The 115,343-nt window shown below is 41.6% G+C and carries 96 protein-coding genes and 1 pseudogene (2 of these 97 cut by a window edge); 43 read left to right on the top strand and 54 right to left on the bottom strand.

Features of this window, described 5'->3' with window-relative positions:
• The 7 genes from GSF13_RS00680 to rluF form a co-directional block, all read left to right on the top strand.
• Nucleotides 1–2,002, top strand: the 3' portion of a protein-coding gene (locus GSF13_RS00680; RefSeq protein ID WP_010605395.1) for a glycogen/starch/alpha-glucan phosphorylase. The gene continues 482 nt to the left of window position 1, outside the view; only the last 2,002 of its 2,484 coding nucleotides appear in the window; its start codon lies off the left edge, out of view; it ends in the stop codon at nt 2,000–2,002.
• A gap of 32 nt (nt 2,003–2,034) precedes the next feature.
• Nucleotides 2,035–3,309 carry a glucose-1-phosphate adenylyltransferase gene (gene glgC, locus GSF13_RS00675; RefSeq protein WP_010372983.1) on the top strand — a complete coding sequence of 425 codons (1,275 nt, stop codon included), beginning with the start codon at nt 2,035–2,037 and terminating at the stop codon, nt 3,307–3,309.
• A gap of 16 nt (nt 3,310–3,325) precedes the next feature.
• A complete protein-coding gene (locus GSF13_RS00670; RefSeq protein WP_211865617.1) occupies nt 3,326–4,861 on the top strand; it encodes a glycogen/starch synthase in 1,536 nt (511 codons plus the stop codon).
• A 258-nt stretch (nt 4,862–5,119) separates the two neighbouring features.
• Nucleotides 5,120–6,337, top strand: a complete 1,218-nt coding sequence (locus GSF13_RS00665) for an HDOD domain-containing protein (RefSeq protein ID WP_010605397.1) — start codon at nt 5,120–5,122, stop codon at nt 6,335–6,337.
• Nucleotides 6,337–7,434 (top strand): DUF418 domain-containing protein, encoded by a 1,098-nt coding sequence (locus GSF13_RS00660; RefSeq protein ID WP_238536714.1) that lies wholly within the window; start codon nt 6,337–6,339, stop codon nt 7,432–7,434. Before GSF13_RS00665 ends, GSF13_RS00660 begins: the two co-directional genes overlap by 1 nt.
• Entirely contained in the window at nt 7,427–8,500 is a 1,074-nt protein-coding gene (locus GSF13_RS00655; RefSeq protein WP_010605399.1) for an ABC transporter substrate-binding protein, read from the top strand. Before GSF13_RS00660 ends, GSF13_RS00655 begins: the two co-directional genes overlap by 8 nt.
• Nucleotides 8,501–8,565: 65 nt before the next feature.
• Nucleotides 8,566–9,543 (top strand): 23S rRNA pseudouridine(2604) synthase RluF, encoded by a 978-nt coding sequence (gene rluF / locus GSF13_RS00650; protein ID WP_174169393.1) that lies wholly within the window; start codon nt 8,566–8,568, stop codon nt 9,541–9,543.
• A 125-nt stretch (nt 9,544–9,668) separates the two neighbouring features.
• On the opposite strand, the gene minE is transcribed toward rluF, so the two are convergent.
• From minE to minC, 3 genes are read right to left on the bottom strand one after another with little or no spacing between them, the layout of a single operon-like run.
• The gene (minE, locus tag GSF13_RS00645; protein WP_010372964.1) at nt 9,669–9,929 is read right to left on the bottom strand and encodes a cell division topological specificity factor MinE; all 261 of its coding nucleotides are present in this window, start codon (nt 9,927–9,929) and stop codon (nt 9,669–9,671) included.
• Nucleotide 9,930: 1 nt separating this feature from the next.
• Nucleotides 9,931–10,740, bottom strand: a complete 810-nt coding sequence (gene minD, locus GSF13_RS00640; protein WP_010372960.1) for a septum site-determining protein MinD — start codon at nt 10,738–10,740, stop codon at nt 9,931–9,933.
• A 5-nt stretch (nt 10,741–10,745) separates the two neighbouring features.
• Nucleotides 10,746–11,450 (bottom strand): septum site-determining protein MinC, encoded by a 705-nt coding sequence (gene minC / locus GSF13_RS00635; protein WP_010372958.1) that lies wholly within the window; start codon nt 11,448–11,450, stop codon nt 10,746–10,748.
• 135 nt (nt 11,451–11,585) lie between these two features.
• Here minC and GSF13_RS00630 point away from each other — a divergent pair, with 135 nt between their 5' ends.
• On the top strand, nt 11,586–11,867 hold the full coding sequence (locus GSF13_RS00630; protein WP_010605401.1) for a YcgL domain-containing protein: 282 nt from the start codon (nt 11,586–11,588) through the stop codon (nt 11,865–11,867).
• Nucleotides 11,864–12,880 (top strand): lytic murein transglycosylase, encoded by a 1,017-nt coding sequence (locus GSF13_RS00625; RefSeq protein ID WP_010605402.1) that lies wholly within the window; start codon nt 11,864–11,866, stop codon nt 12,878–12,880. Before GSF13_RS00630 ends, GSF13_RS00625 begins: the two co-directional genes overlap by 4 nt.
• A gap of 195 nt (nt 12,881–13,075) precedes the next feature.
• Here GSF13_RS00625 and GSF13_RS00620 read toward each other — a convergent pair whose 3' ends face one another.
• Genes GSF13_RS00620 through GSF13_RS00610 form a run of 3 tightly spaced genes read right to left on the bottom strand, consistent with a single transcriptional unit; the run spans nt 13,076 to nt 15,974 of the window.
• A complete protein-coding gene (locus GSF13_RS00620; protein ID WP_010372949.1) occupies nt 13,076–14,074 on the bottom strand; it encodes a cytochrome d ubiquinol oxidase subunit II in 999 nt (332 codons plus the stop codon).
• On the bottom strand, nt 14,067–15,413 hold the full coding sequence (locus GSF13_RS00615) for a cytochrome ubiquinol oxidase subunit I (protein ID WP_039495168.1): 1,347 nt from the start codon (nt 15,411–15,413) through the stop codon (nt 14,067–14,069). Before GSF13_RS00615 ends, GSF13_RS00620 begins: the two co-directional genes overlap by 8 nt.
• Before the next feature lie 15 nt (nt 15,414–15,428).
• Nucleotides 15,429–15,974: a MarR family transcriptional regulator gene (locus GSF13_RS00610; RefSeq protein ID WP_010605404.1), complete on the bottom strand. Its 546-nt coding sequence runs from the start codon at nt 15,972–15,974 to the stop codon at nt 15,429–15,431.
• Between the two features lie 249 nt (nt 15,975–16,223).
• Here GSF13_RS00610 and GSF13_RS00605 point away from each other — a divergent pair, with 249 nt between their 5' ends.
• Nucleotides 16,224–17,408 carry an ectonucleotide pyrophosphatase/phosphodiesterase gene (locus tag GSF13_RS00605; RefSeq protein ID WP_010605405.1) on the top strand — a complete coding sequence of 395 codons (1,185 nt, stop codon included), beginning with the start codon at nt 16,224–16,226 and terminating at the stop codon, nt 17,406–17,408.
• A 66-nt stretch (nt 17,409–17,474) separates the two neighbouring features.
• On the opposite strand, the gene GSF13_RS00600 is transcribed toward GSF13_RS00605, so the two are convergent.
• A complete protein-coding gene (locus GSF13_RS00600) occupies nt 17,475–17,654 on the bottom strand; it encodes a hypothetical protein (protein WP_095727581.1) in 180 nt (59 codons plus the stop codon).
• A 229-nt stretch (nt 17,655–17,883) separates the two neighbouring features.
• On the opposite strand from GSF13_RS00600, the gene GSF13_RS00595 reads away from it, so the two are divergent.
• The 3 genes from GSF13_RS00595 to GSF13_RS00585 all read left to right on the top strand — a co-directional run bounded on the left by GSF13_RS00595 (nt 17,884) and on the right by GSF13_RS00585 (nt 23,691).
• On the top strand, nt 17,884–19,473 hold the full coding sequence (locus GSF13_RS00595) for a sensor domain-containing diguanylate cyclase (RefSeq protein WP_206472001.1): 1,590 nt from the start codon (nt 17,884–17,886) through the stop codon (nt 19,471–19,473).
• Nucleotides 19,474–19,566: 93 nt separating this feature from the next.
• Complete coding sequence (locus GSF13_RS00590) at nt 19,567–20,970, top strand: TIGR00366 family protein (RefSeq protein ID WP_102058047.1); 1,404 nt, start codon at nt 19,567–19,569, stop codon at nt 20,968–20,970.
• A gap of 174 nt (nt 20,971–21,144) precedes the next feature.
• Nucleotides 21,145–23,691, top strand: coding sequence for a GGDEF domain-containing phosphodiesterase (locus tag GSF13_RS00585; protein ID WP_102058048.1), 2,547 nt, complete (start codon nt 21,145–21,147; stop codon nt 23,689–23,691).
• Between the two features lie 55 nt (nt 23,692–23,746).
• Here GSF13_RS00585 and hemH read toward each other — a convergent pair whose 3' ends face one another.
• Entirely contained in the window at nt 23,747–24,766 is a 1,020-nt protein-coding gene (hemH, locus tag GSF13_RS00580) for a ferrochelatase (protein ID WP_211865615.1), read from the bottom strand.
• Nucleotides 24,767–25,002: 236 nt separating this feature from the next.
• On the opposite strand from hemH, the gene GSF13_RS00575 reads away from it, so the two are divergent.
• Nucleotides 25,003–26,556 (top strand): PAS domain-containing methyl-accepting chemotaxis protein, encoded by a 1,554-nt coding sequence (locus GSF13_RS00575; protein WP_174169224.1) that lies wholly within the window; start codon nt 25,003–25,005, stop codon nt 26,554–26,556.
• 100 nt (nt 26,557–26,656) lie between these two features.
• Here the strand turns inward: GSF13_RS00575 and GSF13_RS00570 are convergent, their stop codons facing one another.
• From GSF13_RS00570 to GSF13_RS00520, 11 genes and pseudogenes are all read right to left on the bottom strand, one after another.
• A complete protein-coding gene (locus GSF13_RS00570; RefSeq protein ID WP_211865613.1) occupies nt 26,657–28,123 on the bottom strand; it encodes a S41 family peptidase in 1,467 nt (488 codons plus the stop codon).
• Between the two features lie 85 nt (nt 28,124–28,208).
• Complete coding sequence (locus tag GSF13_RS00565) at nt 28,209–29,468, bottom strand: ATP-binding protein (protein WP_211865612.1); 1,260 nt, start codon at nt 29,466–29,468, stop codon at nt 28,209–28,211.
• A complete protein-coding gene (locus tag GSF13_RS00560) occupies nt 29,465–30,169 on the bottom strand; it encodes a response regulator transcription factor (RefSeq protein ID WP_174169221.1) in 705 nt (234 codons plus the stop codon). The genes GSF13_RS00565 and GSF13_RS00560 overlap by 4 nt, the downstream gene beginning before the upstream one ends.
• A 36-nt stretch (nt 30,170–30,205) precedes the next feature.
• On the bottom strand, nt 30,206–31,414 hold the full coding sequence (locus GSF13_RS00555; protein ID WP_102058052.1) for a site-specific integrase: 1,209 nt from the start codon (nt 31,412–31,414) through the stop codon (nt 30,206–30,208).
• 276 nt (nt 31,415–31,690) lie between these two features.
• Nucleotides 31,691–32,776 (bottom strand): endonuclease NucS domain-containing protein, encoded by a 1,086-nt coding sequence (locus GSF13_RS00550; RefSeq protein ID WP_211865610.1) that lies wholly within the window; start codon nt 32,774–32,776, stop codon nt 31,691–31,693.
• Nucleotides 32,776–36,010 (bottom strand): annotated as a pseudogene (locus tag GSF13_RS00545) (type I restriction endonuclease subunit R). The gene GSF13_RS00550 and the pseudogene GSF13_RS00545 overlap by 1 nt, the downstream one beginning before the upstream one ends.
• 14 nt (nt 36,011–36,024) lie before the next feature.
• Nucleotides 36,025–39,621: an anti-phage defense-associated sirtuin Dsr2 gene (gene dsr2, locus GSF13_RS00540; protein WP_211865605.1), complete on the bottom strand. Its 3,597-nt coding sequence runs from the start codon at nt 39,619–39,621 to the stop codon at nt 36,025–36,027.
• Between the two features lie 5 nt (nt 39,622–39,626).
• Complete coding sequence (locus tag GSF13_RS00535) at nt 39,627–41,027, bottom strand: restriction endonuclease subunit S (protein ID WP_211865603.1); 1,401 nt, start codon at nt 41,025–41,027, stop codon at nt 39,627–39,629.
• On the bottom strand, nt 41,017–42,579 hold the full coding sequence (locus GSF13_RS00530) for a class I SAM-dependent DNA methyltransferase (RefSeq protein WP_211865601.1): 1,563 nt from the start codon (nt 42,577–42,579) through the stop codon (nt 41,017–41,019). Before GSF13_RS00530 ends, GSF13_RS00535 begins: the two co-directional genes overlap by 11 nt.
• 12 nt (nt 42,580–42,591) lie before the next feature.
• Nucleotides 42,592–43,467, bottom strand: coding sequence for a WYL domain-containing protein (locus GSF13_RS00525; RefSeq protein ID WP_211865599.1), 876 nt, complete (start codon nt 43,465–43,467; stop codon nt 42,592–42,594).
• Nucleotides 43,468–43,579: 112 nt separating this feature from the next.
• A complete protein-coding gene (locus GSF13_RS00520; protein ID WP_211865590.1) occupies nt 43,580–43,957 on the bottom strand; it encodes a hypothetical protein in 378 nt (125 codons plus the stop codon).
• A gap of 496 nt (nt 43,958–44,453) precedes the next feature.
• Here GSF13_RS00520 and GSF13_RS00515 point away from each other — a divergent pair, with 496 nt between their 5' ends.
• Nucleotides 44,454–44,669: a hypothetical protein gene (locus GSF13_RS00515; RefSeq protein WP_211865588.1), complete on the top strand. Its 216-nt coding sequence runs from the start codon at nt 44,454–44,456 to the stop codon at nt 44,667–44,669.
• Between the two features lie 376 nt (nt 44,670–45,045).
• On the opposite strand, the gene GSF13_RS00510 is transcribed toward GSF13_RS00515, so the two are convergent.
• The 5 genes from GSF13_RS00510 to GSF13_RS00490 all read right to left on the bottom strand — a co-directional run bounded on the left by GSF13_RS00510 (nt 45,046) and on the right by GSF13_RS00490 (nt 49,493).
• The gene (locus GSF13_RS00510; protein WP_211865586.1) at nt 45,046–45,435 is read right to left on the bottom strand and encodes a hypothetical protein; all 390 of its coding nucleotides are present in this window, start codon (nt 45,433–45,435) and stop codon (nt 45,046–45,048) included.
• A 39-nt stretch (nt 45,436–45,474) separates the two neighbouring features.
• On the bottom strand, nt 45,475–45,672 hold the full coding sequence (locus GSF13_RS00505; protein ID WP_174169216.1) for a helix-turn-helix transcriptional regulator: 198 nt from the start codon (nt 45,670–45,672) through the stop codon (nt 45,475–45,477).
• A 334-nt stretch (nt 45,673–46,006) separates the two neighbouring features.
• Nucleotides 46,007–47,239, bottom strand: a complete 1,233-nt coding sequence (locus GSF13_RS00500) for a DUF642 domain-containing protein (RefSeq protein ID WP_174169215.1) — start codon at nt 47,237–47,239, stop codon at nt 46,007–46,009.
• Between the two features lie 253 nt (nt 47,240–47,492).
• Nucleotides 47,493–48,461, bottom strand: a complete 969-nt coding sequence (locus GSF13_RS00495; RefSeq protein ID WP_349251763.1) for a substrate-binding domain-containing protein — start codon at nt 48,459–48,461, stop codon at nt 47,493–47,495.
• 144 nt (nt 48,462–48,605) lie between these two features.
• Entirely contained in the window at nt 48,606–49,493 is an 888-nt protein-coding gene (locus tag GSF13_RS00490) for a LysR family transcriptional regulator (protein ID WP_010605430.1), read from the bottom strand.
• A 759-nt stretch (nt 49,494–50,252) separates the two neighbouring features.
• Here GSF13_RS00490 and GSF13_RS00485 point away from each other — a divergent pair.
• Together GSF13_RS00485 and GSF13_RS00480 are read left to right on the top strand one after the other, a co-directional pair.
• Nucleotides 50,253–51,476, top strand: coding sequence for an alpha-xenorhabdolysin family binary toxin subunit A (locus tag GSF13_RS00485; RefSeq protein ID WP_010605431.1), 1,224 nt, complete (start codon nt 50,253–50,255; stop codon nt 51,474–51,476).
• A 108-nt stretch (nt 51,477–51,584) separates the two neighbouring features.
• The gene (locus GSF13_RS00480) at nt 51,585–53,933 is read left to right on the top strand and encodes a hypothetical protein (RefSeq protein WP_211865585.1); all 2,349 of its coding nucleotides are present in this window, start codon (nt 51,585–51,587) and stop codon (nt 53,931–53,933) included.
• A 283-nt stretch (nt 53,934–54,216) separates the two neighbouring features.
• Here the strand turns inward: GSF13_RS00480 and GSF13_RS00475 are convergent, their stop codons facing one another.
• On the bottom strand, nt 54,217–55,401 hold the full coding sequence (locus GSF13_RS00475; RefSeq protein ID WP_211865583.1) for an MFS transporter: 1,185 nt from the start codon (nt 55,399–55,401) through the stop codon (nt 54,217–54,219).
• A gap of 114 nt (nt 55,402–55,515) precedes the next feature.
• On the opposite strand from GSF13_RS00475, the gene GSF13_RS00470 reads away from it, so the two are divergent.
• From GSF13_RS00470 to GSF13_RS00455, 4 genes are all read left to right on the top strand, one after another.
• Nucleotides 55,516–56,403, top strand: coding sequence for a LysR substrate-binding domain-containing protein (locus GSF13_RS00470; RefSeq protein WP_211865581.1), 888 nt, complete (start codon nt 55,516–55,518; stop codon nt 56,401–56,403).
• Nucleotides 56,404–56,505: 102 nt separating this feature from the next.
• Nucleotides 56,506–57,615: an alkene reductase gene (locus GSF13_RS00465; protein ID WP_211865573.1), complete on the top strand. Its 1,110-nt coding sequence runs from the start codon at nt 56,506–56,508 to the stop codon at nt 57,613–57,615.
• Nucleotides 57,616–57,836: 221 nt separating this feature from the next.
• Nucleotides 57,837–59,732, top strand: coding sequence for a S9 family peptidase (locus GSF13_RS00460; RefSeq protein WP_211865571.1), 1,896 nt, complete (start codon nt 57,837–57,839; stop codon nt 59,730–59,732).
• A 343-nt stretch (nt 59,733–60,075) separates the two neighbouring features.
• The gene (locus GSF13_RS00455) at nt 60,076–61,020 is read left to right on the top strand and encodes a hypothetical protein (protein ID WP_211865569.1); all 945 of its coding nucleotides are present in this window, start codon (nt 60,076–60,078) and stop codon (nt 61,018–61,020) included.
• A gap of 62 nt (nt 61,021–61,082) precedes the next feature.
• Here the strand turns inward: GSF13_RS00455 and GSF13_RS00450 are convergent, their stop codons facing one another.
• Together GSF13_RS00450 and GSF13_RS00445 are read right to left on the bottom strand one after the other, a co-directional pair.
• Nucleotides 61,083–62,789: an alkaline phosphatase D family protein gene (locus GSF13_RS00450; RefSeq protein WP_211865567.1), complete on the bottom strand. Its 1,707-nt coding sequence runs from the start codon at nt 62,787–62,789 to the stop codon at nt 61,083–61,085.
• Nucleotides 62,790–62,895: 106 nt separating this feature from the next.
• The gene (locus tag GSF13_RS00445) at nt 62,896–63,819 is read right to left on the bottom strand and encodes a sensor domain-containing diguanylate cyclase (RefSeq protein WP_174169210.1); all 924 of its coding nucleotides are present in this window, start codon (nt 63,817–63,819) and stop codon (nt 62,896–62,898) included.
• A gap of 203 nt (nt 63,820–64,022) precedes the next feature.
• Here GSF13_RS00445 and GSF13_RS00440 point away from each other — a divergent pair, with 203 nt between their 5' ends.
• The 3 genes from GSF13_RS00440 to GSF13_RS00430 all read left to right on the top strand — a co-directional run bounded on the left by GSF13_RS00440 (nt 64,023) and on the right by GSF13_RS00430 (nt 68,890).
• Nucleotides 64,023–65,198: an efflux RND transporter periplasmic adaptor subunit gene (locus GSF13_RS00440; RefSeq protein ID WP_010605440.1), complete on the top strand. Its 1,176-nt coding sequence runs from the start codon at nt 64,023–64,025 to the stop codon at nt 65,196–65,198.
• A gap of 2 nt (nt 65,199–65,200) precedes the next feature.
• The gene (locus tag GSF13_RS00435; RefSeq protein ID WP_211865565.1) at nt 65,201–68,374 is read left to right on the top strand and encodes a multidrug efflux RND transporter permease subunit; all 3,174 of its coding nucleotides are present in this window, start codon (nt 65,201–65,203) and stop codon (nt 68,372–68,374) included.
• Between the two features lie 147 nt (nt 68,375–68,521).
• Nucleotides 68,522–68,890, top strand: a complete 369-nt coding sequence (locus GSF13_RS00430; RefSeq protein WP_010605442.1) for an MliC family protein — start codon at nt 68,522–68,524, stop codon at nt 68,888–68,890.
• A gap of 52 nt (nt 68,891–68,942) precedes the next feature.
• Here GSF13_RS00430 and GSF13_RS00425 read toward each other — a convergent pair whose 3' ends face one another.
• The 18 genes from GSF13_RS00425 to GSF13_RS00340 all read right to left on the bottom strand — a co-directional run bounded on the left by GSF13_RS00425 (nt 68,943) and on the right by GSF13_RS00340 (nt 83,804).
• Nucleotides 68,943–69,371, bottom strand: coding sequence for a hypothetical protein (locus GSF13_RS00425; RefSeq protein ID WP_102058068.1), 429 nt, complete (start codon nt 69,369–69,371; stop codon nt 68,943–68,945).
• Between the two features lie 101 nt (nt 69,372–69,472).
• Nucleotides 69,473–70,384, bottom strand: a complete 912-nt coding sequence (gene secF / locus GSF13_RS00420; RefSeq protein ID WP_211865562.1) for a protein translocase subunit SecF — start codon at nt 70,382–70,384, stop codon at nt 69,473–69,475.
• A 1-nt stretch (nt 70,385) separates the two neighbouring features.
• A complete protein-coding gene (secD, locus tag GSF13_RS00415) occupies nt 70,386–72,218 on the bottom strand; it encodes a protein translocase subunit SecD (protein ID WP_211865561.1) in 1,833 nt (610 codons plus the stop codon).
• Nucleotides 72,219–72,335: 117 nt separating this feature from the next.
• Nucleotides 72,336–72,812: a hypothetical protein gene (locus GSF13_RS00410; protein WP_010605446.1), complete on the bottom strand. Its 477-nt coding sequence runs from the start codon at nt 72,810–72,812 to the stop codon at nt 72,336–72,338.
• Nucleotides 72,813–72,956: 144 nt separating this feature from the next.
• Complete coding sequence (locus GSF13_RS00405) at nt 72,957–73,232, bottom strand: HU family DNA-binding protein (RefSeq protein ID WP_010377204.1); 276 nt, start codon at nt 73,230–73,232, stop codon at nt 72,957–72,959.
• Between the two features lie 154 nt (nt 73,233–73,386).
• On the bottom strand, nt 73,387–73,911 hold the full coding sequence (locus GSF13_RS00400; protein ID WP_206472022.1) for a DUF2878 domain-containing protein: 525 nt from the start codon (nt 73,909–73,911) through the stop codon (nt 73,387–73,389).
• Complete coding sequence (locus GSF13_RS00395; RefSeq protein WP_010605448.1) at nt 73,883–75,145, bottom strand: cyclopropane-fatty-acyl-phospholipid synthase family protein; 1,263 nt, start codon at nt 75,143–75,145, stop codon at nt 73,883–73,885. The genes GSF13_RS00400 and GSF13_RS00395 overlap by 29 nt, the downstream gene beginning before the upstream one ends.
• 1 nt (nt 75,146) lies before the next feature.
• The gene (locus GSF13_RS00390; RefSeq protein WP_237116280.1) at nt 75,147–75,860 is read right to left on the bottom strand and encodes a DUF1365 domain-containing protein; all 714 of its coding nucleotides are present in this window, start codon (nt 75,858–75,860) and stop codon (nt 75,147–75,149) included.
• A 14-nt stretch (nt 75,861–75,874) separates the two neighbouring features.
• Nucleotides 75,875–77,128 carry an FAD-dependent oxidoreductase gene (locus GSF13_RS00385; protein WP_211865559.1) on the bottom strand — a complete coding sequence of 418 codons (1,254 nt, stop codon included), beginning with the start codon at nt 77,126–77,128 and terminating at the stop codon, nt 75,875–75,877.
• Complete coding sequence (locus GSF13_RS00380; protein ID WP_010605451.1) at nt 77,121–77,837, bottom strand: SDR family NAD(P)-dependent oxidoreductase; 717 nt, start codon at nt 77,835–77,837, stop codon at nt 77,121–77,123. Before GSF13_RS00380 ends, GSF13_RS00385 begins: the two co-directional genes overlap by 8 nt.
• On the bottom strand, nt 77,834–78,247 hold the full coding sequence (locus GSF13_RS00375) for a nuclear transport factor 2 family protein (RefSeq protein WP_010605452.1): 414 nt from the start codon (nt 78,245–78,247) through the stop codon (nt 77,834–77,836). The genes GSF13_RS00380 and GSF13_RS00375 overlap by 4 nt, the downstream gene beginning before the upstream one ends.
• 18 nt (nt 78,248–78,265) lie before the next feature.
• Nucleotides 78,266–79,645: a deoxyribodipyrimidine photo-lyase gene (phrB, locus tag GSF13_RS00370; RefSeq protein ID WP_211865557.1), complete on the bottom strand. Its 1,380-nt coding sequence runs from the start codon at nt 79,643–79,645 to the stop codon at nt 78,266–78,268.
• A 2-nt stretch (nt 79,646–79,647) separates the two neighbouring features.
• Entirely contained in the window at nt 79,648–80,607 is a 960-nt protein-coding gene (locus GSF13_RS00365; RefSeq protein WP_102058077.1) for a DUF523 and DUF1722 domain-containing protein, read from the bottom strand.
• 15 nt (nt 80,608–80,622) lie between these two features.
• Entirely contained in the window at nt 80,623–81,273 is a 651-nt protein-coding gene (locus tag GSF13_RS00360) for a ChrR family anti-sigma-E factor (protein WP_010605455.1), read from the bottom strand.
• Nucleotides 81,270–81,890: a sigma-70 family RNA polymerase sigma factor gene (locus GSF13_RS00355; protein ID WP_039495233.1), complete on the bottom strand. Its 621-nt coding sequence runs from the start codon at nt 81,888–81,890 to the stop codon at nt 81,270–81,272. Before GSF13_RS00355 ends, GSF13_RS00360 begins: the two co-directional genes overlap by 4 nt.
• Before the next feature lie 60 nt (nt 81,891–81,950).
• Nucleotides 81,951–82,523: an LON peptidase substrate-binding domain-containing protein gene (locus tag GSF13_RS00350; protein ID WP_010605457.1), complete on the bottom strand. Its 573-nt coding sequence runs from the start codon at nt 82,521–82,523 to the stop codon at nt 81,951–81,953.
• A gap of 80 nt (nt 82,524–82,603) precedes the next feature.
• Nucleotides 82,604–82,924, bottom strand: a complete 321-nt coding sequence (locus GSF13_RS00345) for an MGMT family protein (protein WP_211865555.1) — start codon at nt 82,922–82,924, stop codon at nt 82,604–82,606.
• Nucleotides 82,890–83,804: a LysR family transcriptional regulator gene (locus GSF13_RS00340; protein WP_010605459.1), complete on the bottom strand. Its 915-nt coding sequence runs from the start codon at nt 83,802–83,804 to the stop codon at nt 82,890–82,892. Before GSF13_RS00340 ends, GSF13_RS00345 begins: the two co-directional genes overlap by 35 nt.
• A gap of 100 nt (nt 83,805–83,904) precedes the next feature.
• Between GSF13_RS00340 and GSF13_RS00335 the strand changes: the two genes are divergently transcribed.
• Together GSF13_RS00335 and GSF13_RS00330 are read left to right on the top strand one after the other, a co-directional pair.
• Nucleotides 83,905–84,984 carry an efflux RND transporter periplasmic adaptor subunit gene (locus GSF13_RS00335; protein WP_010605460.1) on the top strand — a complete coding sequence of 360 codons (1,080 nt, stop codon included), beginning with the start codon at nt 83,905–83,907 and terminating at the stop codon, nt 84,982–84,984.
• A gap of 1 nt (nt 84,985) precedes the next feature.
• Entirely contained in the window at nt 84,986–88,051 is a 3,066-nt protein-coding gene (locus GSF13_RS00330) for an efflux RND transporter permease subunit (protein WP_211865553.1), read from the top strand.
• A gap of 83 nt (nt 88,052–88,134) precedes the next feature.
• On the opposite strand, the gene rnd is transcribed toward GSF13_RS00330, so the two are convergent.
• The 3 genes from rnd to GSF13_RS00315 all read right to left on the bottom strand — a co-directional run bounded on the left by rnd (nt 88,135) and on the right by GSF13_RS00315 (nt 92,060).
• The gene (gene rnd, locus GSF13_RS00325) at nt 88,135–89,265 is read right to left on the bottom strand and encodes a ribonuclease D (RefSeq protein ID WP_211865551.1); all 1,131 of its coding nucleotides are present in this window, start codon (nt 89,263–89,265) and stop codon (nt 88,135–88,137) included.
• A gap of 77 nt (nt 89,266–89,342) precedes the next feature.
• Nucleotides 89,343–90,995, bottom strand: a complete 1,653-nt coding sequence (fadD, locus tag GSF13_RS00320) for a long-chain-fatty-acid--CoA ligase FadD (RefSeq protein WP_010605463.1) — start codon at nt 90,993–90,995, stop codon at nt 89,343–89,345.
• Between the two features lie 192 nt (nt 90,996–91,187).
• Nucleotides 91,188–92,060, bottom strand: a complete 873-nt coding sequence (locus GSF13_RS00315; RefSeq protein ID WP_211865549.1) for an alpha/beta hydrolase — start codon at nt 92,058–92,060, stop codon at nt 91,188–91,190.
• Nucleotides 92,061–92,248: 188 nt separating this feature from the next.
• On the opposite strand from GSF13_RS00315, the gene GSF13_RS00310 reads away from it, so the two are divergent.
• Entirely contained in the window at nt 92,249–93,541 is a 1,293-nt protein-coding gene (locus GSF13_RS00310) for an alkaline phosphatase (RefSeq protein WP_211865547.1), read from the top strand.
• Nucleotides 93,542–93,829: 288 nt separating this feature from the next.
• Here the strand turns inward: GSF13_RS00310 and GSF13_RS00305 are convergent, their stop codons facing one another.
• The 5 genes from GSF13_RS00305 to GSF13_RS00285 all read right to left on the bottom strand — a co-directional run bounded on the left by GSF13_RS00305 (nt 93,830) and on the right by GSF13_RS00285 (nt 98,423).
• Entirely contained in the window at nt 93,830–94,126 is a 297-nt protein-coding gene (locus GSF13_RS00305; protein WP_045988561.1) for a hypothetical protein, read from the bottom strand.
• 44 nt (nt 94,127–94,170) lie between these two features.
• Nucleotides 94,171–94,857: a tRNA (adenosine(37)-N6)-threonylcarbamoyltransferase complex dimerization subunit type 1 TsaB gene (tsaB, locus tag GSF13_RS00300; RefSeq protein WP_211865546.1), complete on the bottom strand. Its 687-nt coding sequence runs from the start codon at nt 94,855–94,857 to the stop codon at nt 94,171–94,173.
• Nucleotides 94,847–96,685: an ATP-dependent DNA helicase gene (locus GSF13_RS00295; protein ID WP_249122673.1), complete on the bottom strand. Its 1,839-nt coding sequence runs from the start codon at nt 96,683–96,685 to the stop codon at nt 94,847–94,849. The genes tsaB and GSF13_RS00295 overlap by 11 nt, the downstream gene beginning before the upstream one ends.
• 553 nt (nt 96,686–97,238) lie before the next feature.
• Complete coding sequence (locus GSF13_RS00290; protein ID WP_102058090.1) at nt 97,239–97,790, bottom strand: inclusion body family protein; 552 nt, start codon at nt 97,788–97,790, stop codon at nt 97,239–97,241.
• A gap of 387 nt (nt 97,791–98,177) precedes the next feature.
• A complete protein-coding gene (locus GSF13_RS00285; protein WP_010605471.1) occupies nt 98,178–98,423 on the bottom strand; it encodes a hypothetical protein in 246 nt (81 codons plus the stop codon).
• 336 nt (nt 98,424–98,759) lie between these two features.
• Between GSF13_RS00285 and hisG the strand changes: the two genes are divergently transcribed.
• The 12 genes from hisG to GSF13_RS00225 all read left to right on the top strand — a co-directional run bounded on the left by hisG (nt 98,760) and on the right by GSF13_RS00225 (nt 109,300).
• Entirely contained in the window at nt 98,760–99,659 is a 900-nt protein-coding gene (gene hisG, locus GSF13_RS00280; RefSeq protein ID WP_211865542.1) for an ATP phosphoribosyltransferase, read from the top strand.
• A gap of 4 nt (nt 99,660–99,663) precedes the next feature.
• Entirely contained in the window at nt 99,664–100,959 is a 1,296-nt protein-coding gene (gene hisD / locus GSF13_RS00275) for a histidinol dehydrogenase (RefSeq protein ID WP_211865540.1), read from the top strand.
• The gene (gene hisC, locus GSF13_RS00270) at nt 100,952–102,019 is read left to right on the top strand and encodes a histidinol-phosphate transaminase (protein ID WP_211865538.1); all 1,068 of its coding nucleotides are present in this window, start codon (nt 100,952–100,954) and stop codon (nt 102,017–102,019) included. The genes hisD and hisC overlap by 8 nt, the downstream gene beginning before the upstream one ends.
• Complete coding sequence (gene hisB / locus GSF13_RS00265; protein ID WP_211865536.1) at nt 102,016–103,077, top strand: bifunctional histidinol-phosphatase/imidazoleglycerol-phosphate dehydratase HisB; 1,062 nt, start codon at nt 102,016–102,018, stop codon at nt 103,075–103,077. Before hisC ends, hisB begins: the two co-directional genes overlap by 4 nt.
• The gene (gene hisH / locus GSF13_RS00260; protein ID WP_211865534.1) at nt 103,074–103,664 is read left to right on the top strand and encodes an imidazole glycerol phosphate synthase subunit HisH; all 591 of its coding nucleotides are present in this window, start codon (nt 103,074–103,076) and stop codon (nt 103,662–103,664) included. The genes hisB and hisH overlap by 4 nt, the downstream gene beginning before the upstream one ends.
• An 11-nt stretch (nt 103,665–103,675) precedes the next feature.
• The gene (locus GSF13_RS00255) at nt 103,676–104,410 is read left to right on the top strand and encodes a 1-(5-phosphoribosyl)-5-[(5-phosphoribosylamino)methylideneamino] imidazole-4-carboxamide isomerase (protein WP_211865532.1); all 735 of its coding nucleotides are present in this window, start codon (nt 103,676–103,678) and stop codon (nt 104,408–104,410) included.
• On the top strand, nt 104,392–105,165 hold the full coding sequence (gene hisF / locus GSF13_RS00250; RefSeq protein WP_010605478.1) for an imidazole glycerol phosphate synthase subunit HisF: 774 nt from the start codon (nt 104,392–104,394) through the stop codon (nt 105,163–105,165). The genes GSF13_RS00255 and hisF overlap by 19 nt, the downstream gene beginning before the upstream one ends.
• Nucleotides 105,162–105,773, top strand: a complete 612-nt coding sequence (gene hisIE, locus GSF13_RS00245) for a bifunctional phosphoribosyl-AMP cyclohydrolase/phosphoribosyl-ATP diphosphatase HisIE (protein WP_211865530.1) — start codon at nt 105,162–105,164, stop codon at nt 105,771–105,773. Before hisF ends, hisIE begins: the two co-directional genes overlap by 4 nt.
• Nucleotides 105,774–105,992: 219 nt before the next feature.
• Nucleotides 105,993–106,493: a hypothetical protein gene (locus GSF13_RS00240; protein WP_211865528.1), complete on the top strand. Its 501-nt coding sequence runs from the start codon at nt 105,993–105,995 to the stop codon at nt 106,491–106,493.
• Nucleotides 106,494–106,886: 393 nt separating this feature from the next.
• Nucleotides 106,887–107,678 (top strand): dermatopontin-like protein, encoded by a 792-nt coding sequence (locus GSF13_RS00235; RefSeq protein WP_211865526.1) that lies wholly within the window; start codon nt 106,887–106,889, stop codon nt 107,676–107,678.
• 116 nt (nt 107,679–107,794) lie between these two features.
• The gene (locus GSF13_RS00230) at nt 107,795–108,556 is read left to right on the top strand and encodes a glycosyltransferase family 25 protein (protein WP_211865519.1); all 762 of its coding nucleotides are present in this window, start codon (nt 107,795–107,797) and stop codon (nt 108,554–108,556) included.
• 195 nt (nt 108,557–108,751) lie between these two features.
• The gene (locus tag GSF13_RS00225; RefSeq protein WP_010605483.1) at nt 108,752–109,300 is read left to right on the top strand and encodes a YkvA family protein; all 549 of its coding nucleotides are present in this window, start codon (nt 108,752–108,754) and stop codon (nt 109,298–109,300) included.
• A 91-nt stretch (nt 109,301–109,391) separates the two neighbouring features.
• Here GSF13_RS00225 and GSF13_RS00220 read toward each other — a convergent pair whose 3' ends face one another.
• The gene (locus GSF13_RS00220) at nt 109,392–111,170 is read right to left on the bottom strand and encodes a PDZ domain-containing protein (protein WP_211865517.1); all 1,779 of its coding nucleotides are present in this window, start codon (nt 111,168–111,170) and stop codon (nt 109,392–109,394) included.
• 178 nt (nt 111,171–111,348) lie between these two features.
• On the opposite strand from GSF13_RS00220, the gene GSF13_RS00215 reads away from it, so the two are divergent.
• The 4 genes from GSF13_RS00215 to GSF13_RS00200 all read left to right on the top strand — a co-directional run.
• Nucleotides 111,349–112,881 carry a GGDEF domain-containing protein gene (locus GSF13_RS00215; protein ID WP_102058101.1) on the top strand — a complete coding sequence of 511 codons (1,533 nt, stop codon included), beginning with the start codon at nt 111,349–111,351 and terminating at the stop codon, nt 112,879–112,881.
• Between the two features lie 103 nt (nt 112,882–112,984).
• Nucleotides 112,985–114,328, top strand: coding sequence for a nucleotide 5'-monophosphate nucleosidase PpnN (ppnN, locus tag GSF13_RS00210; protein WP_211865515.1), 1,344 nt, complete (start codon nt 112,985–112,987; stop codon nt 114,326–114,328).
• Nucleotides 114,329–114,333: 5 nt separating this feature from the next.
• Complete coding sequence (gene xni / locus GSF13_RS00205) at nt 114,334–115,104, top strand: flap endonuclease Xni (RefSeq protein WP_211865513.1); 771 nt, start codon at nt 114,334–114,336, stop codon at nt 115,102–115,104.
• A 139-nt stretch (nt 115,105–115,243) separates the two neighbouring features.
• On the top strand, nt 115,244–115,343 hold the 5' portion of the coding sequence (locus tag GSF13_RS00200; RefSeq protein WP_010605488.1) for a DUF3192 domain-containing protein. The gene runs 284 nt beyond the window's last position; only the first 100 of its 384 coding nucleotides appear in the window; its start codon is at nt 115,244–115,246; its stop codon lies beyond the right edge, outside the window.

Here is a 115,343-nt window from a genome sequence, read left to right as displayed (position 1 = left end):
TGGGATGTTTAACCAAACCTGTGAACAGGGTCACCAAGTAGAGCAGCCTGATAACTGGCTCCGTGAAGGCCATCCATGGGAGCTTGCCGCACCAGAACAAGCCCGCAGAGTTAAGTTTTTTGGTCATGTTGAAGTACATACCGACAAAAATGGTAGGCAGCATCATGAATGGCTTGATACGCAAGATATTCTCGCCGTGCCTTACGACGTTCCTGTTCCTGGATATCGTAATGAGGTGGTAAATACATTAAGGCTATGGAAATCAGAGGCGACCGATGAGTTTGACCTCAACGAATTTAATGCCGGTAGTTATTCAGAAGCAGTGGCGAAGAAGAATCTCGCTGAGCAGATAACGATGGTCCTGTATCCCAATGATGCCAGTGAAAATGGCAAAGAACTGAGATTAAGGCAGCAGTACTTTTTATCCAGCGCGAGCTTGCAAGACGTGATTGCAACTTGGGTTGAGCAATATGGCGATGATTTCAGTGATTTTGCGGATTATCACGTATTCCAACTCAATGATACCCATCCCAGTATTGCCGTAGCTGAGCTAATGCGTATTTTATTAGACGATTACGAGCTGGAATGGGATGCCGCGTGGAAGATAACGACATCAACCATGGCATATACCAATCATACTTTATTGCCTGAAGCATTAGAGCGCTGGTCTGTGAGTTTATTTGAGCGCTTGTTACCAAGGTTGCTAGAAATTATCTATGAGATCAATGCCCGCTTTTTGTCGGAAGTTGCACTTAAATGGCCCGGTGATATCGAAAAGCAGCGCGCGCTGTCACTCATTGAGGAGTCTAGCCATCCTCAAATTCGCATGGCGTATCTTGCGATTGTAGGTAGTTATTCTGTCAATGGTGTTGCTGCACTTCATACCGAGTTATTAAAAGCTGGCTTGTTTAACGATTTCTATCAACTGTGCCCAGAGAAGTTTAATAATAAAACCAACGGTGTGACGCCAAGGCGCTGGTTATCGCATTGTAATCCAGAACTGGCACGATTGATTAGCGATAAAATTGGCGACGGGTGGCAAGCTGATTTTTCTAAAATTAGTGAACTACGTCGTTTTTACGATAACCACGCCTTCCAAAAGCAATGGTTAACAGTCAAACAAAACAACAAACAACGTCTTGCTGAGCTAATTGCTCATGAATGTCAGGTAGAGTTTGACCCAACTATGATGTTTGATGTTCAGGTCAAACGTATTCATGAATACAAGCGTCAGTTGCTTAACGTATTGCACGTTATCCATCTTTACGATCGGATCTGTCGTGGCGATGTGGCAGAGCTTGTTCCTCGTTGCGTACTGTTTGGAGGTAAGGCTGCACCCGGTTATTACATGGCGAAGAAGATCATTAAATTAATAAATAATGTTGCCAATGTTATCAACAATGACCCCGCGGCGAGGCCCTATCTTCGAGTGGCTTTCATGCCCAATTACAATGTCTCAAAAATGGAAGTGATTTGTCCTGCAACAGACTTATCAGAGCAAATTTCAACCGCTGGAAAAGAAGCGTCTGGCACAGGCAACATGAAGTTTATGATGAATGGCGCGATCACCATAGGTACTTTAGATGGTGCAAATATTGAAATACGAGAATGCGTTGGTGCAGACAACTTTTACTTATTTGGTGTAACTGCTGAACAAGCACAGCAAGTGCGCCAAAATTATCAGCCCCTTAAGATAATAGAAAGCAACAATGACCTTAAACGTGTTATGGCTTTGCTCGAAAGTGGTCACTTTAACCTATTTGAGCCTAATATCTTTGATGACGTAATCAACTCAATTAAGAGTAGTACCGATCCTTGGTTAGTGGCACAAGATTTTCCTTCCTATGTTGAGAGCCAGGAGCATGCGGCTCAAGCATATAAAGACAAGGAACATTGGCTGCGCATGAGTATTCTCAATACCGCAGCAAGTGGAAAATTTTCTAGCGATAGAACAATTCAAGATTACAGCGATGATATTTGGCGCTTGAGCCCAATGCAGTAGTCACCGCAAAAAAGTTATGGAGAGAAGAAATCATGCCTAATTATGCGAATCGTTATATTAGTACCCTCACTCGAGAAACATATGCTTTAATACTTGCGGGTGGAAGAGGTTCGCGCCTTCACGAGCTCACCAATTGGCGAGCGAAACCCGCTGTTTATTTTGGCGGCAAACATCGAATTATCGATTTCCCACTGTCTAACTGCATTAACTCAGGGATCCGACGGGTTGGTATTGCCACGCAGTATAAGTCGCACTCCCTTATTCGCCATGTTAATCGCGCATGGGGACACTTTAAAAAGGAACTTGGAGAATCTGTAGAAATATTGCCAGCATCACAGCGATATGGTGATGAGTGGTACTGCGGCACAGCAGATGCAGTTTTCCAGAATATGGATATTATTCGTCATGAGCTTCCCAAATACGTTATGATCTTATCGGGTGATCATGTTTACAGAATGGATTACGGTGGCTTACTTGCAAAGCACGTTGAGACAGGTGCAGATATGACCGTATGTTGTATTGAAGTGCCTTGTGAAGAAGCAGCGAAAACGTTTGGTGTAATGACCGTGGATGAAAGCAACCGTGTGCGTCGCTTTGATGAAAAGCCGGTAGATCCGACGTCAATCCCTGGAAAGCCAGGTGTATGTTTGGCGTCTATGGGGAACTATGTGTTTAACACTGAGTTTTTATTCGAGCAGTTAAAAAAGGATGCTGAACGAGAAGGATCTGGTCGTGACTTTGGTCATGATATTATCCCATCCATCATAGAAGAGCATAATGTATATGCGTATCCATTTTGCGACCCATCACATGAAGGGCAGCCGTATTGGCGAGATGTAGGGACGCTTGATTCATTCTGGGAAGCAAATATGGAGCTGGTTTCTCCTGAACCACAACTTGATCTCTATGATCCTCATTGGCCAATTTGGACTTATCAGGAACAGCTACCACCAGCTAAATTTATATTTGATGATGATGATAGACGCGGTATGGCCGTAGACTCGACGGTTTCTGGTGGCTGTATTATTTCTGGTTCTAAAGTTAAGCGTTCATTGCTGTTTTCCAATGTGCATGTTCACTCGTATTGTGAAATTGAAGGAGCCGTTGTGTTGCCTGGTGCCAAAATCGGGCGTAACTGCAAAATCAAAAACGCAATCATTGACCGCAGTTGTCAAATACCAGAGGGGATGACAATTGGTTACGATACTGACCTAGACAAAGAGAATGGCTTTAGAGTGTCGAATAAGGGGATCGTATTGGTGACCCGAGATATGCTCGCAGAGCTTGCGGAAAAAAATAATAAATGATCCATGTAGAGGTACTATGCATGTAATTTTAGTGGCAGCCGAAAACGATCGGTTGCCAAATTGTAAGGTGGGGGGCGTCGCAGATGTAATACGCGACGTACCTTATGCATTGGCGCAGCTTGGCATTAAAGTATCGGTGGTCACACCCGATTATGGCCAAGCTGCTTTAAATCGAAACTTAGTCGCTGATATTGCCGTCCCTTTTCGTCAACACCTAGAAACGGCGACTCTTTGGTCTGTTGAAGAAAGTGACAATGTCACTCAGTATGTCATTTCACACTCATTGTTTAGTGAGCATCACGGCGCTATTTACTGTAATGATCCTCACCAGCCCTTTGCGACAGATGCAAATCGATTTGCGTTTTTTAGTGCGGCAGTTGCTGAACTTATTGAACATGAGTTGATAGCTGAGATAGATGTTGTACACCTACATGACTGGCACGCTGCTGTCGTTGCTGTACTTCGTCAGTTTAGTCCAAGATTCAAACGCTTAAAGGCGCTAAGGACAGTCTATACTGTGCATAACCTTGCGCTTCAAGGGATCCGGCCTTTTAATCATGACTTTTCCAGCCTTGAGTCTTGGTTTCCGACACTCACCTATGATGGGCTCAGTATTTGCGATCCTAAATATCCTCACTGCTTTAATCCGATGCGAGCGGCTATTAATCTTTCAGACAAAGTGCATGTTGTTTCTCCTAATTATGCCAAAGAAGTGATGATCCCGAGTCATCCTGAGCTTGGTTTTTTTGGTGGCGAAGGGTTAGAAAGCGACATGCAGCATGCGTCTCATGAAGGACGGTTAGCAGGTATTTTAAACGGTTGTGTGTATGATGAGTCAGGTGACGAAGAGAATCTAATTTTTGCTGACTATTTGGCGCTTGCTGAGCAGCATGTGTTTCAATGGATGGCAAAATCTAGCCAAGTATTATCTCGGTTTTACATTGCTCATCAGCGCATACTCGCTTGGCGTGACGAAGCCTTTAGCGGCAAGCTAATTACAAGTGTTGGTCGTCTCACCGATCAAAAAGCACTTATTTTAAGACAGCCTACCCAATCAGGCATTGTGCTCGATGACATTGCAAAAATAGCCAAGCACCAAGGAGCACGTATTGTGATTGTAGGCTCTGGTGACCCAAGTCTTGAGCAGCTATTTACCGAAGTAATGGCACGCCATAACAATGTCTTGTTTTTAAATGGTTATGGTAAAGCACTCGGCGAGCAACTGTACCCATTAGGTGATTTGTTTTTAATGCCAAGCTCCTTTGAGCCTTGTGGTATCAGCCAAATGCTTGCGATGCGCGCTGGACAACCTTGTATCGTACATAAAGTGGGTGGACTATATGATACGGTAAAACACAATGAAACAGGCTATTGCTTTGAAGGAGAAACACTCGCAGAGCAAGGTAGTCAGTTTATTGCGATTTTTGAATTAGCGCTTGCTGATCTGATAGGAGATTGCGAAAAATATCAACAACTCAGGCTGCAAGCTCGTATGCAGCGCTTTGACTGGTCTGATGTTGCACAAAAATACTGCGAACAATTATATAGATAGAAAAAACGTAGATAAAAAAATTTTAGCATCTGTGTTAAGTATTTAGCAATTGGCTCAGTTGCTAAACAAAAAACTAGGTCAAAGGTATCAAAAGATAGCTTTGGCCTTTCTTTTTTGTCATTTTGCATTATCTTTTAAGCTATTATTTTGATTCTTAATAGCTTAGGTTGATTTTCTTTATCATCATAAAGGGTTAAAATCTAAAAATTGCTAAACCAAAAGTGCGATTGTTCACTTTAGGTACGAAGGAGTTTTTGTTTGAAGGTTTTTGTGGCCCGCCAAGCCATATTTAATCGTAAAAAACAAGTTGTTGCATACGAATTGTTGTTTCGCGATGGTGTAAAAAATAGCTTTCCAAATATTGCAGATGATGCAGCGACAGCCAAGCTGATAATGAATAATCAACTTAACCTCGGCATGCGATATCTCACTTCGGGAAAGAAAGCGCTAATTAATATTGGTCCAGACTCATTACGTCAGGAGCTGTGTGAGTTTCTCCCAGCAAATGATGTGATCTTAGAACTATTGGAGACTATTCCGCCAACAAAACAAAATTATGAGCGGATAAGAGGCTTATTTCACAGCAACTTTAGACTCGCGTTAGACGATTTTGAATACTCAAAAGAATGGGAACCTTTCTTAAAGCTCGTAAGGTTGATTAAGTTCGACGTCATGGAAAACCCGCTGGACACTATAGTGCCAGTGATTGACATGATTAAAGAGCGAAAGAACATTAAACTACTTGCGGAAAAAGTCGAAACCGAAGAAGAATTCGAGCAAGCTAAAAAGATGGGATTTCAGTTCTTTCAAGGCTACTTCTTTGCAAAACCAAAAATGATTGAGCAAAAAGACATTACTATCAATTATGTGATAGTCATGCTCATTTATGAAGAAGCACTCAAACCGAATATGAGTATTACGCGATTAGCCGAGTTGTTTGCTCAGGACACTGCGCTTGCGTATAAACTGCTAAGGCTTATTAATTCCGGCGTATTTCCGATCAAAAGTCGTATCGAATCTTTAAAGCAAGCCCTGGTATATTTAGGAAACGAGCGTGTAAAAAAGTTTGTAAACTTAATTATGACAGCCCACGTAGCCGAGGGAAAACCGACAGAATTAACACGCCTTTCTATCGTTCGTTCACGGTTTTGTGAACTTATCGCACAGCAAATATCGCCAGGGCTTGCCAATATGAGCTTTATGACAGGGTTATTTTCTCTGCTTGATGCCATTCTTGACAGGCCAATGGAGCAGGTTGTAAACAAGCTACCTTTTCCTGAGCAACTCCATGATGCTTTGATAGGCAAACCCAACACACTATATTATATTTTAAATATCGTTAGAGCCTATGAGTCTGGAAGCTGGTGGACTCTGCAGGATGCGTGCAGTTATTTAAACTATAAAGACGAAAACCTTCCTGATTTTCATGCCGCTGCGATAAACTGGGCTGATATGTATAAAAACCGTGTGTATTGATGAATAGAATTATTGCGATGGATGCGATCCGCGGGTTCGCGCTGCTTGGTTTGCTTTCCATGAATATGGTACATATGGCCAATTTTGAGTTGGGTTATGTACCAGCTCAAACTGCCCACTATCTTGATCCGTTCTTCGCAATGGTTAACAATATTTTCTTTGATGGTCGATTCAGAACCTTATTTGCCATGTTATTTGGGGCGGCATTGTGCATTCAGGTAGCAAAGACGGATGATCAGAGCCTTGCAAGACATCGACTAACATGGTTAATGGTTTTCGGTGTGTTACACGGCGTGTTGGTTTGGCCTGGAGATATTTTATTTAATTATGCGTTGAGTGGATTTGTAGCGCTACGATTTATAGATGCGAGCGACAAAAAGCTAAACCGCTATGCGATAGGATTCATTTTAGTCCCTTCTATTGCTATCAGCTTATTGCTATTAATTGATCCAGAACCACAAATAAATAGAACTTCAGAAGTCTACCTCGAGTTTTTGCAGCAAATTCCAGCAAACTACTTAGAACTACTCACCCTTAATGGCCTGTACTTTATCATTATTAGTTTGCTTATCCCGGTTATTACTTTGTGGTATACCGCCGGGTTAATGCTACTTGGTATGCGTTTATATCGAAGTGGAATGTTTGATTTAGAGCGTACTGAACCTGTTCATAAAATTAATTTGTTTGCCGTTGTAGCCATTATTTTGTCATTTGTAGGCTTTGTTCTTGAGCGTAAGCTAGGCGTCGAGTTTTTTGAAGGAATAGATTGGATCCTTGCGATACCCGTTGCGTTGTTTTATGTCGTTGTAATTAAGGCGGCAATGCGAGGTGCAAAACATCAACTTTGGAGTTTACAATGTGTTGGGCGCCTAGCGCTTTCGTTTTATCTTCTCCAGTCAATTGTGTTTGTAAGCTATTTTTACTTTATAAACCCGAACGCTATCAGCACTTGGGAGCGGGTGGATTATTTCTCGGCATTTGTAATTGCGTCTATAATTCAATTAGCCCTTGCGTCTATTTATTTTAAGTTGTTTAAGCAAGGCCCATTTGAGAAGTTATTGAAGTTGCTAGTAATACGAAGAGCCCGCTATGATTAAAAAAGTACTAATTGGGGTAGTGCTATGGATGGTGTGTTTTAGTGTTGATGCTAAACAGTCTTTAAATGTCTTGTTTGTTAATCCTTCTGTGCCTGGTGAACCATTTTGGCAGCGCGTCCAAGGCATTACAGAAGCGGCAGCGGATCAATTCGATATTAGATTAGATGTGATCTATGGAGAAGGAAACCGAATTATACAGCTTGCTGAGCTTAAAAAATATTTGAGTTATCGTGCTACTCCCGACTATGTCATCCTCATTAATTATCCTGGTGGTGCCGAAGAAAGCCTAAAGCTTTTAGAAAAATATGGGATCAATCATATTACTTTAGAAGAAACGATTTCGGGCCCTGAAAGGCAGGCGATAGGTAATCCAAAAGAACACTATAAGTATTGGCTTGGGGAAGTACATCATGATAATGACCAAGCTGGTTACGATCTGGCAAAGAAACTATACCAACAGGCTAAAACTAACGGTCATGAGACAATTTACCCTATTGCTATCAATGGTCACTATGGCACAGAGTCAGATATTAGAAGTAACGGTGCAAAGCGCTTTTTTGATGAAGTTGGCGTGGTGGTTCAGCAAACTGTCTACGCCGGCTGGTCAAAAGAACAAGCGCTTGATAAGACTAAGAAATTGTTGCACCGCTATCCAAAAACAAACCTTATTTGGTGTGCGTCAGATTTGATGGCGATGGGAGCTATCACCGCAGCAGCATCAAGCACCTCACAAATAGTGTTTGGTGGGTTTGATTGGTTGTCGGATACTTTTGAGCTTATTGAACATAATGAGATGCAAGCATCCGTTGGCGGGCACTTTATGATGGGGGCTTGGGCGTTGATTTCGGTGTACGATCATTATTATGGGCACCCTTTTTGGAAGGATAACACTGAACTTGCGTTTGATTTAACTGTGATCACCAAGGAAAATCTAGCTGACTATTACTGGATAAAGTCAGCGAAAAACTGGCAATCTATCGATTACAAGGCAATGAGTCTTAGAGGAAAGCCTAAAGAGCAGTATCATTTTTCTCCTGAGCTATTAAGAAAAAGTTTGCAAAAGTAGAAATGCAGTAGTGTAAAGTGGTTGAAGCGATTACAATACGGGTTTTTACTCAAAGTGGTTGTATCGTGACAGAGCAAAAGCGCCTCAATAAATACATCAGTGAAACTGGATTCTGCAGTCGTCGAGAAGCTGATGACTTAATCGCCTCAGGCCGTGTCAAAGTAAATGGAATTCTACCAGAAATGGGCACCAAAGTGTCTGATGCTGACACTATCATCATTGATGGTAAGCCTTTGAAAGCAAAGCCAAAGGCTGTATTTATTGCTTATAATAAACCTGTTGGTGTAACTTGTACCACCGAGCGAAAAATCAGAAGCAATATTGTCAGTGCAATCAACTATCCTGAGCGTATTTTCCCTATTGGTCGCTTAGACCGTCCATCCGAAGGATTAATTTTCTTGACCAACCAAGGCGATATGGTCAATAAAATCCTTCGCGCCGGCAATAACCATGAAAAAGAATATGAGGTTGTGGTCGATAGGCCCATTGATGAGCGCTTTGTAAAACGTATGTCCTCAGGTGTTCCAATCCTTGGCACTGTCACAAAGCCTTGTAAAGTTCGTAAAACCGGGGCTAAGTCATTTACCATTGTATTGACCCAAGGCTTAAATCGTCAAATTCGCAGAATGTGTGAATATCTAGGATTTGAAGTAACACACCTTAAACGTATTCGGATAATGAATATCGATCTAACTGGCCTTAGCTCTGGTAAGTGGCGCCACCTTAACGAAAACGAAATGCGAGCGATTAATCACGCCACAGAGTCATCGAGTAAAACGCAAGAGGCATCAGCGGGGGCTGGTGCGGGAAAACAGCATGATAAGCCTAGCAGTGAAGTTGCTCGTCCAAAGCAAGATAGGCGAGCGCATAACAGCAAAGATCGAACAACTGAACTCGACAAACAAAATAGCGTTAAGTCTAAGCCAAAAACGCGAAATGGTGAACAAAATCACAGTCACAACAAACGTAAGTCAAGCCCAAAGCACAATACTAAGCCTGCAAAAAGGGTCAAAGGTACTTTGTCCTTAAATAAGAGTAAGTAATCTGAAGTTCGGACAATTCAGCAAAGAGTAGGGCAATGTAAAGCCCCTTGACAGCTTAATTAGAATGGGCAAAACGAAATAAATAAGGGCTATAGAAATAGCCCTTATCACATTTACTCAAACTGTTACTTTTCATCATCAGGTAGAGTAACGTTCAATTCTAATACTGCTAAGTCATCCTCGTTTTGTTCAAACTGGACGTTGACAGCATCCGAATCTACTTTCACATATTTACGAATAACATCGAGTATGTCTTGCTTAAGCTGTGGTAAGTAGTCAGGTGTACCACGCTTTGAGCGTTCGTGCGCAACGATGATTTGCAGTCGCTCTTTCGCTAGTGACGCGCTATTTTTTTTCTCAGAACGAAAATAATCTAGTAATGACACCTTACCCTCCAAAGATCCGTTTGAAGATACCTTTCTTCTCAACTTGTAAGAAACGGAAATCAACGACTTCACCTAATAAGCGGTTAATTGCATCGCTATATGCTTGGCCTGCATCTGACTCTTGGTCTAAGATAACCGGTTGACCTGAGTTAGATGCATTAAGTACTGCTTTTGATTCAGGTATTACACCTAGTAAGTCAATCGCTAGAATTTCTTTAACATCGTCTACCGACAACATTTCACCGCTATCTACACGCTCTGGGTTATAACGTGTAAGCAATAGGTGTTCCTTAACCGGCTCTAGGCCCATTTCAGCGCGCTTCGACTTGCTTTGTAGAATACCTAAAATACGGTCTGAGTCACGAACGGATGAAACTTCAGGGTTAGTTGCTACCACGGCTTCATCTGCGAAGTACAATGCCATCATTGCACCTGCCTCAATTCCTGCAGGGGAATCACAAATGATGAAATCAAATTCTTCTTTCATCTCATTTAACACGCGCTCAACCCCTTCTCGAGTGAGGGCGTCTTTATCACGAGTCTGAGAAGCCGGAAGAATATAAAGTTTTTCGACGCGCTTATCTTTAATCAATGCTTGATTTAAATTTGCTTCACCGTTGATAACGTTGACAAAATCATAAACAACGCGACGCTCGCATCCCATGATTAAGTCGAGGTTTCTAAGACCAATATCAAAATCGACAATGGCTGTTTTATAACCCTTTAGCGCTAAGCCAGTACCAATTGCTGCACTTGACGTTGTTTTACCAACACCGCCTTTACCTGAAGTTACGACAATAATTTTTGCCATCTGATTTATCCTTTGACCAAAGCTGTAATTTTTAATGATTCGTCTTGTTGTGTTATTTGAGCAGCTTGACCCCAGTGTTCACCTTGCAGCGAATCACTGATCCAATAACTCCCGTTTATAGACACCAGCTCAGCTTCTAAGCGCTGACAGAATATACTCGTGTCTTCTTGGCCTTGCGCACCTGCGATTGCACGACCACGTAAAGTACCGTAAATGTGCACGTTACCATCGGCGATAACTTCTGCACCATGACTTACAGCACCTAGCACGATCAGATCACGGTCTTTAGCATAAATTTGCTGACCACTACGTACCGTTCCGTTCACAATTTGAGCAGGAAGATAAACTTGTTTTTCTACTACTTCTGCTGCTTGAGATTGTGATGGGGTACTCGGTTGCACATCCCTTGAATAGTTTAGTACAGAAAACCCGGCTTCTTTGGCTAAGTCGTGCTGACTTTGAGTACCGCTACACACACCCACTGGATTGAGCTGTAAATCGACCAGTGTTTGCTTTAACTCTTTGAATTCTACAGTTTGCTCCTGAACATCAGCTAAATTAACGACAATTGGTGCACCTTGAAAAAATTTAGGCGCTTGCGAAATTTTGCTATCAAGATCTTGCCTTAACTTGGTCAGATCTAAAGAAAACAACTGCAGCACAGAGAGTGTAAATAGATTTCCTTTTAGTTCGAATGTTTGATTTGCCATATGTACTCAAATTTCTGTTACAACCGCCGCTAAAGCCTTATCTAGCTGACTTTAGCGCGTAGTAAAACTTTCCACAACTTACTAATAGCATGGTATAGTGACCGCCCATGATTAGCAAGAATTTATAGGCTTATAATGCTCACTGCCATATACAAAAGTCCAAAAAAAGCGGATACCTATCTTTTTGTAACTAAAAGAGATGATTTTTCCAATGTCCCTGCACCGTTAATGGAAACTTTCGGCACTCCTACCTATGTCATGATTATTGACCTTGCGAGAAGAACAAAATTGGGAATTGCTGATCTTGAAACGGTTAAGCAAAAATTAACTGACGATGGGTTTTACTTGCAACTTCCACCGCATACAGAAAGCTTGCTTGATGAATTTAGAAAGCAAAACGGAGTAACAGATTCGTGATAAAAAAAATTTCCCTACTAGTAGCCTCAGTTTGCTTGTCCACATCAGTCTTTGCTAATACTCAAGCGAAGTTTGATGAATACCTCAAAAACTTAAAACAAGAAGCGATTGACAAGGGCTATACACAACAATTAGTTGATGAGGCTTTTGCAACAGCAGTATTTAAGGAAAAGGTGATTAAGGCTGATAAATCCCAGCCAGAAATTGTCGAAACACTAGAAACTTATTTACCCAAGCGCGTCCCTGAATGGAAAATCCAACAGGCTCGCAAACTCTACAAAGAACACCAAGAATCTTTAGAAAAAATAGCAAAAGAATATGGCGTACAGGCACGGTTTATTGTTGCCCTGTGGGGCCTTGAAAGCAACTTTGGTCGTATTCAAGGCGGCTATCCAGTCATTAGTGCGTTGGTGACGCTTGCTTTTGATGGTCGTCGAGAAGCTTTGTATAAAAGACAGTTGTGGGCTGCGCTGGATATTTTAAGAGATGGTCACATCGGTCTGGATGATTTCAAAGGATCGTGGGCAGGAGCAATGGGTCAAACTCAGTTTATGCCAACTTCATTTACGTCTTATGCTGTTGATTATAATAAAGATGGTCGTAAGGACATTTGGACGACACAAGAAGATGCTTTTGCGTCAATAGCCAATTACCTGAAAAGTGTGGGCTGGAACGACGATCTCACTTGGGGTCGCCAAGTTAAGCTACCTGAAGGTTTTGACAATAGCTACATTTTAAAGCGTGGTACTAAAACGCACAGCGAATGGTTAAAGGAGTGGAGTAAATCAGAGCGTTCATTGCAGGAGTGGCAAGCGCTTGGTCTTCGTAGGATGGATGGCACTGACTTGCCAAAAGTGAATATCACAGCCGCTTTAGTGATGCCAGATGACGCCAATGGCCGGATGTACTTGGCTTATGACAATTACAAGGCTTTAATGAATTGGAATAGATCTTATTACTTTGCCTCAAGCGTTGGATATTTATCTGACAGAATAGGTTACCCAAAGATTTAGCCACAAAGTCAGACTTAGCCCGCTCGAATAGCGGGCTTTTTTATGCCTATTTATTGGATGATAAAGCTTGCTTCGCAGGCATTAGATTTGCAGTAAACAAAAAAGACATATAGCAAAGACGAGTAGTATTCATAAAGCAATAAAAAAGGCAGCGTCCAACTCGCTGCCTTTTGGTTGGGCTAATGTATGCAAGTGTCAATAGTAGGACAAAGGTTGAACCTTGCCCCAAAAGACTCGGTACGAAAATAACGTATATGCAATTAAGGTCGGCACCACAATGACTACGCCATATAATAAGAAAGTAAGAGCCGATGCGTCAGCGACCGCTTCGAAGATGGTTAGCTTGCCTGGCACTACGAATGGGTAAAAGCTATAAACTAAGCCGAAGAAGCAAAGCACAAAGATAAATGCTGAAATCAGGAACGGTAACCAAGCACCATTATCCGGCGACTTTGGTAGTTTCTGTAACACAAGTTCTAAAATTACAAAGAGCGACAAGCAAATAATCGGGGCTGGTAATACGACTAAGGCCATCGGGAGGTCAAACCAACGCTCATAGATCCACTCATTAATCGCTGGGTTGATGATAGATACGAGCAGCACCCCAACAAAGGCTACTCTCGCAAATTTTTTGCACCAGCTAATAGCATCTTGCTGCAATTGCCCTTCACACTTCATAATTAGCCATGCAGAACCAATCAAGCCATACGCGCAGACAACGCCAATTCCACTAAAGACCGCAAATGCATGGGCAAGAGGGGTATTTTCAAAGCCTATGACATAAAGCCCCAGCATATACCCTTGCGCAAATGATGTGAGTAGCGACCCAAATTTAAATACTTTGTCCCACCGCCTTTGGCGTTTAACTCTCGCTTTTGCTCTGAAATCAAAAGCGACACCACGCATAATTAAGCCAAAGAGTAAAAACACAACAGGAATGTAGAGCGCCTGCAAGATCATACTATGGGCTTGAGGAAATGCGATAAATGCGAGGCCTACAGCTAAAACTAACCACGTTTCATTAGCATCCCAAAATGGACCGATAGAGGCTATCATAGTGTCTGCGGTTTCTTTATCGTCCAGCGGGATCATCATGCCAACGCCAAGGTCGTAACCATCTAATATTGCATAAACAAGCACAGCGAGTGCCATCAAACCGGCATAGATGAGAGATAGATATTCCGGATTAAACACGAGTCACCTCCTCAGCAAATTCCTTCATGTCGTACTCTTCCACTTCTACAGACTTGCTAGCAGTGTGGAACAAAGTGCGAATATAAGCGTACAGTAAGATTGCATATATCGTCAGATAGCCAATGAGTGTAAATAAGACGTTTTCTGAGGCAATTGTTGTGACTGCATCTTCAACTCTTAAGATACCACTGACGATATAAGGTTGACGGCCAATTTCTGTGACATACCAGCCTGCGAGGGTAGCCACCCAGCCTGAGAAAGTCATCGCAACAAGCGTTTTCAGTTGCCACTTCGGTAACTCGCCCTTTTTCCATAATGTAAAACGAGTGACAAACGCAACTAAGATCATCAGCATGCCCATCCCAACCATGATTCTAAAACCGAAAAAGACGGGCTTAACAGGTGGGTGTTCACCTTTAAATTCATTAAGCCCTTTAATTTCACCGTTAACGTCGTGGGTAAGAATAAAACTTGCCATGTTAGGAATACCGAGCGCAAAGTCGTTGCGTCTTTCTTCCTCATTCGGAATTGCGAATAATAGTAGTGGTGCTCCTTTCTCTGTTTCCCAAACCCCTTCCATTGCTGCAATTTTTTGTGGTTGATGTTTTAGCGTATTTAGGCCATGCAAATCGCCAACGAAAGCCTGCAATGGAGTAAGCAGGGCCGCAACTGTTAACGCAACGGTTAGCGCCTTTTTGGGGGCATGTTTTTCGTCGTTTTTCAGCATCCGATACGCACTGACACCAGCTATCAAAAATGAAGCCGTCAGTGCACTAGCTAGTAGCATATGGAAGAAGCGATAACCGAATGAAGGATTGAAAATAACTTCAAACCAGTCCGTGGGATATACGATACCGTCTCTAAGTTCAAAGCCCGTCGGGGTTTGCATCCAACTATTCAAAGACAGGATCCAAAATGCGGAAAGCGTTGTACCAATGGCGACGATAAAAGTGGCTAAAGTATGTATTTTAGGTGGTACGCGCTTCATGCCAAACAACATGATCCCTAAAAATGTTGCTTCCATAAAAAATGCGGTCAATACTTCATAACCGAGCAAGGGACCTGCAATATTGCCGACTTTCTCCATAAAACCGGGCCAGTTTGTACCAAACTGAAACGACATAGTAATGCCGCTTACGACACCGAGTGCAAAGGTCAATGCAAAAATTTTGACCCAAAAGCGATAAGCTCTTAACCAAACCGGGTGTTCGGTTAGGTCATACTTGAGTTTAAAAAACGCCAGAAACCAAGCTAACGCGATGGTTATCGTGGGAAAGAGAATATGAAAACTAATATTTGCTGCGAATTGTATTCGCGACAACAACAACGTATCAAGCATGACGCACCTCGCACTTTAAGACTTACGTAATAATTTATCCTTTAAATCTATTACTTTACTCACAGAAGAACCGAGCTTCATCAACGATTGCAATTGCTCTGGTGATAGGCGTTGAAGTTCCGCTGACCACTTAGTGACGGTTTCAAGTAGGTCATGAATGGATTGCATTTGCTGCTGTGCATACACTTCTTCTGGTGAGTTGGCGCTATCTAGGATTTGGTCACGAAGTAGAGTTAGTGTTGGGTCGATTTCCCTTTTTCTTCTCTCTTCAAATACGCGGTTAGCGAGATCCCAAATAGAGCCGTTTGGAGAGTAGTATTCTTTACGGTCGCCGGGAATATGATGCACCTTAACTAGTTGCCAAGATTGCAATTCTTTTATTCCCATACTCACGTTACCGCGTGAAATTTTTAACGCATCGGCGATTTCGTTCGCTGTTAATGGTTTTTCATTAATAACCAACAAACCAACCATTTGTCCTATAGTTCTGTTGAAACCCCAACGGCTTCCCATTTCGCCGCAATGAAGTACAAAATTTTCTATTTTTGGTGATAAGTTCATTGTTCTAAACTTTCAGTAATTATTGAAACTTTAATATAAAGGTCACTTTGACTTAGATCAAGCATTAATTAAGCTCAACTACAACATAGTGAAAGTTAACCTTCCCCGAATATCTATAATTGCCATCCACTGACCGCAAATCAATATAAATTTCAAATCATTGTGATTTAATGCGGCCACAATTACACGGATTATGCTGCACAGCCTCCTACTTTTGCAGCGGTACTCACATGACACGGGAATTTATACATGTTAAGAATCCTCCTTTTCACCTTATCTATCTTTAGTTGCACTGCTTTTGCTGAGCGCGCGACAACCATATTGATCTCCATTGATGGGTTTAGATGGGATTACATTGAAAAACACGATGCAAAGAATATTGCAAATCTTGCGAAGCAGGGCGTCCGCGCGACTAAGCTATGGCCTCAATATCCGACTAAGACATTTCCGAATCACTTATCTATTGTTACGGGTTTAAAACCAATCAATCATGGCATTGTCGATAATTACTTTTGTGATAAGAAGCGTGAAGAGTGTTATAAGATGGGAATGGGTAAAGTGGATAGCTCGTGGATAAGTGGTATTCCGTTATGGAATCTTGTAAAAATGCACGGGTATAAGTCTGCCGCGTATTTCTGGCCTGAATCAGACGCTAGAATCAATGGTATGACGCCTGACTATTACTATCACTATTCAAAACAAGCTGATTACAAGAACCGTCTAAATGAAATACACAACTGGCTAAAATTACCAAAAAGCGAAAAACCATTGTTTGTCGCCAGCTACTTTTCTCTAGTGGATACCATGGGTCATGAATACGGACCAGATCATGAAAAAACGAGAGAAGCGGTACAATTTGTTGATGGCTTAATTGGAGATTTTGTCGCTGTTTTGAAAAGGGACAAAATTAAAGTGAACTTAGTACTCGTTTCTGACCACGGTATGGCAAGCGTAGAGCCAAGCAAAGCCGTGATCCTCGAAGAGCTAGATATACCTGAAGATTGGACGATAAAAAATAGCGGAACGAGGGTGTCACTTTATGCGTTAGGTGATAAAGTCCTTGAAACAGAGACGCTTATACAGCAGTTACGTAAAAAAGCGAATGGTCGTTATAAAGTATTAAATCGTGAGCGAAAACTGCAATTAAATGGCGGTGAGTCTTCTCGTATCGGTGACATTATCCTGCAAGCAAAAGCACCTATTGTCTTTATGCAAAAGGGCAAGCAAGGCTATTATGGTACGCATGGGTATGAGGTGACACCTGATATGGCCGCATTTTTTGTCGCAAGTGGCCCTGCCTTTAAATCGGGTGTAACGATAGAACAAGCTAGCAATTTAGAAGTTTACCCAACACTTACACACATTATGGGGCTTAAGCCACTTAATGAGCTTGATAGTAGGGGGGAAAACCTATTAAAGCTGGTTAGGCAGTAAAACAGGCCATTTATTGTGTTCAGAGCCGATAAATAAAGAGGCTCTGAACAAAAGCAGTAAAGCGCGCTACTTTTTATTGGAAGCCTTCATTAATCGTTTTGCTAAAGCAAAGACAATATAGACAAGAACCAAGGAATTAAGGACAAGCAATGCATCTTTATCAGATACGAACATCCATATCGCCGCGAGCGCAAGGCAAGCAAGTGTAAAGTGGCCAACTAGTGGATTGGTAGTCTTTTTCTTCATTAGAACTTCGCTGTATTTATGTTCAGATTATTTTACACCTGATAGCTGAGACAATACCAATAATCCGTTCAAAAAACTAAATATTTTTGGCTATGTGGTTATAATACCGGCACACAGAATGTGCACGTTCTTATTCGTTATTGGTCTGACCAGAAGTTTGATATAGATTAACTGTTTCATTCAAACGAATAGCTAAAATGTCATGGAAGTACATTAAAGAGAATTCTTAGTGGTACAAATAAATAAAGCAAAACATTGGTTAGACCTCAAAAAGCTCATACTCATTCTTGCCACATTATGCGTATTTACTTCGTTGCTAAACGCTCTGTTCTCAAGCTACCAAGTTCAAAAGCAAGTGATGGTAAAAGATACCTTGGAGGCAAATCGCGCTTATGCAACTAAGCTCGCGGATGTTACTGATCTCTTTTTACAATCAGTTTTGATGCAATTAAAAGCGTCGAGCGAAACTATCGCCTCGGAGCTAGATAACCCAGAGTTGGTCGATAACGAACTTAAGCAAATGCTTACTCGAACTCATAGTTTTGATTCAATCGTGCTAGTCAACGCCGATGGAGAAATTGTCGGTGCTCAACCCAGTTCACTCGGTGTTGTTGGGACTACGCTTATAAATGAAGCCGAAACATCGCCACTTCGTAAACAGGCACCTTTCATTGTAGGGCCATTTATCTCTCCCGCCGGAAATTTGATGGTGAGCCCAACACACCCAATGTTTGATAGAGAAGGTAAATTTGTCGGCTTTATCGCAGCTGGGATTTATCTAAAAGGAGATAATATCTTAGGGCGGCTTCTTGCTAACCACCATCATAAGGACAAAACCTATATTTTTGTTACTGGGCCAAATGGTAAACTTATTTATCATCATGACGATCATCGAATAGGACAAGATGTCACTGAAAATGAAGTTGTTGGGTCTCTGCTTAATAAAGTTTCAGGGTCAGCACAAGTGATAAATACCCAAGGCGTTGCGATGCTTGCGGGCTATGCTCTGGTTCCCACAAGTGGTTGGGGCGTAGTAGCACAACGTCCGTTAGAAGTTACCATGTCGCACCTTTCTAATACTATGCGGCACGTACTCAAAACTACCATTCCATTTACTGTACTTTTGTTAATTTGTGTACTTGGACTCGGAACCTTAATAGCAAAGCCCCTATGGCGATTAGCTAAGTTATCAGAGCAAGTGCAAGATGGTAGAAACATAGATTTTCCACATGTATCTACATGGTATTATGAAGCCGCATGGCTTTATCAGGCAATGCACAGCAGTGTTAAGAACTTAGGAGCACAGATCCAACGCTTTGACGATGAAAGAAAGCAAGATCAGCTTACTCATTTATTCAATAGACGAGGAATGGAAAAGTGGCTGGAGACTGCCTATGAGCAGCAAACTCCGTTTAGCATTATTGCGCTCGATATCGATCACTTCAAACATGTGAATGATACTTACGGCCACGATGTTGGTGATGTAGTAATCAGAAAACTCGCCGAGCTGATGCGCACTAATGCACGTGAACAAGATCACTTATGTCGTAGCGGTGGAGAAGAGTTTTTAATGTTTTTGCCATATGTAGACATTGATAAAGCAGACATAATTGCAGAACGCTTGCGTGCATGTACCGCTGAAACTGAGTTTGGTGAAGCTGGGCATATTACGATTTCACTTGGTATCTCTCACTGGCCGCTGTGCTCTGAGGATTTGCATCATGCACTTAAACTTGCAGACAGAAGTCTATATCAGGCGAAAGCAAACGGCAGGAACCGTGTTGAACATGCCGTTTTAGCCAATCACAATGTAGCATAATTGGAAATTTGATATTAAAAAGTGAAATTTGCTCCGAATATCGGTAAGATGCGTTGCAATTTTACCGTTACCAAATTTGGAGCTGTACTTTCCATGGCAAAAACATTGAAAGTTCCTCATACACTAGTCCTGCTACTAGGTATGATGCTAATTGCATTACTGTCGACTTGGATTATTCCACAAGGCTTTTTTGATACTGCAACTACTGACTCTGGCAGGCAGGTTGTGCTTGCTGGTACCTACCATATTGCAGAAGAGTCTGTTCATCTTACACCTTGGGATCTGCTAAAAGCTATTCCTCGTGCGTTTGCTGCTGCGCAAGACGTAATCTTTTTCGTTATGATTGTTGGTGGTGTACTCGCAATCGCACGTGCAACAGGCACCGTTGATGCGTTGATCGGTCGTTTACTTGAGAAAAATGGCGATAAACCACAAAAACTCATTTTTATGGTAGTGTTCTGTTTTGCAATCGCGTCAAGCGCTATTGGTACAGCAGGCGAATACATCCCGTTTGTGCTGATTTTAGTTGCACTCTGTAAAGCAATGAAGCTGGATGCCATGACCGCTGTTGGTATGATCATTGCCGGCTATGGTATTGGTTACGGTGTCTCGGCATTCAACCCATTTACGGTATTAATTGCTCAGCAAATTGCTGAAGTACCTGTCTATTCGGGCATATGGTTGAGATTTGCTATTTTTGTTCCATTTGTACTGATTGGCTTTCATCATGTATGGAGCTATACAAAAAAGGTACAGCAAAACCCTGAGCACTCTATGATGAAAGACGTGCCTTGCCCACTGGCAGGTCAGGCTGCGCCAAGCTATCCGCAGCTTAATGGTCGTCATAGAACTATTCTACTTACCTTCATTGTTACGCTTGTCTGTGCGGTTTGGGGTATTGCGACTCAAGGATGGTATCTCTACGAACTAGGTGGCTTATTTATCGCCTGGGGTATCGTTATTTCAATTCTTGGTAAACTTTCAGCTGATGAAGCCGCAAACCGATTTATCGAAGGAGTCTCAGATCTTGTTACTACTGCAGTGCTTATTGGTGTAGCTCGTGGTATTGCACTAATTCTAGAGGATGGTCAAATTCTTCATACGATTGTACATGGTCTTTCAACACCACTTTCTTATGTCGCTGCGGAAGTTTCAGCTGTTGGTATGTTACTTATCCAAACGCTTTTAAATATGTTCATACCTTCGGGCTCTGGTCAGGCTTATGTTACCATGCCATTGATGGTTCCAGTAGGTGACCTAGTTGGTGTACCAAGGCAAGTTGCAGTACTTGCGTATCAGTTTGGTGATGGTTTCTCAAACATGATAGTACCGACCAATGCAGTATTAATGGGGATACTCGGCATGGCTGGCGTCCCATATACCCATTGGTTTAGATTCTGTATGCCGTTAATGGCTAAACTCATGGTAGCAGCGGCAACTGTGTTGGTACTCGCTGTGATGTTTGGTTATGGCTTGGACGTGCAACCACAACTGTAGATAAACAAATTTTCTTCTTAGATAGCGCCAATCGGCGCTATCTTGCTTTTACTAGACTCAATTTCTTTTCAAAAAGCAAATTTATTGATCTGTATTTATATTCTATGTAGTTTAATAAGCTATTATTATTTATTAAACAAAAATCTTGGTCGAGAATTAGCCATACAGACTTCTATGAATTTAACGTTTAGCCATTTTTACAATTTAACATCCACTAATCAGCGATATCAATTTGCATTGAAACAGCTGTTTGAACGGTTTGATGCGGATCATTGTTTTGTGGGTAAGTTTATCGATAACGATAAGCGCGTAAAGACCGTTATGTACCTGGCGGATGGTAAAGAAGTCGATAATATTATTTATGACCTAGAAGGGACGCCGTGTTTTGATGCTAAAGCAAGTAACGAAGTTTGCAGTGTTACCAGTGGCTTGCAACAACTTTATGAAGAAGATGAAATTCTTCGTGTTCTTAGTATAGAGGGGTATTTAGGGGTAACGCTAAGGGCCTTAGATCACAAACCAATAGGAATAATGGTCTGTTTGTTTAATAAAGAAAAACAAGTCAGCTTTGAAGAAAAATTGTGGTTTCAAGAGTTAGGACACCTGATCTCAACGGAGCTTAACCACAATTTAGAATTGACTAAACAAGGTATTTTACTAAAGCAACTTGCAAAAGGTGAGCAAATAGCGGACCTATGCACATGGACATGGCAACTTAAACAAAATAAGCACTACTTTTCCCCCCACCTAAATCATCTACTTAAGACAAAAGCTCATTCTCCGTCGCTGTCATTATTGCTCGATAAACTCACGATAGAAGATAGTGAAAGGCTGCGGATTGCATTAGAAAAAGTGAGGTTAGGTGCCGTTCGCAATACTGATTTGCAAGTTTCATTGGCCGCTCGCACGGAAAATCATGGGCTATTAAGAATTATTGGGCAAGTAGAGTCTGATGAGCAGCATAGCGATGAGTTTGTATTCACTGCGACTATTCAAGATATTAGCTATATTTCATCGCTAAATAAACAGCTCGAACTCACTAATGTTGTGTTCGAGCATGCTACAGAAGCCATTATGATCACCAATAATGAAAATAAAATCATTATGGTGAATCGTGCTTTTGAGCGGCTAACGGGTTATACCGGCTACGAATTATTGGGCCAAGACCCCGCGGTGTTATCATCTGGTAAGCAAGATAAATCATTCTATGAAGCCATGTGGGCATCATTGAGCACGGTTGGCCATTGGAAAGGAGAGATCCACAACCGTCGCAAGAACGGTCAGATTTATCCTGAGGAATTAACACTGAGTGTGGTGAAGGATGAGCAAGGTCGAGTTGCTAACTACGTCGGCATTTTTAGAGATATTACCGAATGGAAGCGTAACGAGTCTCAACTTACCTTCTACGCCAACCATGAACCATTAACAGCATTATTAAATCGCCGCAGTTTTATGCAACGATTGGAAGAACAAATATCGGGCTCTAGAAGTAACAATACCAGTTGTTCACTGCTTTTCATTGGCTTAGACAGATTTAAAGAAGTGAACGATGTTTTTGGTCCAGAGATTGGCGATAAGGTACTTATTTCTGTAGCTAAACGATTAAAAAATGCAGTTCGCCAAAATGACATTATCGCAAGATATGGTGGTGATGAATTTGCGCTATTGCTCACTCATAGCGATGTAGAGAGCGCGCTTAAAATTGCTCAAAAGCTTTCACTGAAACTTTCTCAGCCCTATGTATTTAATGAAATTACTATAGAAGTCACTTGTTCTACAGGTATTGCACAGCTCGAGGCTGGCTCTCGGATCACCGCGGCTAACTTACTCAGAAACGCAGCGCATGCACTCAATAGCGTGAAAAAGACCGAGCGCGGACAGGTAGCCTTACACAATGCGGCAATTCAAAATGCCTATTTAAATAAAATAAAGCTTAAAGACAAGTTAAAGCAGGCACTGAAAGAAGGAGCGCTTACTGTTTATTATCAACCGATCGTTAATGCTGATACCAACCACATCACAAAGTTTGAAGCCCTAGTACGTTGGTTTGATGATGAATACGGAATGGTATCACCAGGTACTTTCATTCCTATTGCTGAAGAATTTGGTCTTATTCATTTAGTTGGACAGTTTGTACTTGAGCGTAGTTGCCAAGACTTAGCAAAGATCCACCAAGCTGGTTTTACAGAGGTTGGGATCTCTATTAACCGTTCTGTTAGTGAGTTTAAAGCCAGTATTAATCAGGTGAAGTTAATTACCAGTGCCATCGAAAAAGCAAAGATCCCGTATGAAGCAATTACCATTGAAGTTACCGAATCGCTTGCTACAAATCGCTATACTTGGAAAACGCTTAATCAACTGAGGGAACATGGGATCAAGGTTTCGCTTGATGATTTTTGTACTGGCTATTCATCATTAAGTAACTTGATAGAAAATCAGGTGGATTACCTAAAAATAGACAAAAGCTTTGTCGACAGCCTGATGTCTGATTACAACAAACAAGTAATGATTGACTGCCTCATTAAGCTCAGTGATAAGTTGGGAATTGGTGTGATAGCCGAAGGGGTAGAGCAGTTTACTCAACTCGAAAAATTACGAGAGCTCGGTTGTCATCACATTCAAGGATTCTTTTACAGTCCCGCAAAACCAATAGATGCCTGTCTTGAGCTACTCACAACAGACGCTTTTGCTGAACAAACACAAAGTGCGTTAGAAAAATAAAGGTGTGATATTTTGATATCACACCTAAAAATAGCAGATTGCTTCTGCGTCTTTATTACAGCAGTGGTTTTATCAGCGCTGTGATCGCTTTAATGTGATCATCACGGTCGTTTAGTGCGGGAATATAGCGATACTTTTCGCCGCCAGCAGACTCAAATACCTCTCGGTTTTCAACTTCTAACTCTTCGAGTGTTTCTAAGCAGTCTGCACTAAAAGCCGGACTTAAAATAGCGACGTTTTTAATACCTTTACTGGGAAAACTCTCAAGTGTTTTGTCCGTATAAGGTTGTAACCATTCTGCTTTACCAAAACGACTTTGAAAGGTAGTTATTACTTTTTCTTTATCAAGATTAAGTTTTTCAACGACTAATCGAGTCGTTTGCTGACAAAAACAGTGATACGGGTCGCCTCTATCTAAAAATAGCTTTGGTGTACCATGATATGAAAATACCAATTTATCCGGCTCCCCATTCGCCTCAAGATCTTCGCTAATGGAATTAGCTAAAGATTCGACATAGAGCGGATGTTTGTGATAGCCATTAATAAAATGTAGCTCTGGTACCCAGCGCCAACCTCTTAGCACCTTTGAGATCTGATCAAAGGTTGAGCCTGTCGTTGCACTGGAATATTGAGGATATAGTGGCACGATGATAATTCTTGTGATGCCTTTTTCTCTTAATTTCTCAAGCCCTGATTCAATTGACGGGTTGCCATAGCGCATGGCGAGTTCAACTTCGATGTTTTCAAAACCTTCACTGCGTAACTGCTTCTTTATTTTATCAGTTTGCGCTCGACTAATGGTTATCAACGGGGAGCCCTCATCGGTCCAAATTGATTGATAGGCATGTGCTGACTTTTTAGGGCGAACACGTAAAATTATGCCATGTAAAATCATTAACCAAATTAGCCTTGGAATTTCGACTATACGGGGATCGGAGAGAAACTCCGCAAGATAAACTCTAAGTGCCTTAGCCGTCGGTGCATCCGGGCTACCTAAATTCGTAATAAGAATGCCCGTTTTGGAATTAAATCGGCCTTCATGGGGATTATCTGTAATGGCTGAAAAGCGAGACACTTAACGCTCCTTAGATTATCATTTTATTAGGGTTATTTTACAAGAAAGGCTATACGGGAGTAAGCCTAATTTCGATCTAAACTGGCATAAATCAATTTGCGCCTAAAATTAACTCACACTATAGTTGTAATTATCGTTAATTAATCCCTTCTCTATTGCTATTCATGGATTGAGGGCGTATTTTTCTGCAAATATTTAAGGGAAAATCAATTTTTTGTTAGTTTTGGACTTGTCTAATGAGAACCAACCACCCAGTAACCCAAAGAGAAAAAACCTTTCCTCGCGATGTAAAACTCATCTCCGTCACTGATCTGAAAGGAAATATTATTGACTGCAATCAAGCGTTTGTTGATGTTAGTGGATTTTCTCGTGATGAGTTAGTTGGTCAACCTCATAATATAGTACGACATCCAGATATGCCACCTGTGGCGTTTCAAACAATGTGGACGCAGCTTAAAACAGGCAAGCCATGGATGGGGATCGTAAAAAACCGCTGTAAAAATGGTGATCACTACTGGGTAGATGCCTATGTAACGCCAATAACAGAAAATGGCAAAATCATTGGCTATGAGTCGGTTAGAAGCTGCCCAGACAGGGCTACGGTTGAACGGGCAAGTCAACTTTATACAAACGTAAATACTAATAAAGGAAGCAGTTTCGGTCTTCCCAAATTACGCGTGGTTTGGCCAGTCTTTAACATCATCTCATCACTGGCACTTTGGTATTTTGCTTCTGAGTCTGCAGGATTTTTTTGGTTGATGGCAAATATGCTGGCATATTCAGCCTATGCAACTTGGCGCGATAAAGAACAGCTGAGAAGACTAGAATCTGAGTTGGCGCACAGTTTTTGCGATGAGATATCTGAGCAAGTTTATTCGACTTGGGATGGTACTATGGCATCAATCCAAGTCCGCTTAAAGAGCGAAAGGGCACACCTAGATACAATTCTTACGCGTGTTGAACATGCGGCGCAAAACGTATCTAAAGGAGCGCATACGGCGAGTAAAGAAGCGCGAGCCACCTATGCTGATTTACAAAAGCAGCAAACTGAGACTGAGCTTGTTGCCACAGCAATGAATGAAATGACAACAACCATCAACGATGTCTCTAACAGCGTGCAACTGAGTGCTAAAGATGCTCAGAACTCCCTTGATTTGACTTCTCAAACAGAACAGATCGCTAATAAAACTAAAATTGCTTTTGGTGATTTAAGTAATACCATTGCTGACATCCGCAATTCTGTTGAAGGTGTCTCTAAACAAACTGATAAAATTGCAGCAGCCGCACAAATTATCGAACAAATCGCTGAGCAAACTAATTTGCTAGCACTAAATGCAGCAATTGAAGCTGCGCGAGCTGGTGAGCAAGGTAGGGGCTTTGCAGTAGTTGCTGATGAAGTTAGACATCTAGCACAGCGCACACAAGAGTCGACGAAAGAGATCCATGCAATTATTGAAGAACTAACCAGCAGCACACAAGCGTCAGTAGACATTGCTCAGCAAGGCCAAGAAGAATCGCTTCACGGTATTGAACAGCTGAATCAAAGCACCGATATGCTACAACAAATCACCCAAGCGGTTATCCAAATTAGTGATATGTCGATGCAAATTGCAACTTCGGTTGAGCAACAAGCGGCCGTGTCTGATGACATTAATCAGCAAGTCGTAAACATTGCACAGCTTGCAAACAACAGCCTAGATAGCGCGGACAAAGTGCATCAAGAGAGTAAAGACCTAGAATCGACTGCTAAAGAAATGCACGAGTTGATTGTTCGTTTTAAGCGTAAGTGATGCTATTTAGTTGAGTTAAATGTAGTAGTTCAATCCATCGCTTTTTTGCTAAAACACTTAAATGATAAAAAGGACATCAGTGGATGTCCTTTTTTCATAGTTAAGGCTCATAGCTTAGTAGTGACAATACTTTTTCAATCGCCGCATCTTTGTTCTCTTTTCTAAATGTGATGTCGAAGGGATCGACTTCAACGTCAACAGGAACACCTAGCACCTCCACATTCAAATCCAAACTGTTTTCATAGTACTCATTACTAAGCTCATAAATCCAACCATTAGGCAGCATCCGTGGAAAAGTATCAGAGGTAGCACCAGCTGTAGCGCGTCCTACCAGTGTTACTTGAGGGAGCGCAGACATCGCCAACGCAAAGGTTTCGCCAGCACTGAAAGTACCGTTTGAGGTTAGAAGATAAATATCTTTAAGATAATATGGCCTGTCATTATCAGGCTCTGCATAAACCGATGTCAGCTGATGCAACGCCCCATCATAAAATGTACTAATATCCCAAACAAGCGTATTTTGTGAGATAAAGCGCTTGATTAATTCTAGTGCTTGTATGTCATGGCCACCTTCATTATCGCGAATATCAATAATCAGCTGATTAGTACGGGATAAGTCTGTGAAAATTTCATCCAGTAAATCGTTGAAAGCCGCATTGGCATAACTAATATCTTGACGCTCAATACCTGCTACATCAATAAAGTTTTGAAAATGATAGAGTTTCAAATAACCAATATGTTGACCACCAGTGTTAATCACTCCCCAATTAGGGCCATTCGGACTTTGCTGTTTACGTATTATAAAGTCTTGCTTTGTCTCTTGATCCAGATATTGTGCAATCGTCATTTGTAGTTGATTCGTTTGCGTTTCAATATATTTTTCAGCAAGCTCACCAGTCAAGTTTAGATCAACTGCTTCTCGTTCTAACCTTTTGAATAGGGTAGGTTTAGCTTCAAAATTTATCGGTTCTTCTTCAAGGCTAAAATAAAGCCTGGTGTGACCATCATTTAGTAGTTCAAGTATTTCACGAAATACGCCTAGTAGGTTTGTCTCATTGGCATCACTTAGCTGCCCAGCATACCGGTTATAAACAGCGTCCCAATCTACATTACGCTCAGAGAAAAATGCATAGTGATTTTTCATATCCAGCCAAAAAAGTTCAAAGATTGCCTGTGCGTCAAAGGTATAGTCACTTTTATCTGAGGTAGATATAAATCCGTCTTTACAGACTTCATCGAGACTGGATATTTCAGTGTATTTTACAGGGCCAGAATCGTAGGGTCGTTTATAGGTAAGCAAGCCTGCACTTTTGGCGCTAAACGCGTCAAATAACGGAAGAGGGTCTAATGTCAGAATTGGATAGCAAGAGGAGCCTGTTACTTGCCAGGTCACTAGACGCTCATCAACTATTTGTTTTATTTCACCATAATGTTCCGAATACCAAAGCTCATTTCTTTGCGTTTGTTGAACAACCTCTACGCTGCTTTTATTTTCGTCAAAGTGGCAACCAGCAAGGCCGATACACAAGATTAAAGTGATCGGTCTTAAGTTGAATTTTTTCATCATAACTTCCTATCGATTAAAATATGAAGTTATTTTAAAGTGTAAGTAGTGATTTGATTGTCGCGGATTTGTCAGGGGTTTGTCATAGTTAATAGATCAACATTGGGGACAAATTGATAGTTAGACATGCGCCACCGAGTTCACTTCTGCTTACCGAGACCTCAGCGTCATAGTTCAATAAAGTTTCTTTTACGATGGTCAAGCCAAGGCCTGCACCCCGTCTTCTTCCTGAGCGACTTTCATCTACCGTAAAAAAGGCTTGGAAGACTAACTCATGTTTATCTTCTGCAATGCCAATGCCATCATCTTCCACAGTTAAGAGAAGTTGAGCGTTACATAAACTTAGTGAAACACGGATCTGCTCGACTGCAAATTTATCAGCATTAACAATTAAGTTATGAAGCACGCGTTTAACATCTGTTTGGCAGGCTCTTATCCATACTGAGTTTGGACAATTTATAATTATAGGGTGATTACAATACTTTTCTAAAGTGACGATGTATTCATTAATTAGTGTACTCAAATCAAAATTGGAAACGCTGGTCTTTGCGGAAAACTGTTCTACTTTACTGAACTCCAAAATCTCATGCACCAGCATTTCAAGCTCTTCACATTCCTCAAATAACTCTCGAACCAGATTTTTGTTCTTTGGTGGAACATCAAGCAACTCAAGCTTGAGCTGAAGTCGGAATAATGGCGTTTTGAGCTCGTGAGATACGGCTCTGATCATATTCCTTTGCTGTGCAAAGGCAAACTCTAATTTTTCAGCCATTTGATTAAAGGCGTAATTGACACGTCCGACTGCTAAAAGTCCGGTATCAGCACGTTTAGATAACAATCCTTGTGCAATTAATTTACTAGCATGTTCTAACCTAGAAAGTCGAAATTGCAACCAAAGTGAGTGCAACAAAAATAGGACTAGGATTAATCCTAAGGGTAAACCATACTGAATAAAATTGAGGATCGCCCCTGCAGAGCCTTGCACTCCAAGCGCAGAAAACGCTATTAACTCTTTACCTTGTATTTTTGCGATTACGGTTTGTAATTCCTCATCATAAACGTTTTCGATGACTAACTTAGTCGTTTGCTCAAATGCAGGTCTATCTAGTGTCTGTACTTTTAGATTACTTTTTTCTGAGATCTGGGCAAGTAAAGCTTGCCACTGAGCATCATCCAAGCCAGGACGAGCTGCATCTAAAGCATAAACATAGGCTAGATAATCAAGCTCTACATCCTTTTTCAGCTCTTTTGAGAAATAACTTGTAGCTAGAGTAGTCAAAAGGGGATTTATCACTAAAAACAAACTAGCAAAGAGTAAGCTTGCAAATGCAAAACGTATGCTTGTCATTCAGTTTCCTTGCTATTTACAAAAATATATCCTTTCCCTCTTACAGTGATGAGGTGTTGATAGGGCATTTCATCACCGATAATCTTTCTTATCTTCATGATTTTATTGTCAACTGTACGATCGAAACCATCAAATGAGCGGCCGTACAGCTGAGTTGAAATCTGGTCGCGACTTAGAATAGAGTCAACATTAGACGCCAAGAAATGGAATAATGTGTATTCACTGTCTGAGAGACCAAGCGGTATACCGTCTTGGCTTGCTTGCCTTGTCGATGAGTTAAATGAGAAGGGGCCAACACGGATCACGTGCCCGTTTTGCTGTTTATTCTCACTTTCTTCTGCTAGGCGAACTAGTTTTCGAAATCTCGCTAGGATAATTCGTGGGTTGACTGGCTTATGAATAAAGTCATCAGCCCCCATTTCTAATAGCGTAATTTCGTCTATATCATCGTGACTCGCGGTTAACACAATCAATTTACCATTGTACCTGTTTTGTAGTGACCTGCAGATCTCGAAACCATCTTTATTTGGCAACATCAAATCAAGCAATACAAAATCTGGCTGAAGTTGCAGGACATGCGCCAATCCGCTCACTCCATCATTTTGGATACTCACGATAAAACCATGTTTTTCAAAGAAGCGCCTAAGCAGTTCCGCAAGGCCTAAGTCATCTTCAATTATTACCAATGATCTTGAGCTCATATATACTCCTTAAAATACAGACCGAACGCTCAGAGCCTAAATCTTCCGTTTCAAACCCGATTTGGCGCGTTCTTTAATATTGGTTTGAATATAAATTTGATCTGTTGTTGCGATTTTAGCGTGACCTAAATCTTCAGATAGATGTTTTAGCGGGCGGTGTTGCGCATCATGCGTTGCACCTGTATGTCTTAGCCAGTGTGAAGTTGCGGCTTCGAGTTGCTCTGACTCTTCTGTAAAGCCATCTTCCTTTAGTTTAGCCACTGCTAAGTCAAAACTTTGCTGAACAATACGGCGTAATTGACGAACATTCATACCGCCTTGGCCCCTTAGTTTATGAACAATTGGGTAGGGCTCATCAACGCGAGGTAGGGCGCTTAACCCCCGGTACTGCCGGTAACGCTTTAAATAACTGATAAAGTCTTCGCTAAGCGTTACATCCCTTAGCTTATTGCCTTTACCCATAATTCTTAGGTACCAAAAGTCATCTTGATCTTGCCAAAAGTGGCTCATTACTGGTGACCAATGAGGGCGGTCAGATAGCTCTGAAATGCGTAAATACAAGCCTTTTAAGCAAGCTAATACGAAAAGATTTCGTTCTAGGTCCGGCTGCTGTTCACTTAAATCACGTGTTACACCAAAAACATATTCCCATTGCAAATCACTCAGCGTATCAGGAAGGTTGATTTGCGATTGAACAACTAAATACGGGCTATTTTTCTTAACCACTGGAACAAAGTTAGCAAATGATTTTTCTTCTAAAATGGCAAACTTGTAAAACACATTGAGCGCGGTAAACATTGCTGCCAACGTTTGCTGGCTAGCACCGTTTTCTTTGAGAACAAATGGCCGCCAATTTTCGTTAACCTGACGGATACCTTGGTTTTGCTTATAACGCCACTGCACAGAAGTTTGTGTCCATGCGTTATCTGGCTCTACCACAAAATCCACATATGCCTCGATGTCTTCGCGTTTTAGCTCAAACACTGACTTCTCAGCAACCAGCCACGACCATAAATAAAAGCGCTCAAGCTCATTACGAAAGCGGTTAAAAGTTGCTTCAGACTTACGACCGTAAACATACAAAAACTGAAATAGGAACTGTAGCTCGCTATGTACCGGTATTGATTTACCTTGACGAGCCAAGAATTTTTCCAGCTCTGGATATTCATGCCCAAGCGTATCATCTTCAAGATGGGCGATTTGATACCTAAGCTGCTTTAAGGTGTCGACCAATGGTAAAATCATGATAAGTCCGATATTGGTTAGTATTGGACATATTATAGTGACATCTACACATATTATGCAATACTGTGTAGATAAGCCTATAATTTACGTTATGTTAAATAGGTAAATATGAGACATTTTGGCTTGTTATGTGTAAAAGATCATTTGTTTTGAGATTGTCGCTTTCTGTGAGATTAGACTTAACTTAATGATTTATATCAATTTAGATTTTGGTTTGAGTGGATGGTTTTATTCAAATCACTGCTTATTTTTTTTCATCCACTCTTATTTTTTTAATTATATAGCAAAATGCGTTTTTACTCTTTCAACAGTATGCGACCATTTCGGTGTTTGTGGTTTGCAGACTGAATTCTGATTTCCAAACAATCCTGTTTCATTAAATGCTTGAGCCAACGGCACAGCCTTAATCCATTCAACAGGGATCAGGTATTCAGCATCATCATCGTCTAAACTAGTAAAATTCGAATAATCGCCATCAGTGTCTAAGTCTAGTAAGGTCTTATTATCGTGCTTTGCAAACTGGTAGTTTTCTGCTCTGGATATTTCACCAGCAACTTTTCCAACAGCAACAAAGCCTGTTTGAGGAATTTTAACCCATACACGGTCACCAATATCTAACATGTTTAATGTATTTGAATACCAACGACCTCTACCCGCTGAAACAAATCCATATTTTAAAGCATCATTCCAATGTCGCTCTTTACCATGCCCAAAAGAAACATAAAACTCACCGTTCCAAGGCTCTTTTGTTGATTTTGAAATAACGCGCTCTTGGGTTTCTTCTGGAGCTATCATCCAAGCTCGACTTAAATATTGATTTGTACCATCTTCAAATACTGTAAAAAACACTGCGTTTACAGGTATTTTAGCTTTGTCATTTAAGTAGTTTATAATCCGCTCTGAACTTGCATCCAATGCAGCAGCTACAATTACCATTTGGTGTGAACCGTCATAATTAACATCTTTGAAAGGAACACCGAACTTTGACTCAAACGCCCTATCCAAACTTTGTTCCGATATTGCGCATTTCGTACTGTAGTCATGATAAATATCAACTAATTTACTGTCGTCAATTTCAACCACCCAAGATGCGTAATCTAGTGCTTGAGCTACGACATCTCTTGGTGTTTTATCGCGCTTTAACTCAATGATAATGACACTTCCGCTTGCATCTATAGCAAGTAAATCAATGTATTTATCAAAATCAGTTCGCACTTGACGACCAATAAGCAACCAATTTGGATTTAAAATAGAAATGTCTGCAACAATCAGTTCCTCCAATTGTTGTTCGCTTTCCAAGGTTACAGTTTTTAATCTTGTTGGTTTATCGCCTATTTTCCAGATTCCCTGTTCTATCGCCATTATGCAGCCCTATTTTTCTTGAAATTCTCAGCTTGCTCGAAGATTTCTTTATAAACTTCATCTCGGTCAACTGGCGGGTAGCCAAATCTAGCAAGCAAAATAATGAGATCTACTTTTAGCTCAGCTTTGATATCATCACGCTGGCTCCAGTCAGTGTATTTAGCCTTGTCATCAACAACATCTTTCACTGCTTTGGCTAGATCGAGAAGCTTGTCTTCTGGATACTGGAAGTCATATTTGATAGCTAGTGCCAGTAAAATGTCGTAAAAAGCTTTCTCTTCAAGGTTAATACCCATGTCAGCGAATGAACCCATTTCAGACTTGAGATCTTGATACATATTAATTATTTCATCAGAGAAGTCTTCAAGTACATCACTTACTAAAACATCTTCTTCCTTGCGCTCGTTATACTTATCAACCAATGATTTAAAACGAGCTGAGAAATCAACAGCCTTTAGCTTATTGACTTGCTTAAACTCGCCTATGGCCTTTGCCAACATCTGCTGAAGTAGTTTGATTTTGGTATTGGGAAGTTTAATTTTTTCAATTTTTGCTAGGTAATCATCATCGAAAATATCAACGCCATCTTCGCCTTGACCCAGCTTAAATATCTCTTCTACACCGTCACTTTTTAATGCCTCAGAAATCATTTCTCGTACCTTGGCATTCATTTGAGCTGTGTCAGGTGCATTACCTTTTGTGAGTTTATATACAATTGAACGAACAGCTAGGTAGAAGTGAATGAAATCACGCTCTTTCTGCGATAGTTTTTCACTACCACAGCATACGTCATAAGCGGTTTTCAATCGCTTTACTAATGCCATGAAACGGTGTTCAAGTTTTTGCGTTTGTAACACAAACTCAGCGGCATTATTGAGATAATTGAGTTGAGCAACTGGTTGCCCTGTAAAGTAAGGCGACTCATCAAAGTGATGCATGAGTTTGCCCAATAAATCTAAATGATCCTTAACAACAATGATGGACTGAGCAATATCCTCAAAGTTAGTTTCGTCGGTTTTTGAATACATGGCTAACGCTTTATTCATCTGCGTTTTGATACCGATATAGTCAACAACCAGACCTTTGTCTTTACCTTCAAACTTGCGGTTAACACGCGATATGGTTTGAATTAGGTTGTGACGTTGAATTGGTTTGTCGATGTAAATGGTATCGAGGAATGGCACATCAAAGCCTGTAAGCCACATATCGACAACGATGGCGATTTTGAAGTTCGACTTTTCATTTTTGAATTGGCGGTCTAACTCTTTGCGATACTCTTTAGTACCTAGTAAATCCCAAAGCTCTTTAGGGTCATCCTTGCCACGAGTCATCACCATCTTGACTCGTTCCATTGGTTTAATTTTTTTTGCGCTCTAGCTCTGATAGCTCTACGCCAACTTCGAATTCCAGTACCTCAAACCAATCTGGGCGAAGGTCTTTTAATTCTTGGTAAAATAAATAAGCTACTTCACGCGCAGAGCTTACAAACATTGCTTTACCTTTTATGGTAGAGCCTTCCTCAATACGAGATTCATAATGCGCAACAAAATCTTTAGCTAATGCGTTAATACGATCTGGATCGCCCAAAATGGCAGTCATATTAGCGGAAGCTTTTTTACTTTCTTCTATTTGGTGTTCATTACTGCCATCATCAGCGCACTGCTGATAATAGGCTTCAATTTCTTCGAGCTTAGCGTTATCTAAAATAACCTTAGCTGCTCTACCTTCATATACTATTCTAACAGTGATCTCATCTTTCACAGATTCAGTCATAGTGTAGGCATCAATAACCTGACCAAACACATCAAGCGTGGCATCAACTGGTGTTCCAGTGAAACCTACAAATGTCGCGTTAGGTAATGAGTCATGTAGGTATTTGGCAAAACCGTAGGTCTTCTTAACACCCTTTTCTGTCACTCGAACCTTCTGATCTAGATTAGTTTGACTGCGGTGCGCTTCATCAGAGATACAAATAACATTGCTTCTATCCGTTAGCAGTTTAGTATCTTCAGTGAATTTATGAATAGTCGTTAAGAACACACCACCACTATTGCGGCCTTGAAGTAGTTCACGTAAGTGATCACGGCTTTCAACAGCTACAATAGTTTGATCGCCAATATACGTTTTTGCATTAGAGAATTGCTGAGATAGCTGATCATCCAAATCAGTACGATCAGTAATTAACACAATAGTAGGACTTTCAAAATCTACACTCTTCATCAATAAGCGAGATAGAAACTGCATGGTAAAACTCTTACCACAACCAGTTGCGCCAAAATATGTACCGCCTTTACCATCGCCCTCAGGTTTACGCGCGAGTTTAATACTATGGTATAGCTTTCTAGCCGCATAGTACTGCGGGTAGCGGCAAACAATTTTTATTTCTGCTTTTGACGAATCTGGGAAATAAATAAAATTTCGAATTACATCCCGCAGGCGAGCTTTATTAAATAATCCCTGCAACATAGTATGCAGCGAATTGATTCCATCTTTTTCTATCGATTCATTGCCCGTGACTTTGCGCCATGCATAGAAAAATTCATAAGGCGCATACAGGCCACCCATTTTGTTGTTAACACCATCGCTGATCACACAAAATGCGTTGTAAATAAATAAGGCGGGAACATCCCTGCGGTAGCGAGTATTTAACTGAACATAAGCATCATGAATTGAAGCTTCTTCTTCACGAATTGAACTTTTAAACTCGAACACCACCAATGGCAAACCGTTAATATACAAAATGCCATCGGGGATACGCTTCTCGCCATCAACACCTTCAATCTCAAGCTGATTAACTATCTTGTATATATTCGCATCATTATAGCTTGTCGATTTCTCAGCGACTTTAAGTAATTCAGATGGGCTTTCCTTTACTAAATCAGGTAACAGACTTTGAACAACATTGGTGTAATCGACTAATTGTATATAAAGGTCTTTTTGCGTGTGGTCTTCGCGTTTTAACAGAAAGCCATCACTTAACCATTTGCAAAAGGTTTTGTTACTATCGTACAAATCACTAGCTGGTAATGACTCGATCTGTTTGATTATTGAATCAATCTCACCAGCAGTAATATTCTCAGCTTCATACTTATCAGATAAGAACTGACGTATGTCATCCTTAATCAAAACTTCAGTATTGCTACGAGTAAGCTCGTTACCGGGTACGTAAGGAAAGCCTTGTTCACCAAGTAATTCAATAATTGCCGCTTCTAGCTGAGCTTCTGTAAACTTAATAGCCATTTCTTAATTTATTCCTTCCATTGATTTTTTATTTCAGCAAATTCGTTTTCGGATTTGCAGATTTGCATCCAAGTGTCAATGATTGGAGGAGTGTTACAGTCTAGTTTTTTATAATGATGCCATAGTTCACAAGCCAATCTAGCCGAAGTTTTCTTCACTGCTAAATTCTCTTCAAATTTTAAATTTTTAAATTCCTTGGCTGCAAGAGCAAGAGAATTCAATACTGACTTTTCTAATTCTGAGTTAGTAACAAAGCGCTCTGCACGTACTACATTTAGCGCGACCTGAAATGCGTTTGTTAAATATTGTCCTCTTGAAAATTTAATAAATGTGCCAAGCACATCATAATACTTAATGTTTATGTCGCCATTACCAGTTAAAAGTCTATTTAGTGCCCAGAATGCATCCATTACTTCACGTTCTTCAAAGGTAGACAGAGCCTCTTCTATTTCTTGTATCAACTGACTTTCATTGTGGTTTAAGTAATGTAACGTTGCGGCTTTCAAATCTAAATAATTAAACCCAATATCTCTAAACTCAGATTCAATCTGTGAAATTGCCCTTTTATATTCAACAAGATCATTTTGTACAACGATGACATCTAATGCATCGACAAAAAGAGTGAACCTTCGTCTCATTTCACCTAAAAAATCACTTTCCTTTTCATATTTCTGAAAAACAACGCTATCTGATTGCCACCAATTTATAAGCTTATTAGCGAAAAGGTGAAGTTCTTCATTAGTCCAGTTGATTGATTTACTACTGCCAATTAATTCATTGGTGTAAGGATCTGAAGTGCCAGAAACCGTATAAGATTTAGGATTGCTAGTTTTAGCTTGAATTAGTGGAGAAGACTCAACTAGAAATTGACGAACTCCTTTCTCAACACCACTTTTACTGCCAAATAAATCAATAAATGCAAATTTATAATAACCAGTATTTTCAGGTAAACCATACTGATCTTGATAAGCTTGTAACTTTGACAATAAGCTTCTAACTTGGTTTTTATTCAATAAGTCCAAACTGTTTAAAGTCATTAGGGTTATGCATGCATTTTGACGAACCTCTTTTCTTTCGGACTCAAGCGCAACTAAGAAAACTCTTATCTTGTCAGATGAGAGTTTGATTCCTAAATTTTCACTTTTATCTCTATCGCCAGCCATGCCAAGGAAAAAATTGAAAGGATTCGGACAAGAAAATTGATCTACTTCTTTACCATCGTTTGCCACAACGTAAAAAGCAATTTCAGTGATTTTCTGAATACGCTCTATTATTTCATTATCACTAAACGAATTAATTAGCCGCTTAACAAGCTTATCTATAGATTGGAATCGCATTCTGGAAGGCTTGTTACTGTATATCTTTAATACTAGATTAAGTAACTCGTCTCTAACTGACAAAGTTGCTTTACAGCAGAGCCTTGAAAGAGCTTCCGGCAAAACTGAACCATATTCATATAAACTAGTTTCTTCATTTAGAAATGTATTTAATAGTCCTATATACCTTCTGGCTAAACCATCAACAAAGTTTGAATCGAAATCAGATAAGCTCTCTCGCGTGAATATTAGTTCTGTACTCTTCTTGTCTTGGGTTCGCAACATCGTTGACATCGACCAAAACGGAGAATATTTCGCAACTCTTTTTATTGCATTGTTTGCTCCAGTCACCGCTATATTAATGTGTGGCAGGCTAAATGGCAGTCCAGCATCTTCGAAGAACCTTAAAAATCTAAAGGCGTTAAGTACTTCAATATGCTCACCAGAGAAGTGATGGGTTGTATGCTGACTACCGATATCGAATCCGTTAACAACTGAAATTGATTGTAGTGGTGCAGGTTCGTGTTTAATTTCCAATTCAAGGAGCTGTATTTCTTGCCAAGGATTACATTGGTACTGCCTTAAATCATTCAACCTTTCGACATACTCCGGCTTAGACTTTGAAGACCAATCTCCAGACTTAAAAGATATTGCTCGGCTAACGTTGGTGAGTAACACTAGAATATATGACTCAAGAGAAACATTCGCATAATCGTTAATCGATGTGACAGCATTTATTTTCCGTCTGGTTTTTATCAATGCTTTTTCTAAAGTGTCTTGCGCATCCATTAACTTGTTTATTTCTGCTAAAATGCTTGCTTTTCTATACATCCAAATTGCGGATGAATTTCCTGCACTCCACTTTGACAATAAATTAGTTAATTCTGCACTTTTACTGTCAACCAACAAGAATAAAGCTTTTTCATAAGTTAAATAATCAGCGTGAAGCTCCCCATTAGATTTTTTAGTGATCTTAGCGAAGAAGCTTTGCCAATCTTCACGTTTGCCTTCTTCTCTGTAGTACCTCAATAAAGCTAGTGAAATAAAAAGCGTTCTTTCATCACAAGTACCCTCATCACTAAAATTAGGCTCAATTGCTGATAAAACATGTTCAACTTCATTGTCAAAGATTGGCAATAATGACTTCTCTTTACGCCACAAGAATTCATATACAAAATCTTTTAGTACATCGGTTGATATAGAAATTTTTGTATTAAAAATTTCCGACCAATGCTTTGTATATGCCCATAACTTGAGCCTCAATTCATTAGGTACAACTAACCAGTTAGGGTAAGCACACCTTTCTCCTTCCCATAACTGAATTAGCTCAGAAAGCTCTTGATGAAATTCTTCATCTGAAGGGAGGTTTGTCGTGTTAAAACGTGAATGACTATGCTGACCACTTAACTCCCAGCCCTTTTGTGTCTCATCATCTTTTCGTGATTCACAGTAATCAATAAATGCTTTTATGCCCGCCTGATGATCCTTGTCACCAACGCTTTCACATACTGACATATCAACACATGTAATATTGTATTGAGCTAACGCTTTTTCTTGTGAAGTGGATAAATTTAATACACCTATCAAATATATTTTTGGCGCATTTTGTGCCCCTAGGTTATCCCTAATCCAACCAATCCATTTGAGAAAGTTAGGATCATCTCCAGAAAAGCCTATTAGGCAAAGTGTATTTTCTAATAGCGTTTGTTGAACTGTATTAACGAAAGGTGCAAATTTTTGCGGATAAGTTCTATAGTCTTCTTCACTTATGATCAGCGGAGTTGATGCTGAAAAACAGCCGTGCAATTTAACAATTCTAGGCGGGATTGAATGGACCAAATTATCTTTATGAACAACTACTTTGTAGTTTCGTTCACTTACAGTTTCGGCAGCTCGCTCTAATAAGGTATCGTAATTAGTAGTAAATACATCCGTCCAAGGCAAACTAAGCAATGATTGGTGCAACTCTGACGGTTTATAATCACTATCTGGGATATTTGTTCGCAAAATAGAGTCTAAAACGGGTCGGCCAAAATTTGACTCGACTTCATAAGCCAGTTTTAACGGATCGAAAAAATTATACTTAGCATTTTTTATCTCTTCCCCTCTCACCTTTTCATAAAATACATTTCCTAAGTCTTGCCAACTAGGAAACCGTTTAGCATTTTCAAACATTGGTTTGGCATTCATGCTAAACCCTGCACCTATCATGATTGACGCATTTTTGCTCCATAGGCATTGAGCTATTTCATCTAAATAAGGCTGAATTGAAGAGGGGATCTTTTCCATAAGTTTTATTCCGATTTTAAAGGTACTTCACCAGAGATTAATTTCGGTAGTAAACTATCTCGAATGTTTTCTAGCTGTTTATTTTGTTTAGAGTTTACAAGTATTTTTTCTATTTGATTTTCAGTTAATTTACTAAACGATTTTAATATATCATCAGTTGGTCGTATTACGGATAGACTCTCAAATGATGATTTATTAAGAATAGGCATTGTTGAGCCACTACTACCTAAATTAAACAGCTCTTCTCTACGAGTTCTTAAATTCATAAAAATATAATTACGTGAAAACTCGTCACTTAAAATTATTGAATTTAGCTGCTGATTAGTTACAGCTTTTGTTGGTGTAATAACAGTCTTTCCCATCTGACTGCCTATGCACGTAACACACACAGAGCCTTTTTCTATTACATTATTCTTTACTACTTTAACTCCGTCCTCAGTTAAGCGTCTTGCTACATTCAGAGCATAAACATCACTATCTACATCAGTGGGGGTTATAAAAGGAGTTCCTTCTGAATCAAAAGCATTTTCAACCTTTTTAGGTGGTGTTTTGCCAGTAACAACTTTACCAAAACTCTTTAGTTTATCTTTTTTCCACCCCTTAGGTATCCACCCAGCAATACCGATACTAGGGTCATCTGTTTGTTCAAATTCGCTTGGGAATAATGCGCGGATATCATCAGGCAGAGGTTTGAAATCTGGTAGCTGCTGAGCTTGCTTACGCTGCTCAGCTTTGTGTTTCAATGCATCAGGAATGTCATTGCCAGCGGCAAGTGCGTTGTCGATAACAGGATCAAAATCAACAAACCAGCTTTTAAATAACACCTGCGCCATTTGCTCTAAGGTTTGGTTGGTTTGGCGATTTAAGATAATTTTTTCATCCAGCGACCGAACCATATTTGCTATAGATTCACTTTCTTCGTATGTAACTTCTGGGCATGGCAATAACCCAATAATTTTCCCACTTATATTGGCTTGGTTCGCGCTGCCTGACGAATTAGAAACGAGAAAATCTTGGCTTTGGGGTAACGATAATAAATAAAACAAGAAGTCTGGATGAACTTTACCTTCTTCTAATAACTGAATTCTCCCGACACGCTGGTTTATATATGATTGAGGTTCATTAGCCCATACTCTGGCAACTCGACCAACAAGAGATTGCGGAGCATTAGGCCCAGAGCCAGTCATAGAAATTAGAATGTCACCTTCTTTTGTTGCCCATGCTTCAGTTGATTGTGCGATTTCATCTGAGATATAAGCAGGTTCCTCATAGCTCACTGTCCCAAAACGCACATTTTTAATCTTTAAAACTCTATTTTCACTGTATTCAATAAAGTCTTTACTTTTGTAAGCAAAGCCACCTTGAACCTTTGCGTACTCAGATAACGTTGTTAAATTAAACGCCATAACCCAACACCTCTAAGTTTTGACGAATTGCTTTATCTAGTTCTTCGGACTGTTCCATTTGGCTATATAGGGTTTGGCTTAGCTTTTTCATTTTGACTTCAAACGGGATGCCATCGTCTTCCAAATCAGCAGCGCCAACATAGCGGCCCGGAGTTAACACAAAGTCATTGGCTTTAATTTCTTCCAGCGTTGCTGATTTGGAGTAACCTGCTTTGTCTTGGTATTCACCGTCTTTCTTCTCGCCACGCCATGCATGATAAGTTCTCGCAATTTCAGTGATGTCATCTGTGGTTAGTTCTTTGTGAACACGGCTGACCATAGTGCCCATTTCACGGGCATCGATAAATAAGGTTTCACCTTGGCGGTCTCGATAACCAAGTTCGGTATTTTTCTTTTTGCTTTTGGTGATAAACCACAAACAGACTGGAATTTGCGTGGTGTAGAAAAGCTGCCCCGGCAAAGCAATCATGCAATCTACCAAGTCGTTCTCAATAATTTTCTTACGAATTGTGCCTTCACCACCCGTGTTAGAACTCATTGAACCATTGGCAAGTACAAAGCCTGCTGTACCGTTTTCACTGAGCTTAGATATCATGTGCATGATCCAAGCGTAGTTAGCGTTGCCAGTAGGCGGTACTTCAAATCCAGACCAACGAGGATCATCAACTAATTCATTGTCTGCACGCCATTGCTTCTGGTTGAACGGTGGATTACTCAAAATGTAGTCTGCTTTTAAATCAGGGTGCTGATCTTTAAAGAAGGTATCACCTGCAACATCACCTAAATTACCGTTAATACCACGCACAGCAAGGTTCATTTTGGCTAATTTATGAGTTGTGCTGGTGTATTCCTGCCCATAAATTGAGATGTTTTTCTTACTGCCTTTGTGACTATCAATAAACTTAAGCGATTGAACAAACATACCACCACTACCGCAGCACGGGTCGTATATCTTACCTTTGTATGGTTCAAGCATTTCTGCAATCAAGGTTACTACTGATTTGGGCGTATAGAACTCACCACCACCTTTGCCTTCGTTTGCGGCAAATTTACCTAAAAAGTACTCGTAAACACGGCCTACCAGATCTTCTTCGGTCATGTGACATTCGTTAGCAATGGTATCGATGTTATTGATAGTATCGATAAGTGCTGCAAGCTTGCTTACATCTAACCCTAGACGAGAAAAGTAATTGTCAGGTAATGCGCCTTTCAGTGACACGTTGTTTTTCTCAACCGTATGCAGTGCAGTATCAATTTTTACTGCAATGTCATCTTGCTTAGCTTGCTTTTGAATAAACGACCAACGCGCTTCCTCTGGCAAATAAAACACATTGTCTTTGGCATAGAACTCAACCATATCAACGTAATCACCCATGCCTTCGGCAATAAGCTTTTCACGCTGCTTTTCAAACTTATCGCTAATGAACTTTAAGAAGATAAGGCTTAGAACAATATGCTTGTATTCTGATGATTCAACACTACCACGGAGCTTATTAGCGGCATCCCAAAGTGATTCTTCGAATCCTATTTGTTTTTTACTATCTTTTGCCATGTGCCTAAATTCCTATAAATCTTGAAAACCGGGGGCCAAAGTTAAATTCCCTGCCCCAGATATTAAATGTTTGTTATTGAGATAAAGCTGATATTCGCTGCTGTTAAGTTCAGCATTGTCCGAGCAATCCACGTTCCAACGTCTTAATAAATAACCCGTGAGCGCAGCTCTTGCTTTAATTGTCATTTTGCCATCAACCATGCCGTAATCGAGTTCGATAGCTGTAGGATGTTGAATATTCTTTGGGTGTGGCACTAGCTCTAGTGAAATGAACGTATTCCACTCTTTATCTTGTTTTTTGTTTTCGTGCTCTTTTGATATACCTGACTTCATTGTTGCTTTTGTGATTCGAGTTAATACAAAGTCACGAAATTCTTCTGATTTTCTGCAATATGCACGAACATGCCAGCGAAGCCCATTGTCGATAATTGAATGCGGCACAATATCTCGTGAATTTGAGCCACTCGACAACGAGGTGTATATGATGTTTATCGCTTTGTTTTGAAAGATGGCTTGCGAAATACGAGCAACAATCATCAAATCTGGAACGTTTAATGAACTAGGAGCCTCTACTGGAAATTTTGTATCGCCAATCGCATCAAATCCATCTGATATCTCATTTGCTAATTTAACAAGCGTCTTTCGCGGGTCGTGATTGAAGAATGGTTTAAAGTTAGACTCGATAACGTACCGTCTGTCCGTTGTGTTATACGTCAGGTTTCTAGGTGCAAGCTCTTTATAAAGAGCTAAATCTCTTGATGCCGCAGCAGTACCGCATTCGAAGCGTTGTATAATTTCGTTACGCGTCACCGAACCTGTAAACATTAACTTGAAATCAATGTAAGCTAGTCGCTGCTTTTGTGCGTAATTAACGTTTTCTAGTTCCATCTAACTTATTATACTCATTACGTAATATAGCTAGTGTGTATCATTTTGATAATCAGGTCAATGTCCAGATAAAAGAAAAGGAGCAGTTAAGTCCTTTTCGTTTATCTTTTGACTAAGAGAGATATTTCATGATCAAAATATCTCTCGGATTCATCAATGTTTGCCGCATTTTCAGCCAATCTTGTCCACTTAATGTGACGTATTCCACTTCATCACAACTCACATATTGAGATCCAGATTTTGTTATAAATCGAGTATTATGGTTCGAAGAAATTTGTATCGGTGACGAAATCACAACATCATCATGTGAAAACCTTAGTGTTTCATCGAGTTCGACAAAGCCGTAGAGCACTTGAGCAATTTCTATTAACTCTCCATCCAGTTTATCAACCACTGAAACAACGGTTACTTCCCGTAAATAAGTTTTTAATGTATCGATCTGAAAATCACTATATTCAGAATTAGATTGATTATTGCTTATATGTTCCATATCGCTTACCTCTTCTACTTGAACATTAAGTTTTATAGAAGAGGCAGCCAATCTTGTCATTATACAAATATGTATAAAAACAATGATTTAAGAGTTAATTCATTGATAATGAATGACAATTATTTTCGAATTTTTTTCATTAATTTGTCGAATAACTGGTTTGAGTTTTCTTGGATTAAGTTTAGCTCGTCTGTTAACTCATTAATCGAAGTGGGATCTACAATCTTTTTGCTTCTGCTTATGATTACTATCTAATCAAAGCGACAGCCATAATTGGAGCTATACATTTGACAAAGCGATGTTCTTTACGATTGTTGGTTGTGTTGGTTCATATGGCGCATTCTACGTAGCGTTATACGCTGTAATAAATTGGAAAAAGATAAAAGAAGCAAATCATGTAGATGATTTATTTTTATATCTATATGAAGATAGTTATAGATATTTCACGCAAAGCTAAGGCGTATTTGTTGGACAAAGTGGAAATGTAACTGAAGAAATGGCTGTTACTATATTAGTAAGGATGGGGCAAATTTCTGCATATTTGACTAGTGAACAAACTAATACACTAACCGATTTATGGGAGGAGTTTTCCAAAGAAATAAAAAAAGCTGGAAAGAATGCCACCACTGCAATCCCTCATAAATTTACAAGTAGAGTTGATAACATTCGCTTAGAAATAGCAAATAAAGGCGTCGGAGAGCAAAAGTTTTAAAAGATGTTTATCAAGGCGGTGCATTGCCATGGTTCTACAGTATTGTGCTGCGCGCATGGTTGAAATTGTGAACAGGTAAAAACGGAGTGTGCTTGCGTTAACCATCTAGGGGCACGCCCCTTAATAATCCCCTTAGTTTTTACTTCCGTGAATAGGTTTGGTTTGGCGTGATGGTTTAGGTGATCTTACGCATCTTGCCAGTTTTTAAGCTCCTTGCCATGTATGGGATGTGGTCAGGGTTCTCGGTTAAGAACTCGACCATTTGTCTGATTTCGACCTCTGATTGACAGGGAACCCAAAGCGTCACCTTGTTAAGTCCCCTATCCTATTGCTTTTGTTCATACCGCTTTATGGTTTCGCAAATGCTTTAAGGTGATTATGCCACAAGAAGTGGGATCAAAATTGAAACAATAATTGTGGCAATTGCTACTCGAAATGTATTTACTCCCAAGCGATTTGATTTTTCTGACTCTTTTACAGATAGATAAGAGAGATAACCGAAATAAGTCGTTGCATTTAGCTGCCATTTTGCAGGTAGATTATGAGTATTTGTTCCATCAATATTTGTGTGTATTTCGGTACTATCTGGACCATTTGGCTCTAAGCAAATATCGCGCATAATTTCGGCAATACGGTATTCACTTATGCCGTTCAACTCTAATGTTTTTGTAGCTTCACAGACACTAAAACTTTCGCCGGATTTATTTTTTTCTAAAATAAACTCGGTCACTCTTAATACATCAGGTTTAGTTCTATCTATTTTCATTTGGTTCCATCCCCGTTCACTTTCGTATGCCTGATATGGTTACACACGCTCAAATAAGTCCTTTATATCGCAATCGAATAGTTCGCATAGTTTGTCTACTGCATCGAGATCGACTCGTTGGGCCGTTTCTTTATACAACAACGTGACTGTGGCTCTACTCAAACCAGTTTTTCTGGCAACATCAGCAATACGCATTTTGTGTTCGCCCATCATTCGAGCGAGGTGGCAGCGGCTCATAATTCAGTCTCAATAATTGCCTAAAGCCTAGGCTATCACAATATTACAGTTTATCTCACATTTTTGAACTATCTTCAGCCTACTAACAGCAGTCTTGCCTAGGATAAGCCGGATAAGGAAAGCCTGTGATATGTGACCCATCGACATTTGAAGGATATTAACAACGTCTATTCTGAAATATGTGTCAGTGAAATTTATTGATTGTGAAATAAGGACGTAATTTGTTGTTTTATAGTCCTCAGTATTATGAGTTCTCATAGGAATCACCACAAAGCCAAAACGAAAAAAGCGAGGATTTCCCCTCGCCTTGTCTACAGTCTACTTGTTTCTTAATTTATTCGCAGTAGTTGGCTACGTACGTTAAGTCGTTGATGTGCTCAGGGCCATCCATTACAAAGGTTGCTTCTGCAGTGTTTGGATCTAGTGTGTAGATCTTCGCGTCTTCACCTGAGTTACGGCCAGATACGTATAAGGTGCCGTCTGAGCTTACTGCTAAACCCGATGCCCAATTTACACCATGCTCGCCAACGAGATCTAAAGACATGTCGCCTTTATCTAGCGTGTAAAGTGCTTTACCTGTTAGTACGTAAATCACGTTAGTATCTGCTGAATAAGCGATATCACCGTGTGAGAAGTCGTCACCTGCATAGCTTAGTTTTCCAAGCACTGTTTTTGCGCCTGTTTGCATGTCAAACTCATAAAGATAAGTTTTGCTGCTTGCAAGTAATTTAGTACCGTCTGGCGTTACTGCTGAACGGTATAATGGCCATGAAACTGCATTAGCAGCTAAAGTCTGCTCTGCACTATCTAGTGAAACCTTCCAAAGTGATGAAGCTTTAGATGCACTGTCGTTTTGTTCCATAAAGTAAAGTGCACCATTGTGCGCAGCAATGTTTGAAGCTGTATTAGCGACGCCATCAACGTATGCATAGGTACCATTAACCATGTCGAATTTATAAACATAGCTATTGCTGTCTTCACCAAAGTTATTGATGCCGTACACGCCTACTTTACAAGTTACTGGAGGCTCTGGAGGTGTAACGTCTTCCTCTTCTGTTACGACTACGTTGTCTAGTAACGCACCATATGAGTCAGAAGTGCCTAACCCCTGAAAGCGTAATTGTGTCGAACTACCAGTCGCTTCAACCGTATACTCGTACTTTGTCCAGCCTCGGGTCGTTGCATTCATCGTCACTAGTGTGTTGTCACCAAACCATGCACGTGCACGATTAGTTGAGTTATTGTTTACCACTCGAGGCGAGTAATAAAAACTCACTTTATACTTTTTTCCAGCCGTTGTTGGGATATTCTGGTAGATTGTATAATTTGCAGTTGAGTCAAGCTCTAGGTATTGATTGCCGTTTTGAGGCACGATAATACCAAGGCTTTGCTTTTGAATTTCGAATCTGGCGCCTTCTCTATTCCAACCTTGGAGGTTGTCAAATAACGCCCAATCACCAGAAATATTGCCTGATGTTTCAAACGAGCCGTTAACGACTAAATTGTCGGCAGCACTTGCTGTACCAACAACTGATATTAACGCTAAGGTTGTAAAGTTAAGTTTCATAGCCACTCCAATAAAATAGAGTTAATGTAAATTTTTTGTTTACAATAACATCACTTAATATAATACCATTGTCGTATTTATTGAGTCAGCGGTCAATGAGTAACCGAAAAACCAGATTTTATGATGTTTTACGTCTCTAAATAGACTTTTTAATTGGTACTTTAGTATTGTTTTTTTGGCGTGAAAAATAGATGTCGAAACCTATCCGTCATTTTGACCGAGACTAGGGTTTCGTATAACAAAGTCATTAAAGCTAATGGTTAACGGTACATTTAAGAGCGTTTGTTTGGTTGCAGTAATGAAAGTCTAAGTAGTAGTTGTCCTTGGAAGGTGTCTGGCCAAGAGCTATCGTATTGTAAAGTAATTCCGCTCCTTTTCGGCCCATTTCAAAGGGGTTTTGGCCAATATTGATTGTTGAAAGTCCCTTTTCCAAAGCTTTAAGTTGCATCTCTTCTGTATCTGCGGAAATGATCACAGCATTGTTATTTTTTATCTTCTCTTTGTATGGTAATACGCGTTCAATATAATTAGAGTGAAATTGAGCGAAGCCAGCGACAGCAATAAAAATCGGGGGATTTTCATAATTTAGTAAGGTCAATAGTTGGCTTATCGCATCTTCGCGTTTACCCATTGTGTAAAGTGGGCATCGTTCGTACTCTTGCCACCCTTGCTTGAGATCATTCTCTGTTTTTGTAAGGTTGTCTATTGTATGTGTAGAGAGTGCATATCTAACGCCATTGATTCTTTTATCCAAATTAGGTGTTGAGTGATGACCTGTTTGAATACAAAACGATTGAAGCGCGGCCTTTTTATAAGGTTTAGCGGCTTCTCCAAGTGCAACACCAAATGCAAAGTTATCGGTTCCTACATAGGCGAGACGGTAATCTTTATGCTCTGTTAAAAGGTCAGAGTCAAAAGTGATCACTGGTATCTTCAATTGCTTTGCCTTTTTGAGCGAACGTGACACGAGATAGTTTGAATCGGTAGTTGATATTAATAACCCGTCTACCTTTTTACTCAATAGTTCATTAATAATTAGGCTTTGCGTTCTAAAATCTTGATAGTCGTCTGCACCATCGTAGATACACTCTACATTTGGATGTTGTTTCGCAAAGTCTACACACCCTTTATACGATTGTTCATAAAAGGTGTCATTTTTAGTTTTGCCTACAACCGCGATGGTTATTTCCGCTTGAGTACTTTGGCTCAGTATCGCAAACAATATTAGCCCAAATACCAAGGTACAACGGGAGAATAGATTTTCCTTTAACTTCATGTTTAGAGTGAAATAATTTTCTTAAACTACTGCAAGCATAACGTAGATTTTTAGTAACGCAAATGAGGACAGCATTCCATCTGGCGCTCACTAGTGCATCGCAGCATTTTTCAATACAAATTGATGAGCATCCATATAGCTTTTAATAGCACTTTGCGCAATTCGTATCGTCGCGGGTACATCAGTACTACCTTTATGAATGCAAAATACTTCCACTTTTTCCAGCTCGAATTCGGGATCTACTCGCTCCAAGTTATGATTATTAAATGCGATGATTTCTGGCACTAATCCAATACCCAAACCGCTTTCAATGAGCCCTATTGTATCGCTAACGGAATTGGTTTTGTGATGTGCTTTGAATGAAAGCGGTTTAACGATATTTTGTGTTGTATGTATAAATTCATAATTTGTGACTTTGCTTTCCCAAGAGTTTGCAATGTAAGGAGCGGTTGTGTCGTTAAATTCACTGTCCTTTGCTTTATATAGCACGTCTCTAAATGAACCAATATATTGTTGTGATTGCTCCACATCTGTGCTTTTACCTACTCTAACAGCAAGATCTATCCCCCGCTCCACTAGATTGAGATGGCGATCTTCATTAATTAAATTCAGGCGGATTTTAGGGTGCGTTTTAATCAGCTTACATAGTGCAGGTGCAACGATGGTTTGCATCAAAGCATAGGATGTTGTCACTGTTAACTGCCCTGCCAGTACTGATTGCTTAGATCTTGCTTTCTCCCAAGCTAACTCTGATAAATGGCTGATTTCAAGGCAGTACGCATAGAAGTCTTTACCAACGTTGGTCAATGATTGGCTTCGTGTGTTTCTATATAGTAGTGGTGTTCCTATCTCTTCTTCTAGTTTCTTGAGATGTTGGCTGATCACTGATTTAGACAAAGATAACTTCTCCGCGGCTTTGGTCAGTGATCCTGACTCTACCACCCCCTTAAATATCATCATTCTTCTTAGTTTGTTCATTTAACTTCTCTTTTCACATTACTTTATAAGATAAAGACCGCCGCATCCAAATAAAATTACATAAATATTACATAAATTAAACATTTATTTTTAACAGTTATAAATGAAATATGTGTTTTGGTCTATACCAGATTCAGTGTTATTTCCCCTGCCTAGCTAAAAGTGGTTATTGATAATTTCCTTAATCGTTTTAGGTTTAACCTTGTTTGAATTTTTAAGTCATTTATATAACTTAAAGTGGCTGTACTAACGGGTAGTTACTTTGATTTTTCTGGCCAAGATCAGATAGCTGTCAATAGATTGAATTTATTTCTTCAACAAAGAACACGCGTCTCATTTATAGCGGCAGAAACATTGAGTTCGATTTTATGAAACAGTTTAATTAAGGTTGAATTTTGAGCGAAAGTGGCTATAAAAATAAGCTGTTAACTATCTGTTTGTAACAAAACCCCCCTACATCTATAGCTATGGATGGCCAGGTTACAGCTCGTTTTTGTTAACTTTCATTTACTTAATTTGTTGTTTTGTAGATTGTATCCCGTGCTGTTTGGTGTTATTGAAAATGCAACTAATTTCCTCAATTTGTTAGAAAGTGTAGAAGTTCTTCCATTCTCATTGTCCCTATATCAATAATATTAAAAGTACATTTAGTTAACATTTTAACTACATGCACTTTTATCTTCAGTTGCACCTTTTAAACTAGAATAGGTCTAGTGCAACTTAACAGTTAGAACACCGATTGATTGAGGAATATGAAAGATGAAATCAATTAAGTTAAAGAAAAGCGCAATCGCTATCGTAACGTCACTCCAATTATTTGGGCTTAGTCAGCTTGCAACTGCGAATACCGACGTCCCAGAAATCTCACCAATTATGTATGATACACTTCAAGGTGATATTGAAGGTTCACCGTTGTTTATAGATGTTGGCTCGAATGACTTCCTACTTACTCAGGAGCAATGGCACACAATTCAAGTTTTTGCTGAGTCAGCTGTTAGCTTACCTAATAACGAAGCTGCCTTTAGAAGTGCGACGCGATATCCAGCAGATACGCCTCTAAATAACGACTACATTGCACTAATGACAACCTTTGAATCAATCAATGCGTCGGGTCAGAATTGGAATCATAAGCTTTATCCTAGCATCATTGACCTTGCGACAAAATTAGCGAATTACTCCGATACCCATGTATTGCTAATTCAACCATTTATCGATGAACTAACAAAGCTACATAACGCGTCGCTAAGCGGAAATTTGCAAGCTGCTGAGCAAAGCAGACAAGTAGCAATTTCATTTCTAAACACCTTCATGAATTTTGTTGATGGTAATCTAACAAAAACCCAAACAGTGGTAGATCAACTTGTTGCCTTCCAGGGAGATTTAACTACGCACTCTGGACAATTAAATACACTAGAAGGCACTTTTGAGGACATTTTAAATAAAGACCAGCCAGCTAACATACGTGACCGAATTAGCACATTACAACGACGACTCAACGATCTGAATGATGAAAAGAGTGATTTGAAAACAGGCATTGGCTTAAGTAGTCTTGGCGGCGTACTTGGGTTAATCATTGGCGGTAGTATCCAAGGTGCTCAGTTAGAGGAAGTAAAGAGCGAGATTAATAAAGTAGAATCTCAAATTGAGACGGCGAATAAAGAACTCGCTCACGCGATGAGTCTTGCGGCCTCTTATCAAATTGCCAAAGGGCAAGTGGAAGGCATGAATGAAAAAATTGAAACTGCGCTGAGTAATGTACGCAAAGTTCAAGTGCACTGGCAGTCTTTGTATGGAGATATGCAATCTCTTCGAGATGTATTGACCCAATTAGACAGTGAAAATGCATTACGTAATGCCAATGTGATTGTTGCAGGGATCGTTTCTTCACCTCTTGCTAGCAATGCCAGCAACTCATGGAAAGACATTGCAGACAAAGCAAGGACGTTTCTACAAAACGCCTACCTGCCTACATCACAGCAGTAAACATCAATAAGTTTGAATTTTTAGCATCATAAATCAACAGCTATTGAGCGATCTACTCTCATAGAGCGCTCAATAGGTTGGTGTTTTATGTTGCAACAAGGAGTTACTATGAAACCAACTTTACTCAGCCTGTTGATTGGCTGCGCTTTTTCGAGCCAAGCTGCGACTTGGAATGAGCTATATAATCTTGAGCTAAGTCAAAACCTACCGAGCGTTACGACTTCAAATCAACAACAGATAGACACACAAAATTATTTGGTCTCGGCCTTACATGTCAATTTGAATGACGTGCTTACTAGTGCAAGAGATCATAATACTATCGTCATTGCTGCTGACACGGTGGAAATCGACCGAAACATGATTTTCGATGCGCCAAACAAACGAATTTTTATCGTCGCACGTAAAATAATGGGTAATGGTACGGTGAGTATCAATGTAGACACCCAAAATGCTCAAGCATCAACATTGGTATTTATGGCTGATAAAGTTGAGGCCAATATCAATATAATCACAGCTCATTCGCCAAGCGATGGTGAAATTGAACGCTTTAGTATTGCACCGGATTCGTTTGGTACGCTATATCAGGTAATACAAGGCAATAAGTTTGCAACGCCTGTTTCGCCAGCGTTAACGTCACTCATCTCTGTGCATAAAGAGTACTTTTTAGATGCATTTGAAAAGTCATTCGATATGGCGGCTTCTATCTATGATCAAAATCCAGCGTTAAGTATCGAGATGTTGAGCTGGCCTGAATCTATTTTAAACGCAGCTCATGATGTTAGAGAATCTTCCGTTCAAGCAAAGAATTTTTACTTGCAGCTTGCTAACTTTAAACAGTTTTTGTCGTACGCAACACTTAACAAAAACTATGTGCCTAGCCTATCCCGCGACTTTTATGAGTTAACGATTAAAGCATATATTGAAGCGATGGAAGCATATCAGGATAGCTATAGTAATTTTCAGCAACAAGGTCGAAGTTTAGAAAACAAACGCCAAGATCTCACTTTAATGCAGGATAACCTATTCGACGTTGCATCTGCTGAGCAACGAATTATCTCTCGCTCTGTAGAGCAACTGACGAGCTTGGTAAAGACACTTGATGAACAAAAAGCAGCATTCAGCGGACAAGAAAATAATGTCTTCTATTCTGGGGTCGAGTTTCAACAAGGAATTTTGGACTACAAACTAGATAAAATCACTGAAATTGGGCTTAAAGTACTTGAAACCGTAATTAGTGCGGGCACTGCATTTGCGGGTGCTGCGGGGGGAGATACCAGTGGCTTGAAAGACTTAGTTGCGAGCTTGCCCGCCACAATCCAAGAGATCAATGAGTTAAAAACCAAAATTGATGATATCGCGTCATTAATGGATAAAGTACAAACGGTTAGCGGCCAGTTAAACGTGTTATCACAAAAAACCGCTGATCCGTTTTCTAGTAGTGAGCTTGCACAAGAGTTCAATCGCCTTAATTCACTCATTCCGACCAAAGAAGAGGCAAATCGAATTTGGGACGAATTTTTAATAACTGCTAAGGCACAAATGAAAAAGGCCATAGATGAAGACATTGATGGTGCAAGTGACTACCTTGTTGCTATCGAAAAGTTGATTAATCATGGTAAGGCAATAGTTGCTGTAGAGATTGATATTGCCCAGGAGCAATCTAGACAGATAGATTTGCGCATCACCGCTGATGCAAAACTTAAACAGATCAATCGTATAGATGCATTTTTACAAAATAATCAAAACAGTCTAGATGAAATTCAGGACATGGAGGAACAGCTATTCCGGACTTTGAATAATCTAAAACGGCCAATATTTGTTGCACTAACAAACTATCAGGCGGCATTTAGCTACTGGTCTCTTGATGACACCATAGTGACACCAAGCCTTAATCAAAGTTATCAAGAATACCGTCACGACTTAGCTTTACTACGTGAACAAGAGGCCGCGTCATTATTGCGTTTTAACCCTCGACCTCAAGATTTTATGCTCACCATAGAAGAGTTAGATGCGCCGCAGCAATTGCTGGATTTTGCGCAAGACGGTGAAATGAGCTTTACGCTGTCGTTGGAAGATATTGATTTTTCCCAGTTTGATCGAGTTAGATTAGACGAGGTCAATGTTGTACTAGAAGGTTCTGGGTTAAATGAGAACCAGCGCTATGATATCGAAGTAAGATCTAGTGGTTCATATCAAGATAGGTTTAAAGGGCAATACTATCAATTTAGTGCAGAGTCGTTATACCGATTGGTAAGTTACGAGCTGTTAGATAGTGAAACGACGCGCATAGATCCAATCACCAGTGGTGCAATCGCAAACGATTATGCGATTAATTACTTTAAACCAACTCCGTTTACCACTTGGTCAATTAAGCTGAAAAATCCACAGCTTTATGACTTAAGTAAAGTGACGAATATCAAAGTGTCGTTTAAAGGAAATGCGATCCCCAAACAATAGTGTAGCACTTGCACTTTAGCTTAGTAGAAGCCACTTCACGTGGCGATCTTTTAACAAAAGCTCGCAGGATTAACCTGCTCCTACTTTGGTGAGGCTTGAATATTTGCTAAATAAGATTGCCTTTCGTAGGAGCCACTTCAGGTGGCGATCTTTAACAAAAGCTCGCAGGATTAACCTGCTCCTATTTTAGTGTGGCTTGAATATTTGCTAAATAAGATTGCCTTTCGTAGGAGCCACTTCAGGTGGCGATCTTTTAGCAAAATTCCTCCGGATGAGCCGCCACCTACTCTACAACTTGAGCCTTCAATAAAGATCTGTTATCTAGATAGCCACTAAAACGGGTTGCTAATAAGGCTGCAGTGCTGATAAGTGCCCCTACCCAAGCAGTGTCCTGCAGCGACATATTTTCAACAATTTGGCCACCTAAGACAGAGCCGAGCGCAATTCCAACGTTGAAGGCAGCGATATTCAACCCCGATGCGACATCCACCGTTTTTGGACTAAACTTTTCGGCTAGCTGTACAACATAGACCTGAAGACCAGGTACATTTCCAAAAGCAAATGCTCCCCACACTAGTACTGTGATCACCACGCCTACTTTCGACTGCATGGTAAATGTCAACACAGCCAAAATGACCGAGAGTAACGCGAAGATGATGGTCAGAGCGCTTATCGGCCCCTTTTTATCTGCTAATTTTCCGCCATAGATATTGCCAACTGCAACAGATACACCATAAACCAGCATAATAATACTGACTGTAGCGGCGTTAAAACCAGCTTCCTGTTGTAAAATTGGCGCAAGATAGGTGAATGCTGTAAAGGTTCCACCGTAGCCGAGTATGGTCATAAGATAGACGAGCAGTAATCTGGGTTGCAATAATACTTTTGCCTGCTCAGATAGACTGGCAGATGCGCTTTGCTTTAGGTTCTTTGGAATTAATAATGCACTTCCCAAGAGAGCGATAACACCTAAAGCAGAAACTACTAGAAAAGTGGCTCGCCAGCCAAACTGTTGGCCAATCCAAGTACCCAAGGGGACACCTGTTACGAGCGCAACGGTCAGTCCCGTGAACATAATGGCTATGGCACTTGCCTCTTTGTCTTTTGAGACCAAGCTAGTTGCAATCGTAGAGCCAATCGAGAAGAACACACCATGAGCGAGTCCTGTCATGATCCTCGCTAAAATGAGGCTTTCATAACTTGGCGCTTGCCACGCAAGCAGATTGCCAAAGACAAATAGTGCCATCAAACTAAGTAATACAGATTTCCTATTCCATCGCCCTGTCAGTGCGGTTAAAACGGGCGCACCAACAGCAACGCCAATGGCATATAAACTCACCAGTAAACCTGCACTTGGCAGCGAAACTGATAAATCGGAAGCAATGGTCGGTACTAAACCAACAATGACAAATTCGGTGGTACCAATGGCAAATGCGCTTAATGTCAGCGCCAGTAATGCAAGCGGCATAAATAACCTTTTTAACGTGATAAGCAATAAGTTGGTGTAGTGTGAAAGCTTTTTTATTTGCAAAAAATAGCGAAAATGACAAAATACTTTTGTAGAAAATGAAAAGGAATACACATGACCGTTAGCTCAAAAACCGAAGATCTAGAAGCTTTTATCTGTGTTGTCGATACTGGGAGTTTTTCCGCTGCAGCAAATCTGATGGACGAACAAGTTGCAAAGGTTTCAAGAGCAGTAACTCGACTGGAAAAGTCCCTGTGTGTAACCCTATTCAATCGAACGACTCGACGGATAGAGTTAACCGAAGAAGGAGAGCTATTTTTACGCTATGCGCGGCAGGCACTCAATACCATTGAGCAAGGTGAAGAGGCGTTAAAGCTGTTACGATTTTCGCCAGCTGGTAAATTAAGAGTGGATGCTGCAAGTCCTTTCGTTTTTCACCAGCTTACGCCTATATTAAAAGGTTTTAATGAGGCCTTTCCCGATATTACTTTGGAAATAACAAGTCATGACAGCATCATCGATTTGCTGGAGCATAAAACCGATATCGCAATACGAATTGGTGACTTGGCTGACTCTAATCTTCATGCTCGTTTGTTAGGTCGCAGTAAACTTCATCTTGTAGCAAGCCCTGACTATTTAAGTAAATTTGTAGGTAATGAATCACTGATTGATCTTCCATATCATAACTTGATAGGTTTTACCGATGCCCCACATCTCAACGTCTGGCCTTTACAAAATCCGCAACAACTCAAGTTTTCCATTAGCGCATCCAGTGGTGAGACCGTGAGGCAATTATGTATTGCAGGCCATGGCATTGCACTGCTATCTAACTTTATGGTGAGGCAAGATATAAAAGCCGGAAGACTTGTTGAAGTTTTTACCGAGCAAATTATTTCGCCAAATCGCAGAGAAGCAGTACAAGCCGTGTATTATCAAAATAGCGGTGTATCATCTCGGATTTCGGCATTTCTAGACTACATTGCGCCTAGGCTCACGCTATAGTTTTTTCATTTTTTACAAATATATTTTGTATTTATTGCGGTTAATGAAAATATTTTAAATCGTTAAGCTTCTCATAGTGAAAATAAACGTTGAGGAGGCCAAATGGCTGATTTATTTGAGTCGATTAACTTAGCTGGTAAAACATTGAGCAATCGCATAGTGATGCCGCCTATGACCCGCTCGCGGGCGAGTCAACCCGGGGATATTCCTAACAATTTGATGGCAACTTATTACGCACAGCGTGCTACGGCTGGTTTAATTATTAGTGAAGGGACACAAATATCGCAACTCGGTAAGGGGTATGCTTGGACACCGGGGATCTATTCAGGTGCCCAAGCTGCTGGCTGGAAACGAGTCACAAAACAAGTGCATGATGCAGGCGGTGTTATGTTTGCGCAGCTTTGGCATGTTGGGCGAGTATCGCACCAAAGTAATACCGGTGGGCTTCAGCCGATTTCAGCTTCAGCAATTCAAGCTCAGGGTGTGAAAGTTTTCATCGATGAAAATGACTCCCCTGATTTTATTCAAGCTCAAACACCTAGAGCAATGACCCAAGCAGACATCAATAACGTTATTAACGAATATCGACACGCTGCACGAAACGCGATGCAAGCAGGATTTGATGGAATTGAACTGCATGCAGCGAATGGTTATTTGATTAATCAATTTTTAGACTCTCACTCAAATCAAAGGACTGATGGCTATGGTGGCTCTGTTGATAACCGCATTCGCTTTTTGCGTGAGGTCGTGACGGCGGTGAGTGAAGAAATTGGCAGTAACAAAGTGGGTGTTAGACTTGCGCCGCTTACTACCTTAAATGGTACAGTAGATGAAAACCCTGAGCAGACATACCTCGCGGCAATTAAACAGCTAACTGCGCTCAACGTATGCTACGTACACATCGCAGAAGCGGATTGGGAAGACGCGCCAGATATGCCTCTGAATTTTAAATACGCAATTAGAGAGGCATTTAATGGCGTGTTGATCTATGCCGGAAAGTATACGAAAGCGCGCGCCCAACAAGCTCTTAATGAAGGTTGGGCTGATATGATTGGGTTTGGTCGTCCTTTTATCTCAAACCCTGATTTGCCCTACAGGCTGGCAAATGACTTGCTCTTAAATGAACATCAGTCTGAGACATTATTTGGTGGAGGTGAACAAGGTTATACTGATTATCAAATTCACGCCTCAAATCCAATTAACGTAAAATAGGCTAAAAGTTAGCTTTCAATCTGCGTATGAATTATTTAATGCGTACGCAGCCCCAATAATGACCATTTTAAGGTGAGCACAATGTAGCTAACTTTTGTGCTTGTTTCTCCTGAATTACCGCTAATGATAGTTTATGTAAATGTATATAGATTGGAGTTTGGTCTAAAAATAGATAATAATGTTGGCAAATTAAAGGAACTTAATACACTATACTTCAGAAAATGAAAAATATAATTCTATTTGCCACTGCACTGCTCTGCACCATCTCTGCTAACGCCCAGTTACCCGTAGAGAGTTACGGACAACTACCTAATATGAGTAAAGTTTCACTCTCACCCAGTGGTAAGGCCGTTGCGTATTTACAAAATTATGAAGGAAACCTTGTTCTTACTGTTCATGACCTAAAAACGCATAAAAAAAATTATATCCTGCAAACTGATAATAAAACGATAGCACTTGGTTGGTACGATTGGGCCAGTGATGACATGCTCTTATTTGGTGCGAATTACACCAAAGTGCAGCGAGGTGTAAAATACACCTCATCTCGTTTATTTAAATTTGATTTAAAAAATCCTACGGATGAATTAGTTCAAATCAACCGTGCTTATCGCTATGAAATTTCGGCACAATTTCAAGATGACGTGATTAGCATACTGCCAGAACAACCAAACAAGATATTGGTTCAAACTGACTTTGATATGGCAAACAAGCCGAGCGTTTATATCTTAGATATAGCTAAAGATAGACGCGAGAAAGTTGTTCGAGCAAGAAGAAAAATATCTAGCTGGATAGCCGATCAACAAGGCAATGTAAGAATGGGTTATGGGTTTGAAGGGATCACTGCCTATTATATGCTCTATGATAATGAGACGAAGGATTTAACCGATTTCTATACCTTTCAGGCTCGTGGCCCGGAAGCTATCCATATTCTTGGCTTTGATAAAGACCCAAATATTATCTACCTCACCGCACTTCATAATGGTAAAAATGCGCTGTTTAAAGCAGATATTACTAAACGCCCGCTTTTACCTCAGCTTATTTTCTCCGATCCGGACTATGATTTTGATGGCAGTATCATTTATTCACACGACGGCAGAGCCATAGGCTTCAGCCATTCCAACCTTGATAACTCGAGAATTTACTGGGACGAAGACCGCAAACGCCTTCAACGCTCACTTAAAGCGGCATTACCAAACTACGACACCGTTGTTATAAGTATGAGCGCGGATAATAAAAAATACATAGCGTACGGCGATTCTGACCAAGACTCTGGTACGTACCTGATTGGTGACAGAGAAACCAGCTCTTTAGCGGGGTTAGGACGTTTATATCCTGATATTACCGGTGACAATTATTTGGGCAAACAAAGGGTATCGTTTAAAGCGCGTGACGGCCTAGAAATTGAGGGTTACTTAACCCTACCTAAAGCATTCGATGCGGCTGCTCCAACAATCATCTTTCCACACGGTGGACCATACTCTCGCGACTACGCTGGCTTTGATTACTGGTCTGAACTATTGGCAAGCAGAGGCTTTGTAGTTTTCCAACCTAACTTTAGAGGCTCTTTTGGTTATGGTTTTGACTTCTTTAATGAAGCAAATCAAGGTTGGGGAGGAAAGATGCAAGATGACTTACAAGATGCGGCAAACTGGTTGATTGCAGAAAAGTATGCACTCAAAAATAAAATTTGTATAGGTGGTGCGAGTTACGGCGGCTATGCGGCACTAATGGCTGTGGTAAAACATCCTGAAACGTTTCAATGTGCAGCAAGTTTTGCCGGTGTTACAGACTTAGAGTCGATAGTCAGTCGTGCGCGCTTTTTCACAAACAAAGAGCTTGTTCGTGACCAATTTGGACAAGATATTGATAAACTTAAAGCACAATCTCCTGTTAACTACGCTAAGCAGATTAACCGTCCCGTGTTACTTATTCATGGTGATGACGATAAAGTCGTGCCAGTGAATCATAGTCGTGACATGGCAGATGAACTTGAAGATCATAACAAGAAGTTCAAATACATAGAGCTCGAGGATGGCAACCACCATCTGAGTTATCAAGCACATAGAGTGAAGACGCTTACTGAGTTTTTAGCTTTTTTCGAAAAACATCTTAAGTAACCTGAGGTTTGGATAAGGAATGTTCCAACTTATTGTTGCTAAGCCACAACTTAGTTTTTTCCTTGTCTAGCCAGCAAGTTTTAAGGAAAACACCGCTTCCGCGTCCTGCTCTCGCTAAGGTACCTACATCCTGTAGGCAAGGCGAATTTACGCACCAATAGCTGGCTATTGGAAGTGAATTCAACGAAGTTAGCGCTAAAACTGGCTGCTAGAAAGGCATTAATTATCCGCAGCTCAGGTTAAGTAGCAAAGCGCCGCAATTAGCGGCGCTTTTTATTGAGAGAGCGACTTCTTCTGTCACAGAGTTGATGTATGATAGGGGCTAACATAAAGGAGAATTATTGTGCAGCTCGTTAAATTATTCGCCATGGCATTGATGCCTATGCTCAGTGTATTTCAGGCCTCGGCAACGTCATTTTTAGTCTTTGGTGATATGCCCTATACGGAGATAGACAGAGGCATGTTGATGCCAAATGGTGCTCTGCACGAAAAGGTAAATGATATACAGCATGATTTTATGGTGCACGTAGGTGATATGAAATCCGGTGCTGAGCCCTGTACAGACCAGCTGCTTAAAGATAATTATGCCCTGATCTCAAATGTAAGTAGTCAACCTTTTGTATTCACGCCCGGAGACAATGATTGGACTGACTGTGACCGTGAGACCCTAAACCCTAGGTTTGATGAATTAGAGAGATTGGATTTCATCCGTAAACATTTTGCGGTGCAAACACCTGAGCTACCGGCCTTTAAACGCCAGCAAACAGTACCAGAAAATCAATCTTGGATAGTGGATGATGTGCAGTTTTTAACCTTGCATGTACCAGGCACCAACAATGGTCGCAGACAAATCTTATTATCCGATAAAAAAGTAGTGCACGAAGAGTCTCATCGTCGTGATGTAGAGAATATCAAGTGGTTGGACAGCTTGTTGACGCCAAACCGTAAAGCCGCGGTGATATTTCTACAAGCCGACCTATATCAAAAAGAGAAGCATTCAGGACGTTGTGATAAAAACTCAAAAGCTAAGTGCGATGGTTATCAGTTATATCGAGAGACACTTGCAGAATATGCGGCTCAACTCAGTTATCCGTTGCTGTTGATACATGGAGATACGGGAGAGTTTTGCTTTTCTGAACAGTCAAAAAATTTATGGCGTCTTAACGCCCCTGGCGACTTTCAATATTTAGATATTGCAAAGGTTAAAGTTAAGGGAGGTAAAAAGAAGCCGTTTAAGGCAACACCGCTTCTTTCGCAAGATAAAATAGCTAAATGCAAGGGGCTGTAAAGCCCCTTTACACACTTTTTACGCCGCTTTACAAGAAGCGTAGCGCGAATAGCTTGCTGTAACTACAGTAAAAGCTCGCGCTGTTTATTGTGGCTTTCAAACTGCTCTTGCTTGACTGTATTGACAAAATGCCACTCACTTTCCACCTTCTCTTTTGTGAAATTAAGCGTTAAATAACCACGCTGATGAATATTGGCATATTCAAGGTCATCGACTAGTAATTGCAATGCCTCAGCGAATTGTAGCGCCTGCTCATCGCCTAATTGCAAGTAATACTCAAGCCCTGGAGAGCTGACTGAAGCTGTCGCATATTCTTGACCACAAACGGCTCCGCTTGCATCGCAGAGCTTACCTGACCAGGCGTTGTGCGTATCTCCAGCAACGACTACTAAGTTTTTATTGGCCGCTTTTGCTGTTTGTAAAATTACTTCACGTTCAATCGGGTAGCCGTCCCATGCATCCAAATTATATGGTGCAGTATACGTGACTCGCGCTTTTTCTTGTGCAGACAATGTTGAGTCACCAGCAAGCAGCCTGCCCTTTATTTGAGCAAGCTCTGTTAATTGCGTCGGCATTTGTGCGGAAGGGTTGGCAAGAGACATGAGCAGCTCGACTGGGATCATCATTTTAGTCATCAATACTTGTTGCCCTAAAACTTGCCATTTCGCTGTTGAATTTTTCAAATTATCGGTGAGCCAAGTCAATTGGTTTACGCCTAAAAGCTGTTGCGAAGGCGCGGTGAGATCCGCCTGAAATCCGGCAAAATCCACCTGTCCTGTCGTGGGGTCAATGTAATTTTGATAGTCGAGTGCTTTAGCTCGGCTCTCGTGACGAGTATCTAGCATATAAAGTGATAACAAGTCGCCAAATTCAAATTTACGATAGAGGCTCTCAAGTTGATCCTTAACCATCGGACGCACAGGCATCCATTCATAGTAAGCTTGCAGTGCAGCAAGTTTGCGGGCAGCGTACTCCCCTTCTCCCTCGTTATGGTTTTCAGCGCCATCCATGTATGAGTCATTGCATACTTCATGGTCGTCCCATACCGCAATAAATGGCGTACTGGCGTGGAGAGCTTGCAGACCAAGGTCCGTACGATATTTTGCATAGCGACGACGATAATCATTTAATGTAATAATCTCGCTCGCATTATCTGCATCCAGCCCTCGCCCCATGGCGTCGGCATTTTCAGTGGCGTACCCACCCATACCATATTCGTATATGTAATCACCTAAGTGTAACACCGCGTCTAAATCGCTGCGTTTTGCAGCCTCTGCATAAACATGAAAGTAACCTGCCGGATAATTTGCACAAGACATGACGGCAAGTTTTACCTGAGTTACATCGTTGACGGGCAAGGTTTTGCATTTACCTATGGGTGAATGCGTTTCCTTAGTGACGAAGCGATAAAAGTAGCGGCTATTTGCAGCAAGGCCATTAAGATCTACTTTAACGGTGTAATCGTTTTTTGCTAATGCGGCAAGCTGGTGGCTTTGTAGTAAGACAGCAAAATCTTCAGATTCTGATACTTGTAGAGTGACATCCACACTGTTAGGTGTGCCTTCAGGAGTGACTCGCGTCCATAATATAATGCTATCAGCCAAAGGATCGCCACTTGCGACACCATGGTTAAATGCGACAGCAAAATCATTGCTTGCAACCGCTTTACTATCACTGCTGCCACAACCTACTAACGAGACGCTAATTGTCGCTGCGCCAACGCCCATTAATGCACTTTTAATAAAATCTCGACGGGTAAAACTTGCCATTATTATTGTTCCTTAACTGCAAAATGCGCCATATTGGGCGCACTTATCTACTACTTGAAGGAACTAGCTTAGTTAAGCATTGTTACAATTTAACGATTGGTCTTAATTAGTGCGGGTTTGGAACAACGCGATTTCTGCCACTGCTTTTGGCCTCTAGTAACATCGTATCTGCACGACGAATAATGCTTTCAACGCCAGACTCACCTGCGCCAAATTCTGCAACCCCAAATGAACTGGTAATATCGACCTCTTCACCGACCGCAATTTGAAATGATGCCTGCTCTATCATAATACGTGCCCGCTCGGCGACTAAGATTGCTCCCTCTAAGCCGGTATTAGGGAGTACCAGAGCAAATTCCTCTCCACCTAGCCGAGCTATTAAATCCGTGTCTCGTAACATGTCAGAGAGTCGCGAGCTCACGTGAACCAGCACTAGGTCTCCCGCTTCATGGCCAAATTGCTCGTTAATTGCACGGAAATTATCGAGGTCGGTCAGTATCACACTAAATGGTGTTCTGTAACGTTCATATAACCTAATTTGACTGTCAATTTTATCGCTTAACTGCCTACGACTGGCGACGCCCGTTAATGGGTCAGTTTTAGTAATAAAATCGAGCTCTTTACGTAAGTGATCGAGTTCGCTATGCATCGCTTTTGTTGTGGTAATGTTATCTCCGTAGATAACAAAGGCATCATTCTGCAGCGAAAAACATCGTAATCTGAAGAACTCACCACTTAAGGTATCAATTTCAATTTCTGGATAGTCTAATTCACAGCCGTTGCTTAAGCCTAAAAACCATTCCGTGAGTTCATCCCCGTCGATTCTATCATCAAACGTATCGTCTGTTTGTGGGTCGAAGATATTACTCAGTGTGCGTCCTGTTATGTGAGACGAGGGTTGTCCAATTAGCTTCGCCATTGCTTTATTGCAAAATTCAAGAACCGACTTGTTGCTAACAATAGCAACTGCATCGTCACTTTTATTGAGCACTTCACTCAGTAGGGATTGTAAATGGTTAGCGTTAGACATAATTCAATTCCGTTAGGCTTTTTGTTATTCTAAATCAATCGGGAAGATTTATCTTAGATCTCGCGCAAATCACACAAAAAAGACATTTTGATTTCGTTATCTACATCAATTGATTCTAATTTAGCACCAATCATATTCCATTTCACTTATGTTTAATGCAACAAATGAAACGTATAGTTACCTCCATACACAAAGGAGGAACTATGTTAAAACCAACGCAACTCGCAACGATTATTTCTGCTTTGCTATTGCTAAGTGCATGTGGCGAAGCTGAGCAGGCAAGCAGTCAAACTCCGCCTCTTCAACCTATTGATGTAGCAGCAACACCGCAAATTAGCATTGCTGATTGGCACACCTATACAACACGCCTTTCTTCTCCAAACGAAGTCGCACTTCGCGCTCGGGTCACGGGAGTGATCGGCTCGGTAAACTTCAAAGAAGGAGATACGGTGCACCAAGGCGATGTTTTATTTGAGCTGGACGATAGAACTTTCTTGGCTGAGGTTGCCAGTCTTGCCGCACAAGTGAAACGTGCCGAAGCGGCCCTTTCGCAAGCAAAAAGTGAGTCAGCGCGTGCGCTTCGATTAAGCAAGCAAAAAGCGATTTCAACCGAAGAAGTCGATGCCCGTGTTTCGCTTACCGCACAGCGTGAAGCCGAACTAGATGCGCTTCGCGCTTCATTTAAAGCAGCTCAACTAAACTTAGAGTTTAGCAAGATCACAGCACCAATCAGCGGCAAAATTTCATTTGCTGAGGTCACTCAAGGTAACACCATTAGAGCAAACGACACCTTGCTTACGACGATAGTCGCAACCGATAAGATGTATGCGTATTTTGATATCGACGAGCGAACTTGGAATAGCCAGTTTGCATCAGTGACGGAAGGTGAGCCGCTTCCTGTGAAATTACAGCTATTGGGCCGTGAATCACAGCCAGTCATGGGTGAGCTAGACTTTATTGACAACGCCATTGATGACCACTCCGGAACCCTAAAAGTACGCGCTTCTTTTGATAACCATAGTGGACAATTACGACCTGGCTCGTTTGCGCGAGTGAGTCTTTCATCCGGTGAGCAAAACGATCGAGTATTAGTTCCAGACCGCGCAGTGGGTACGGATCTTAAAAATCGCTTTGTTCTTGTCGTCAACGACGCTAATACACTTGAATATCGTCTAATCACACTCGGTAATCGCTATGGCGAATTTCGTGCTGTTGAGTCGGGTTTAGCCGCAGGAGAGCGTATCGCGGTGAATGGCCCAGCGCGTGTAGGCCCTGGCATGCCGATAAGCCCAAACTCAGTGACGCTTACCTTGCCAGATAACATCGCCACAGAAGTGGTTGCGATGACGCCAAACGATTCTTCACAAGGATTAAACTAATAATGAAATTTTCCCATTTTTTCATTAAACGGCCTATTTTTGCGGCGATGATGTCGCTTGTGATATTAATCGCAGGAGCCATTTCCCTTTTTCAGCTTCCCGTTAGTGAGTATCCAGAGGTGGTACCGCCGACGGTTGTGGTATCTGCAACTTACCCCGGTGCAAACCCAAAAGTCATTGCTGAAACCGTTGCAACGCCACTTGAGCAAGAGATCAATGGTGTTGAGAACATGCTGTATATGTTTTCTCAAGCAACCAGTGATGGTCGTTTAACGCTTACCGTGACTTTTGCACTTGGTACTGACTTGGACCGCGCCCAAGTTCAAGTACAAAACCGTGTAAATAGCGCTATTCCAAGATTACCGCAAGAAGTACAACGTTTAGGGGTTGTTGCTGAGAAGGCGTCACCAGATCTCACTATGGTGGTGCACTTGGTATCGCCAAGCGGCTCGCATGATACAAGCTACCTCTCTAACTATGCCGATATTTATGTCAAAGATCAGATAGCGCGCTTGCCGGGAGTTGGTGATGTGAAGCTATTCGGCGGCGGTAAATACGCCTTGCGGATATGGCTAAACCCCGAGCAATTGGCTGAAAGAAACTTAACCGCAAGCGATGTGGTTCGAGCAATCCAACAACAAAACCGCCAAGTAGCAGCTGGCTCTTTGGGTGCTCAACCCACAACGAATGAAAATCAATTCCAAATTCTGTTAAACGTTAAAGGGCGTTTGGTAGATACCAGTGAATTTGACAATATTATTGTTAGCGTATCGAGCGATGGCGCGATCACTAGACTCAAAGACATTGGCCGAGTTGAGCTTGGACAAGATAACTACGCGTTAAGAGCTTTGCTAGATGGAAACGAAGCGGTGGCAATGCCGATTTTCCAGCGTCCTGGTTCTAATGCGATAGAGCTGTCGGATCAGGTGCGTGAAACCATGAAAGAGTTATCGACACGTTTTCCTGAAGGGGTTGAGTACGATATTGTTTATGATCCGACAATTTTTGTTCGTGGCTCAATCGATGCGGTAATTTCAACATTATTAGAAGCCATCGTACTTGTGGTATTAGTCGTTATCTTATTCTTGCAAACATGGCGCGCTTCGATTATTCCGCTGGTAGCGGTGCCTGTATCGTTAGTTGGTACCTTTGCTGCAATGCAGTGGCTTGGTGTTTCTATCAATACTTTGTCGTTGTTTGGTTTGGTACTCGCAATCGGTATCGTGGTTGATGATGCCATTGTCGTGGTTGAAAACGTTGAGCGTAATATTGAAAACGGCCTTGCGCCCTTCGAGGCCACTAAACAAGCGATGTCAGAGGTGACAGGCCCTATTATAGCGATTGCATTGGTGCTTTGTGCGGTGTTCATTCCAACTGCTTTTATTACCGGCTTGTCAGGCCAGTTTTACAAACAGTTTGCCCTCACGATCACAATTTCGACGCTGATCTCGGCATTTAACTCATTAACATTATCACCAGCGCTAGCTGCACTACTATTAAAGCCGCACGGTGCTAAACCAGACAAACTCACAGTGGTGTTAGATAAATTGTTTGGTCAGTGGCTATTCAAACCGTTTAATCGCTTTTTTGATAAGGCAGCTCACGGCTATGTTGGACTGGTAAAAAAACTTATTAGACTGAGCACCATTGTGTTGGTGGTTTATTTAGGGTTAATTTTTGCTACCACTAAGTTGTTTAGCACCATCCCTGGTGGCTTTATTCCACAACAGGACAAACAGTATCTTGTTGCGATTGCCCAACTGCCAGACGCTGCGAGTTTGGATAGAACAGAAGCCGTTGTACGTGAGATGGAACAAATTGCACTACAGACTCCAGGCGTTTTACATTCCGTGTCTTTCCCTGGGCTTTCGGTCAATGGTTTTACAAACAGCCCAAATAGCGGGATTGTATTTGTTGCCCTAGATAAATTTGAAAATCGCACATCGCCAGAGTTGTATGCATCTTCAATCGCTGCCCAGCTTAATCAGAAGTTTGCCATCATAGATGAAGCGTTTGTCGCGGTTTTCCCACCGCCACCAATACAAGGGTTAGGCACCACAGGTGGATTTAAACTGCAAATTGAAGATAGAGCAAACCTTGGCTTTGAGAAGCTATTCTCTGACTTACAAGCAGTGATCGCAAAAGCGCAGCAGCAACCGGAGCTAATGGGACTGTACTCAAGCTTTAGGATCCAAGTACCACAAATGGACATTGATATCGACCGTGAGCAAGCAATGGTACAAGGCGTACCGCTCGAGGAAGTGTTTAATGCATTACAGATCTATTTAGGTTCAATGTACGTCAATGACTTTAACTTATTTGGTCGCACTTATCAGGTTACCGCTCAGGCTGACGCTAATTTTCGGGCAGATCCTGCACAGATTCTGTCTTACAAAGTAAGAAACAACTACGGTCAAATGGTGCCACTTGGCGCGGTACTCAAAGTCACGCCGACAACGGGGCCTGATCGTGTTATGCACTATAACGGGTATCCTACTGCCGAGTTAAATGGCAGCCCTGCGCCCGGATATTCTTCGGATCAAGCGCAAATGGCAATTGAAGCGGTGCTAAACGAAACGCTTAGCGAAGGCATGGCATTTGAGTGGACTGAAGTCACCTATCAGCAGATCCTCGCGGGTAACGTGATGGTGTATATCTTCCCACTGGTTGTACTCTTGGTGTTTATGGTTTTGGCATCGCAATACGAAAGCCTAAAGCTACCATTTGCAATCATCCTCATTGTGCCAATGACCATACTGTCAGCATTAGTAGGGGTGTGGCTAACAGGCGGCGATAATAATATCTTTACCCAGATTGCTCTTATCGTTTTGGTTGCTTTGGCGTGTAAAAATGCAATCCTAATGGTGGAATTTGCCAAAGAAGAGTATGAGCAAGGCAAGACTAATTTGGAGTCAATTGTTGAGGCATGTAAACTACGTTTACGTCCTATTCTGATGACGTCGATTGCCTTTACCGCGGGGGTTGTACCTCTGGTACTTGCAACTGGTGCGGGTGCTGAAATGCGCGAAACCATGGGGATTGCAGTATTCTCAGGAATGATAGGGGTTACCTTATTTGGTCTATTGTTTACGCCTATTTTCTTTATGGCGATGACGAAGCGATTATACACGCCAAAAATACGCGAAGCGCAGAGTACCCCAATACCATTCCAGTAAAAGATTAATAACTTGTAATCATGTTTAAAGGCCCATTGGGCCTTTTTTATGCTGCTTTTTATTGCCTTGTAACCGCACTATTCACCTTAACTTCATCCGTTTACGCTAAATTATCAGATACCGTCTTTTTCTCGCCGGAGTCTGTTTATGAAATCCCAAATTGCCTTTGCTGTTTTAATTAGCGCTGTTCTCAGTGCATGTGGCGAGGACATCTCAAATCGTAAAATTGAGCTTAGTGAAACACTTAGCCGTTATCAATGTGATAATGATTCGGTGATAAAAGTTGACTACAACGACAGTGATAAGGCAACTGTCCATTTTAACGAACAGGTGGTTAAGATGAAGATTGCACGCTCAGCCAGCGGTGCAAAATATCAAGGTGATGGGTTTGTGTGGTGGACAAAAAATGATGAAGGTATGTTGCTTAGACAGGAAGAAGATAAAAACAACCGCATCATCGCACGTTGCGAGATGCGGCCCAATGAAGCCTTAACAGTGAAGGCGCAATCAAACTGATTATAAATGCTCGTCCCAATAGGCAACGTCACTTATATAGAATTAGGATGTCTTATACCGACAACTTTTCAGGTGTAGCTAAAGTACTTTTTACAAACTCAATGGCAGCGCTTACATTAGCAAATAAAACTTGATCTAATGGCTCTGGCATGCCAATTTCTTTGCGCATTTTTTCAATCTGGCTTTTCGCAATTGCCGACTTCAACACATACGCAGCACTAACACAGCCTAACTGCAAACAGCGCTTTGCTGTATTTACCAGTAACTTGTAGGCTTCTGGTGTCGCAGCTATGGCCTTTTCGGAATAACTCACGTAACCCCATGTCGAAGAATGGATCTCGGCTCGACATTGCTCTAATGCCCTAGAAAAATAATGGATCATAGACTCATTAATATTTCCTTCGAAACAGGCAAAGAGGATATTTTGCTCGGCCCAGAGGGTTACTTTCCCGCACCGAGTTTGATAACTATATTTTGACATTAATCCTTATCCGGCTCCTTTCGAAGTGCGGATTATACATCAGCAAGACAAGGTTAAAAAAGAGCAATTGCTACTTTTTTAACCTAAATCGCATATTATGCTTATGGCTCAGCGAGTTGCTGTTTCGCTGCCTCAGATTCTTCTTTTAGGTAGTTGTTAAACGACAAGCCTAAAAACTGCGGTAAAGTTGCGCTAATTGCCAAGGAAGACAAAGTACCAATGAGAATGCCACAACACAACGCCATGGCAAAACTATTAAGTCCCGCGCCGCCTAACCACCATATCGCTAACACTGTTGTGAGCGTCGTTAATGAGGTGATAAGCGTGCGGCTCATTGAATCCTTTATCGCTTGGTCTATGGTATTGCCCACGGGACTGTTTTTCCACTGCTCTTCGAACAAAAGCTCTCTAACTCTGTCACCAATCACAATCGAATCGTTGAGTGAGTAACCAATAATCGCCAGCAGCGCTGCAAGCACGGTTAAGTCAAACTCTACTTGCGTTATTGCAAACAAACCTAGCGTCACAATCACATCATGAAAAAGCGCGATACTTGCGGAGACCGCTAAGCGCCATTCAAATCTAAACGCCAAGTAAATCAATACACTAAGTAACGCGAATATACCAGCAAGGCCACCTTGCTCAATTAACTCATTACCCACCTGTGCACCAAGATAACTGGCGTCTAATACGCTTGCTTGCCATTGTGTTTCAATTCCTTCTATCCACTGTTTGACGTGTGTTTCATCGGTGGACTGAGGGGGTTGGAAAACTCGCCAGCTACCCTCGTTTTGTAGAGAGATTCGCGCATCTTGAACACCAAGCTCAGCTAGCTTGTTTTGCATTTCTGTTTGGCTCGTTTGCTTGGGTAAATCGATAACCGTAACGTAACCGCCGGTAAAGTCTTGGCCTAATACAATGCCTTTTTGAGTGATGGCTATGAGACTTGCAAGGACAAGTAACAATCCAGAAATTAGCCCGACGAATCTTGCCTTTTGCGTTTTACTTGTCATTTTACTTTGCGCCTTTACGTGATTTTGAATAAAGAGATTCTGATAACATACCGGAGACGACCACACCGGCGAAAATACTGGTTACTATGCCCAGCGCCAAAGTGATCGCGAACCCTTTTACTGGTCCATAACCGATACCAAGTAGGATAAGAGCAGTTATCATTGTGGTTAAGTTGGCATCGATAATACTCGACATGGCTTGTTGATAACCTTGCTTTAATGCAGTAACCATCCCAATGCCTTTACGCCTTAATTCGCGAACGCGCTCAAAAATAATCACATTGGTGTCGACGGCCATACCGATAGTCAAAACTAGGCCCGCAATGCCGGGTAAGGTAAGCACAACACCAGGAAGCAGCGACATTAATCCAATCAGGCAAACTAAGTTTACCAGCAATGAGGTAATGGCCGCTGCGCCTAGCTTGCGATACCATACTGCCATAAACAGCAAAGTTAGGCTTAGCCCTAACGCCAAAGCTTTAAAGCCGCTTTCAATATTCTTTTCGCCCAATGAAGGACCAATGGTTTGCTCTTTCACAATGGTGATTGGTGCGTCAAGAGAACCCGCCCGCAACAATAATGCTAACTCTTGCGCGCGTTCCATTGACTGCATATTGGTAATACTGAATCGGGTATTTAATACTTGTTGAATAGTGGCTACTGAAATTACCTCCGTTTTGCGCTTAATCTCTCCTTTTGGATCCGCGTAATATTCGCTGAATACGGTAGCCATTGGTTTACCAACATTGTTTCTAGAAAATCGGTTTATCTTTTCACCGCCTTGAGAAGATAAGAATAGTTGCACTAAAGGCTTTCCGTATTCATCTCTTCCTGCTGTTGCGGACTCTATTTCATCCCCGCCAAAAATGGCAACTGGGTCGACTGAAACCAAAGCGCCAGATTTATCCTTTAATTTTTGACCTCCCATTTCTTGTAATGCATGAAATGAAAGCTTTGCTGTGGCGCCGATAATACGCTTGGCTTGTTCTGGGTCTTGCACGCCAGGTAATTCGATTCGTATATAGTTAGTGCCTTGACGTTGCGTAACTGCTTCTGTGATCCCGAGTTCCTCAATACGCGAACGTAAAGTAGATAGCGCTTGGGTCATTAACTGCTTATCGAACTCTGCTTTTTTCGCTTCGGCAAAACGGAAATTAACTCTCGTTAAACTGCCTTGTTTATGAGTTGTACTGGTAAATTGTGGATAGAGTTCGCGCAGTGTCGCAGTAAGTGCTACGAGTTCATTTTGCCCTTGCGCTTTCGCTATGACCTCAACCTGCTCGCCACTGATAACTTGAGGAATAGATAGGTTACGATAACGATTTTTGATCCGTAGGCTATTGGCTTCGTCTGCGAGTGACTGCAGTTTATTTTGCGCCGCTTGCTCTGTGTCAACCTTGAGTACGAACAACACACCGCCGTCCAAGTCTAGTCCGAGCTTGATAGGTTTGAGTCCAGTGCTTTCTAACCACTGTGGCATCGTTGAAGCACTAACAACCTTAACACTTAGCTTGGAGTGAGACTCAGCCATATAAGCACGCGCTTCGGCGGTTAGCGTGCGGTTTTCAAGTTCAACTAAGTAGCCACCTTGATGAGACTCGATTTGCTTGACTTTGAATCCCTCTCCTTCTAGCTGAGATTTAAGCTCAGGCAGCGATAGAGACACTACCTCGTTACTACTTGCTTGAATTTGAATCAAATTCTTATTGGGATACAAGTTTGGTAGTGCACAAAGGATCAACAAGAACACAATAAGCGCAGTAAAAAAGCGTTTTGCACGCGCGGTTGCTCCACGAGAGGTTGATGGCCTCGTTGGCGAATTTATATCTTTCATATTTTTCTCATTATCTATCTGAGCGATACCGATTTGCTAACGAATACTGGTCATATAGACGTTAGGGGACTGGTATCAAAAACTACTATTTGGGTGCTTTATTGGTATAGATAATGATTAAGAGGCGAAGTTGAGACTGCCTTTGAAGGTTAAGTTTGCCGGCTTACAGTTGTCGATAAAGCCATTATTTGGCCGAGTATCACACATATACCAAGGCACAGGCTTAGGTCTATTGATGTCATAGACTGAGGCCGGTATATATTTTTCTGCTGCAAGCTCAAATACAAGCGCATATTCGGCTTGTTGTTTAGGATGTAGAAAATAACTAGGATGGCTAGTACGCTCGCGTTCCGGCAATAAGCCCTTTTCGTGATGCGTGGTTTCACCACTGAGCTTTATTGGACTTGTAGGGCTTGGCTTACTGGGTAACTGATTGGAGTCAGCGAGGCCCTTTTGGGTGATGTTTTCGAAGCTCGTGCTGTGCGTATCAGAAGTATGGGATAAGTGATTATCAGGCGTTCCTGTCGCGCACGCAGCAGCTACCCATAACAACATGAGTAATGACATAACGGCGAAAAGGTTAAAACGCTTCATGAAAACTGATTAAACAACTTATTAGATAAAATTACGAGATTGGGGCGATAGTAGCAAATTCAAGATAGCGGTATCAATTATAATGAATGTGAGAGGCATAAAAAAACCTCCAACTTGGGAGGTTTTTCTTGTCCAGCGAGTGGATTAAGGATTTACTTGGTCTTTTAGGCCTTTACCTGCTTTGAACGAAGGAATGTTCGCAGCTGGGATTTGGATTTCAGCGCCAGTTTGTGGGTTACGACCAGTACGCGCAGCGCGCTCTTTTACTGAGAATGTGCCAAAACCAACTAAAGCAACAGAACCGCCATCTTTTAGTGTGTTAGTTACTGCGCCAGTAAACGCTTCTAAAGCACGGGTTGCCGCTGCTTTTGAAATCTCTGCGTCTGCCGCCATCTTTTCAACTAGTTGAGCTTTATTCATTATTAGATTCCTATAACTTTATAATTTGCCTAAGCAAAACCTATGTTTATGCATTTTGCGTTTATGTGCAACCCCAAAATTGCGAAATTCGACGAAATATTTATTATTTTATTGCGTTTCGCCCCGGATCCTGTGGGTTTGTAATCAAACGCTATCAATTTGCTGGCAACTGCGCAAGCTTTGTACCCCATAAAATGCGATTAAAACTCACTATCAGGTAGAACCCCACACTCCACAGTGCGCCAAACACTGGCCAAAAAATGTACCAAGGTGTTGAGATAGAAACTACATCAAAGTTAGCTGCACCGAGATAGCTAGGTGGCGCGCAGACCAAAAATACCACTAATAATATCGGCGCTTTGAGCGTTAATAGTTTGCAAAGTGCATTATTTATTGTCAGCACCAATGCTATCCACAAAACCCAAAGCCAAACCGGAAGTAATTCACTACCTTGGTAATTGATGAGCTGAGCTTTGACCGCAATCAATTCAATGCTCATTCCTATGGCGGAACCTATGAGTGCAAGCACCAAATTGAGACGCTTATTTTGGTGCCCTGCGAGCATAACGAGACAGCCTAGCAACATCAACCAAAGCGCGTCTGCTTGAAAAAATAATGCAGCAAACCAAATACTTTGGAAGAGTAGCGCGTTAGTAATCCAATGTTTGAGTACAGACATTGGACTGGTATCTTGGTTTTCTGGCGACTAAATGCACGGCACTGGTTGCTCTTTGTTTAAACGCCCCTTCGCAGTAGCATAAATAAAATTGCCAAAGGCGATAAAAGCGTTCATCGAAACGTTTACCATCAAGCGAAGGCCATGCTTTTTCAAACCGAACACGCCAATCGTATAGCGTTCTGGCATAGTGCAGACCGATATCATGGAGTTCGTGGACAACCATATCGGTGGAATTTACGATTTGCTTGCTCATTTCACTCACGGAAGGAAGACAACCGCCAGGGAAAATATACTGCTGAATGAAATCCGATTGCTTGAGGTAATGTTGATAACGTTGGCAGGCGATGGTAATGGCTTGAATCAGCATCGCGCCAGTCGGTTTCAGCAAGTCGTTGCATTTGGCAAAAAAGCCCGATAAATAAGCATGTCCAACTGCCTCAATCATTTCGATAGACACCAGCTTGTCGTACTGGCCGTCCAATTCGCGGTAATCTTGTTTTAGTAATGTGATGTGCTGCTGCAACCCTTCTTTTTCAATCAGTGCTTTTACGTAGGCATGCTGCTCTTCTGAAATAGTTGTTGTGGTTATATGGCAGCCGTAGTTTTTTGCAGCATAAACCGCAAATGCGCCCCACCCGGTGCCAATCTCAACAACTTTGTCAGCTGCCTGAAGATCCAAACGCTCACAGATTGCGGCTAACTTATGTTGCTGCGCTTCTTCAAGCGATGCTTCCTTTGAGGGATACACTGCACTAGAGTACAGCATTTCTTCACTTAAAAATGATTCATAAAGGTCGTTACCAAGGTCGTAGTGGGCGACAATGTTACGCTTTGCGCCTTGTTTCGAGTTTTTATTTTTAAGATGCTTTATCTTATTCACAATGCCGGAGAAAAATGCAAACTTATTTTCAAAGGCATCCAGCTGAGCTTGGTTTAGGACGAAGATCTCAATCAGTTTGGTTAAATCCGAACAACTCCAGTGACCAAGAATGTAAGATTCACCTGCGCCGACACTGCCTCCGAGTGCAAATAGCTTATACATTTGTGCTGAATGAACATGAATATCAACGCTTAGGCTTGTTTCCGACTCACCAAAACAGTATTTTTGGTCGCCTTCGACAAGTACCACTTTTCCGGTTTCTAAGGTATTCAACGCGCCAAAGACGAGCTTTTTATACACTCTATCGAATGTAGAAAGCGAAATTGATGAGGATATTGTCGTGGTATTTTCCATCTTATACTCTTCCGGGGTGCCCAACAAAAGGCACTTTTTTTAAAAATAACTTCAACGCTTGCCAGTAGATGCCTTTAGCTATGCTCCATGTCATTGCTGGAAACCGCTTAAGCAATTGATTAATATTTGCTTCATTGAGCTCCTGCTTTTTGAGCGTCATCGTGGCATCAAATAGCAATTCGTCACCTTTTCTGTTTTCAATATGGATTAGCGTATTGCTACCGGGTGGCTTCACTTTCCAGTGGTAGTGCATATCCAAATTCATAAAAGGTGATACGTGAAATTGCTTTTTAAAGTTCACTTCTTTACTTAATTCAACTAAATAAAAATGACGCTCGTTCCAAGGCGTATTACTGACCTCAGCGAGCATATGGCTAAAACCAGCCCCCTTCTCGTCTTCAAAAAAGTAGAAATTAACCGGACTGAAGTAAAAGCCTAAACAGCGTATTTGCGCCATTAAATATACTTTTGTTTGTGATGAAACGGGTTTGCCTAGCGAATTTGACTTAGCACGTGCGCGCTCAACTAAGCTTTCGCCTTCTGTGAGGATATAGTCAGCTTGATTGAATTTAAGCAGTTTTAAGCCGGATGTACCAAACTTTGACGAAATACTATTGAGTGCGTCGAGCTCACTTAAATCTAGCCACATCATATACATGGGGTAAGAAAAAGCATGCTTGGCATGAGCGAATCGCCGATGCCGAACTTTTCCCACCAGTATTGCACTGTTCAAAATGAGATACCCAATTGCTCGGCCACATCTACCGCACTTCTCACCCCATCTTCATGAAAGCCGTTGAACCAGTACGCACCACAAAAATAACTATGGTGTTTACCATCGATGTCGGCTTTACGTTTTTGGGCCGCAATGCTGGTGGTATTGAATACCGGATGATGATAGACAAAGCGGCGGATCACTTTGTCTTCAGCTATCCCTTCATCATGATTTAACGTGACACAGTATTGATGTTTAGCGTCAAACCCTTGCAGTATGTTCATTTGGTAGGTGACAACAGCGGCTTTGTCCGTCGCTTCGTTTAATAAATAGTTCCAACTGGCCCACGCCAGCGGACGTTTTGGCAATAAACGGGTGTCAGTGTGCAGCACCACTGAGTTTGCAGTATAAGGAATTGCACCAAGTATCGCTTGTTCATCACTCGATGGGGTATTTAGTAACGCTAAAGCCTGATCGCTATGACATGCAAAGACCACTTTATCGAAGTACTCATTACTACCACCTTTGAAGACGATGGTCACACCAGAGTCATCACGAACTACTGTCTTGATGTCGGCATTAAGCACAATATTGTCTTTAAATTCTGCCACCAATGGTTGAATGTATTCCCTCGAACCACCTGGGATAACATACCATTGAGGGCGATTTGTGATGTCCAAGAGCCCATGGTTGAAGAAAAACTGGACAAAGAATTTAGCTTCAAAGTCGAGCATTTCTTTGATACTGGTTGACCAGATAGCTGCGCCCATCGGCAAGATGTAGTGCAGCTTAAAAAACTCATTAAATTGGTGTTGCTGTAGCAGTTTACCAAGCGTTTCAACACCTCGATAGTCGTCTTTTTCGTATAATGATTTACAAAGATCATTAAAACGCACAATATCCTTTAGCAATCGCCAGAAGGTCGGCCTCAGTAGGTTACGTTTTTGTGCGAATAGCGTGCGGAGTGAATGGCCATTGTACTCAAACTTCGATTGACTGTTGTGAACACTAAAGCTCATTTCGGTTTCTTGGCGACTAACACCAATTTCAGCCAGCAATTTTTCAAACTTTGGATAGGTTCTGTCGTTAAATACGATAAAGCCGGTATCAACCGCGAGCTTTTCACCTTGGTATTCAACATCAATAGTTGCTGTATGCCCGCCAATATAATCATTTTTTTCAAAGACTTTCACGTCATGTTGACGACTTAACAGGTATGCTGCGGTCATACCTGAAATACCGCTTCCAATTATTGCAATCTTAGCCACGGGCTATCCTTTTTGCGAGAGGTAACCACAACGAAAACGGCAGTAACCTGAGAAGTTTTAAAAATAGAGTAAATCTTTTTGGGAAATGTATTTCCTTGCTGCGCTTTTCTATTCCTTTGCTAATGTAACCCACGGCCTCATCGACACTTACAATAAATGGCATCGGAAAGTCGTTTTTATCTGTCAACGGCGTTTCTACAAATCCTGGGTGAACTAAGGTTACATCAATGTCTTTTAATGTTGCTGTCAGGGTGCGCGCTAAATAGCTGACAGCCGCTTTCGACGCACCGTACGCTTCGGCGCGAGGCAAAGGTAAAAATGCACTGCTGGAACTTACGATGCAAAGTTGCCCGCCTGTTTTCATTTTTGGCAGTAAAACGTCTAGGCAGTGGCCGATTGAGATGACGTTGATATGCATTACTCGCTCAAACAAATAGCCGTCAAATTGGTTGGGATTATCGATATACTCACAACCACCTGCGTTGAGGATCACGAGATCCAAGTCGTCAATATCTTTGAAGTTATCTTCTATCTCTTCGCGGTTCGTTAAGTCAAATGCTTTGCTCTTTGCACCTACGCTGCTTTCTAATTTGTCTAACACTTCTTGGTTGCGGCCACAAGCAGTTACTTGATGTGACTGTTTTGCATAAAATTCCGTAAGACCTTTACCTATCCCTGATGTTGCGCCAGTAATTAAGATGTTGCTCATGCCGTGATCCTTTTATCCAATAGACGAATCACACCACCGAGTAGTGGAACGTGGCGATACAGCATTTGCGCACTGTCAAAGTAATCCCGATGTTGCGCCACTTTTTCGCCAATAAAACTTAAACGACTATGACCATCGACTTCTATGACCTTACCGCCATTTAGCTTGGGGTGTTGATAGGACATAGTCCAGTAGATAAAGCTGACGTCATCAACTTGATAGGCGTTCGTAACAAGAAATTCGATTTCAGAGACATTTTCATATAACACCTGAAAATAACTCGTTAGCGCATCAAGTCCTTGAATTTTATGTAAAGGGTCTACGAAACTGATGTCCTCAGTGTAAATTGAAGCCAATTTACCGAGACAGTATTTGTCTATTTCATTATAAATTGCCACGAATCGCTGCATTCTGTGATCCATACCTATTTAAACCTTAAATGCGTCAAGTGCTCTTGCTCTTGCTTCTTTATGATCAACCAGCGGCTCTACATAGTCATCCTTTCCGCCAAATGCCGCTAAATAGTCATGAGGAAAATGAATATGCTTTGCTGGAACATTTTTCAATTCAGGCACATATGTACGAATAAAGGAACCATCGGGATCAAACTTTTCGCTCTGCGTGATGGGATTAAAAATACGAAAATAAGGCTGCGCGTCACACCCCGTACTTGCAGCCCACTGCCAGCCACCATTATTACTGGCAAGGTCGCCATCTATTAACTTTGACATAAAATAGGCTTCGCCTTTACGCCAGTCGATGAGCAAGTGTTTGGTTAAGAAGCTGGCAACAATCATGCGTAGCCGATTGTGCATCCAGCCAGTTTTATTGAGCTGACGCATTGCCGCATCGACAATCGGATAGCCAGTTTGACCATTACACCAGAGCTCAAAAGCTTGGCTGTCGTCACGCCACCTAACCGCGTTATATTTATCATTAAAATTAAAACCTTTACATAAACGCGGGAAAGCGACGATAAGATGGCGATAAAACTCACGCCAAATGAGCTCGTTTACCCAACAAAACTCTGGCTTACTTGGGTTTTCAAGCACTTCAGGGTAATGAAGTTGGATCTCTGCGATGAGCTGCTTGGGTGACACAATGCCTAATGCCAAATATGGGCTGAGCCCCGAAGTTCCTTTGATTGCAGGGAAATCACGGTCATCTTGGTAGTCTGCTAGTTTGTCCTTAATAAAACGATTTACAATCGTGACAACGGCATTATCATCCACTGGCCACTTTTCAGATCCATTGGTCATCTCGAAGAAAGTTGGCTTTTTGAAGTTTGCCTCATGTTGCTTATCTAATGGCCAGCTAGTGAAGTGAAATTGCTGCCCCACAAAACGTTTTAACCATGCTTTTTTAAAGGGGGTAAACACCTTGAACATCTCACCGGAGCCCGTAAGCACAGAACCTGGTTTGGCAACGAGATCGCCATCGAATAATTTTAACGTGATCACAGTTTCACACGCTTCATCGCGCGCCACTTCATTTACTTCATACTCTTTATTTGCATATAAGCAATCAATGCCTTTATCGTCACAAACCACTTGAAGCTGCGCCGGCAGCTCAGCGAATGTGCTCGCTTCAATGATATGTAGCCTAATGCCAAATTCACTAAGCTGGCTGCCAAGCTCAAGTAATCTGCGCTCAAGTAGGTCGAGCTGAATACTGGCTACGTTGTGTGACTGCCACTGTGGCTTGCAATAAAAAAAGAGCGCATCGCGTGCGCCCTCATTCACGGCTTCAATCAAAGCCTCATTGCCGTAAATCCTGAGATCACGGCGAAACCAAAAAGCTGTTTTCATTATTAAATTCCGAATCTTAAACGCAGTTCGTTGGGGTATGGGTCAAAGTACACTTGGCTTTGCAAATACGTTTTAGGATGTACGGTAAGGTGATGCTTGAGCAGGGTCAGCGGTACATATAAAGGTACGATACCTTTGCGATATTGCTCTATTGCGCTGCACATCTCTTGCTTCTCGATGCTCGAAAGCTCATTCTTAAAATACCCCTGTAGATGCGTTAACGTGTTTGCTTGATTTTTGCGATTGGCAGGCTTGCTCAGTGCCGACATCAAACCACTGATGTATTTATGTTTCAGCGTCTCTCTATCAAATTTTTTGCCATCACCAAGTAGACGCCCTAAATCTTTATAGGCTTGGTAATTATGGCTCATCAACAGATATTTGTGCTTGGCGTGGAAATTCGTCAGCTCGTGTAGACCGATGTTTTCCGATTGCGTTAGTTCCTGCCAGCTTTTATAGACAAATACCCGCATTACGAAGTTTTCTCTAAGATGCATGTCATTCAATCTGCCATTTTCCTCGCAAGGCAAAAGCGGATTGTGTTTTATAATTTGCTCAGCAAAAATGCCAATACCCTCAGATGTATTACCTGTTCCTGCTTCGTTATAAACCTTAACACGCTCCATTCCGCAGCTTGGGCTTTTGGCGCAAAACACAAAGCCGGAGAGGCTTTGTGTTTGTGAGGTTGCAACCTTTTCACCAAACTCCTTAAGCTTTGGTGCGACATCTTCTTTACCATCGGGGCGACTAACTTTGATAATGTCGCCTACGCGGATCTGTCTGATAGTTGGTCTTGGAATTGGCATGCCTATCGCAACTTCCGGGCAAAAGCGCACATACTCAACATGTTCGGCGAATTCATCCATACAAAAGTTTGAACGCTTGTGGCCTGAGTCAAATCGCACTTTTTCTCCAGCCAAACACGCGCTAATGCCAATTTTTATTGGTGATGAAAATTTCATTTCGCAACTATTCCTTTAATAAATCAACTTACCAATTGGGTTTAACAGCTTACTTAAGCCTTTATTAAAGTGTAGTGCACTGCTTACCACGGTAAAGCACAGGCAGCCTTCTTTTGTGCGCGGAGAATGATTATGTTTGCCGTCTTGCCAAATAAAGTCGCCCGGTACGTATTCACCAGCCTCATCTGCAAAATCGCCGTCAAGCAACAAGGTTATCTCAAAGCCCGTGTGGGTGTGCTCTGGAATTTCGCCTTCCGCACCAATTTGTAAAAGACTTGAGCGTAAGTCGCCGTCTTCTAGCAATAACCGAGAGCGAGCGATTTTGCCTACACCTGAAAACTTGGTGCGGTCAATATTCGCAATAGCCCGAGGTAACTGAACATCCCTGCCCTGATAGTTAAATGAGGGTTGGATATATTCTTTAACTTCGTCTATTTCGTCATCCAGTGTTATCGCTTGCATCATCGCCTCGAAATCGCTGCTTAGTGAAGAGTCGCTGCCTCCTCCAAGCTGAATATTCGCTTCTTGCGCTTCAAGCTGTTGAGTCTTTTTCTGACAACATGGACACATTTCGACATGTGCTGCAATTGCGACACTGATACTTGCAGGCAAATTACCTTCAACAAATTGGCTTAATAATGAATCATTAGGGTGATGCTTTATCATGCTTGATCTCCCATTTCTGCGCGAAGTTTTTGTAAAGCAAGCCGTAAACGTGACTTAACTGTCCCGACAGGTATATTAAGATGCTCTGCCAATTGTTCTTGAGACATTTCTTGAAAGTACACGCCTTTGACTATGTCTCGTTGTGCTGGCGGCAACTTATTGATGTATTTTTGAATTTGCGCCGTTTGCAAGTGATCTTGAAAACCGTCGTCGTCAGCCTGCGAATCTTGGATTATCGGCCAGATGTCTTCGCTGATGTGTTCTTCTTTATTACTCTTCATTTTACGCAGTGCATCGAATGACGCGTTACGCATTACGGTATAGATCCACGTTGTGGCTGCGCCTTTATCATGATGATAGAGGTGGGCTTTACGCCACACTGACGTCATCGTGTCTTGTACGAGCTCCATCGCTTGGGCGTCATTACCAAATTGTTTCACACCAAAGCGCCTGATTTTTGGCGCAAAGTACTCAAACAAGAAGGCAAAAGCTTTGCGATCTCGTTTTTCTGCAACCTTAACTAAAGCGTCCGATAACGCTTGAGAGGGAGTTTCTTGCACTGCTTTGCGAGTTCCTGACTGAACGTTGCAATCAATAGATTGCTGTTGGCCTAACATAGCTCACCTTCCAATTTATAATTATAAGCTGTAATACGCTGTAAAACTTGGCATGGATCACTATTTTTCATCTAATACAGTATGTAAGAACTCTGCCACCTGTTCAAATGTTTGTGCTTGTTTTATTTTTAGTTTTTGGGTCATCGAGATGGGTAAGATTTCTAGCCAACGATAAGCAACCCAAAGAGGTTGAGTAAAATGCTTGTCGCGGTACAAATCATCAAGGATTGGGTTGGCGATAAAAACGCTCTGAAGTTTATGAGCAAGGGTTTCGTCAACTAGACTAAATGCTTCTTCACTACATTGCCATGGCGGCCCATCAATAATGTCACAATCGCCATAACGTAAAGATTGTGAGTCTACTTCCACATTACTGATCGCGACGCGCGATAGTGCCTCAACATCAATGAGCAGCTGACCATCATCATCTTGTGAAAAGTCAACAATTTTAACGTGCACGCCTTCTTTTGACACATTGTTCGGCGTATCCGCGAGGTATGGGCATAACACAAAACCTTGCTCTGTTTTCGCGGCTTCTTTTACCATATATAGATAGCGCTGCTCAAAGATCCGCAAGCGGGTGAACCCGCCTGGAAGCAAGAATATTGGCAATGGAAATAAAGCGAGTTTCATAATTCCCGTTCAAATATACAAAAACTAACGATAATTACGACGGCCCTATTTATCTGGATCAGTTAACGCTAAATTTATAACTATTCCCAAACACAGTGTTTAGCTATCACGTTACTATTTGAGAATGTGACGCCCTCAGCTTGCAAGCGCGATTTTTGCTCTTGAAATTTACTACTGTCTTGAGGAAATGAAATACGTTGTTGGCTATTTACTACTCTGTACCAAGGTAACGTTGAACCTTGTGGTAGGTTTTTCAGCAATTGACCAACCTTTCGGGCATGTTTTGGATAACCAGCTAATCTCGCTATTTGCCCATAGGAGGCTACCTTCCCAAACGGGATACCACCAATTACGGTGAAGACTTTTTCAGCGAGTTCTTGCTGAGGATTGCTGCTTTTCATATTGAATATTTAACTCTTTTAATTTATCCCAAAAATATCTTGCTACTGGCCCATGGTGGGAAATATGCAAACGATACGCGTGGATTTCAGCTTCAAACTCGTCTTTTCTATCAAACACTCTCACTTGTTGCAAAACACCAGACTCTAATTCTTCTCTACAAAGGTCAAGGCCGATTAAGGCATAGCCCATTCCTTGTAATAAATATCTTTTTATTGCCAGTGCGTCATCGAGTTTCATGACATTGTTACTATTTCTGTATGCCAAGCGCTCACTATCAAACTTGAATTTACTTTCTTTCATTGCAAGAGATGGGTATTGCGCAAGCTCCGAAAAGCTCAGCTCTGGTGGCATATAGCCTGTTAATGAGACTAAGCCTAATTTTACGTGTCCAATCGGCATTGATTCTAAATCGCCAGTTGAATGAAAAAGGTCAAACCAAGGGCCAATGCCAAGGTTTGCAATCCCCTGTGTGACTTGCTCAAGCGCAAAAAAACGTTTACCACTTGAGATGTTCATTTCAGTTGCGGGAAACTTAATGAAGGCATTGCCTAATACTTGATCAATCTGGTTTTGATATACGATCGGTTCGTAACAGATGTTAAAGCTTGGTTCATTACCCGCCGCGAATTCAGTCGCGAGTAATGACAAATCTCTATGATGATTAAGTAATTTTTCGGCTTCAAAATAAAACCGACGACCTTGCTCTGTTAACACATTGCGATATTTCTCACGCTCAAAAAGGGCAAATCCCAAAGATTGTTCTAATCTTTTAATTGATTGAGAGACCGCAGGCTGTGTCTTATGAAGCTTATTTGCTGCTTCGGTAAGGCTAGGCGCTTCAACAACGGTGCAAAACGCTGCTAAGTCCGAAATCTTCATAAATAAATCTTATGCAGTATAGAATGTTTTATAATTTTTATTTTATATGTAATTCCATTATTCTGCACGCATTAAAATTGACGTTGTCATGGAGAACAATATGTTAAGAGTGTTTTCTGGAATTGTGCTGGCTACCTTATTAGTGGGTTGCCAAGAGCAAGCAGAACAAGCCCCAACAGAAGCCCCTAACCGACCAGTTAAAATTCACACTGTTTCGGACCCCAATAGCAGCACGCTTCGCAGTTTCCCTGCTGAAGTGGTGGCAAATCAAGGCTCCTATCTTGCCTTTCGTGTGAATGGCGAACTTATCGAGTTTCCAGTTCTCGCAGGCCAAGACGTACAAAAGGGGCAATTGCTAGCCAAGCTTGATCCTGAAGATTTCAATCTGCAATATGAACAACGTAAAGCCCAATTTGAACTCGCTAAATCGCAGTTATCGAGAATTGAGCCGTTATTTGAAAAAGGCATAGCGACTAAAGCTGAGTTTGATAAAGCAAACGCAGACAAGCAAGTTGCGGAATCTGCATTTAAAATTGCTAAAACAAACCTTGAATATAGTGAGTTAAGAGCACCATTTAGCGGCACGGTTGCTAAGGTATTTGTCAAAAATTACGAAAACGTGGTAGCAAAGCAAAATATCCTTCGCCTTGAAACACGCGATATGATGGATGTGGTTATTCAAGTTCCTGAGCGCATCGTTGCACGTGTTGATAAAGATTCGGATTACAAACCGACCGTTGTTTTTGATGGCTACCCAAGTAAGTCTTACCCGCTTACGATTAAGGAATGGGATACGCAGGCAGACCCTGCAACCTTAACCTACAAAGTCGTATTTAGTCTTCCAATCCCTGAGGACTTTAATTTGTTCGCAGGTATGACAGGCCATGTTTACGTCGACCCAAGCAAAATTACGAACCGTGAAAATACAGCAATCATCGTACCTAACCAAGCAGTATTCTCAGATAAAAAGCAAGGCACAGAGGGGAATAGTTACGTATGGGTATATCAAAGTGATAATCAGACGGTAACAAAACGCGAAGTCACCGTTGGCCAACTTAATCATACCGGTATTGAGGTAATGTCGGGTCTTGAACCTGGTGAAGAAATTGTTGCTGCGGGCGTGCATTACTTGCAAGAAGGCGCAAAAGTGAGACCTTGGACTAAAGAAAGAGGTCTGTAATATGAGTTTAGCCAAGTGGTCAATTGAGAATAAGGTTATCAGTTGGATGTTTGCCTTGCTCCTGCTTATTGCTGGGGCGGTATCCTATTTGGGCCTAGGCCAGCTAGAAGATCCTGAATTCACACTAAAAAAAGCCATGGTCGTGACCATGTATCCTGGTGCATCGCCACAACAAGTGGAAGAGGAAGTCACCTTCCCGATTGAAAATGCGATTCAATCTCTGCCGTATGTTGATTATGTTACTTCAATTTCTTCTCCCGGTAAGTCGCAGATCACTGTTGAGATGAAGAGTAAGTACCGTAAGAAAGACTTACAACAGATCTGGGATGAGCTGCGCCGTAAAGTAAATGATCTCTCGCCGAAGCTACCGCCAGGTGTTATGACGCCAAGCGTTATCGACGATTTTGCTGATGTTTACGGTGAACTTTACGCGATCACCGGTGAAGGCTATTCGTATGATGAGCTAAAAGACTACGTTGACTTTTTAAAGCGCGAATTAGTGCTAGTCGAAGGTGTGAGTAAAGTCACTGTTGCGGGTGAGCAGCAAGCACAAGTGATCGTCGAAATATCAACACAAAAACTGTCACAACTTGGCATTGCGCCTAGTTACATTTTCTCGTTGCTACAAGCTCAAAATACAGTATCTAATGCGGGTAAAATACGAGTTGGAGATGAGTCTATTCGCCTGCACCCTACTGGTGAGTTTACAGACGTTGCTGAGCTAGAGGGATTACTGATCTCAAAGCCCGGTGCCAAAGAGCTTATTTATTTGGGTGACGTGGCAAAAGTGACACGCGAATATGCGGAAGTGCCGAATCATATTACACGTTTTGATCAAAAGCGTGCACTGCTGGTTGGGGTTTCTTTTACTTCTGGTGTAAATGTTGTTGAGGTGGGTAAAGAAATCGAACATCACTTACAGCAATTAGAATATCAGCGCCCTTACGGTATTACGATCAACACGGTTTACAATCAACCAACAGAAGTAGAAACCTCGGTTGATGGTTTCATCGTTAGCCTTTTAGAGGCCGTTGCCATTGTAATTATCGTTTTGCTTATTTTTATGGGTGTAAAGAGTGGTATTTTAATCGGCGGTATTTTGCTTATTACCGTGCTGGGTACCTTTATCTTTATGAAGATATTCGCCATTGATTTACAACGTATTTCATTAGGTGCTTTGATCATTGCACTGGGGATGCTAGTCGATAATGCCATTGTAGTGACTGAAGGCATTTTGATTAATATTAAACGGGGTCAATCTAAAGTAAAAGCTGCTGTGAACATTGTTGAACAGACAAAATGGCCACTTCTTGGCGCAACCGTTATCGGGATCACCGCATTCGCACCGATTGGCTTAAGCTCCGACGCCAGTGGTGAGTTTGCAGGCTCGCTATTTTGGGTGTTGTTAATTTCACTACTGCTAAGTTGGGTAACGGCTATTACACTGACGCCATTTTTTGCCAATATGATGTTTAAAGGGCCTAAAGAAAAGTCATCAGATACTAGCGAAGAAGACGACCCTTATAAAGGTGTGATCTTCACCGTGTATAAATCCATGCTGACCTTCTGCCTTAAAAATCGTGCTATTACTATTATTTCTATGGTACTGCTATTAGTCGCTGCAGTTGTTGGCTTTAAATCGGTTAAGCAGTCTTTCTTCCCAGCTTCAAATACACCGATGTTCTATGTGGATTACTGGCATTATCAAGGTGCCGATATACGTAGCACGGCGCAGAATGTTGAGAAAATTGAATCCTTTTTACTGGCCGATCCGATGGTTAATGAAGTAACTGCAACGATTGGGCAAGGTGCGCCTCGTTTTATGTTGACCTATTCGCCTGAAAAACAATACGACGCTTATGGTCAGTTAATTGTACGTGTAAAAGACCGAGAAGCAGTAGTGGCTATGATTGCCAAGCTTCGCGATTATGAGCTTGAAAATGAGCTAGACGGACGTCTCAAAATAAAGCGTATGGAAATTGGTCCTTCAACTGATGCAAAAATCGAGGCTAGGTTCTCGGGACCAGACCCTGTTGTGTTACGCCAACTAGCTGAAGAAGCCAAAGGTATTATCAGCCAAGACGATAAAGCGTTTAATATTCGTGACAACTGGCGACAAAGAACCAAACTGGTGCGCCCACAGTTTAATGAATTGAAGGCGCGTCGATTGGGGATCAGTAAATCAGACTTAGATCAGTTGCTACTGACTTCGGTGTCAGGTAACAAGGTAGGGTTATATCGAGATGGTACACAACTGTTGCCTATCATTGCGCGCTCTCCTGAGGAAGAGAGGCTCAATGTTGAAAATCTTGGTGACTTACAAATATTCAGCCCTGTCCTTAGCGTCTACGTACCAGTTTCACAAATCGTGGATGATTTTAGTGTCACTTGGGAAGATAGCCTGATCATGCGCCGCGACCGTAAACGTACCATCACGGTAATGGCTGATCACGACGTGATAGGTGATGAAACCCCAGCTAAGTTATTTGCAAGAGTGAAGGCGGATATCGAAGCCATTGAGCTACCCCAAGGGTACGAGATGCAATGGGGCGGCGAGTATGAGTCGTCAAGCAAAGCGAAGAAAGCCATTTTTGGCTCATTACCAATCGGTTATTTAGCGATGTTTATGATCACTGTATTGCTCTTTAACTCGGTGAAAAAGCCATTAGTGATCTGGTCAACCGTGCCGCTTGCTATTATTGGGGTAACGGCAGGCCTTGTTTTACTACAAGCACCATTTAGCTTTATGGCGCTGCTAGGCTTGCTAAGTTTATCCGGCATGTTGATTAAAAATGGTATTGTACTGATGGATCAAATAAATATCGAAATAGACTCTGGTAAGTCCCCTTACCAAGCGGTATTTGATTCTGGTGTGAGTCGTGTAAGGCCGGTGTCTATGGCTGCTATCACAACCATACTGGGTATGATCCCGCTATTATTTGACGTGTTCTTCCAGTCCATGGCGGTCACCATTATGTTCGGTCTTGGTTTTGCGACCATACTGACGTTGATTGTATTACCTGTGTTACATTGCGTGTACTTTGGTATCGAACAACCAAAAGACTAGTTGAGCGACATCCACCTTCTTCGGAAGGTGGATGTTATTATCGCTTTCGCTGTTTATCTTTCACCTTTAAATCGACAGGAGTGCTACAGCCACCAACTGTCTAACTTATCTGCAACAAGCTCAGCCCTCCAGCCTAACGCAAGATCGGGTTTCATCAGCAATTGCTTTTCTTCCGGTGACTTTTTCCACGACCAGCTGATCACCTGATTGATTTGTTTTTTCGAAGCAAACACATCAACAGGAATATCGTTAGTTTTGGCGACTTCGGCGATAACCTGTTTGATATCCTTGCACGCTGCTTTGTAACCTTTGAAGTCGATAAGTCTTCTCACGCGTTGTGGACAATCTTGTTCACTTACTTCTTTTGCTTTTTCTATACAGGCGAGAATTTCTTTACCAGAGCGATTAACTTCCATTGGCTCAACACCTGGAACATTACGTAAACTGCCCAGTGAGCTTGGACGACGTTTGGCGATTTCGACCATGTTATGTTCTTTAAGCACAAAATTTAGCGCTAAGTTCTTTTTCTCTGCCTTGGCTCTGCGCCACGCCGCAAGTTCTTTTAGAGTAGCAAGATCTCTAGGCTTAAGTTGCCACACGTTCTTGACATCGAGATAAAGTACTTCATCTGGTTGACGGAAGCTTCTCTTTTGGGCGAGCAACTCACTCTCTTGAAGCACTATGTTAAATAGCTGCTTTTCATTTACTCGCGCTTGAATAGTCTCAAAACATGGCAGTAAATGATATACATCGCAGGCGGCGTAATCTAATTGGCTTTGAGTTAAAGGGCGGCGTAACCAATCTGTTCTGGATTCACTTTTGTCAATGTCTACGTCTCTAAGTTGCTTCACCATATTAGCAAAACCAATACAACTACCCTCACCTAACAACTGTAAAGCAAACTGGGTATCGAATATTGGTGATGGGATAAAACCTGCAAACTTTAGAAATACTTCGATATCTTCTGATGGAGAATGAAGTACTTTTAAAACATTAGTATCTGAAAATAATGTCCACAGCCTACTAAAATCCATATCGGCTAGTGGATCGATAAGGGCAAGGTGGTTACCATCAAAGATCTGTAACAGGGCAATTTCTGGGTATAGGGTGCGGCGACGCATGAATTCGGTGTCGACGGCGAGCACTTTGGCTTTCGAAATAGACAAGACAAATTCATCTAGTGCTGTTTGGCTTTCAATAACTTGATACTGCACTGTTACTCCCATGCAATTTACATAACTAGCCATATCACGCTAGTTATAAAAAAGCCGGCTAGTGCCGGCTTTATTTGTTATTCTTTTAACGCTCTACGCAGTATTTTACCAACGTTAGTCTTTGGCAGTTCATCTCTAAACTCAACTAGCTTTGGTACTTTATAGTTCGTTAGATTATCTCGGCAATGTGCAATTATATCTTTTTCTGTTAAAGATGGGTCTTTTTTAACAATAAAAACTTTAACTTGCTCACCACTAACCTCATGTGGCACGCCAACCGCTGCAACTTCTAACACGCCTTCGTGCATGGCAACGACTTCTTCGATTTCATTAGGGAAAACGTTAAAGCCAGACACTAAGATCATGTCTTTTTTACGATCAACGATGTAGAAGAAACCGTCATCATCATAAGTGGCGATATCACCCGTTGCAAACCAGCCGTCTTTTAAACATTCGGCGGTTGCGTCTGGACGGTTGTAGTAACCAGCCATCACCTGCGGTCCTTTAACACACAGCTCACCGGGCTCACCCTTAGGTGTTTCATTGCCATTGTCATCAACAATTTTGATGTCAGTGCTTGGTGCAGGTAAGCCAATAGACCCGTTGTAGGCTTCAAGATCGTGTGGGCAGATAGTAACTAGCGGCGCACATTCTGTAAGGCCATAACCTTCCATCAGCTTCGACTTTGTCACCTTCTGCCAGCGCTCAGCGACAGGGCGTTGTACAGCCATACCACCACCTAAAGACATTTTCAGAGTTGAAAAGTCGAGGTCGGCAAACCCTGGTGTGTTTAACAGGCCATTAAATAACGTGTTAACACCAGTGATAGCGGTAAATGGCACCTTTGCCAGCTCTTTTACAAACGCAGGCATGTCACGCGGGTTGGTGATCAAGATATTGTGACCACCGTACTTCATAAAGGTCAAACAGTTCGCTGTTAATGCAAAGATATGGTATAGCGGTAGCGCCGTGATAACGACTTCTTTTCCTTTAACTAATACTGTATCTAAACAGCCAGAAACTTGCTCAAGGTTTGCTACCATGTTGCCATGAGTAAGCATCGCGCCTTTAGATACGCCAGTTGTACCGCCAGTGTATTGCAAGAAGGCAAGGTCACTTAGCGTCACGTCTGGTTTACTGTATTTTGCAGGATCTGCTGCAATTACTTGTTTGAAAGGAATGGTATTTGGCAGGCTAAAGTCAGGCACCATTTTTTTGAAGTGCTTAACAACAAAGTTCACCAGATGCTTTTTGAAGCCACCTAACATGTCACCAATTTCTGTCAGCACTACATGCTTCACACTGGTTTTTGGTAAGGCTTGCTCCAGTGTATGGGCAAAGTTTGCAAGAATAAAGATAGCTTTTGACTCGGAGTCATTTAGCTGATGCTCTAATTCGCGCACGGTGTAAAGCGGATTGACGTTTACAACGGTACAACCAGCACGTAGTACACCTAAAATAGTAACTGGGGTTTGCAACAAGTTTGGCATCATGACAGCAACTTTATCGCCACGGCCAAGTTTCAATTCATTTTGTATATAACTAGCAACTGCTTTGGTCTTTTCATCAACTTGCTGATAAGTCAGTGTCTTACCCATATTGGTGTAGGCTGGATACTGAGCATAATCTGCAAAACTTTTTTCAAATAATTCAAGCAATGAGTTGTAATGCTCTGGGTCGATAGTTTCAGGCATACCTTCTGGGTAGCGCTTAAGCCAGATTTTTTCCACTCTTAGCTCCTGTGTTCTCGTTATTTTTATATTCACCCTAAACCATAAACGATGTAAGGCACTTTAACAATTGAGCAAATACTCTAAAAACGCCATATTCCCACAATATCTGAGGATTTACAATCTAGATGCTGTTGAAACGTAGGCTTTAGCGCTCTTTGTGAACTTTTCTTTCCATGATTAGTTTATTCTTTACGCTCCTTCAGTTGTGAACGATGTTTTGTCGCGGTTTTGGTGTGCTTCAATTAGCTTATAGCAAATTTCCGGGTTTTCCATATGGCAATGGTGGCCGCCAGGTATTTTCTCAAGCTTGAGTGAGTCGAAACAGCCCTTAAATTGATTATATTGTCTGACAATCATGTCATAGCCTTGTTCCGCTAATACCAATAAGGTTGGAATGGAAATCCCATTGAGCGCAGATTTTGCCTGAGAGATGGAATACCTAAATCCAGAGTGGTGCTTTAGCCTAGGGTCTAATGTAAGTTGCAGGCCTTCACTATGCGGCTGGGTATTTCTTGTCACAAGCAGCGCTGCTATTTCTACAGAAACATCACTGATTTTACTACGCAGTTGCGCAAGTGTATTTATATCAGGATAAACCCGTGGTTCAGATTGTTTTAATTTATCTCGGGAATTAAACGCATTAATGAGCTGGGTTTTGGTATCACTCTCTGAGGTACTCACAATTCCTATTCCCTCGATTAATACCAAAGATAAACAGCGTGTTGGATAGCAGCTTGCAAACAAGTTAGCTATCATCGCCCCCATAGAATGGCCAACAATATGGCACGTTTTGATCTGTGCTAAATCTAAAAAGCACTTTAAGTCATAGACATAATCGATAAAGTAATAAAAGGCGTCGGCACTTTTCCAATCTGAGTGTCCATGACCTGCTAAGTCAAGTGCGATATGTGTGTACTGTGTATTGCAAAATGGCGCAAACGGTACAAAACTGTTGCTGTTGTCTTGCCAACCATGAAGGTAGATAACGGTTTGCTTTCCCTCTCCCCAGCTTTGGTAGGAGAATGGCCCGATTTTTTGTTCTTTTATCGCATATAGAGACATCGACGAATTCTTTTAGTGTTCATTGTACCATCATTGATTTATCATCTTACCGTGACATATTTGAACTTACTACTTTGATTTGTTGAAAATATTTTTATCGAACATCCATTCTATTATGAATGTGTTTTAAATCGATCAAATAGTAGAGAATCACATACCTCTACCACAATAAGTACACGGGAATAACAATGAATTTCAAAACTAGCCTTTTGGCCTCATTTGTTGGATTAGTATTTGCGGCTCCGACATTGGCTGCTCCAAAAAACATTATTTATATGATTGGCGACGGCATGGGGCCGGCTTACACTACGGGCTACCGTTATTTTAAAGATGACCCTTCAACGAAAGTGGTTGACCCAACGGTTTTTGACTCTATTTTGGTAGGTATGGCGCATACTTACCCAGACGACGACACGGTTGTAACAGACAGTGCTGCGGGCGCAACCGCCTTAAGTACAGGAACGAAAAGCTATAATGGCGCAATTGCGGTAGATACCCATAAAGACCATTTGGAAACGATGCTTGAAGTGGCGAAAAGAAAAGGTAAAACAACCGCGCTTGTTGCAACATCGCAAATCAACCACGCAACACCTGCAAGTTTCGCGTCTCATAATGAATCACGTCGTAACTATGACGACATTGCCAATGATTACATAGACAATAAAATCGCAGGAAAATTACCTGTAGATCTTATGCTTGGTGGTGGCACTAAATACTTCATTCGTGAAGATAGAAACCTAGTTAACGAATTTAAAGACGCAGGTTATCAATACGTCGATGCTTTATCTAAGCTTGATACGCTAAATAAAATTCCTGCGATGGGTCTGTTCGCAGAAGTAGGTCTGCCATTCGCAATTGATGAAGAGCCGCAGCGCCTAACTAAAATGACTAAAACGGCATTATCATTATTGGAAAACCAGAATGAGAAAGGCTTCTTCTTAATGATTGAAGGTAGTCAGATTGACTGGTGTGGACATGCTAATGATATCGCTTGTGCTATGCATGAAATGGACGACTTTGCAGAGTCAATTAAGCTGGCAAAGGCTTTTGTTGATAACAACCCAGACACTATCTTGGTGATCACAGCAGATCACTCTACCGGTGGATTAACGCTTGGTGCGAATGGTCAGTATCGCTGGGAGCGTGATGTGGTAGCTAAAGTGAAAGGTTCAGCGGGCGAGATAGCAAAAGCACTCGTAAAGACAAAAGACGTTAAAGCAACATGGCAAGAACTCACAGGTCTTGAGTATGACAGTGCGACTGAGCTAAAAGTAAAAGAAGCACTATCACAAGGTCCGAAGGCACTTAGTGTTGTCGTTAAAGAGGCAATTAGTGATGCATCTTTCACCGGTTGGACAACGGGTGGTCACACCGCTATCGATGTACAAGTGTTTGCCCATGGTAAAGGTAAAGAAGCGTTTATCGGCTCGCAAAACAATACCGCAATTGCTGATAAACTGATTGGATTTATTAAAAAGTAAAAATCTTCACCTATTATTTCAAACAAAGAAGGTCAGCATTTGCTGACCTTCTTTGTTATCGAATCTTGAAAGAGATAATATACCAATTAGCTTTAATACTTGCTCAATTTGAAGGAGCAAATCTGACGCTAACGGCGTTAAAAATTTCTCATTTAGAACAACTAAATAGCAAAATTTTCGTCTTGCCTACATGGATGCAGGTACCTTAGCGATAGCAGGACGCGGTAGCGGTGTTATCGACAAGATTTTCTCGCCTAAAAATAAGCCACTTAATTAAGCGAATTGGTATTACGCGTAAACAGAAACGCCAATCATACCTTTGATCTCATCTCGTCTTGCTTCCGTTGCAATTGCTTTGTATTCACTAATTGCTTGTCCAGTACGAAAGTTAGGGCGGTCGTAGATAGTCGAACGTTGCTGCGATTGGAACTGCTCCACCAACGCAATGCCCTTTTCACTGGTTTTGATCTGAGCGGTATTGAGCTTAGCCGTACTCATTTCTTCAATAGCAGGGCTCACCGCCTTTTTAGGCTGTGGCTTTACTTGATACGTACCTGCTTGTTGAATGATTGAATTTAGTTTCACGGTTTAGCTCAATAAATACGAAGTGCTTGTATAAAAATACGCCTTTATTTGCGACCTGGCAACTTTTTCCACGTCACAGTATCCCTTACATATTGCGGCTGGGCGTCAGCTGCATCCACAGATAAGCCTTGTGTGAAACTATCGTCGGCTATAAACAGCATGTAATAAGCATCCGGTAACGTGATATTGTCAATGATTTCGCATTCAAGCTGTGTGGCAAGCTCTGAAAACGCTTGCCATCCTGTACCAACACCGGCCGCGCCAGTTGATGTAAAGTCGATATTTTCAGGTTTAATAACTGTTTCTTCGGTGCTTGGTTGAATAACACCACGAGTTTCGCCGTTGTATTGGCATAAGTAGATCTCACCCATACGTGCATCTATTGCCGACACTACGCTGGACTTGCCTGCTTCCATGTATGCCTGTTGCGCCATCGCTTGCAAAGTTGAAACGCCAACCAACTTAAGACCTGAAGAATAAGCTAAGCCTTGCGCAACCGCTGTACTTATTCTAACCCCAGTAAAACTGCCCGGCCCACGTCCAAACACAATGCCATCAAGCTCACTAAGCGTGATATCGGCTTCGCGTAAAATACGTTCAACTAAGGGAAGTATCTTTTGGCTATGCTGCTGTGGGCAAACCTCGAAGTGGCGAATAAACTTGCCTTCATAGTGCAATGCAATACTGAGTGCTTCGGTGGAGGCGTCTATGGCCAACAGGTTATTTTTCATTTTTATCAATATTCTCTAAAAATCGGATTGCCTTGTTTAAGTCTCTCGTGCGAGACATATCGGGCAAACTACTTAAAAACGTCTGGCCGTATTTTCTCGTAACTAAGCGATTATCGCAAATAATCAGTACACCTTTATCGTTAGCATCACGAATTAGCCGTCCAACCCCTTGTTTCAACGCGATAACAGCTTGGGGGAGTTGTATTGCATCAAAGGGTTCTAATCCACGCATTTCAGCGTCTCGCATGCGCGCTTGCAACAAAGGGTCATCTGGTGAAGCAAATGGTAGTTTATCAATGACAACACAACTCAACGTGTTACCTCTCACATCCACCCCCTCCCAAAAGGAGGCCGTACCAAGTAGTACGGCGTTACCGTGCCGAATAAATTGCTCTAAAATTATCCGTTTCGATGCTTGACCCTGCATAAAAATGGGATATTGCAGTGCCGTATTCAGCCCTTCGTAGACTAAATGCATCGCGCGATAACTGGTAAAGAGTAAAAATGTACGCCCTTTTGCAGCTTCAATCACCTGTTTTGCAAGCTTTACCAGCGCATGTGGCATTAAGTCGTCACGGCTTTCTGGCAAATAGCGTGGCAGGCAAAGCAAGGCTTGCTGCTTATAGTTAAATGGGCTATCAACAATAAATTGTGAGGTCGGTTTGAGTCCTAAGCTACGACTAAAGTGCTCAAGGGAATTATCAACGGATAAGGTAGCGGAGGTAAATACAAAGCTTGCCTCAGTGGTTTTGACAATTTGTGCAAACTTACTTGATACATCAAGCGGCGTGATATGAATAGATAAAAAGCGCCTTGTGGTTTCGAACCAGTAACTAAATCCAGTTTGACTGGTATCAAAGGCACGTTCAAACTGATTTTTAAAGGTCATGACCTTTTCAAATGGGTGTTCTATTTTTTCACTTCTATCCAGACAAAGTTTGAGCACTTTATAGAGAAAGTCTAAGTTAGCTATCACTCGATGCATGGCATCGCAAATTGGTTTATTCGCCAGCGCCTCACGCCAATCACCACGGGCACCATCGCCACCAAATACCAAACGCAAATCGGCGACACTGGTTTCCAATTTATTGAGTGTTTTGCCAAGTTGCAACATATCTGGAATATCAGAACGGTAGATCACCCTTAGATCGTTAATAAGCGCCTGCAAAGCTTTAGTGCTGATAGTCTCACCAAAGTAGTCACTGGCTATTTCTGGTAATTGATGTGCTTCATCGAAGATATAGCTATCCGCGGTTGGCATTAGCTCCGCAAAGCCTAAATCTTTTACGGCCATATCGGCAAAAAATAAATGATGGTTGATCACCACAACATCGGCATCGACTGCCTTTAATCTTGCCTTTCGGATATAACAGTCTTCGTAGTCTGGGCACTCTTTCCCTAAACAGTTGTCTGCAGTTGAGGTAACGTAGGGCAATACCTTTGCGTCTTCTTCGATACCCACACAGTCGGCTAAGTCTCCACTGTGTGTTTCAGAAGCGAACTTTGCAACCATGGCAAGTTGGTGCATAACATCTGGGTCGTCGGTTGGCACATGGCTCAAATGCTGTGATAAACGATAAGGGCAAAGGTAATTGGCCCTACCCTTTAGCAAAGTGACTTTTTTCCCACTGCCAAGCACCTTTTTTAGGGTTGGCACGTCACGATGGAATAATTGCTCTTGCAAGGCCTTAGAGCCGGTTGAGACGATGACTTTACCTTTAGACTGAAAGGCAGGAATGAGATAAGCAAACGTTTTACCAGTCCCTGTTCCTGCTTCGGCGATGCATTGTCCACCATTTTGTATGGTTTCTTCTACCGCAATAGCCATATCAATTTGGGGCTGCCTTGGTTGATAGCCTGGGAAGTGCTGGGCTAAAGGCCCCGTAGAAGAGAAAGTCGTAGATACAGCCAAAGTAATGTAGTTTAAGTTTACAAACAGACAGGTCGCGAAATTGTATGTGGCTAAGCACCAAATCGCAAGTAATCATTCAAAACCAGCATACCGACACCAACAATGATTGCCTTCAATTAAAAGTTGCGGTGATTAGCTGAAGAAATGGTAAACAAGCAAATGAGGAGAAGCGCAGTGCTTAAATAAAATGCTAAAACAGCTATACTATCAGGAAAACACAGGGGCTAACGCGAGCACAGACAGACCTACAACGAATCAAGCTATAAGGTCCTTTACTGATTTATACGGCATGTTATTTCTCCAGTGTAAAATGGTGAACGGTCAGGTTAAATTAGCTTTGGCTTGACGTGGTGGCTACTGGCCCTAGTGAAATTTGTTGAGCATAAAGATTGAGGGAAAAGCCGTGCGGTATAGCTACACGGCTTAAATATGTACAAAATAAGTCTATTTTGGTCAACAGTTACTTTGCTCAGCTAACAGTGATGGTTGGATCCCATTGATAATATCCTAAAAGCGACTGGCTTTGACCATCAGAACTAAGCGTATATAACGCAAACTGAACTTGAAAGTTTTCAGTGCCTGAGTTTCGCACCTTAGAATCCAGCGTCATAAAGTTTGTGCTTACATGCGCCGCTGGTAAACCATTATTGTTGCCGGAATTAACATTTGGAACTGCTGCTTCAGTGCGATTTACGCTGTTAGTCACAAACGTGTTAAATACCTGAGTACCACCAAATTGTTTGATCCCGTAGATAATCACTGCATCATCGGCGTTGCCGTAAATCGACGTGCCGCTAAAGGAAACATTGTCCCCAGCGTTTGCTCTAAAGTTTAGTACCGCAGTACCTTGTCCACTAACAATGCCTCTGGGATCTGAAGCAATCATAAATTCACTGTTATGATCTATAGGTGTGGGATTATTTTGGTCTTGGCTTGGGTGGGGGTAATGCGCTTTCACGTACTCTGTATCAATGACAATGAGCACATTAATGCTTTCTGAAGATGCTTCTAATGTTGACATGACATTCCTCTCCTATCGGATGAAATTTACAAGAAATTAGTGATCCCTCTCTTGTGGCGTCCTGCACATTCACCATATCATCGAATCACTTTCTTTCACTTAACTTAAAATGGATTTACGGCCTAGAATTTTTATCCTAGCCACCATTTCGTTTATAAACATAGGCGTGAAAATGCTAGATTTGAATTACACGGCATTACACCTTTATAAACAAAATATCTTATTTTTTAATATGGTTGGGGGTAGCGGTTACTAACTTTTTGAAAGGCGGCAGTTTTTCTGGTCTACGTATTGCGAAGACGAAAAATATCTTTACCAGTTCTGGAAATGTATTGGCACCGAGGTGAAGTGAGTTTAAACTAACAGACGCAACAAAACATTTTACGATCACGCCCATGTATCTAGATTCTCACCTTTATGTTCTTCGTGAGATTTTTCCTCCTCATCCTCTTCATCTTCGCTTTCTTTAATTTTTTCATGCTCAGCAGCTTGGCGTTTAAGTTCGATCTCGGTTTTTAAATCTTTCTTAACTTTTTCAATCTTATAGTGCTGCACACCAGCTACATGAAATGCAGACTTATGAGTTACATCTAGCCGTACGATTGGGCCTAAAAACGGTTTAAACGCATCCATATATTTCTCCACTAACCTATTGTTGATCTTACTTATTATCGGCTGTTATAAGCTATTCTTTAATTTGCGTTAAAAAATGATTGCCAAGTAGAACAAAATTATGTTTATCTATAAATGAACATTTTGAACAGCAGATATATTACAAAGGTAACATCATGCTAATGACACTGACAGCAATTCATCATCACCATCATCATACGGGATAACCTGTCAGGTATTTCGCTGGTGGGTTATTCCTTAAAGGAACCTCCGGCGAAGCAAAAAGTATAGTCAAAGTTTATTTCGCCCCGAGGTTCCGCCTCGGGGTTTTTCGTTTAAAGAATTAGGAAATAAATAATGAGCAACAGCAACCGTTTAAGAATCGCAATCCAAAAATCAGGCCGTCTTTCAAAGGATTGTCAAGCCCTACTCAAACAACTTGGTGTAAAACTAAACCTACGTGAACAGCGTTTGATCGCCCACTCTACCAACATGCCTATTGATGTACTTAGAGTACGTGATGACGATATTCCCGGCCTTGTAATGGACGGCGTTTGTGATTTAGGCATTGTCGGCGAAAACGTGTTAGAAGAAGTTCAAGCTGAGCGTGTTCGCAACGAGCAGTTTGCTGAAGTCACTAAACTTTCAAAACTGGACTTTGGCTTTTGCCGTTTAGCGCTGGCGTGGCCACAAGAGCTAGGTCAACAAGAAAAGGTGTGGTTTAACGGCAAACGCATCGCAACCACCTACCCTGAGATTTTAAAGCAATATCTAAAGCGTGAGAACATCGATGCTAGCGTGGTCATGTTAACGGGCTCGGTAGAAGTAGCACCTCGAGCAGGCCTTGCTGACGCCATTTGTGACTTAGTATCAACCGGTGCAACGCTTGAGGCTAATGGCCTTATGCAAGGCGATACCATCTTAGAATCTAATGCTTGCCTCATTCAAAATGCAGCATTGACTGACCAAAGTAAGCTCGCGCTGATCGATAAGTTAATGCCACGCCTTAAAGGGGTGAAACAAGCAAAAGAAAGTAAGTACATCATGATGCATGCACCAAAGAATAAGCTAGATGAAGTATGTGCATTACTTCCAGGTACAGGACAACCAACTTTACTTGCACTTGCTGGCAGCGATGAATACGTTGCACTTCACATGGTCAGCTCAGAAACCCTATTTTGGGAGACAATGGAAGAGTTAAAGGCGCTCGGTGCTAACTCTATTCTCGTCATGCCAATTGAAAAGATGATGGAGTAACAGCATGTTTGATTGGCAGCAAGCCACCAGCGAGCAACGCTGCGAATGCTTGAGCCGTCCTGCGGTCAAAGTGGGCGATAAGGTAAAAGCAGCAGTTGAAAAGATAATTGATAACGTCGCTCGCAACGGCGACAACGCATTACTTGGTTATGCCGAGCAGTTCGACACACGTATTAATCCAAGAATACGGGTAACGGGATCAGAGCTTATTGAAAGCGAATTTGCGTTAACACCTGAACTTAAAAGTGCTATTGACCAAGCGTATAGCAACATTAAGAAGTTTCACCAGTTGCAGTTACCACAAAGCAAGAAAATTGAGACTCAGCCTGGTGTGACCTGCGAGCTCAGATATCAAGCGATAGAAGCCGTGGGTTTATATGTGCCAGGTGGTAGCGCGCCACTGCCTTCTTCTGTCTTGATGCAAGGCGTGTGTGCGCAGCTAAGTGGTGCAAAAACAATCGTGTTGGCGACGCCGGTTAAAGGCGATAGCCAAATACATCCTGCGATTTTGTATGCGGCTAAACTGTGTGGCGTTACCGATGTGATTGAATGTGGTGGTGCAGGTGCAATTGCTGCCATGGCGCTAGGTACTAACAGCGTACCACAAGTGAACAAAATTTTTGGTCCAGGCAATAGCTTTGTCACAATGGCAAAACAGCTGCTTTCTCAGTCAGTGCCGGGACTTGCGATTGATATGCCGGCTGGCCCTTCAGAGGTGTTAGTGATTGCAGATAAGGGCGCTAATCCAGAATTTATCGCCGCCGATCTACTTTCTCAAGCGGAGCATGGGGAAGACTCGCAAGTCATATTATTGGCGTCTGACAGTCAACTTATCGAAGAAACTGAAGCTGCAATCGAGCGTCAACTAAGCAAGCTTAGTCGCGCTGATATTGCCAGAGCTGCGCTTAAAAACAGCACGCTGATTTTAGTTGAGAGCATAGAGCAAGCATTTGAGATCTCAGCAGAGTATGGGCCAGAACACCTAATCTTACAGATAAGAGATGCAGAGCGTTTCCTGCCGCTAGTAAAAAACGCAGGCTCAGTGTTTGTTGGTGACTATACGCCAGAATCAGCGGGTGATTATGCGTCTGGCACCAACCATGTATTGCCAACCTATGGTTATTCAAAAACCTACTCAAGTTTAAATCTGATGGATTTCTATAAGGCTTACACAGTACAAACCATCACAAAAGAAGGCCTTCGTGGTTTGCGCTCTGCCATTTTACCTTTGGCACAAGCTGAGGGCCTAGATGCACATGCGAACGCCGTGAAAGTGAGGCTGGAGAATAATAATGACTAATATTGCGCTACCAAATAACATTGAAAAGCTTAAGGCTTACAGCTCTGCAAAGAGTGCAAAGTTGACCGGCACCACGTGGCTCAATGCCAATGAAAGTCCATACGCTCGTGTGCTTGAAATGTGCTTTGATAACTTAAACCGTTATCCAGATCCGCAACCTCAAGCGGTAATTGATGCCTATGCAGGCTACGCTAAGGTCGATCAAACAAATGTACTGATGACGCGTGGTGCCGATGAAGGCATTGAGTTATTAGTACGCACATATTGTGAACCGGCCAAAGATAGCATTGCAATCTTTACCCCTACTTATGGTATGTACAAAGTTACGGCAGACACCCACAACATCGCTATTAATGAATTAAGCCAAGATCAGCTTGCCGATGACGATGTGGGTTCACTCATCAGTGCAATTGGTCACGCTAAATTGGTATTTGTGTGTAATCCAAATAACCCAACTGGCGCAATACAACCTGCCAGCAAAGTCGCTGCACTTGCTGATAAGCTTAAAGGCCGTGCAATCGTGGTCGTTGATGAAGCTTATATTGAGTTTTGTGAAGAACAAACCTGTGTCGAGCTTATCAAAGAATTCTCAAACGTTGTTGTGCTGCGTACGTTATCTAAAGCGTTTGCACTGGCAGGACTTCGCGTTGGCTTTATGTTAGCGAGTGAAGCACTATTGGCACCGGTGAGAAAAGTGATTGCGCCCTACCCTGTTTCTACAGTCGTGGCACAAATAGCAGCAACAGCGTTAACGTCAGATGCGATAACGCAGATGCGCCGGCAAGTCTCTATTTTGAACCTAGCAAAAAAGAAGCTTATACAATGGCTACAAGACAGCGAGTTCGTAAGCGCAATGTTATGCGGCGAAGGCAACTTTGTTACTTTACAGCTAACCGACAAACAGTTTGTGGAGCAAGCGATGCGCCAGGGGTTAATCATGCGGCCATTTGTGCTGTTTGGCGAGGACAACTGGTTGCGGATCTCTATCGGCAACGAGCAGGAATTAAAACAAGTAGAAAACTGGCTGAAACAATGCCAAGTGACTGAGGAAGTATCATGAGCGCCCCCTATTTATTCATCGACCGCGATGGCACTATTATCGAAGAGCCAATAACCGATAAGCAAGTGGATAGTCTAGAGAAATTGGCACTATTACCCAATGTGATCCCAGCGTTATTACAACTGCAGTCGTTTGGTTACAAGCTAGTGATGGTATCTAATCAAGATGGTCTCGGTACAGATAGCTTCCCTAAAGCTGATTTTGATGCGCCTCAAGATAAAATGATGCAAATCTTAACAAGCCAAGGGATCCGTTTTGAAGAAGTACTGATCTGTCCTCACTTTGACGAAGACAACTGCCAATGTCGCAAGCCTAAAACAGGATTACTCACTGAACTGATGCGTTCAGGTAAAGTGAACCTTAGCAAATCATTTGTTATTGGCGATAGGCAAACCGATATTCAGCTTGCAGAAAACCTCTGCATTGAAGGTATTCTTTACGAAGATAACTGGCCTGCTATTGTGACGCAGTTAACCACTTTAAATCGAAGTGCACAAATTGCCAGAAATACCAAAGAAACGCAGATTTCGGTAGCGATAAATCTGGATCAACAAGCAAATGGAGAGATTTCAACAGGGCTTGGTTTTTTCGACCACATGCTAGATCAGATCAGAACTCACGCTAACCTTGGCCTGAATATTCAGGCGAAAGGTGACTTACATATAGACGAGCACCACCTCGTAGAAGACATCGGTATTGCCCTTGGTCAGGCTTTTAAGACCGCGCTTGGCACAAAATCACAAATCGCACGTTATGGCTTTGCGCTGCCTATGGACGAATGTAAAGCAGAATGTCAATTGGATTTATCTGGACGCGCGTCTTTTGTACTTAACGCTGACTTTACAAGAGATAAAGTGGGCGACTTGGATGTACAAATGGTTGAGCATTTCTTTAAATCCTTCGCGGATAATGCGGCAGTGAGTTTAATTTTGAGCGTAAGCGAAGGTAATGCCCACCACCAAGTTGAGGGTTTATTCAAAGCATTTTCTCGTGCTATTCGTATGGCTATTGCAACAGACGCGTCACAGCAAATGGCAAGTTCTAAGGGGTGTTTATGATTGCAATTATTAATACCGGTTGTGCCAATATTAACTCAGTGCGTTTTGCATTTGAGCGCTTTGGTGTTACGCCTGAAGTGATCACTGCACCGGAGAAGCTAGCCCGCTTCGAGCGAGCCATTTTACCCGGCGTCGGCCACGCTAATGTGGCAATGAAGCGCTTAAATGAGCAAGGCTGGGCAGACGCAGTAGCTGACTATCAACGGCCTTTGATGGGGATTTGTTTAGGGATGCAGCTGCTTTGTCAATCGACTGAAGAAGGGGATATTCCGTGCTTAGGTCGCATTCCGGGTAAGGTTGAGTTATTAGAGACTAATGAGTTAACTACACCACATATGGGCTGGAATAATCTCCGTGTGGTGAAGCCTCATGCGCTCACTACAGGACTCAGTGAACAAGACCAAGTGTACTTTGTACACAGTTTTGCGCATACCATCAATCAATCGACACTGGTTTCGGGTGAGTACGGTCAAGCGTTCTCTGCGATTGTCGCAAACGACAATTATGCCGGCATGCAATTTCACCCTGAGCGCAGCGGCAAGGTTGGTGCGCAGCTTTTACAAAACTTTATTAATTGGCAGCTATAAAAGGACGAACAATGATTATTCCCGCTTTAGATGTATTAGAGAACAATATTGTTCGTTTGTATCAAGGCAAGTACGAAACCGCACAGTTTTACCCATTTAATTTAGCTGAGCGTTTACTTGAATACCAAAATGCAGGCGCAGCCAAGCTACATTTGGTGGATTTAGAAGGGGCTCGTGACCCGAGCAAAAAGCAGTGGCGCACTATCCAAGCGGCGACTAAGGCTTTATCTGTTCCCTTTCAGGTAGGCGGAGGTATTCGCAGTATAGACGACGTAAAGCAATGGTTAGATGCCGGAGCTGCCCAAGTGGTGATTGGCTCAATGGCGGTAGATAAACAGCAAGAAGTTGCTGCGTGGATTAAAGCATGTGGCGCCGACAAATTCGTGATTGCACTTGATGTGAACAAAACCGAAAGCGGCTGGTCTCCTGCCACTCACGGCTGGCTAAATGATGCGAAAAGCGATCTATTCGAGCTGTTAGATTTTTATGTTGAGCAAGGTGTGAGTGATTTCTTATGTACGGATATCAGTAAGGATGGCACGATGACAGGTCCATCGTTTTCCTTATACGAAGACATAACCAAACATAACGGTGCAATTAAAGTACAAGCATCAGGGGGCGTGAGCTCTCTTGACGATATTGCACAGCTTGCAAAGCAACAAGTAGGTGGAGTAATACTTGGCAAATCGCTACTTGAAGGTGTATTTAGCGTTGAGGAGGCTCTAACATGCTATCAAAACGCATAATTCCTTGTTTAGACGTAAAAGACGGTCAGGTGGTCAAAGGCGTTAAATTCCAAGGCCATGAAGTCGTCGGTGATATTCTTGATCTCGCCCAGCGTTATAGTGAGGCAGGTGCTGATGAACTGGTGTTCTATGAGATCAGTGCTAGCGTAGAAAAGCGTTTACTCGATGTCAATTGGGTAGCTGAAATTGCCAGACATATCGATATACCATTTTGTGTAGCTGGTGGGATTAAATCAGTGGCTGATGCGGCTCGAGTGCTTGAGCAAGGCGCAGATAAGATCTCGATTAACAGCCCTGCCATTGCAAGGCCTGAACTCATTAAAGAGTTACATGACGAATTTGGTAAGCAATGTGTGGTTGTCGGCGTAGACAGCTTCTATGATAAGCAAACTCAGGAATATTTAGTATACCAGTTAACTGGCGATCCGAATGCGGCAAGTCGTACTCGATACAAAACGCACGAATGGGTCAAACGAGTTCAAGACCTTGGCGCTGGAGAGATTGTACTTAATTGTATGAATCAAGATGGCGTGCGCAATGGCTATGATATAGGGCAGCTCAGCGCGATTAGGGCGCTGTGTAAAGTGCCACTTATCGCTTCTGGCGGCGCGGGTAGTATGCAAGACTTTGTTGATGTATTTAAACAAACTAATGTCGATGGTGCTTTGGCTGCAAGTGTGTTCCATAAAGGCGTGATTGACATTCCAAAGCTCAAACAGTTCTTAATAAATAATGATGTGGCGGCACGACAATGATTATTAATAAACAAAACATAGCAAAAGTAGATTTTGATAAATCAGCACTCATTCCCGCTATCGTACAAGATGTGTTAACCGGGGTAGTATTGATGCAAGGCTTTATGAACAGAGAAGCCCTTGAAGTGACATTAGAAAAGCAACTCGTTACTTTTTATTCGCGTTCAAAATCGCGCCTTTGGACCAAAGGTGAAACCTCAAACAATGTATTGACCTTAGTGGAAGTGCATACCGATTGTGATAAAGACAGCCTGCTGATTTACGCAAAGCCGCAAGGTCCAACTTGCCACCTTGGCAGCGAAAGCTGCTTTGCGGAAACCATGCCAGAGCTTGCATTTTTAGGAAAGCTTGAGCGAGTGATTGCCCAGAGGAAAAATGCATCACCTGAAAGCAGCTATACCGCCTCCTTATTTGCTAAAGACTTAAGCCGTAGTTGTCAAAAAGTGGGAGAAGAAGGGGTTGAAGTGGCGCTCGCGGCGATGAAAAACGACAACGAAGAGTTGCTCAATGAGTCCGCAGACTTACTGTATCACCTCATTGTCTTACTTCAGAGGCAGGGCCTTACACTCAGTGAGGTGGTCAGTACGCTCAAAGATAGGCATAAGTAATTTTCGCTTTGGGTAAGTAATCATTTCGTCTATCCCTTCGTTGGCTTGTTCCAGACATCGTGCCGAAACAAGCCAGCTTAGTAAAATTGGGATAAACCTGTAATTAGATCAACTCCTGTTCATATAAATAAGGTAAACTTCTCATAGTCTTACAACTATGCAGTGGCAAAATATTAGTCTAACTTTAATGGTGCTACTACGAACAGTATGGAACGGTTTATGAAAACAAGATTACTTGGTCTAATGCTGGCAGGATTGACAGCTGCCGGATGTTCAACATTAACCCCAGAGCAACAAGAAAAGCTCGATGATATGTCTAATTGCGAGAAACTTAATACGCTTCTAAGTGCATCATCCACAGGGTTTTCAGCGCTTAAAGGTGCTGAAGTCGGCGCAAAGTTAATTAACTCTTGGCAGGCTAAGGCACATTTAGTTGGCAATAAATGCCAAATTATAGAAAGCGCTAGTGGAAAATCAAAATATACCTGTTCTGAGCAGTTCAAAGAGTACGAAAACGCAGTAAAAATCCATAACTATGCACAGAGTGTAGTAAGGCAATGTTTAGATCACTCTTGGGCTGGTGATAGCCAAAAGAGTGGCCAGCTAATGCGTACGGACATAACTTCGCCGAGCTCTACTAGCAAAATTGCAATTGAACTGGGCAAAGGCCTCGATAAAGTCTCGCCATGGATAGTTTCGTTTAATGTGACTGAAAAATAAATGCAAAATACGGAGAAGTGTTGTGCTTCTTCTGCCCTATCCCACCCTAGCATTCTTCGTTTGCAATCCCCTTGACTTTGTCTGTTTAAGCGTTAATAAATTTTTCATTGTTGCTTTACTCGATTCTAATGTCGCTTCGCGTGGCGTCTTTTATATAAAAATAGTGAATAGTAATTGTGGTGTAACGCGATACAAATTTAGAAAAAATAAGCTGTATGTATTTTGAGCGGAGTTGGGATCTGCAACAGTCTGTATTTAATTGATGCTGATTATGCATTTCTTTGGTTTTTTGTGTTAATAAAAAAGCTTGTTTATTAAGAAAAGGTAGCGTTTAATTCAGATGCTATTTTTGTTGTTGGCGCTAAATTAACTACTATTTTTAAAGGAATTAAGATGAACACATTAATAAAGCTTTCAGCTCTATCCTTCTCTGTTGCTATGCTTTGCACTCCTGCTTCTGCTAATGAACAAGCTAAGCCATTCGAGTATACAGTAAATGGCAGTGTATATGAGATCCCCGCTTCTCAAGCTAAGAATTTAGATGAGATAATTGCGCTCATAGAAACTAATAACGATGTTTCAGGTTATGACGTTACTGAGACTAAATTAGCGAAAACTGAGAGCACTGAAATTGCCAGTGATTTTTCAACGCTAGCTGGTGGTAACTTACGTGTTTATAGTGAACTCAATACGGGGTATTTAAATGATTTCGACCAAGCATTTACTTACACTTGTCCAAGTAATATGTTTATTAAATCAATTTCAAGCTACCACCAAGATAAGCAAGAAGACAGACGTTTTAGCTTAGTCTGTGCAAAATTTACAACGGATAGTGGTAGTCGCATTTATCGTAAAACGACTAAGTGGAGCGGTTACGTAAATTCATACGATCAAGCGTTTAACTTTGTTTGTCCTAATGGTCAATTCTTTGTCGGAATGTCAAGTCGTCACGATAATGGTACAGAAGACCGCTTGTTTAACTTTAATTGCGCATCTATGGCAACCTCTAGCGCAGGCGCTGCACTATTCGCTGAATCATGTATTACAACACAATACACAGGCTACGACCAACCTTGGACATTAGGTGGTAATGGTGCAATCATCGGCATGTCAAGTCGCCATGATAACAGAACGGAAGACCGTCAAACTGCAGTGAGTTACTGCTCAGCTGCGAGTGATTGGTAATAATTTCCTTTAGAGTAGGGTTGATACCCTACTCTCATGTCAGAATTTGGTCATTTCATTGTCATACAAAAGTCGCACACTCATAATGTAATTAGTTAGCGGATTTAAGAGTTATCGTGACCAAACCGAATATTTTTCTCATCAATTTAGATTCTTGCACTGATAGACTCAAGGAATCTACTCTCCAGTTTGATAAGTTCTCACTACCCTTTGAAAGGATAAGCGCTGTAAAAGGCGCAGAGCTGAGCGCAGACGTTTTAGATACGAGCTATTGTAAGTTAAAAAACGCTAAGCAATACTTCCGGCCTTTAACGTTAGGAGAGATAGGCTGTTATTTAAGTCATATAAAAGTACTGAGTAAAATTGTTGAGTTAGAACTGCCCTATGCTTTTATTTTTGAAGATGATTTTCAGCTCCACGACGACTTAGCACAGATTGACCAAGTGATCGCTTCATTGCCATTTGAATGGGATATGATCAAGCTATTTCAATCTCAAAAGAACAAACGCACTCCGATTGCAAGCTTTCCGCTAAATAAATCGTTATCGTTATTTATGCAAAATAAAGTACCCGCCGGAACCGTTGCCCAGCTTGTTAGTCTCAAAGGGGCAAAGAAAATATTATCCAAATCAATTCCTTTCGGCAGACCGATTGATATTGATTATCAACATTTTTGGGAAAAACAGCTCAGTGTTTTTGTAATGAGCCCTTGTCCTGTTAGCCATGGTGAAAAGTTTGCGAGTACCATAGATAGAGCTCCAAGTGTTACAGGAGCAAAGCGGTATTTTTGGCGTAAACAATTGCTTCAGATAAATAAGTTTATAAAAAACAAGTTTTATCGCGGGCTGGTTCTCAAACGCTATCAGCAACACTTCTAGTTATATGATGCGAAAGCCGCTGTACGCCTTTTGAACAATGGGTTTTATACTTGTACGGAATAGAGAAAAATTCGTGTTAAAAGTGTAATTTATGGGAAGACTTCTGAAAAAGATGTGCTAGTATCTAAGATTATTGCAATAAGTTTAACTTTTTGCTTAAACCATTAATAATAACAACGTTGAGGGAGCACAGACGTGTCTATAGAAATCAACTTTGAACTCTCTGATTCAGATCTTGAACACTTCCGTGGAATGATGAAAGCTGCTATTGAGAAAAGTGGCGATGTGAGTGATGCCGAAATTATAGCTAAAGCGCGTAATTTAGTGGCAACGATGGAAAAATCCAACCTTCCTGAATTTGTAAGCACTCGTCTAATTTCGTTACAAACGCTAATTGACGCAGTGTTAGATGAAGAATGGCAAATGCCTGAAGATGAAAAGCGTGAAATCATGGCTTCTCTTGCTTATTTCAGTGAACCAGAAGATATCGTTCCAGATCATATCCCAGTATTAGGCTATGTCGATGATGCGATTATGATTGAACTTGTGTTACAAGAACTGTCGCTAGACTTAAAAGCGTACCGTGAATTCTGTGGCTTTAGAGCAACTGAAGAAGCAAGACGTGGTGATAATGCGAAGGTCGATCGTGAAAGTTGGCTTGCGGGCACACGCTCTCAAATCCGCTCTTCTATGCGTAGAAGTCGTTCTAAAAACCGTTCACGCTTCTTCTCTCGCATTATGTAAGTTAAGTAGCCCTAAGCTTAGCTAATTGCTTTTTAGCTTAGGGCTGTGGACTATAAAAGGGCTGATAATCATCAGCCCTTTTTGATTACCATTATTTTATTTCATTTGGGTGAGAAACCCCCATCCACGCTTTATAAAGTAACGCTTGCTCGCTTGATGGGTTAGGCATAAATGTTATCTTTTTAGGCTTATCATGGTCGCGGTCAAGCTTGATTTTCGTATTCATCAACTTATCACGACGGATAAAATCTACCGTGATTGTTTGACTTGGCTTGAAGTTTTCTAAGCTCGCTTTTAAATCTTTACGAACATGGTGCTTATCAAATGCAACGATAAGGTCGCCTGCTGTTAGCCCCGCTTGCCATGCATTTCCATCTCGAGCTACATGGGTCAGCTCCAGTAATTCACCCTTTTGTCTTGCCATACCATCTAAGCCTGCGATCATTTTAGCCGACTCTGGATAATCATAAACAAGTCCTACTTTGTCGAGTAATGTGTCAAAGTCTATGTTCGCTGGTGTGTCAACATATTCATTCCACCAAGTATTGTAGTCTTGACCGGTAAGCGCTTTTAGGATGTTTTTAACATCTTCACTGGTGAAGCTATTTGGCAATTTATGCTGTTGGTAAAGCGCTTTATGAACGTCACGGTAGCTAATTTTTCCGTTTGACTTCTCGAGTAAATCGATATCAAGTGCCATGGACACCAACGCACCTTCTGAATAGATATTGGTGCTGTAATTTATCCCATGATCGCCACCTTGATTGATCCATTTATCAAAGCTCGTTGCAGCAACCGACTGAACATGACGACCAGGAGTTTTTAAATGACGATTAACACGCTTAGTCAGCATTTTAAGATATTCGTCATTGGTGGTGATCCCTGCACTTAGCAGCAAATAATCCTCAAAGTAGCTGGTTGAGCCCTCTGCTAGCCACAACAAATCCGTGTAATTTGGTGCTACGTAATCATAAGGAACCATGCCTGCTGGACGATAGTTTTTGACATTCCACGTGTGGATGAATTCATGTGCGGCTGTAGAGATAAAACCAATGTAGTCATCTCTTTCTTTAAAACTGTCTCTATGTCTTTGAATAATCGTCGAGTTTAAGTGCTCTGTTGCCCCTCGTGCACCGCTGGTTGCATGCACCATAAAGACATAACGGTCATAAGGATAATCGTGCCAAATGAGCGTGCCGGTTTGAACGAGTTTTTTAAGATCGGCTAGCATTTGGTCAACGTCATAGTTGCCCTCGCCCCAAATAACTAGTTCATATCTACGGCCATCCACTTCAAATTTGTGCAGCTGATTAATACCAGTCTCAATAGGAGAATCTAACAATATGTCATAGTTATCGGCTTTGAAACTGTTTTTTGAATCGGCAAACTCCATACCGGAGACTGAGCGCCAGCCTTTAGGTACATTGAGTTCAACAGAAACAGGCTCTGATCTGAAAGATTCACTAAACATCAAAAAGCCAGATGCATCGATAAACGCGTGGGTGTCATCTATGTGTCTGGCTCGAAGACCTAACTCATTGGCATAAACCTGATAGTTAACCGTCAGCTCGGTAGGCTCGCTAAGGTGTACGCGCCATGTGTTTTTATCAATTTTTTCCCATTTTTGTGATTGCCCGCTTTGAGATTTGGCGTCAAAAAAGCGTACGCCGTTGGCTAAATCCAATATCTCGTAGCGACCTGTACGCCAATCTGGAAGTTGTACATCAATGCTTGATTGTGAGGATTTTGGAAATTTAACTTCTACTTCCGCAAGGTGATGCTGCGGTTGTGTAATTGAAATACGGTAGTCAACGTCAGCATAAGCACTAAATGTTGCTGCACATGCTAAGGCAATAAGGCTTTTTTTCATTATTTTTGTATCGGTAATTCGAGATAAAATCAATTTACCAAATCAGCGACTTACACGCTAAGTAATATCGATGAGTAAACAGCAAACTCCGATACATTACCACGTTAAATTTCCGCGCATAACAGCGTAATTTGTTGTAGACTTGGTAACTAAGAGATTATTTTATGATTGGAAATCTGTGACTGACAATGCCTTAATGCTCGAGCAGAAATTAAAGCAAGCCATAGAGGCTAGAAAAACGCTTGAGGATGCAAGAAAACAACAAGTAGAACTCCTTACTCAGTTTGCTGCAAAGTTATCCTTAGCCTGCAAAGGGCAAGATGTTTCACTTGATAATCAGTTAGCTAAATTTCGTATTGCACTTAATAAAGGCGTCGATTTTGAGCTGCTTGTGCCTTTTATCGATGGAATTTCCGAGCCGCTAAAGTCACAAGAAGTGACCAATTCAAATAATCAAAAAGCATTGCAAACGGCAATTCAGCAAAGCGGAAAGTTACTGCAGAAGCTCAAGGGATTACCAGATGAGTCGCGCAGAAAGTTACGTCATTTATTGGATGTAGAACTTGAAGATATCAACTCTACTAATGCTTACATTCCCGCGTTAGAGTCTTTGGTTTCTATCTACCATACGGTTTTACAATCAAAAGTAGAAATTACAGAAGAAACATCTCATAGCCACCACCCAGAACTAGCTGCTGAACTTCAAGCTTTGATCAACGAATTAATTTTCGAAGATGAAGTAATAGAAAAGGTTAAAGAGATCCGCGCAAGCGTTGCGGAAAACAACAGTTTAGATAATCTATATTCAGCAGCGACAGAAATCATTAAAATTATTGCGCAAACGATTGCCAAAGAGCGCCAATCCGCACAAGGTTTTTTGGTTTCACTGAATCAAACACTGGAAGAGCTACATCGCTCTATTGTTGAAACAACGGCGCGTTCAAAATCAACATCTAAAGAACTACAGTCGTTAAACAATAAAATAGAACTAAAAATTCAAAACTTAAATCAGCAAACCCAAAACGCCAGCTCAATAACTGAGCTTAAAGCCTTGGTCGACAACGAGTTGAAACTACTGAGTGCTGATTTGATAGAGCGTGAAAAGCTCGAAAAAAATGAGCGTGAGGCGCTGCTTGACTCATTTGATGCAATTAATAATCGTATCAACACCTTAGAGTCCAAAGTTTCAAATTATAAAAAGCGACTCAGCGAACAAAAGTTCAAAAGCCTATTGGATAGCTTAACTAAGTTACCAAATAGAGCAGCTTTCGATGAGCGTCTAACCCATGAAATGCACCTATTTGAGATAAACGACTCAGATGTGACGCTGGTTGTTATCGACGTTGATCACTTTAAATCTATCAACGACCGTTATGGTCATAGTGCGGGCGACAAAACATTGCAAGTGATCGCACGAGCCCTTAAAAAGTCTATTAGGAAAAGCGATTTTATCGCACGCTACGGCGGTGAGGAATTTGTTTTGCTAATGCCAGGTATGCCGCTGACTCATGCGCAAAAACCGCTTGAAAAAGTAAGGCAAGTCATTAAATCTATACCATTCAAATTTAAAGAAAAAGAAGTCGAAATTACGATTTCTCTCGGTGCTACTCAGTTTGTCAAAGGGGACACTGCGTTGAGTGCTTTTGACCGAGCTGATGCAGCGCTTTATGAAGCGAAGAATAGCGGGCGAGATAGATTGTGTTTTAAGTAAATAGAGTTAACTTGGGTAAAGGCTGAGTTTCGAGACATTATACTCGTCCCCGCTTTGTTCAGTTATACCAATTCGCTGCGCATTACAAACAAGGAGTAAGCCTATGCAAGTAGAGCTAAACCCAACTGGGGTTCTTAACTTATTATCAAGATTGGAAGTCGATTTACTTCAGCAGTCAACCACAAGTGAGAGATATAGGCTTTTTAGAAATTGTGCATTGGCGGTATTGAATGTAGGTAGTCATACCGATTCCAGCTCTGAAATCTACGATAAATACGAAGATTTTGATATTCAGCTACTCGCACGCGAGCGAGGAATAAAAATTGCGTTAAGCAATCCCCCCGAGTCTGCTTTTGTCGATGGTCAAATAATTACCGGTATCCATGAGCACATATTTTCCGTGATCCGCGACATACTTTTTATTTGTCAAAAATATCACGGTGAAAATAAATCGCCGGTAGAAATTACCCATATGGTTTTTGACATGCTGCGTAACGCTGATGCGCTTGAAGTGAATAAAGACCCTAACATGATTGTCTGTTGGGGCGGTCATTCAATCAATGAAGTTGAATACAAATACACCAAGGAAGTAGGTTATCAACTTGGTCTTCGCGGCCTAAATATTTGTACCGGTTGTGGACCGGGCGCAATGAAAGGCCCGATGAAAGGAGCAACAATTGGTCATGCTAAGCAACGGATCTCGAATAACCGTTATTTAGGCCTTACCGAACCCAGTATTATTGCCGCTGAACCGCCTAACCCTATTGTTAATGAATTAGTGATTTTGCCTGATATTGAAAAGCGTCTCGAGGCGTTTGTACGCATTGCGCATGGCATCATTATTTTCCCAGGTGGTGCTGGAACAGCTGAAGAGCTGCTTTATTTACTGGGTATTTTGTTACATCCAGAAAATGAAAAGCAATGCTTACCTGTGATCTTAACTGGCCCTAAAGAGTCAGCGGCATATTTTGAAGAACTCAGTGCTTTCATTGAAAAAACACTTGGGAAAGAAGCTCTGTCTAAGTTTGAAATTATCGTAGACAATCCAGAGCTGGTAGCCAAAAAGCTCAAACAGTCGATGGCAACGGTGCGCGAGTATCGTAAGTCTGAAGGTGATGCCTATTACTTTAATTGGACATTAAAGATTGAAAATGATTTTCAGCACCCATTTGCACCAACGCATGAAAATATGTCGAGCTTAGACTTACACCTAGAGCAACCAAAACAATTACTGGCTGCTAACTTAAGACGTGCTTTTTCTGGTATTGTTGCCGGTAACGTGAAGGATGAAGGTATTACAGCAATTAAACAGCATGGTCCGTATGAATTAAGTGGTGATAAATCACTGATGGCCGATATGGATAAGCTGTTGGGTGCATTTGTAGCTCAGGGGCGAATGAAGCTACCTGGGAGCAAATATATACCGTGTTATAAAATTAAAGCTTAGAGTGAATGAATAATTTGTTGTTAATAGATGCGCTTAACCTTATCAGGCGCATCTATGCTGTTAATGAACCAAAAGGTATTAAAGAACAAGAGGCCCATATAAAGGCCTCTTGTCTTCGTGTAGAGCAAGCTACTCGTAGCTTGTTACGCAAAACGGGGGCGACACACGCAGTTGCTGTCTTTGATGGTGATAAAAGTTGGCGTTATCACTTTTACCCAAAATATAAAATAAGCCGTCAACCTATGCCCGAATTTCTAAATCAGAACCTCGACAAGTTTTCACAAGCGTTCGCAAGTGTTGGTGTTAAATCATTTAATCCCGAACATGATGAAGCTGACGATGTGATAGCGACGCTTGCCTGTAAAGCCGCAGCTGCCAATGTTAACTGCACGATAGTATCGACTGATAAAGGCTTCTTACCCCTGATAAATGATGCTATCTCTGTGTACGACTACTTTAAAAAGTCGATAATTTCGCTCGAAGATATCAAAAGTCGATTTTCTGTCACCCAAAGCAAGCTCGAAATGTTTTGGGCGTTAAGTGGCGACAAGACGAACGATATTCCAGGTGTTGTTGGGGTTGGTATCAAGACGGCGCAAGAGCTACTCGCAAAGCATGACGACTTTGAAAGTATGCTAAAAGATGAGACAGTAAAGCCTGCTGCAAAAGCAAAATTAGAGGCTGGAGCAAGCGACTATGTTACCAGCCTAGCGCTAGTGACTCTAAGAAGAGATATTGCAATTGGCTTTAGTTTGAAGGATATACGAGTGGTTTGAAGGGACTTTTGATTGGCAATGTATTACATCGTCGCTAAGCGCTAGGCGAAAGTAGATGACTTTGATATATTGCATACAAGCGTATCTCAGTTTTTTCAGATACAAGGTTCGTTTTACCCATTCTTTATTGAGCAGTTAGATGATTAGGAAAATATTACAGTACATATTTCTTGGCCTTGCGGTTTACGTTACTGTGGTGTTTCTCGTGATCAATTATTATAAAGATGACCCGCAAGCGA

Origin of the sequence: Pseudoalteromonas sp. M8 (assembly GCF_018141365.1) — a bacterium.
GTDB lineage: Bacteria > Pseudomonadota > Gammaproteobacteria > Enterobacterales > Alteromonadaceae > Pseudoalteromonas.
This window is presented reverse-complemented; position numbering and strand designations above follow the sequence as displayed.

Bases quoted from the DNA above. Each gene is read 5' to 3' on its own strand.
- glgC (WP_010372983.1), top strand. From the start codon at position 2,035: ATGCCTAATTATGCGAATCGTTATATTAGTACCCTCACTCGAGAAACA.
- GSF13_RS00670 (WP_211865617.1), top strand. From the start codon at position 3,326: ATGCATGTAATTTTAGTGGCAGCCGAAAACGATCGGTTGCCAAATTGT.
- GSF13_RS00660 (WP_238536714.1), top strand. From the start codon at position 6,337: ATGAATAGAATTATTGCGATGGATGCGATCCGCGGGTTCGCGCTGCTT.
- GSF13_RS00655 (WP_010605399.1), top strand. From the start codon at position 7,427: ATGATTAAAAAAGTACTAATTGGGGTAGTGCTATGGATGGTGTGTTTT.
- minD (WP_010372960.1), bottom strand. From the start codon at position 10,740: ATGGCAAAAATTATTGTCGTAACTTCAGGTAAAGGCGGTGTTGGTAAA.
- minC (WP_010372958.1), bottom strand. From the start codon at position 11,450: ATGGCAAATCAAACATTCGAACTAAAAGGAAATCTATTTACACTCTCT.
- GSF13_RS00630 (WP_010605401.1), top strand. From the start codon at position 11,586: ATGCTCACTGCCATATACAAAAGTCCAAAAAAAGCGGATACCTATCTT.
- GSF13_RS00615 (WP_039495168.1), bottom strand. From the start codon at position 15,413: ATGCTTGATACGTTGTTGTTGTCGCGAATACAATTCGCAGCAAATATT.
- GSF13_RS00610 (WP_010605404.1), bottom strand. From the start codon at position 15,974: ATGAACTTATCACCAAAAATAGAAAATTTTGTACTTCATTGCGGCGAA.
- GSF13_RS00605 (WP_010605405.1), top strand. From the start codon at position 16,224: ATGTTAAGAATCCTCCTTTTCACCTTATCTATCTTTAGTTGCACTGCT.
- GSF13_RS00600 (WP_095727581.1), bottom strand. From the start codon at position 17,654: ATGAAGAAAAAGACTACCAATCCACTAGTTGGCCACTTTACACTTGCT.
- GSF13_RS00590 (WP_102058047.1), top strand. From the start codon at position 19,567: ATGGCAAAAACATTGAAAGTTCCTCATACACTAGTCCTGCTACTAGGT.
- GSF13_RS00585 (WP_102058048.1), top strand. From the start codon at position 21,145: ATGAATTTAACGTTTAGCCATTTTTACAATTTAACATCCACTAATCAG.
- GSF13_RS00575 (WP_174169224.1), top strand. From the start codon at position 25,003: ATGAGAACCAACCACCCAGTAACCCAAAGAGAAAAAACCTTTCCTCGC.
- GSF13_RS00570 (WP_211865613.1), bottom strand. From the start codon at position 28,123: ATGATGAAAAAATTCAACTTAAGACCGATCACTTTAATCTTGTGTATC.
- GSF13_RS00565 (WP_211865612.1), bottom strand. From the start codon at position 29,468: ATGACAAGCATACGTTTTGCATTTGCAAGCTTACTCTTTGCTAGTTTG.
- GSF13_RS00560 (WP_174169221.1), bottom strand. From the start codon at position 30,169: ATGAGCTCAAGATCATTGGTAATAATTGAAGATGACTTAGGCCTTGCG.
- GSF13_RS00555 (WP_102058052.1), bottom strand. From the start codon at position 31,414: ATGATTTTACCATTGGTCGACACCTTAAAGCAGCTTAGGTATCAAATC.
- GSF13_RS00550 (WP_211865610.1), bottom strand. From the start codon at position 32,776: ATGGCGATAGAACAGGGAATCTGGAAAATAGGCGATAAACCAACAAGA.
- dsr2 (WP_211865605.1), bottom strand. From the start codon at position 39,621: ATGGAAAAGATCCCCTCTTCAATTCAGCCTTATTTAGATGAAATAGCT.
- GSF13_RS00535 (WP_211865603.1), bottom strand. From the start codon at position 41,027: ATGGCGTTTAATTTAACAACGTTATCTGAGTACGCAAAGGTTCAAGGT.
- GSF13_RS00530 (WP_211865601.1), bottom strand. From the start codon at position 42,579: ATGGCAAAAGATAGTAAAAAACAAATAGGATTCGAAGAATCACTTTGG.
- GSF13_RS00525 (WP_211865599.1), bottom strand. From the start codon at position 43,467: ATGGAACTAGAAAACGTTAATTACGCACAAAAGCAGCGACTAGCTTAC.
- GSF13_RS00520 (WP_211865590.1), bottom strand. From the start codon at position 43,957: ATGGAACATATAAGCAATAATCAATCTAATTCTGAATATAGTGATTTT.
- GSF13_RS00515 (WP_211865588.1), top strand. From the start codon at position 44,454: ATGGCTGTTACTATATTAGTAAGGATGGGGCAAATTTCTGCATATTTG.
- GSF13_RS00510 (WP_211865586.1), bottom strand. From the start codon at position 45,435: ATGAAAATAGATAGAACTAAACCTGATGTATTAAGAGTGACCGAGTTT.
- GSF13_RS00505 (WP_174169216.1), bottom strand. From the start codon at position 45,672: ATGAGCCGCTGCCACCTCGCTCGAATGATGGGCGAACACAAAATGCGT.
- GSF13_RS00500 (WP_174169215.1), bottom strand. From the start codon at position 47,239: ATGAAACTTAACTTTACAACCTTAGCGTTAATATCAGTTGTTGGTACA.
- GSF13_RS00490 (WP_010605430.1), bottom strand. From the start codon at position 49,493: ATGAACAAACTAAGAAGAATGATGATATTTAAGGGGGTGGTAGAGTCA.
- GSF13_RS00485 (WP_010605431.1), top strand. From the start codon at position 50,253: ATGAAATCAATTAAGTTAAAGAAAAGCGCAATCGCTATCGTAACGTCA.
- GSF13_RS00480 (WP_211865585.1), top strand. From the start codon at position 51,585: ATGAAACCAACTTTACTCAGCCTGTTGATTGGCTGCGCTTTTTCGAGC.
- GSF13_RS00475 (WP_211865583.1), bottom strand. From the start codon at position 55,401: ATGCCGCTTGCATTACTGGCGCTGACATTAAGCGCATTTGCCATTGGT.
- GSF13_RS00470 (WP_211865581.1), top strand. From the start codon at position 55,516: ATGACCGTTAGCTCAAAAACCGAAGATCTAGAAGCTTTTATCTGTGTT.
- GSF13_RS00465 (WP_211865573.1), top strand. From the start codon at position 56,506: ATGGCTGATTTATTTGAGTCGATTAACTTAGCTGGTAAAACATTGAGC.
- GSF13_RS00460 (WP_211865571.1), top strand. From the start codon at position 57,837: ATGAAAAATATAATTCTATTTGCCACTGCACTGCTCTGCACCATCTCT.
- GSF13_RS00450 (WP_211865567.1), bottom strand. From the start codon at position 62,789: ATGGCAAGTTTTACCCGTCGAGATTTTATTAAAAGTGCATTAATGGGC.
- GSF13_RS00445 (WP_174169210.1), bottom strand. From the start codon at position 63,819: ATGTCTAACGCTAACCATTTACAATCCCTACTGAGTGAAGTGCTCAAT.
- GSF13_RS00440 (WP_010605440.1), top strand. From the start codon at position 64,023: ATGTTAAAACCAACGCAACTCGCAACGATTATTTCTGCTTTGCTATTG.
- GSF13_RS00435 (WP_211865565.1), top strand. From the start codon at position 65,201: ATGAAATTTTCCCATTTTTTCATTAAACGGCCTATTTTTGCGGCGATG.
- GSF13_RS00430 (WP_010605442.1), top strand. From the start codon at position 68,522: ATGAAATCCCAAATTGCCTTTGCTGTTTTAATTAGCGCTGTTCTCAGT.
- GSF13_RS00425 (WP_102058068.1), bottom strand. From the start codon at position 69,371: ATGTCAAAATATAGTTATCAAACTCGGTGCGGGAAAGTAACCCTCTGG.
- secF (WP_211865562.1), bottom strand. From the start codon at position 70,384: ATGACAAGTAAAACGCAAAAGGCAAGATTCGTCGGGCTAATTTCTGGA.
- secD (WP_211865561.1), bottom strand. From the start codon at position 72,218: ATGAAAGATATAAATTCGCCAACGAGGCCATCAACCTCTCGTGGAGCA.
- GSF13_RS00410 (WP_010605446.1), bottom strand. From the start codon at position 72,812: ATGAAGCGTTTTAACCTTTTCGCCGTTATGTCATTACTCATGTTGTTA.
- GSF13_RS00405 (WP_010377204.1), bottom strand. From the start codon at position 73,232: ATGAATAAAGCTCAACTAGTTGAAAAGATGGCGGCAGACGCAGAGATT.
- GSF13_RS00400 (WP_206472022.1), bottom strand. From the start codon at position 73,911: ATGTCTGTACTCAAACATTGGATTACTAACGCGCTACTCTTCCAAAGT.
- GSF13_RS00395 (WP_010605448.1), bottom strand. From the start codon at position 75,145: ATGGAAAATACCACGACAATATCCTCATCAATTTCGCTTTCTACATTC.
- GSF13_RS00380 (WP_010605451.1), bottom strand. From the start codon at position 77,837: ATGAGCAACATCTTAATTACTGGCGCAACATCAGGGATAGGTAAAGGT.
- GSF13_RS00375 (WP_010605452.1), bottom strand. From the start codon at position 78,247: ATGCAGCGATTCGTGGCAATTTATAATGAAATAGACAAATACTGTCTC.
- phrB (WP_211865557.1), bottom strand. From the start codon at position 79,645: ATGAAAACAGCTTTTTGGTTTCGCCGTGATCTCAGGATTTACGGCAAT.
- GSF13_RS00365 (WP_102058077.1), bottom strand. From the start codon at position 80,607: ATGAAATTTTCATCACCAATAAAAATTGGCATTAGCGCGTGTTTGGCT.
- GSF13_RS00360 (WP_010605455.1), bottom strand. From the start codon at position 81,273: ATGATAAAGCATCACCCTAATGATTCATTATTAAGCCAATTTGTTGAA.
- GSF13_RS00355 (WP_039495233.1), bottom strand. From the start codon at position 81,890: ATGTTAGGCCAACAGCAATCTATTGATTGCAACGTTCAGTCAGGAACT.
- GSF13_RS00350 (WP_010605457.1), bottom strand. From the start codon at position 82,523: ATGAAACTCGCTTTATTTCCATTGCCAATATTCTTGCTTCCAGGCGGG.
- GSF13_RS00345 (WP_211865555.1), bottom strand. From the start codon at position 82,924: ATGAAAAGCAGCAATCCTCAGCAAGAACTCGCTGAAAAAGTCTTCACC.
- GSF13_RS00340 (WP_010605459.1), bottom strand. From the start codon at position 83,804: ATGAAGATTTCGGACTTAGCAGCGTTTTGCACCGTTGTTGAAGCGCCT.
- GSF13_RS00335 (WP_010605460.1), top strand. From the start codon at position 83,905: ATGTTAAGAGTGTTTTCTGGAATTGTGCTGGCTACCTTATTAGTGGGT.
- GSF13_RS00330 (WP_211865553.1), top strand. From the start codon at position 84,986: ATGAGTTTAGCCAAGTGGTCAATTGAGAATAAGGTTATCAGTTGGATG.
- GSF13_RS00315 (WP_211865549.1), bottom strand. From the start codon at position 92,060: ATGTCTCTATATGCGATAAAAGAACAAAAAATCGGGCCATTCTCCTAC.
- GSF13_RS00310 (WP_211865547.1), top strand. From the start codon at position 92,249: ATGAATTTCAAAACTAGCCTTTTGGCCTCATTTGTTGGATTAGTATTT.
- tsaB (WP_211865546.1), bottom strand. From the start codon at position 94,857: ATGAAAAATAACCTGTTGGCCATAGACGCCTCCACCGAAGCACTCAGT.
- GSF13_RS00295 (WP_249122673.1), bottom strand. From the start codon at position 96,685: ATGGCTATTGCGGTAGAAGAAACCATACAAAATGGTGGACAATGCATC.
- GSF13_RS00290 (WP_102058090.1), bottom strand. From the start codon at position 97,790: ATGTCAACATTAGAAGCATCTTCAGAAAGCATTAATGTGCTCATTGTC.
- GSF13_RS00285 (WP_010605471.1), bottom strand. From the start codon at position 98,423: ATGGATGCGTTTAAACCGTTTTTAGGCCCAATCGTACGGCTAGATGTA.
- hisG (WP_211865542.1), top strand. From the start codon at position 98,760: ATGAGCAACAGCAACCGTTTAAGAATCGCAATCCAAAAATCAGGCCGT.
- hisD (WP_211865540.1), top strand. From the start codon at position 99,664: ATGTTTGATTGGCAGCAAGCCACCAGCGAGCAACGCTGCGAATGCTTG.
- hisC (WP_211865538.1), top strand. From the start codon at position 100,952: ATGACTAATATTGCGCTACCAAATAACATTGAAAAGCTTAAGGCTTAC.
- hisB (WP_211865536.1), top strand. From the start codon at position 102,016: ATGAGCGCCCCCTATTTATTCATCGACCGCGATGGCACTATTATCGAA.
- hisH (WP_211865534.1), top strand. From the start codon at position 103,074: ATGATTGCAATTATTAATACCGGTTGTGCCAATATTAACTCAGTGCGT.
- GSF13_RS00255 (WP_211865532.1), top strand. From the start codon at position 103,676: ATGATTATTCCCGCTTTAGATGTATTAGAGAACAATATTGTTCGTTTG.
- hisF (WP_010605478.1), top strand. From the start codon at position 104,392: ATGCTATCAAAACGCATAATTCCTTGTTTAGACGTAAAAGACGGTCAG.
- hisIE (WP_211865530.1), top strand. From the start codon at position 105,162: ATGATTATTAATAAACAAAACATAGCAAAAGTAGATTTTGATAAATCA.
- GSF13_RS00240 (WP_211865528.1), top strand. From the start codon at position 105,993: ATGAAAACAAGATTACTTGGTCTAATGCTGGCAGGATTGACAGCTGCC.
- GSF13_RS00235 (WP_211865526.1), top strand. From the start codon at position 106,887: ATGAACACATTAATAAAGCTTTCAGCTCTATCCTTCTCTGTTGCTATG.
- GSF13_RS00220 (WP_211865517.1), bottom strand. From the start codon at position 111,170: ATGAAAAAAAGCCTTATTGCCTTAGCATGTGCAGCAACATTTAGTGCT.
- ppnN (WP_211865515.1), top strand. From the start codon at position 112,985: ATGCAAGTAGAGCTAAACCCAACTGGGGTTCTTAACTTATTATCAAGA.
- xni (WP_211865513.1), top strand. From the start codon at position 114,334: ATGAATAATTTGTTGTTAATAGATGCGCTTAACCTTATCAGGCGCATC.